Origin of the sequence: Riemerella anatipestifer (assembly GCF_035666175.1) — a bacterium.
Classification (GTDB): Bacteria; Bacteroidota; Bacteroidia; order Flavobacteriales; family Weeksellaceae; genus Riemerella; species Riemerella anatipestifer_D.
In genome coordinates, this window is record NZ_CP142016.1 from 1,953,796 (window position 1) to 2,063,132 (window position 109,337).

Annotated in this window: 137 protein-coding genes and 3 pseudogenes (2 of these 140 only partly in view); 80 read left to right on the top strand and 60 right to left on the bottom strand. The window is 36.2% G+C overall.

Annotation, left to right across the window (positions count from 1 at the left end; genetic code table 11):
• The 4 genes from VIX88_RS09735 to VIX88_RS09750 form a co-directional block, all read right to left on the bottom strand.
• Positions 1-981: the 5' portion of a DUF2586 family protein gene (locus VIX88_RS09735; RefSeq protein ID WP_064970230.1), read on the bottom strand. 198 nt of this gene lie to the left of the window's left edge; the window shows 981 of its 1,179 coding nt (coding positions 1-981); its start codon is at positions 979-981; the stop codon falls past the left edge of the window.
• Positions 981-1,385 (bottom strand): hypothetical protein, encoded by a 405-nt coding sequence (locus VIX88_RS09740; RefSeq protein WP_064970229.1) that lies wholly within the window; start codon positions 1,383-1,385, stop codon positions 981-983. Before VIX88_RS09740 ends, VIX88_RS09735 begins: the two co-directional genes overlap by 1 nt.
• A gap of 60 nt (positions 1,386-1,445) precedes the next feature.
• Entirely contained in the window at positions 1,446-2,327 is an 882-nt protein-coding gene (locus VIX88_RS09745; RefSeq protein ID WP_064970228.1) for a hypothetical protein, read from the bottom strand.
• 64 nt (positions 2,328-2,391) lie between these two features.
• Complete coding sequence (locus tag VIX88_RS09750) at positions 2,392-3,351, bottom strand: HK97 family phage prohead protease (protein ID WP_064970227.1); 960 nt, start codon at positions 3,349-3,351, stop codon at positions 2,392-2,394.
• Between the two features lie 161 nt (positions 3,352-3,512).
• On the opposite strand from VIX88_RS09750, the gene VIX88_RS09755 reads away from it, so the two are divergent.
• The 6 genes from VIX88_RS09755 to VIX88_RS09780 all read left to right on the top strand — a co-directional run bounded on the left by VIX88_RS09755 (position 3,513) and on the right by VIX88_RS09780 (position 8,988).
• On the top strand, positions 3,513-3,935 hold the full coding sequence (locus VIX88_RS09755) for a phage terminase small subunit-related protein (RefSeq protein ID WP_064970226.1): 423 nt from the start codon (positions 3,513-3,515) through the stop codon (positions 3,933-3,935).
• 62 nt (positions 3,936-3,997) lie between these two features.
• Positions 3,998-5,506, top strand: a complete 1,509-nt coding sequence (gene terL, locus VIX88_RS09760) for a phage terminase large subunit (RefSeq protein WP_237190285.1) — start codon at positions 3,998-4,000, stop codon at positions 5,504-5,506.
• Positions 5,507-5,541: 35 nt separating this feature from the next.
• Positions 5,542-6,006: a phage protein Gp36 family protein gene (locus VIX88_RS09765; protein ID WP_064970224.1), complete on the top strand. Its 465-nt coding sequence runs from the start codon at positions 5,542-5,544 to the stop codon at positions 6,004-6,006.
• A 69-nt stretch (positions 6,007-6,075) separates the two neighbouring features.
• Positions 6,076-6,309 (top strand): hypothetical protein, encoded by a 234-nt coding sequence (locus tag VIX88_RS09770; protein ID WP_237190287.1) that lies wholly within the window; start codon positions 6,076-6,078, stop codon positions 6,307-6,309.
• Between the two features lie 55 nt (positions 6,310-6,364).
• Complete coding sequence (locus VIX88_RS09775) at positions 6,365-7,498, top strand: phage portal protein family protein (protein ID WP_237190288.1); 1,134 nt, start codon at positions 6,365-6,367, stop codon at positions 7,496-7,498.
• 215 nt (positions 7,499-7,713) lie between these two features.
• Positions 7,714-8,988, top strand: coding sequence for a phage minor head protein (locus tag VIX88_RS09780; RefSeq protein ID WP_127919935.1), 1,275 nt, complete (start codon positions 7,714-7,716; stop codon positions 8,986-8,988).
• Here VIX88_RS09780 and VIX88_RS09785 read toward each other — a convergent pair.
• Positions 8,985-9,176, bottom strand: coding sequence for a hypothetical protein (locus VIX88_RS09785; RefSeq protein ID WP_064970220.1), 192 nt, complete (start codon positions 9,174-9,176; stop codon positions 8,985-8,987). The genes VIX88_RS09780 and VIX88_RS09785 overlap by 4 nt on opposite strands.
• Positions 9,177-9,236: 60 nt before the next feature.
• Here VIX88_RS09785 and VIX88_RS09790 point away from each other — a divergent pair, with 60 nt between their 5' ends.
• Complete coding sequence (locus VIX88_RS09790; RefSeq protein WP_064970219.1) at positions 9,237-9,755, top strand: hypothetical protein; 519 nt, start codon at positions 9,237-9,239, stop codon at positions 9,753-9,755.
• A 2-nt stretch (positions 9,756-9,757) separates the two neighbouring features.
• Complete coding sequence (locus VIX88_RS09795; RefSeq protein ID WP_064970218.1) at positions 9,758-10,210, top strand: hypothetical protein; 453 nt, start codon at positions 9,758-9,760, stop codon at positions 10,208-10,210.
• Here VIX88_RS09795 and VIX88_RS09800 read toward each other — a convergent pair.
• From VIX88_RS09800 to VIX88_RS09880, 17 genes are all read right to left on the bottom strand, one after another.
• Entirely contained in the window at positions 10,207-10,443 is a 237-nt protein-coding gene (locus tag VIX88_RS09800) for a hypothetical protein (RefSeq protein WP_064970217.1), read from the bottom strand. The two genes, VIX88_RS09795 and VIX88_RS09800, sit on opposite strands and share 4 nt — an antisense overlap.
• Positions 10,444-10,493: 50 nt before the next feature.
• Positions 10,494-10,970: a hypothetical protein gene (locus tag VIX88_RS09805; RefSeq protein WP_064970216.1), complete on the bottom strand. Its 477-nt coding sequence runs from the start codon at positions 10,968-10,970 to the stop codon at positions 10,494-10,496.
• Between the two features lie 58 nt (positions 10,971-11,028).
• Positions 11,029-11,313: a hypothetical protein gene (locus tag VIX88_RS09810; RefSeq protein WP_064970215.1), complete on the bottom strand. Its 285-nt coding sequence runs from the start codon at positions 11,311-11,313 to the stop codon at positions 11,029-11,031.
• Positions 11,314-11,317: 4 nt separating this feature from the next.
• Entirely contained in the window at positions 11,318-11,755 is a 438-nt protein-coding gene (locus VIX88_RS09815; RefSeq protein ID WP_064970214.1) for a hypothetical protein, read from the bottom strand.
• 1 nt (position 11,756) lies between these two features.
• The gene (locus tag VIX88_RS09820) at positions 11,757-12,083 is read right to left on the bottom strand and encodes a hypothetical protein (protein WP_064970213.1); all 327 of its coding nucleotides are present in this window, start codon (positions 12,081-12,083) and stop codon (positions 11,757-11,759) included.
• 147 nt (positions 12,084-12,230) lie between these two features.
• Complete coding sequence (locus tag VIX88_RS09825) at positions 12,231-12,701, bottom strand: hypothetical protein (protein ID WP_064970239.1); 471 nt, start codon at positions 12,699-12,701, stop codon at positions 12,231-12,233.
• A gap of 8 nt (positions 12,702-12,709) precedes the next feature.
• Complete coding sequence (locus VIX88_RS09830) at positions 12,710-12,907, bottom strand: hypothetical protein (protein ID WP_064970212.1); 198 nt, start codon at positions 12,905-12,907, stop codon at positions 12,710-12,712.
• A gap of 2 nt (positions 12,908-12,909) precedes the next feature.
• The gene (locus VIX88_RS09835; RefSeq protein WP_064970211.1) at positions 12,910-13,089 is read right to left on the bottom strand and encodes a hypothetical protein; all 180 of its coding nucleotides are present in this window, start codon (positions 13,087-13,089) and stop codon (positions 12,910-12,912) included.
• 63 nt (positions 13,090-13,152) lie between these two features.
• Entirely contained in the window at positions 13,153-13,389 is a 237-nt protein-coding gene (locus VIX88_RS09840; protein ID WP_049589171.1) for a DUF7681 family protein, read from the bottom strand.
• Positions 13,390-13,406: 17 nt separating this feature from the next.
• Positions 13,407-14,090 (bottom strand): DUF3164 family protein, encoded by a 684-nt coding sequence (locus VIX88_RS09845; protein ID WP_064970210.1) that lies wholly within the window; start codon positions 14,088-14,090, stop codon positions 13,407-13,409.
• 15 nt (positions 14,091-14,105) lie between these two features.
• Positions 14,106-14,360 (bottom strand): hypothetical protein, encoded by a 255-nt coding sequence (locus VIX88_RS09850; RefSeq protein WP_064970209.1) that lies wholly within the window; start codon positions 14,358-14,360, stop codon positions 14,106-14,108.
• Positions 14,357-14,542 carry a hypothetical protein gene (locus VIX88_RS09855; RefSeq protein ID WP_064970208.1) on the bottom strand — a complete coding sequence of 62 codons (186 nt, stop codon included), beginning with the start codon at positions 14,540-14,542 and terminating at the stop codon, positions 14,357-14,359. The genes VIX88_RS09850 and VIX88_RS09855 overlap by 4 nt, the downstream gene beginning before the upstream one ends.
• Entirely contained in the window at positions 14,527-14,658 is a 132-nt protein-coding gene (locus tag VIX88_RS09860) for a hypothetical protein (RefSeq protein ID WP_255887025.1), read from the bottom strand. The genes VIX88_RS09855 and VIX88_RS09860 overlap by 16 nt, the downstream gene beginning before the upstream one ends.
• A complete protein-coding gene (locus VIX88_RS09865; protein ID WP_064970207.1) occupies positions 14,645-14,941 on the bottom strand; it encodes a hypothetical protein in 297 nt (98 codons plus the stop codon). The genes VIX88_RS09860 and VIX88_RS09865 overlap by 14 nt, the downstream gene beginning before the upstream one ends.
• Position 14,942: 1 nt before the next feature.
• On the bottom strand, positions 14,943-15,602 hold the full coding sequence (locus tag VIX88_RS09870; RefSeq protein WP_064970206.1) for an AAA family ATPase: 660 nt from the start codon (positions 15,600-15,602) through the stop codon (positions 14,943-14,945).
• The gene (locus VIX88_RS09875) at positions 15,595-16,476 is read right to left on the bottom strand and encodes an ATP-binding protein (RefSeq protein ID WP_064970205.1); all 882 of its coding nucleotides are present in this window, start codon (positions 16,474-16,476) and stop codon (positions 15,595-15,597) included. The genes VIX88_RS09870 and VIX88_RS09875 overlap by 8 nt, the downstream gene beginning before the upstream one ends.
• Before the next feature lie 11 nt (positions 16,477-16,487).
• Positions 16,488-18,515 (bottom strand): hypothetical protein, encoded by a 2,028-nt coding sequence (locus tag VIX88_RS09880; protein WP_064970204.1) that lies wholly within the window; start codon positions 18,513-18,515, stop codon positions 16,488-16,490.
• A gap of 141 nt (positions 18,516-18,656) precedes the next feature.
• Here VIX88_RS09880 and VIX88_RS09885 point away from each other — a divergent pair, with 141 nt between their 5' ends.
• A complete protein-coding gene (locus tag VIX88_RS09885; RefSeq protein WP_127919937.1) occupies positions 18,657-18,962 on the top strand; it encodes a hypothetical protein in 306 nt (101 codons plus the stop codon).
• A 339-nt stretch (positions 18,963-19,301) separates the two neighbouring features.
• On the opposite strand, the gene VIX88_RS09890 is transcribed toward VIX88_RS09885, so the two are convergent.
• Both VIX88_RS09890 and VIX88_RS09895 read right to left on the bottom strand, forming a co-directional pair.
• A complete protein-coding gene (locus tag VIX88_RS09890; protein ID WP_064970201.1) occupies positions 19,302-19,634 on the bottom strand; it encodes a hypothetical protein in 333 nt (110 codons plus the stop codon).
• An 11-nt stretch (positions 19,635-19,645) separates the two neighbouring features.
• Positions 19,646-19,849 (bottom strand): hypothetical protein, encoded by a 204-nt coding sequence (locus tag VIX88_RS09895; protein ID WP_064970200.1) that lies wholly within the window; start codon positions 19,847-19,849, stop codon positions 19,646-19,648.
• Positions 19,850-19,950: 101 nt separating this feature from the next.
• On the opposite strand from VIX88_RS09895, the gene VIX88_RS09900 reads away from it, so the two are divergent.
• Entirely contained in the window at positions 19,951-20,640 is a 690-nt protein-coding gene (locus tag VIX88_RS09900; protein WP_064970199.1) for a LexA family transcriptional regulator, read from the top strand.
• Between the two features lie 771 nt (positions 20,641-21,411).
• Here the strand turns inward: VIX88_RS09900 and VIX88_RS09905 are convergent.
• The gene (locus VIX88_RS09905; protein ID WP_064970198.1) at positions 21,412-21,795 is read right to left on the bottom strand and encodes an HU family DNA-binding protein; all 384 of its coding nucleotides are present in this window, start codon (positions 21,793-21,795) and stop codon (positions 21,412-21,414) included.
• A gap of 370 nt (positions 21,796-22,165) precedes the next feature.
• Here VIX88_RS09905 and VIX88_RS09910 point away from each other — a divergent pair.
• From VIX88_RS09910 to VIX88_RS09980, 15 genes and pseudogenes are all read left to right on the top strand, one after another.
• A pseudogene (locus VIX88_RS09910) lies at positions 22,166-23,045 on the top strand (IS982-like element ISRa1 family transposase).
• 532 nt (positions 23,046-23,577) lie between these two features.
• Entirely contained in the window at positions 23,578-26,169 is a 2,592-nt protein-coding gene (clpB, locus tag VIX88_RS09915; protein ID WP_064970752.1) for an ATP-dependent chaperone ClpB, read from the top strand.
• A 191-nt stretch (positions 26,170-26,360) separates the two neighbouring features.
• Positions 26,361-27,668 (top strand): ribosome biogenesis GTPase Der, encoded by a 1,308-nt coding sequence (gene der / locus VIX88_RS09920; protein ID WP_109475423.1) that lies wholly within the window; start codon positions 26,361-26,363, stop codon positions 27,666-27,668.
• A gap of 160 nt (positions 27,669-27,828) precedes the next feature.
• Positions 27,829-28,854: a rod shape-determining protein gene (locus tag VIX88_RS09925; RefSeq protein ID WP_004916356.1), complete on the top strand. Its 1,026-nt coding sequence runs from the start codon at positions 27,829-27,831 to the stop codon at positions 28,852-28,854.
• A 23-nt stretch (positions 28,855-28,877) separates the two neighbouring features.
• Positions 28,878-29,732: a rod shape-determining protein MreC gene (mreC, locus tag VIX88_RS09930; RefSeq protein ID WP_004916357.1), complete on the top strand. Its 855-nt coding sequence runs from the start codon at positions 28,878-28,880 to the stop codon at positions 29,730-29,732.
• On the top strand, positions 29,722-30,231 hold the full coding sequence (locus VIX88_RS09935) for a rod shape-determining protein MreD (RefSeq protein WP_064970759.1): 510 nt from the start codon (positions 29,722-29,724) through the stop codon (positions 30,229-30,231). Before mreC ends, VIX88_RS09935 begins: the two co-directional genes overlap by 11 nt.
• The gene (locus VIX88_RS09940; protein ID WP_064970761.1) at positions 30,228-32,270 is read left to right on the top strand and encodes a peptidoglycan D,D-transpeptidase FtsI family protein; all 2,043 of its coding nucleotides are present in this window, start codon (positions 30,228-30,230) and stop codon (positions 32,268-32,270) included. Before VIX88_RS09935 ends, VIX88_RS09940 begins: the two co-directional genes overlap by 4 nt.
• Positions 32,245-33,492 (top strand): rod shape-determining protein RodA, encoded by a 1,248-nt coding sequence (gene rodA / locus VIX88_RS09945; RefSeq protein WP_064970763.1) that lies wholly within the window; start codon positions 32,245-32,247, stop codon positions 33,490-33,492. The genes VIX88_RS09940 and rodA overlap by 26 nt, the downstream gene beginning before the upstream one ends.
• A 79-nt stretch (positions 33,493-33,571) precedes the next feature.
• The gene (locus VIX88_RS09950; RefSeq protein ID WP_014937570.1) at positions 33,572-34,408 is read left to right on the top strand and encodes an OmpA/MotB family protein; all 837 of its coding nucleotides are present in this window, start codon (positions 33,572-33,574) and stop codon (positions 34,406-34,408) included.
• Positions 34,409-34,498: 90 nt separating this feature from the next.
• Entirely contained in the window at positions 34,499-35,146 is a 648-nt protein-coding gene (locus VIX88_RS09955) for an O-methyltransferase (protein WP_064970764.1), read from the top strand.
• Between the two features lie 4 nt (positions 35,147-35,150).
• Positions 35,151-35,864: a C40 family peptidase gene (locus VIX88_RS09960; RefSeq protein ID WP_064970766.1), complete on the top strand. Its 714-nt coding sequence runs from the start codon at positions 35,151-35,153 to the stop codon at positions 35,862-35,864.
• Positions 35,865-36,320 (top strand): DUF1648 domain-containing protein, encoded by a 456-nt coding sequence (locus VIX88_RS09965; RefSeq protein WP_004916372.1) that lies wholly within the window; start codon positions 35,865-35,867, stop codon positions 36,318-36,320.
• A gap of 2 nt (positions 36,321-36,322) precedes the next feature.
• Positions 36,323-37,552, top strand: coding sequence for a 3-deoxy-D-manno-octulosonic acid transferase (locus VIX88_RS09970; protein ID WP_064970768.1), 1,230 nt, complete (start codon positions 36,323-36,325; stop codon positions 37,550-37,552).
• A gap of 101 nt (positions 37,553-37,653) precedes the next feature.
• The gene (locus tag VIX88_RS09975) at positions 37,654-39,681 is read left to right on the top strand and encodes a TonB-dependent receptor plug domain-containing protein (RefSeq protein WP_222535161.1); all 2,028 of its coding nucleotides are present in this window, start codon (positions 37,654-37,656) and stop codon (positions 39,679-39,681) included.
• 40 nt (positions 39,682-39,721) lie between these two features.
• The gene (locus VIX88_RS09980) at positions 39,722-40,159 is read left to right on the top strand and encodes a thioredoxin fold domain-containing protein (protein WP_014937564.1); all 438 of its coding nucleotides are present in this window, start codon (positions 39,722-39,724) and stop codon (positions 40,157-40,159) included.
• Here VIX88_RS09980 and VIX88_RS09985 read toward each other — a convergent pair.
• The gene (locus tag VIX88_RS09985) at positions 40,151-40,441 is read right to left on the bottom strand and encodes a GNAT family N-acetyltransferase (RefSeq protein ID WP_052911677.1); all 291 of its coding nucleotides are present in this window, start codon (positions 40,439-40,441) and stop codon (positions 40,151-40,153) included. The two genes, VIX88_RS09980 and VIX88_RS09985, sit on opposite strands and share 9 nt — an antisense overlap.
• Positions 40,442-40,571: 130 nt before the next feature.
• Here VIX88_RS09985 and VIX88_RS09990 point away from each other — a divergent pair, with 130 nt between their 5' ends.
• A complete protein-coding gene (locus VIX88_RS09990; protein WP_004916385.1) occupies positions 40,572-40,982 on the top strand; it encodes a BrxA/BrxB family bacilliredoxin in 411 nt (136 codons plus the stop codon).
• An 85-nt stretch (positions 40,983-41,067) separates the two neighbouring features.
• Here VIX88_RS09990 and VIX88_RS09995 read toward each other — a convergent pair whose 3' ends face one another.
• The gene (locus tag VIX88_RS09995; protein ID WP_127919811.1) at positions 41,068-41,946 is read right to left on the bottom strand and encodes an IS982-like element ISRa1 family transposase; all 879 of its coding nucleotides are present in this window, start codon (positions 41,944-41,946) and stop codon (positions 41,068-41,070) included.
• Between the two features lie 632 nt (positions 41,947-42,578).
• Here VIX88_RS09995 and VIX88_RS10000 point away from each other — a divergent pair.
• The 3 genes from VIX88_RS10000 to VIX88_RS10010 all read left to right on the top strand — a co-directional run bounded on the left by VIX88_RS10000 (position 42,579) and on the right by VIX88_RS10010 (position 44,926).
• Entirely contained in the window at positions 42,579-43,064 is a 486-nt protein-coding gene (locus VIX88_RS10000; RefSeq protein ID WP_064971224.1) for a hypothetical protein, read from the top strand.
• A gap of 55 nt (positions 43,065-43,119) precedes the next feature.
• Positions 43,120-43,803 carry a GLPGLI family protein gene (locus tag VIX88_RS10005; RefSeq protein WP_064971225.1) on the top strand — a complete coding sequence of 228 codons (684 nt, stop codon included), beginning with the start codon at positions 43,120-43,122 and terminating at the stop codon, positions 43,801-43,803.
• A 415-nt stretch (positions 43,804-44,218) separates the two neighbouring features.
• The gene (locus tag VIX88_RS10010; RefSeq protein WP_064971226.1) at positions 44,219-44,926 is read left to right on the top strand and encodes a DUF6261 family protein; all 708 of its coding nucleotides are present in this window, start codon (positions 44,219-44,221) and stop codon (positions 44,924-44,926) included.
• Positions 44,927-45,004: 78 nt separating this feature from the next.
• On the opposite strand, the gene hemE is transcribed toward VIX88_RS10010, so the two are convergent.
• From hemE to hemA, 4 genes are read right to left on the bottom strand one after another with little or no spacing between them, the layout of a single operon-like run.
• On the bottom strand, positions 45,005-46,030 hold the full coding sequence (hemE, locus tag VIX88_RS10015) for a uroporphyrinogen decarboxylase (RefSeq protein ID WP_064971227.1): 1,026 nt from the start codon (positions 46,028-46,030) through the stop codon (positions 45,005-45,007).
• A gap of 23 nt (positions 46,031-46,053) precedes the next feature.
• Positions 46,054-46,713, bottom strand: coding sequence for a uroporphyrinogen-III synthase (locus VIX88_RS10020; protein ID WP_064971228.1), 660 nt, complete (start codon positions 46,711-46,713; stop codon positions 46,054-46,056).
• Positions 46,714-46,724: 11 nt separating this feature from the next.
• The gene (gene hemC, locus VIX88_RS10025; protein WP_064971229.1) at positions 46,725-47,645 is read right to left on the bottom strand and encodes a hydroxymethylbilane synthase; all 921 of its coding nucleotides are present in this window, start codon (positions 47,643-47,645) and stop codon (positions 46,725-46,727) included.
• Complete coding sequence (hemA, locus tag VIX88_RS10030; RefSeq protein WP_079207416.1) at positions 47,620-48,897, bottom strand: glutamyl-tRNA reductase; 1,278 nt, start codon at positions 48,895-48,897, stop codon at positions 47,620-47,622. Before hemA ends, hemC begins: the two co-directional genes overlap by 26 nt.
• A gap of 304 nt (positions 48,898-49,201) precedes the next feature.
• Between hemA and VIX88_RS10035 the strand changes: the two genes are divergently transcribed.
• The 4 genes from VIX88_RS10035 (at position 49,202) to VIX88_RS10050 (ending at position 51,840) form a co-directional block, all read left to right on the top strand.
• A complete protein-coding gene (locus tag VIX88_RS10035; protein ID WP_214193766.1) occupies positions 49,202-50,080 on the top strand; it encodes an IS982-like element ISRa1 family transposase in 879 nt (292 codons plus the stop codon).
• 61 nt (positions 50,081-50,141) lie between these two features.
• Complete coding sequence (locus VIX88_RS10040; RefSeq protein ID WP_013447063.1) at positions 50,142-50,714, top strand: Crp/Fnr family transcriptional regulator; 573 nt, start codon at positions 50,142-50,144, stop codon at positions 50,712-50,714.
• Between the two features lie 168 nt (positions 50,715-50,882).
• Complete coding sequence (locus VIX88_RS10045) at positions 50,883-51,383, top strand: hypothetical protein (protein ID WP_004916393.1); 501 nt, start codon at positions 50,883-50,885, stop codon at positions 51,381-51,383.
• A 58-nt stretch (positions 51,384-51,441) separates the two neighbouring features.
• Positions 51,442-51,840, top strand: coding sequence for a hypothetical protein (locus tag VIX88_RS10050; RefSeq protein WP_237190293.1), 399 nt, complete (start codon positions 51,442-51,444; stop codon positions 51,838-51,840).
• Here the strand turns inward: VIX88_RS10050 and VIX88_RS10055 are convergent.
• Positions 51,820-52,698, bottom strand: a complete 879-nt coding sequence (locus VIX88_RS10055) for an IS982-like element ISRa1 family transposase (protein ID WP_127919813.1) — start codon at positions 52,696-52,698, stop codon at positions 51,820-51,822. The two genes, VIX88_RS10050 and VIX88_RS10055, sit on opposite strands and share 21 nt — an antisense overlap.
• Positions 52,699-52,772: 74 nt before the next feature.
• Between VIX88_RS10055 and VIX88_RS10060 the strand changes: the two genes are divergently transcribed.
• Together VIX88_RS10060 and VIX88_RS10065 are read left to right on the top strand one after the other, a co-directional pair.
• A complete protein-coding gene (locus tag VIX88_RS10060) occupies positions 52,773-53,243 on the top strand; it encodes a GLPGLI family protein (RefSeq protein WP_250206820.1) in 471 nt (156 codons plus the stop codon).
• Positions 53,231-53,584 carry a hypothetical protein gene (locus VIX88_RS10065; RefSeq protein WP_038693573.1) on the top strand — a complete coding sequence of 118 codons (354 nt, stop codon included), beginning with the start codon at positions 53,231-53,233 and terminating at the stop codon, positions 53,582-53,584. The genes VIX88_RS10060 and VIX88_RS10065 overlap by 13 nt, the downstream gene beginning before the upstream one ends.
• Before the next feature lie 41 nt (positions 53,585-53,625).
• Here VIX88_RS10065 and VIX88_RS10070 read toward each other — a convergent pair whose 3' ends face one another.
• From VIX88_RS10070 to VIX88_RS10095, 6 genes are all read right to left on the bottom strand, one after another.
• Complete coding sequence (locus tag VIX88_RS10070; RefSeq protein ID WP_038693571.1) at positions 53,626-54,690, bottom strand: DUF4407 domain-containing protein; 1,065 nt, start codon at positions 54,688-54,690, stop codon at positions 53,626-53,628.
• Positions 54,691-54,834: 144 nt separating this feature from the next.
• Positions 54,835-55,035 (bottom strand): hypothetical protein, encoded by a 201-nt coding sequence (locus VIX88_RS10075; protein ID WP_038693569.1) that lies wholly within the window; start codon positions 55,033-55,035, stop codon positions 54,835-54,837.
• Positions 55,032-55,445 carry a hypothetical protein gene (locus VIX88_RS10080; RefSeq protein WP_038693567.1) on the bottom strand — a complete coding sequence of 138 codons (414 nt, stop codon included), beginning with the start codon at positions 55,443-55,445 and terminating at the stop codon, positions 55,032-55,034. The genes VIX88_RS10075 and VIX88_RS10080 overlap by 4 nt, the downstream gene beginning before the upstream one ends.
• A 150-nt stretch (positions 55,446-55,595) precedes the next feature.
• The gene (locus VIX88_RS10085) at positions 55,596-56,474 is read right to left on the bottom strand and encodes an IS982-like element ISRa1 family transposase (RefSeq protein WP_127919813.1); all 879 of its coding nucleotides are present in this window, start codon (positions 56,472-56,474) and stop codon (positions 55,596-55,598) included.
• Positions 56,475-56,576: 102 nt separating this feature from the next.
• Positions 56,577-58,493: a hypothetical protein gene (locus tag VIX88_RS10090; RefSeq protein ID WP_154212803.1), complete on the bottom strand. Its 1,917-nt coding sequence runs from the start codon at positions 58,491-58,493 to the stop codon at positions 56,577-56,579.
• A gap of 169 nt (positions 58,494-58,662) precedes the next feature.
• Entirely contained in the window at positions 58,663-59,046 is a 384-nt protein-coding gene (locus tag VIX88_RS10095) for an HU family DNA-binding protein (RefSeq protein ID WP_064971328.1), read from the bottom strand.
• A 638-nt stretch (positions 59,047-59,684) separates the two neighbouring features.
• On the opposite strand from VIX88_RS10095, the gene recJ reads away from it, so the two are divergent.
• The 10 genes from recJ (at position 59,685) to VIX88_RS10145 (ending at position 68,839) form a co-directional block, all read left to right on the top strand.
• Complete coding sequence (gene recJ, locus VIX88_RS10100) at positions 59,685-61,394, top strand: single-stranded-DNA-specific exonuclease RecJ (protein ID WP_064971181.1); 1,710 nt, start codon at positions 59,685-59,687, stop codon at positions 61,392-61,394.
• Between the two features lie 9 nt (positions 61,395-61,403).
• The gene (nadD, locus tag VIX88_RS10105; protein ID WP_064971180.1) at positions 61,404-61,988 is read left to right on the top strand and encodes a nicotinate (nicotinamide) nucleotide adenylyltransferase; all 585 of its coding nucleotides are present in this window, start codon (positions 61,404-61,406) and stop codon (positions 61,986-61,988) included.
• 22 nt (positions 61,989-62,010) lie between these two features.
• Positions 62,011-62,352 (top strand): DUF3817 domain-containing protein, encoded by a 342-nt coding sequence (locus VIX88_RS10110; RefSeq protein ID WP_064971179.1) that lies wholly within the window; start codon positions 62,011-62,013, stop codon positions 62,350-62,352.
• 76 nt (positions 62,353-62,428) lie between these two features.
• Entirely contained in the window at positions 62,429-63,688 is a 1,260-nt protein-coding gene (pepT, locus tag VIX88_RS10115) for a peptidase T (protein WP_064971178.1), read from the top strand.
• Positions 63,689-63,768: 80 nt separating this feature from the next.
• The gene (locus VIX88_RS10120; RefSeq protein ID WP_064971177.1) at positions 63,769-64,098 is read left to right on the top strand and encodes a hypothetical protein; all 330 of its coding nucleotides are present in this window, start codon (positions 63,769-63,771) and stop codon (positions 64,096-64,098) included.
• A 129-nt stretch (positions 64,099-64,227) separates the two neighbouring features.
• Positions 64,228-65,835 carry a fumarate hydratase gene (locus VIX88_RS10125; RefSeq protein WP_064971176.1) on the top strand — a complete coding sequence of 536 codons (1,608 nt, stop codon included), beginning with the start codon at positions 64,228-64,230 and terminating at the stop codon, positions 65,833-65,835.
• Between the two features lie 88 nt (positions 65,836-65,923).
• Complete coding sequence (locus tag VIX88_RS10130) at positions 65,924-66,196, top strand: hypothetical protein (RefSeq protein ID WP_064971175.1); 273 nt, start codon at positions 65,924-65,926, stop codon at positions 66,194-66,196.
• Between the two features lie 163 nt (positions 66,197-66,359).
• Positions 66,360-67,136: an inorganic phosphate transporter gene (locus VIX88_RS10135; RefSeq protein WP_237190296.1), complete on the top strand. Its 777-nt coding sequence runs from the start codon at positions 66,360-66,362 to the stop codon at positions 67,134-67,136.
• A gap of 44 nt (positions 67,137-67,180) precedes the next feature.
• On the top strand, positions 67,181-67,891 hold the full coding sequence (locus tag VIX88_RS10140) for an inorganic phosphate transporter (RefSeq protein WP_237190297.1): 711 nt from the start codon (positions 67,181-67,183) through the stop codon (positions 67,889-67,891).
• 69 nt (positions 67,892-67,960) lie between these two features.
• Positions 67,961-68,839 carry an IS982-like element ISRa1 family transposase gene (locus VIX88_RS10145; RefSeq protein ID WP_010891297.1) on the top strand — a complete coding sequence of 293 codons (879 nt, stop codon included), beginning with the start codon at positions 67,961-67,963 and terminating at the stop codon, positions 68,837-68,839.
• Between the two features lie 106 nt (positions 68,840-68,945).
• Here the strand turns inward: VIX88_RS10145 and VIX88_RS10150 are convergent, their stop codons facing one another.
• Positions 68,946-70,106, bottom strand: a complete 1,161-nt coding sequence (locus VIX88_RS10150) for a GlmU family protein (RefSeq protein WP_064970552.1) — start codon at positions 70,104-70,106, stop codon at positions 68,946-68,948.
• A 91-nt stretch (positions 70,107-70,197) separates the two neighbouring features.
• Positions 70,198-70,452, bottom strand: a complete 255-nt coding sequence (locus tag VIX88_RS10155) for a type B 50S ribosomal protein L31 (RefSeq protein ID WP_004918253.1) — start codon at positions 70,450-70,452, stop codon at positions 70,198-70,200.
• A gap of 168 nt (positions 70,453-70,620) precedes the next feature.
• Here VIX88_RS10155 and VIX88_RS10160 point away from each other — a divergent pair, with 168 nt between their 5' ends.
• The 4 genes from VIX88_RS10160 to VIX88_RS10175 are packed head-to-tail and all read left to right on the top strand — an operon-like array spanning position 70,621 to position 74,396.
• Positions 70,621-72,012 (top strand): hypothetical protein, encoded by a 1,392-nt coding sequence (locus VIX88_RS10160; RefSeq protein WP_214193844.1) that lies wholly within the window; start codon positions 70,621-70,623, stop codon positions 72,010-72,012.
• A 12-nt stretch (positions 72,013-72,024) separates the two neighbouring features.
• Positions 72,025-72,357: a nucleotide pyrophosphohydrolase gene (locus VIX88_RS10165; RefSeq protein WP_004918256.1), complete on the top strand. Its 333-nt coding sequence runs from the start codon at positions 72,025-72,027 to the stop codon at positions 72,355-72,357.
• A gap of 1 nt (position 72,358) precedes the next feature.
• Positions 72,359-73,591: a 3-phosphoshikimate 1-carboxyvinyltransferase gene (locus VIX88_RS10170; protein WP_052911800.1), complete on the top strand. Its 1,233-nt coding sequence runs from the start codon at positions 72,359-72,361 to the stop codon at positions 73,589-73,591.
• A 4-nt stretch (positions 73,592-73,595) separates the two neighbouring features.
• Positions 73,596-74,396 (top strand): SDR family oxidoreductase, encoded by an 801-nt coding sequence (locus VIX88_RS10175; RefSeq protein WP_064970550.1) that lies wholly within the window; start codon positions 73,596-73,598, stop codon positions 74,394-74,396.
• A 41-nt stretch (positions 74,397-74,437) separates the two neighbouring features.
• On the opposite strand, the gene VIX88_RS10180 is transcribed toward VIX88_RS10175, so the two are convergent.
• Both VIX88_RS10180 and VIX88_RS10185 read right to left on the bottom strand, forming a co-directional pair.
• Complete coding sequence (locus VIX88_RS10180) at positions 74,438-74,767, bottom strand: 2Fe-2S iron-sulfur cluster-binding protein (protein ID WP_064970549.1); 330 nt, start codon at positions 74,765-74,767, stop codon at positions 74,438-74,440.
• Between the two features lie 5 nt (positions 74,768-74,772).
• On the bottom strand, positions 74,773-75,825 hold the full coding sequence (locus tag VIX88_RS10185) for an NAD(P)/FAD-dependent oxidoreductase (RefSeq protein ID WP_038693816.1): 1,053 nt from the start codon (positions 75,823-75,825) through the stop codon (positions 74,773-74,775).
• A gap of 137 nt (positions 75,826-75,962) precedes the next feature.
• On the opposite strand from VIX88_RS10185, the gene VIX88_RS10190 reads away from it, so the two are divergent.
• From VIX88_RS10190 to VIX88_RS10205, 4 genes are all read left to right on the top strand, one after another.
• On the top strand, positions 75,963-76,730 hold the full coding sequence (locus VIX88_RS10190; RefSeq protein ID WP_214193845.1) for a DUF3108 domain-containing protein: 768 nt from the start codon (positions 75,963-75,965) through the stop codon (positions 76,728-76,730).
• Between the two features lie 29 nt (positions 76,731-76,759).
• Positions 76,760-77,260: a DUF2480 family protein gene (locus VIX88_RS10195; RefSeq protein WP_004918194.1), complete on the top strand. Its 501-nt coding sequence runs from the start codon at positions 76,760-76,762 to the stop codon at positions 77,258-77,260.
• Positions 77,261-77,307: 47 nt separating this feature from the next.
• On the top strand, positions 77,308-77,973 hold the full coding sequence (locus VIX88_RS10200; RefSeq protein WP_214193846.1) for a DUF937 domain-containing protein: 666 nt from the start codon (positions 77,308-77,310) through the stop codon (positions 77,971-77,973).
• Positions 77,974-78,124: 151 nt separating this feature from the next.
• Complete coding sequence (locus VIX88_RS10205) at positions 78,125-79,099, top strand: deoxyhypusine synthase family protein (protein WP_038693808.1); 975 nt, start codon at positions 78,125-78,127, stop codon at positions 79,097-79,099.
• 219 nt (positions 79,100-79,318) lie between these two features.
• Here VIX88_RS10205 and katG read toward each other — a convergent pair whose 3' ends face one another.
• Positions 79,319-81,541 carry a catalase/peroxidase HPI gene (katG, locus tag VIX88_RS10210; RefSeq protein ID WP_064970548.1) on the bottom strand — a complete coding sequence of 741 codons (2,223 nt, stop codon included), beginning with the start codon at positions 81,539-81,541 and terminating at the stop codon, positions 79,319-79,321.
• Positions 81,542-81,734: 193 nt separating this feature from the next.
• On the opposite strand from katG, the gene VIX88_RS10215 reads away from it, so the two are divergent.
• The 3 genes from VIX88_RS10215 to VIX88_RS10225 are packed head-to-tail and all read left to right on the top strand — an operon-like array spanning position 81,735 to position 84,441.
• Positions 81,735-82,613 (top strand): IS982-like element ISRa1 family transposase, encoded by an 879-nt coding sequence (locus VIX88_RS10215; RefSeq protein ID WP_127919812.1) that lies wholly within the window; start codon positions 81,735-81,737, stop codon positions 82,611-82,613.
• Between the two features lie 35 nt (positions 82,614-82,648).
• Complete coding sequence (locus VIX88_RS10220; protein WP_127919812.1) at positions 82,649-83,527, top strand: IS982-like element ISRa1 family transposase; 879 nt, start codon at positions 82,649-82,651, stop codon at positions 83,525-83,527.
• A 35-nt stretch (positions 83,528-83,562) separates the two neighbouring features.
• Positions 83,563-84,441: an IS982-like element ISRa1 family transposase gene (locus VIX88_RS10225; RefSeq protein ID WP_127919812.1), complete on the top strand. Its 879-nt coding sequence runs from the start codon at positions 83,563-83,565 to the stop codon at positions 84,439-84,441.
• On the opposite strand, the gene VIX88_RS10230 is transcribed toward VIX88_RS10225, so the two are convergent.
• Positions 84,434-84,688 (bottom strand): hypothetical protein, encoded by a 255-nt coding sequence (locus VIX88_RS10230; RefSeq protein WP_064971108.1) that lies wholly within the window; start codon positions 84,686-84,688, stop codon positions 84,434-84,436. The two genes, VIX88_RS10225 and VIX88_RS10230, sit on opposite strands and share 8 nt — an antisense overlap.
• Positions 84,689-85,308: 620 nt before the next feature.
• Between VIX88_RS10230 and VIX88_RS10235 the strand changes: the two are divergent.
• Positions 85,309-85,598, top strand: a pseudogene (locus tag VIX88_RS10235) (helix-turn-helix domain-containing protein).
• Positions 85,598-85,882: a helix-turn-helix domain-containing protein gene (locus tag VIX88_RS10240; RefSeq protein ID WP_052910108.1), complete on the top strand. Its 285-nt coding sequence runs from the start codon at positions 85,598-85,600 to the stop codon at positions 85,880-85,882. Before VIX88_RS10235 ends, VIX88_RS10240 begins: the two are co-directional and overlap by 1 nt.
• Positions 85,883-86,214: 332 nt before the next feature.
• Here the strand turns inward: VIX88_RS10240 and VIX88_RS10245 are convergent, their stop codons facing one another.
• The 6 genes and pseudogenes from VIX88_RS10245 to VIX88_RS10270 all read right to left on the bottom strand — a co-directional run bounded on the left by VIX88_RS10245 (position 86,215) and on the right by VIX88_RS10270 (position 90,343).
• Positions 86,215-87,021, bottom strand: a complete 807-nt coding sequence (locus VIX88_RS10245; RefSeq protein ID WP_064971109.1) for a PRTRC system ThiF family protein — start codon at positions 87,019-87,021, stop codon at positions 86,215-86,217.
• 141 nt (positions 87,022-87,162) lie between these two features.
• Positions 87,163-87,738 (bottom strand): PRTRC system protein B, encoded by a 576-nt coding sequence (locus tag VIX88_RS10250; RefSeq protein ID WP_310493381.1) that lies wholly within the window; start codon positions 87,736-87,738, stop codon positions 87,163-87,165.
• Positions 87,739-87,752: 14 nt separating this feature from the next.
• Positions 87,753-88,874 carry a hypothetical protein gene (locus VIX88_RS10255; RefSeq protein ID WP_222535160.1) on the bottom strand — a complete coding sequence of 374 codons (1,122 nt, stop codon included), beginning with the start codon at positions 88,872-88,874 and terminating at the stop codon, positions 87,753-87,755.
• A gap of 6 nt (positions 88,875-88,880) precedes the next feature.
• On the bottom strand, positions 88,881-89,105 hold the full coding sequence (locus VIX88_RS10260; protein WP_064971111.1) for a DUF7688 family protein: 225 nt from the start codon (positions 89,103-89,105) through the stop codon (positions 88,881-88,883).
• Positions 89,106-89,121: 16 nt separating this feature from the next.
• A pseudogene (locus tag VIX88_RS10265) lies at positions 89,122-89,277 on the bottom strand (PRTRC system protein C); the annotation flags it as partial.
• 604 nt (positions 89,278-89,881) lie between these two features.
• Positions 89,882-90,343 carry a hypothetical protein gene (locus VIX88_RS10270; protein WP_214193848.1) on the bottom strand — a complete coding sequence of 154 codons (462 nt, stop codon included), beginning with the start codon at positions 90,341-90,343 and terminating at the stop codon, positions 89,882-89,884.
• Positions 90,344-90,422: 79 nt separating this feature from the next.
• On the opposite strand from VIX88_RS10270, the gene VIX88_RS10275 reads away from it, so the two are divergent.
• Genes VIX88_RS10275 through VIX88_RS10285 form a run of 3 tightly spaced genes read left to right on the top strand, consistent with a single transcriptional unit; the run spans position 90,423 to position 91,580 of the window.
• The gene (locus VIX88_RS10275; protein ID WP_014938845.1) at positions 90,423-90,632 is read left to right on the top strand and encodes a hypothetical protein; all 210 of its coding nucleotides are present in this window, start codon (positions 90,423-90,425) and stop codon (positions 90,630-90,632) included.
• A 6-nt stretch (positions 90,633-90,638) separates the two neighbouring features.
• Entirely contained in the window at positions 90,639-91,244 is a 606-nt protein-coding gene (locus VIX88_RS10280) for a Bro-N domain-containing protein (RefSeq protein WP_214193849.1), read from the top strand.
• A 3-nt stretch (positions 91,245-91,247) separates the two neighbouring features.
• Entirely contained in the window at positions 91,248-91,580 is a 333-nt protein-coding gene (locus VIX88_RS10285; protein ID WP_064969398.1) for a hypothetical protein, read from the top strand.
• A gap of 279 nt (positions 91,581-91,859) precedes the next feature.
• On the opposite strand, the gene VIX88_RS10290 is transcribed toward VIX88_RS10285, so the two are convergent.
• The gene (locus tag VIX88_RS10290; protein WP_064969399.1) at positions 91,860-92,228 is read right to left on the bottom strand and encodes a hypothetical protein; all 369 of its coding nucleotides are present in this window, start codon (positions 92,226-92,228) and stop codon (positions 91,860-91,862) included.
• Positions 92,229-92,339: 111 nt separating this feature from the next.
• On the opposite strand from VIX88_RS10290, the gene VIX88_RS10295 reads away from it, so the two are divergent.
• From VIX88_RS10295 to VIX88_RS10375, 17 genes are all read left to right on the top strand, one after another.
• Positions 92,340-94,385 carry a hypothetical protein gene (locus VIX88_RS10295; RefSeq protein ID WP_214193852.1) on the top strand — a complete coding sequence of 682 codons (2,046 nt, stop codon included), beginning with the start codon at positions 92,340-92,342 and terminating at the stop codon, positions 94,383-94,385.
• A 14-nt stretch (positions 94,386-94,399) separates the two neighbouring features.
• Positions 94,400-95,296 (top strand): ATP-binding protein, encoded by an 897-nt coding sequence (locus tag VIX88_RS10300; RefSeq protein WP_214193853.1) that lies wholly within the window; start codon positions 94,400-94,402, stop codon positions 95,294-95,296.
• On the top strand, positions 95,297-95,926 hold the full coding sequence (locus VIX88_RS10305; protein ID WP_064969402.1) for a hypothetical protein: 630 nt from the start codon (positions 95,297-95,299) through the stop codon (positions 95,924-95,926).
• A gap of 3 nt (positions 95,927-95,929) precedes the next feature.
• A complete protein-coding gene (locus VIX88_RS10310) occupies positions 95,930-96,238 on the top strand; it encodes a hypothetical protein (RefSeq protein WP_064969403.1) in 309 nt (102 codons plus the stop codon).
• Positions 96,225-96,356, top strand: coding sequence for a hypothetical protein (locus VIX88_RS10315; protein WP_260377667.1), 132 nt, complete (start codon positions 96,225-96,227; stop codon positions 96,354-96,356). The genes VIX88_RS10310 and VIX88_RS10315 overlap by 14 nt, the downstream gene beginning before the upstream one ends.
• Positions 96,341-96,523 (top strand): hypothetical protein, encoded by a 183-nt coding sequence (locus tag VIX88_RS10320; RefSeq protein WP_064969404.1) that lies wholly within the window; start codon positions 96,341-96,343, stop codon positions 96,521-96,523. Before VIX88_RS10315 ends, VIX88_RS10320 begins: the two co-directional genes overlap by 16 nt.
• Positions 96,520-96,774 (top strand): hypothetical protein, encoded by a 255-nt coding sequence (locus VIX88_RS10325; RefSeq protein WP_064969405.1) that lies wholly within the window; start codon positions 96,520-96,522, stop codon positions 96,772-96,774. Before VIX88_RS10320 ends, VIX88_RS10325 begins: the two co-directional genes overlap by 4 nt.
• Before the next feature lie 71 nt (positions 96,775-96,845).
• On the top strand, positions 96,846-97,226 hold the full coding sequence (locus tag VIX88_RS10330; protein WP_214193854.1) for a host-nuclease inhibitor Gam family protein: 381 nt from the start codon (positions 96,846-96,848) through the stop codon (positions 97,224-97,226).
• Between the two features lie 26 nt (positions 97,227-97,252).
• A complete protein-coding gene (locus tag VIX88_RS10335; protein WP_064969407.1) occupies positions 97,253-97,489 on the top strand; it encodes a DUF7681 family protein in 237 nt (78 codons plus the stop codon).
• Between the two features lie 63 nt (positions 97,490-97,552).
• Positions 97,553-97,732 carry a hypothetical protein gene (locus VIX88_RS10340; protein WP_064969408.1) on the top strand — a complete coding sequence of 60 codons (180 nt, stop codon included), beginning with the start codon at positions 97,553-97,555 and terminating at the stop codon, positions 97,730-97,732.
• Position 97,733: 1 nt separating this feature from the next.
• Complete coding sequence (locus tag VIX88_RS10345) at positions 97,734-97,931, top strand: hypothetical protein (protein ID WP_064969409.1); 198 nt, start codon at positions 97,734-97,736, stop codon at positions 97,929-97,931.
• 12 nt (positions 97,932-97,943) lie between these two features.
• Complete coding sequence (locus VIX88_RS10350; protein ID WP_064969410.1) at positions 97,944-98,414, top strand: hypothetical protein; 471 nt, start codon at positions 97,944-97,946, stop codon at positions 98,412-98,414.
• Between the two features lies 1 nt (position 98,415).
• Positions 98,416-98,739: a hypothetical protein gene (locus VIX88_RS10355; RefSeq protein ID WP_064969411.1), complete on the top strand. Its 324-nt coding sequence runs from the start codon at positions 98,416-98,418 to the stop codon at positions 98,737-98,739.
• Positions 98,736-99,176: a hypothetical protein gene (locus tag VIX88_RS10360; protein WP_064969412.1), complete on the top strand. Its 441-nt coding sequence runs from the start codon at positions 98,736-98,738 to the stop codon at positions 99,174-99,176. Before VIX88_RS10355 ends, VIX88_RS10360 begins: the two co-directional genes overlap by 4 nt.
• 6 nt (positions 99,177-99,182) lie before the next feature.
• Positions 99,183-99,470 (top strand): hypothetical protein, encoded by a 288-nt coding sequence (locus VIX88_RS10365; protein WP_064969413.1) that lies wholly within the window; start codon positions 99,183-99,185, stop codon positions 99,468-99,470.
• Between the two features lie 17 nt (positions 99,471-99,487).
• Positions 99,488-99,703, top strand: a complete 216-nt coding sequence (locus tag VIX88_RS10370; RefSeq protein ID WP_041320996.1) for a putative dsRNA-binding protein — start codon at positions 99,488-99,490, stop codon at positions 99,701-99,703.
• A gap of 72 nt (positions 99,704-99,775) precedes the next feature.
• Entirely contained in the window at positions 99,776-100,273 is a 498-nt protein-coding gene (locus tag VIX88_RS10375; protein WP_015345322.1) for a hypothetical protein, read from the top strand.
• A gap of 314 nt (positions 100,274-100,587) precedes the next feature.
• Here the strand turns inward: VIX88_RS10375 and VIX88_RS10380 are convergent, their stop codons facing one another.
• From VIX88_RS10380 to VIX88_RS10420, 9 genes are all read right to left on the bottom strand, one after another.
• Positions 100,588-101,019 carry a hypothetical protein gene (locus tag VIX88_RS10380; RefSeq protein ID WP_064969414.1) on the bottom strand — a complete coding sequence of 144 codons (432 nt, stop codon included), beginning with the start codon at positions 101,017-101,019 and terminating at the stop codon, positions 100,588-100,590.
• Positions 101,016-101,537 carry a phage virion morphogenesis protein gene (locus tag VIX88_RS10385; protein ID WP_064969415.1) on the bottom strand — a complete coding sequence of 174 codons (522 nt, stop codon included), beginning with the start codon at positions 101,535-101,537 and terminating at the stop codon, positions 101,016-101,018. Before VIX88_RS10385 ends, VIX88_RS10380 begins: the two co-directional genes overlap by 4 nt.
• Before the next feature lie 114 nt (positions 101,538-101,651).
• Entirely contained in the window at positions 101,652-102,908 is a 1,257-nt protein-coding gene (locus VIX88_RS10390) for a minor capsid protein (protein WP_222535159.1), read from the bottom strand.
• 68 nt (positions 102,909-102,976) lie between these two features.
• The gene (locus VIX88_RS10395) at positions 102,977-104,266 is read right to left on the bottom strand and encodes a phage portal protein family protein (RefSeq protein WP_064969417.1); all 1,290 of its coding nucleotides are present in this window, start codon (positions 104,264-104,266) and stop codon (positions 102,977-102,979) included.
• Complete coding sequence (locus tag VIX88_RS10400) at positions 104,266-104,676, bottom strand: phage protein Gp36 family protein (RefSeq protein WP_064969418.1); 411 nt, start codon at positions 104,674-104,676, stop codon at positions 104,266-104,268. The genes VIX88_RS10395 and VIX88_RS10400 overlap by 1 nt, the downstream gene beginning before the upstream one ends.
• Entirely contained in the window at positions 104,667-105,473 is an 807-nt protein-coding gene (locus VIX88_RS10405) for a DNA methyltransferase (protein ID WP_214194217.1), read from the bottom strand. Before VIX88_RS10405 ends, VIX88_RS10400 begins: the two co-directional genes overlap by 10 nt.
• Positions 105,474-105,479: 6 nt before the next feature.
• Positions 105,480-105,704, bottom strand: coding sequence for a hypothetical protein (locus VIX88_RS10410; protein ID WP_214193855.1), 225 nt, complete (start codon positions 105,702-105,704; stop codon positions 105,480-105,482).
• A 17-nt stretch (positions 105,705-105,721) separates the two neighbouring features.
• On the bottom strand, positions 105,722-107,236 hold the full coding sequence (locus VIX88_RS10415) for a hypothetical protein (RefSeq protein ID WP_064969420.1): 1,515 nt from the start codon (positions 107,234-107,236) through the stop codon (positions 105,722-105,724).
• A 4-nt stretch (positions 107,237-107,240) separates the two neighbouring features.
• Positions 107,241-107,705, bottom strand: coding sequence for a transposase (locus VIX88_RS10420; protein ID WP_079206213.1), 465 nt, complete (start codon positions 107,703-107,705; stop codon positions 107,241-107,243).
• Between the two features lie 176 nt (positions 107,706-107,881).
• Between VIX88_RS10420 and VIX88_RS10425 the strand changes: the two genes are divergently transcribed.
• Both VIX88_RS10425 and VIX88_RS10430 read left to right on the top strand, forming a co-directional pair.
• A complete protein-coding gene (locus tag VIX88_RS10425; RefSeq protein WP_064969422.1) occupies positions 107,882-108,811 on the top strand; it encodes an HK97 family phage prohead protease in 930 nt (309 codons plus the stop codon).
• A gap of 27 nt (positions 108,812-108,838) precedes the next feature.
• Positions 108,839-109,337, top strand: partial view of a hypothetical protein gene (locus VIX88_RS10430; protein WP_064969423.1) — the 5' portion only. It continues 443 nt past the right edge of the window; 499 of the gene's 942 nt are visible here — the first part of the coding sequence; it begins with the start codon at positions 108,839-108,841; its stop codon lies off the right edge, out of view.

Sequence of the window (109,337 nt, forward strand, 5' to 3'; positions counted from 1 at the left end):
TACACCCGAAGGCTCTAACATACCCGTATCGGGGTCGATATAAGCAGGTCCTGATACTTTTGGAACTAACACACGGTTGACTTCTCTAATAGCTTTATCAACGGCTCTATTGTTTTCAATATAGGCGTAATCACTGTCTTTCGCCGTTGCCGTGAAACTATCATTCACATAAGTGCCTGCGTGCCCCGGATACTGTGTTAAGAATATATAGCCCTTTTCGTGGAGAGCTTCCAACTGTTGGGGCGTATAATTTCCATTTTTAGAACCATCGCAAAAGGCAGGAACATCTAGTTCTAAGGCTTTCAGTTCGCCCCCTGTCAATGCTTTGTCATAAGCCATACTGACCAAATTCTGTTTTTCTACCCAAGCAATGGACTCATGTACTTTTGCTTTTGAAACCGCACCCAATACTGCACCGATGCACGAAATTGACGGCTTAGTAGCGTGAATATAGCTCCCTCTGCCTGCACCATCTTGACCAATGACCACACTCACCCTTTCACAATTCATCGTGTGCAGGTTAGGAAGTTCCGTCATATTGGCACTTTCCACCTTGAACGAATACAAAAAGCTCAAAGGCGTAATTCTATTACCCAAGTCCACAGCAATGGCATTCAACTTGCTAAGGGCATTTTGAAGTCCGGACATCGCCGTTTTATAATCACAAATAGCCATTTGGCGAATTTTACCCTGTGCAAAATTTTGCAATACTTTCGCTTCCGTAAAGTTCCCGTCAGAAGTGGCCACCGCTTGCACATAGAGTTTCGCCCCCTCATTTATCCGGAAAAATTCAGAAATATGATAGTGCAACACAGGATTATTAGTGGGTGTAATGCCCGCATCTGCCAACTCGTCCACGGAAATAATTAACCGTTTTTCCACAGCAGTCTCCCCATAGACGATTAAACCGGAAATATGGTCTTCGCCCGGCAAGGTTCTGCCCAAGCCTCCGTTTTCTCTTATAAACCTAACGCCGTTCATTATTTCTTAGTTTTAGGGGTTTTTACTTTTTTGTTTTCTGTGTCTTCTTTTTTCTCAGTTTCAGAAGCGCCCGCGTTTTCATTCGCCGAATCTTCTTTTTTCTCGACGTCAGAGGTGTTTACCTTTTCCTTTGGTGCGTCTTCTTTTTTATCAGCTTCAGAAGTGCCCGCGTTTTCATTCGCCGTATCTTCTTTTTTCTCGGTGTCAGAAGTGTTTACCTTTTCCTTTGGCGCGTCTTCTTTTTTTACATCGTCTAAAGCGATAGGTCGAACCAATTTTTCCACGTTCTTATCTTTTAGATTGGAAGCGTAATTATGGGCATCGTTAGGTGTGAAAAAATATTTATTGTCCGATGTTTTGTAGCAAACATCCAGCCCTGGATTATCTTTGAAAATTTGTTGCATAATTGTAGTGTTTTAAAAAACCTTAGGCTTCTTATACCAAAAGCCTAAGGTTTTGGTTATTTATATTAAAGCGGCTCTCCATTTATCCTCTACCGGCGTAGCAATAAAGTAGTGTCTATAACTCAATCTGTTAGATTGATTTTCTGGATCACTCTCTGCCTCTCTAAAATATTGCTTGGTTAAACCTGTTTTCTTAGCCGTGTTTTCCAATACAAAACAAACGGATGCAGGCTTGTCGCCTCCTCCAGGTACTTCTCCAAAGGCCTTTTTCTCTCCGCTAGCGTTGTAGTGAGGAGAAGCCACATACTTCTTAATCTCAAAACCTACAATCACAGGAGACACCTGCCCAGACTTGTAATTCACGAGCTGGTCTCCGAAGTTTTTTCGGTCTTTTAAAAGGGCGTTCCAGTGTTTATTGCACAACACCAATCTTCTACCTTCTTCTGGCCACCCTGCCTCGTCGCATTTGTCTTTCAAAGCCACCAAGTCCTCGTAAGTACAACCTACAGAAGCATTGGCTATTTCTAAGACAATATTGCCCTTAGTTGCATCGGCTTGCATAGGTGCTAATGAGTGAAGTGCTTTCTTTACCTTTTTCACACCGATTGCATTCGTGTGCGATTTGGTAACCGCGTCTATACGCTCGTAGCTTGCCCCGATGATTTGGTCATCAGTTAATTTGGTCGGTTTGGTTTGGTATTTGTCCAAACTAATCACCACCTCGTTGTCATCGTATTCTTGCACTAACAACGGATAGGTATTATTGTTGATTAATACATCAGGATTGAACTGTGAAGTTGGGATGTGAATTAAGTTCTTTTCACCCATTTGGGTAACCTCGCCGTCTAACTCGGCAACGCCGTCCAAGAAGTCAGCTTCTGCTCCTTGCTCTAAGGTCTGTCTTACACGACCCTCCCATATTTCTGGAAAATTTTTAGGCATAATTTCTATTATTTTAAATGTTTTACTTGTACTTATTGATAAATCGCCTGCGTAGGCTATCCGCTTAAATTGATTTTAAAATAGCTTGGTAGCCTTCTGGATTCGCTTCTTTGAACGCCAACTGCTCCGATAAGCTCAACTTTTGGAACTCTTCCATATTGGTTACAGCAGATGTTCCGCTTGGCGATTGCACCCCCGTACTAAAATTTCTTTTAGCAGGAATAGCGTCTAATGTAGACTTTGCCAGCTCAAAGTTTTGAGTTGCTAAGTCAATAAACGACTGCTTTTTATCTGCAGTAATTTTACCCTGTTGGATAGAAAGCTCAACTAAGTCCGTAACGGCTTGGGCTTTTTGCTCTTTTTCTTTTTGGATATAAGCGTTCAGCTTTTCTTCTGAGAGTTGGAGCTTTTGCTCTGCCTCTTCTTTTTGTTTTTGCAAGCCCAAAATAGCTTGATTAATTTCTGTTTCGCTTGCCTCGATAGTTGTTTGAGCAAAGCCTAGGGCGATAAACGCCAATTGTGATAGTTTGATTTTGTTCATATTTTTTGGTTTAAATTCTGCTGAATTTTGGGCAATAGACAAACACAGGGCTTTTACATCGCTATCATTCATCAATTCGCCACCCTCGGCGTAGAGTCGTAGGGCGTTGGCGTTGCTTGGTATGGCCACAATGGAAGCTTCGTGCAACTCGCACTTTTCAAGAACAAGCTCGCCGTTTTCATAGGAAAAATCCTTTTTATTAAAAGATATTCCCATACTGGCTCCTTTTATCATTCCTCGCTCTACCTTACCCTCAATCGCCTTAGCGTGTGGGTCCTCACTATCAAAATGGGTATCGGCGGAGAGTTTTCCGTCCGCTGTCTTAAAATCCTTCCATTGTCCTATTACAGAAAGGTTCGACGGATTATGCCCGTCCAGCATTACAGGGTTCGTAGAAAACCTCTCCAGCGAAATACCCGAAGTTCTTATTTTGAATCCGTAGGAATTTTGTTTGTTTTCGTCGTTAAGTATGAATCTTGGCATTTTTCGTCCTTTTTCTGAGGCAAAATTGGAGCGTATTTCACTGAAAAAAAAAGAGTTGTCAGATGTTTAAGCAGGGTTGTGTGAAGCTCAAACACAAGTGTATAATCCTCGTACTTTTTCTTTCAAATAGGAATAATTTCGGCAAATTTTGCCCATAAAAAATGGCTAAGACACAAACAAGGCTCAAAGCTGCCGAGTTTTATATTGAAAACATTGAAGCCACATTGAAGGAGGTGGCAGAACACTTCAAAGTAACGGAGAAAACCGTTGGGAATTGGGCAAGGCAAGACGATTGGGAAGCACAGAGACTAGATTTTCACGCTTCGCCTACCGTCATCAAACAACGCCTCCAACAAGAGGCCCTTAACCTGACCGAAGGAGGTAAACCCAAATTCAACGCTGATGCCGTCAATAAAATTATGGCAGCTATAGACCGACTGGAAAAACGGGCTGACCCTATTGTGGTGCATAAAATACTCAAAGACTTGGATAATTTCATTTCGGAAATAGACCCCGATTTTGCTAAAGAGTGTACCACCTTTCACAAGCAGTTTTTACAACATCGCATTAGTTTAGAGCAATAATGGATAACAAGAAGTATTTACGCTTATTACAGGACTACGATAAGCATTGCCAGCGCATTGCTTTGGCAACTTCCGTGAATATCCACGAAACTGCCAAAGAAAAAAACGATAGAATTAAGCGACTGGAAAAAGACTACATCGCTTGGTTTGAATACTATTTTCCCAACTACGCCAAAAAGAAATCGGCGTGGTTCCATAAGAAGTTAGCAAAAATCATAACCGACAAAAAACGCCTTCGATTATTGGCGGAGATGTATCGCTCGGCTGGAAAGTCTGTACATATTGATATGGGCATTCCGTTGTATCTATACTTAGCGAAAAACGACCTTAAATTTATGCTACTGGTCGGAGAAACCGAACCCAAAGCCAAAAAATTACTTTCGGGCATTCAAGCACAACTTCAGTTTAACAACCGTATCAAAAACGATTACGGCGAAAAATTCAGTTTAGGTAATTGGGCAGATGGTGACTTTGCCACTTCCGATGGCGTTCGGTTTATGTCTTTGGGATTTGGGCAGAACCCAAGGGGTGCGAGGGAACAATCCGAAAGACCGGATTACATCGTTGTGGACGATGTGGACAGCAAAAAAAGCATCCATAATGACCGCATCATGCGTGAAAATGTGGACTATATTACCGAAGATGTTTGGGGGTGCTTTGACAGTTCCGAGGGAAGCACAGAACGCTTTGTATTTGCTAATAACAACTTTCACAAGAATAGTATTACCAACCGCCTGAAAACCTATTTTACACAGGTCATTCAGCAAGATAAAGAAGAGGAAGGGCTGGAAGACTTGCACGATACTCATTTTGAAGTCCTCAGTGTAAAGGCGGTTAAGAACCTGCAAGACTTTACCCCCGAGTGGCCCGAGAAAACCAGTGCCGACTATTGGAAAAACAAATTCAAAAAAACACCCTACCGCTCCTTTATGCGTGAATATATGCACACGCACATTGAAGATGGAGCGATATTCAAGTTTGAGGACATTCAATACAAAAAAGCCTTGCCTCTTAAAGAGTATGACAGTCTATGCTTTTATGGCGACCTTTCCTACAAGCAAAACGCCGATTACAAGGCGTTGATACTGGTAGGAGTGAAAGGCAAAGAATACCATATATTACTGGTGTATATGCAACAAAAAAGCCGTGCGCATTGTGCCAAATGGCTCTACGACCAATACGAAGCCTACAACTTAGACAAGTTCAACATCCGCTATATGATTGAGGGATTGTTTGCTATGGACGAGTTTGTTTCGGATTTCGATATTGAGGGCGACAAACGGGGCTACTACATTCCGGTAGTGGCGGACAAACGAAGTAAAACGGACAAATACGACCGCATCGAAAGCCTTTCGGGACACTTTGAACGCAAATGTGTGTTTTTTAATTCGGAGCAAAAAACGCCCGATATGCAAACGCTGATTGACCAACTTTTGGCTTTTGAAAAAGGAAGCCAAGCCCACGACGACGGACCCGATGCCGTGCATGGTGCTTTTCAATGGCTCACAAGACGGAATAGAAGGGCTAAAGGCACTTATAAATTTGGAGCAAGAGTAAATAACCATTATTAAGCGGAGAGCCTCCGCAGGCAATTAAATATAAAAATATGTTTTTACAAAAAGAAGACCTAAAAAATAACATCTACAACTATCAAATAGAGCAAATCACAGAGGGTGATGATGGTATTGTGTTGCAAGCCTTAGCCTCGGCAGAAATAGAACTCAAAAGTTACCTGCAGGGCAACCATAAAAAGGAATACTTGGACGGTAGGCTTCGCTATGATGTAGAGGCTATTCTCTCCAAAACAGGAGACGAACGCAACGCTTTATTGGTAAGCCACGGCATCGCCATCGCTAAGTGGTACATCATTGATTTGTGTAATGTGGATATTCTCTACGAACAAGCCAAAGAACGCTACGACCGTGCCGTTATGTGGCTCAAACAATTAGCCAAAGGGGAAGTAAATCTATCTGATTTACCAATCCTAAAGGACGATGCCGACAACGAAGATGAGAATACAGTGCAACCATTTATTTATGGCTCACGCCCAAAATTCAACCACGAGGCATAACCCCCAAAAAATATGAGAGACATCAAACTAACGGACGACTACGACTTGGAAATAAAAAACGGCGATTTTATGGTTGCCGATTCCGACGAACGACATATAGAACACTTACTTATTAGCAAACAAGGCGAATGGAAAAACTCGCCACTGACAGGGTGCGACATTCAAAAGGCCCAAAATGGAAGTATTACCCGTATGCTTGACCGGCACATACGCATTCAATTGGAGGCAGACGGCTTTAACATTGAAAAACTAACTCTAAGCCCACAGGGCATTCAAATACAAGGAGAATATGGCAAAGAATAGAAAAAACGCAAAGACCAATACGATCAAGGCAACACGCAATATTGTACCTAAAGCAATGGCACGCACTCGCTCCGATGTAATGGTGTGGAAAAATGCTTTAGCCTTAGCACAGAACCCCGAAAATCCAAAGTATTTTCCATACTATAATTTAGTAGCGGATATGATGTTGGACGCACACGCTACCTCGCAAATTAACAACCGAAAGTTAAAGAGTATTTCGGCTAATTTTTCTATTAAGAAACCTAACGGAGAAGTACACGAGGAACTTACAAGACAGCTGCAAAAATCAGCGTGGTTTAGCGACATCATCAGTCATATTTTAGATTCGCAGTTTTTCGGCTATACCTTGATAGAATTAGACCGAAAAGAAAATGAAACCATCGCACCGGGTCAAATACCAAATCCTATTATCCACCTTGTACCCCGCCAAAATGTGATACCACAAAAAGGCATTATCTTAAAGGACTATTCGGACGATAAAGGCATTGACTACATCAACGCTCACGAATACGGTACTTGGTTATTGGATTTTGGAAATGTGGGAGAATTGGGATTGATTAACAAAGCCATACCGCACATTCTTTTCTCACGATTTGCCCAGTCTTGTTGGTCAGAACTATGCGAAATATATGGCATACCGCCAAGGGTAATGAAAACGAACACCCAAGACCCTGCGGCACTTCGTAGGGCAGAAAGAATGTTGATTGATATGGGGGCAGCAGCGTGGTTTATCATTGATGAAACTGAAAACTTTGAATTTGCAAACACAGGACAACCTGCCAGCGGAGAGGTATATAACGGCTTAATCAACCTTTGCCGTGATAATATTTCTATGTTGTTTTCGGGGGCTATCGTTGGGCAAGATACCAAGTTTGGAACGCAAGGCAAAGAAAAGGTGTCGCAAGATATGTTGCAGGAACTCGTGAACGCCGACCAAACATTAGTGGAACAGATGATGAACGCCAAAGTATTGCCCGCATTGTATGCCATTGGCATACTTCCCGAAGACGGCTTGTACTTAGAATACGACCAAGTGGATGACATAGGCGATCTGTGGACACGAACTAAAGAAATATTGCCGTACAAAGAAGTGGATGATGAATGGATTAAGCAAAAATTTGGCATTGAAGTAACAGGAACTAAAACACCTGCCAATGCTCAAACGCTTTCTTTGGATTTTTTCGACTAAGGGCTGAAAGTAAACAAAGTCTCTATTTTTCAGCCCTACATCATAGTTTGAGTGAGCAATACCAACCCTGCGACTGTCCAAGTTGCAGAGAGGCAAACACACGCCTAAATTTAACGAATAACAGAGGAAAAATAACCAAGTTTAAACAGGTTTTAAACCTCGCTGAAAAGGCATTTAAAAAACTCTATGAACAACAAGGGTACAACCCTGAAGATTTGGCTAAAATAACCGAGTATAAAGGCTTAATCAATAAAACAGCGGAACTATTCAGCTCACAAATACCACAGGAAACCCCCGAAGAAATGCGGGCGTATTTGGAGCAAGATGCTTTTATCTTTTCGGGCTTAAAAACCCACACCCAATTGGCAGAGGCTCGCTCGTATTTGAAAGATGAAAAGGGTGATTTGCGACCCTATCACGATTTTGAACAAAAGGTTTTAAAACTAAATAAGCAGTATAATCAGCATTATTTAGAGGCAGAATATGAATTTGCCGCTCATAGTTCTATGAGTGCTGCCAATTGGGCAAACTTACAAGAAGATACCGGTCGTTATTGGCTCGAATACCGAACCGCAGGCGACGAACGGGTAAGGGCAAGCCACCAACAGCTGAATGGTATTTGCTTGCCTAAAACAGATGCCTTTTGGACAGAATACTACCCACCAAATGGTTGGCGTTGCCGTTGTGTAGCCGTGGAAGTATTGGCAAGAGAGAAAACGCTGTCAGATAGTAAAAAAGCACAGGAGCTTGGACAATATGCAACCTCTCAAATAGGTAAAAGCGGCAAAAACAAGTTGGCAATGTTCCGCTTTAACCCGGGACAACAAAAAAAGATGTTTCCGCCGAATAATACTTACAATAAAGTGGTGGGAGCGGATAAGGTAAAGAAACAAACTGAAAAATTATTTAGCGGGCAGGATTATAAAATATTAAATAAAAATACTGATTTTATTCATGAGCTTAAAAAAGCAAAAAATAATGAAAAAATAACAGAACCCTATCCATTAATGGATATAGAAAAGAAAACTTCTGTACGAATGTATTCAGACCATTATTACAAACAAATCAATCAGTTTAATAGGGGGCTAAAGATAAATTTTGACGAGAGTGAAGGTGTTACAAAAGCCTATTTCAAGGCAATAACCCGAACAATTAATAAAGCATTGGACGAAATACCCGATAGGTTTAGAGGAAGAGTTTTTAGAGGTGCTAATTTAGAACAGAAAGATGTAGAAGTATATAAAAAAGCTTTTGAAACTGGAGAACTCCACATTGAGAAGTCATTTATGTCTACCTCTTACGATGATAAAGGGAAATTTAATGGAAACGTTTATTTTGAGATAGAAACCAAAGATGCCGCCATTATCGAAAAACTTTCTAAGTTTAGTTATGAAAAAGAGGTACTATTCAAAGCAGGACAAAAATTTAAAGTTTTTGACTTTATTGATAAGGGAGAAGGAAATTACCTAATAAAAATGAAACAAATTTAATTATGGGAAGAGGCCACTTTATCCTCCCAATGTTGTTCACGCGTAAGAACAATATCTAAATCTTCGGGGGATAATTCTTTTTGAAGACCTTTAATTTCTTTAGTGTACCATTTTGCTCTATCAAAACTATCTAACCCATTAGGAGCTTTCAATTTATCTTTTGCTTTATAATATTCTTCAAGTGTCATAAAAACATAGTTTACGACACAAAGATACGAAATAAAATTAAAATTAATAAAGTTGCATAAATGAAACCCGAAGAATTTTTAAAAAATACCCTCACCGATATTAAGGTAAAACTAACCGAAGAGTTTGACCGAAACTTTGAACGAAAGGACTTTTTTAATGAAAAATGGCCACAGCCTAAATTACACAATAGGCGTGGTTCTGTGATGATGCGTACTGGAAAGTTAAGGCGTTCTATTCGTTCGGAACTGAGCACCACAGGGATAAAATTTAGCAGTCCTATGCCGTATGCGGAAATAATGAATAATGGCGGAGAAATTACCGTAACCGAAAAAATGAAACGCTTTTTTTGGGCGATGCACTACAAAGCATCGGGAGGAGCAAAAGGCAAAGGACAAAAAGCCAAACGGCTGAGTATAGAAGCAGAACAATGGAAAGCTCTCGCTCTTAAAAAAGTAGGCTCAAAAATAAAAATTGAAAAACGCCAATTTATTGGACACCACCCCGAAGTGGATAGAATGATAAAAGAAATCATTAACCACAACTTGAAAGAATTAGAAATTAAACCCTTTAAAAAATAGTTATGAAAAATTTATTACAAGCCATACAGAACCGCTTATCGGAAGTAACAGAACTCAAATACATAGATGAGGATTGGGGGCAGATAGATTATTACAGCCCTAATATGCCTGTGCAATGGCCCTGCTGTTTGATAGACATACAAGGAGGGCAGTTCAGCAACTTAGGAAAAGACCTAAGCAAGAAGCCCAAAGACCGCCAAAACGGCATCTTAAACATAGAAATAACCTTGGCTAATATGAAATTAAGCAATACCAGTTTTAATGCTCCAAATGGGCAAAAAAATAATGCTTGGGAGATTTTTGATTGGGTAGAAAAGGTGCATCAAAAACTACACGGCTATGCTCCCGTAGAAAATGCAACTAAAATGCTCCGCACATCATTTGGGCGTATGCAAAGAGATGATGGAGTGCAGGAGTATAAAGTAGTCTATACAGTAGAGCTGCACAATGTCTAACCAAAAAGGGTAGGCTGTTGTTGGTTGATTTTTTCCAGTTCCTCCTCTATGGGTGTATTTAGAATGCGATAAAGCGTATCCCTGCTGATGTGGAATTTGGGGTAAATAAACTCGCGATGAATAACGGTAATAGGTATGTAACGACAATCGTGTTTATTGAACTCTTCCATAACCGCTTTATACCTTTTTAGAAGGTTTCTTTTTCTACCGATATGTTGAGAACTCAAGGACATATCGCAAAATTAAACCAAAAAAAAACGCCAAACAAACTGGCGTTTTTTTTCTAGAATCCATTTTCTGAACAAAAACCTGGGGCTTCGTCCATTATTTTTTTATAAGTGTAATTTTTGATAACTCCTTCTTTTTCTTTCCAACCACAAAAAGCCCCCAAACATCCTACCTCCTCATTTGTAATAGCTATACATTTTTTATCTACTATGGCTTGTAAATCATCTAAAAAGTTATCCAAATTAGTGAATCTTTTATTATTAAATGTGGCAATAGCTTCTTCTTTTTCTTTTTTCTCAGCCTTCGCTTTATCCAATATTTGTTGATAAGTAAGTCCATTTATTTCAATATCCCTACCTACAATACTATGCGACAATATATAACTTTTCAACATATCGGCATCATCCTTGCCAACTTTTTTTTGTATTTCAGAAAAATCAGCACCAAAGTTATCTGGATTAAATTTTTTTGATAGGGGGCTTGAGCAAGACGCCAAAATAAATAGTGTGCATACTAATAATACTTTTCTCATAACGATTAAATTAAGCCCAAAAATAAAAAAAACCGCTCGGAAGTTCCAAGCGGTTGGGTTAAAAACTCATAAATTCTTTTAAAACTATTTTCAATTCTTTTTCAAAAACATTTAAAAAGAGGTTATCTTTGCCTTGTTCCTCGCCGTTTCGGGTGGCGGTAAAAGTATGCCACTCAAAAGGTGGTTCGTCTATCAAAAAGCCCTTTTCGGCAGGTTCTCTATAGACATACGGTTTTATTTCGTAGCCTCTTATCATTAGAAATATTAAAATGTCGGACTGAGGCACATGAGTATCTACTTGTATATTTATAAGGTTTGGCTGTTTAAATATCGTTCTTATCATAAGATTAAATTTTATCTGCCAACCAGTATTTTTGGTTGAGGAAGGTTGAAGGGTACGGCATAGCCGTTTTATCTATCTTTTTCGTTTCTTTGAACTTAGGTATATAGAGCAGAACTTCTATTTTGTCTGCATCGGACAAGGCATTCCACGCTTTTTGGGTAGTAGCTATTTTGCCTTTTTTGTAGCCGTAGAGGTTCCAGAAAACCTCAAAACTCAAATCTGTAGGCATTGGCATATAGTCGAAATCTAACTTTTTATTAGAGCATAAAAACAACATTTGAGATTCTGTAAATGGCATTCTTGTACTTTGTAATACCCATTTCACTTGTTCCTCCGTGTATTTTTCGCCGTACAGTTTTAGTTCTTCTAAAACACCTAAAAAGCTGTACTTAAAATAAATTTTTCGGGAACTTTTCTTGTGTAAAGCGATATATTCTCTCATATTATTGAATTATTGAGGGGTGGATTTGATTTTTTAAAATTTCCAACTTGTTATTTTCATAGGCTCCAATTTGGGCACTCTCTTGTGTATATTTTATCCACAAATAAAGGCACTCAACGGTGTGGTATCTCATTGTTATTTTAGATGCTTTTTTTGTGTCATTGGCGAAAGAAGAAATACCTTTTTTGAACAGAATATCTCGAAGCTCTATCATTATAGATTGTCCCGTTTTACTTTTCGGCAAAGATTTAGCCAACAAACCATAATCTCCCATTAGTCTATTGAGCAGTTGGAGCGTTTCCTGCTCTATTTTTATTTGGATTTTCATTTGTTCGATTTTGTTTTTTTAAACTCCCAAAAAAAACAGCTCTGTTGTATTAAAATGAATGATAGCAACAATTCTGTCCTTGTTACATTTCCCCAAGCGTAAGATAGCATTAGAAAAAATACTACTACAATATATATTCTTGTCATCTTAATTCAAATTTTTAAGTTTGTCAGCCTTATTCCAATAGGCTTTGTTACCGAATTTTTTAGCAGATTTTTTGTTGTTTTCTGCCAGCTTATGCAGTTGGCGAAGAAGCACCTCCAGCTCTGATACGGAGTGGAACGCAAGCGGTTTTTTGTAAATACTCCTTTCCAACATCCATTTATTGAGATGCCCAAAAGGATTGGGCTTTGCTCCTTTTTCTGTAAACTCTAAAATAGGTTCATTAGGGCGGTGGATGCCCTCTGCTTCCAAAATGGAGAGGCAGGTGCTTATCAGCTTGGTTTTGCTCTTTTTGATACCCTCTAATGCATTGCAGAGGTCTTCCAATTCCCGAGTAGACAGCTCTCTACTGCTTTGGGTTCTGCCATTGGTAAAGTTGTAGATGACCTCGTGCCTTTCGTCCGTGTTGAATCCTTTTTTGGAGAAAAGAGTTTGTAGTTTCTTTATTGTTGCCATAGTATTTTTTATTGGTTCAAATAATAATTCCAATCTATGAAGGCGGCTAATCCAAAAATAATTGCCACTATCGTGTTTAAAATTTCTAAAAATTCCTCTTGTTCAATATTTATATCCATTCTATAACAGCGGTCTAATTTTTCCCTATTAGCCATTGCTCTGAAAAGAAACACGGTGGAGATTATTCCAAGTAAAATGTTTAGCATAGTTATAACCCTCTTTTTAATTCTTCTAAATTTTCCTTTAAGTTTTTTATATGAAAAAACATAGAGGCTTTGTTTCCTCTCGTCATTCTCATCATTAGTCTGTTTTCCAAGATTTCTAATTTTTCGCTCACAACATCAATCTTCATGATGTTGATAGCTTTTTTTGTTATTTTTTTCGCCATACTTTCTTTTTTGTTCCGCTCGGGGGCTTGAACCCCGAAGCCTGCCAGTGCGGAAAGTGGTTTTTATTCTGCATAAATTGCTTTTACAGCAAACATACATGCCTCCTCCAATTTGGTTTGAGCGATAGAAATAAGGCGTTGTTTTTCGCTGCTTGCGGGGGCTATATTTTTATTTTTTCCAGCACCTCTTAATATCTCCAAGTCATCTATCAAGTCTGACACTTGTCTTCTTACTTGCTTTGTAAATGGGTTTTGCTCGTTAGCATCATACGATGTCATTTTATTTCCTTTTGTATTCATTGTTTTTTTATTTGATTTTACTGTTTATTATAATTTTCGTGTACGGGAAATAAATCCTCTGTGTTTGTCCCCTCGGGGAAGTCCACTGCCGAAATAGACAGCGGGATATTCACCTTTTTGCCTTGCTTATCTGTATAGCTGGCATCTATAAAAAACGCCGAGCGTTGTGGCTTGTATGATTGTCTGATGATATTTACCGCATCGGTAAAATTCGGGTCATTAAATTCTTCTGCCAGTTTAGTAAGTTCTAAAACCCTTGATGCTTTTAGATTGCCTTTCGCATCTTTTTTTAATAGTTGATTCACAGCGTGAACGAGCTTTCCTGTGGCTTCGTCTTTTGCAAGAGAGGAAATAAACTCCCTTACTTTGTCTATTCCAGCGGTAACAGTATCGTCCCAACCGTCAATTATCCTAAAGCCGTAAGTAATGGTGTTCCCCTTGTCATCGCTGAAAGTATGGCTCTGCTGTGTGCTTTTCACATCGTAAGCCTTAGATTTGAGGTCTAATAGGTTTTTTAGACTTTCAAACACATATAGTTTCACTTCCCTAAGATGCTTTTCCGCTACTCTCAAAGGTTCTATTATTTGGACGAGTTCTTGGTTTACTAACTCTTTGTAGGCTCGTCTGTCTTCCGATTTTTCTTGGTTTCTGCGGTCTAGCTCCGCTTGGAGTTCCTCCGCTGTTAGGTTTGATAGGTTCATTTGTATTATTTATTTTTAGTCATTAAACATTCCAGTTTCGATAGCCATTTCTTTTACCAAATCATGGTACTCTTTATCTGCGTGGATGAAGTTTAGAAAATCGTCCTTCACGCTATCCATAATGGCTTTTATTTTGCTTTTGAAAAAATTGGCTTCCGCCTCTAATTGTTCATATTCCGCCTCTAATTCTTTTGACTTTTTCGTTATTCTGATGACCTCTCTAATATCATTTTTTACAATTTCAAGTTTTTGTTCATTTGTTAAATTCATATCGCGTTATTTTTAATAATTATTTCTTTTAATTGTTTTTCTCTATACATTAACTCCTCATGGATTTTCACCCACTCTTCCTCGTAGCTTTCATCTTCGAGCCTGCGTTTAAGCTCGGCGATGATTTCGTTGAGTTCCTCCTCCGTCGGAGGAAAAAACTCATTTCCTATACTTTCTTGCATTTGTTCTGTTTTTTGCGTTGTTCTTCTAGCTCTTTGGCTTTTCTTAAAGCCATTTTAGCGTCTTGCTTCTGCTGATATTTCCTAAACTCAAATTGGAAATTATTAAAGGTCTTCATTTTCTAATAATGGGTTTGGATATTTTTCTATATACTTGTCTATCGGTAGCCATTGCTCATTTTCTAAGTCTTCTACATAAAGGACAACATCGTCCTTCATATATTTCATTGCGGGAGCTTGCCATTTGTTCCTGTGGATGCAGGCTCCAACTTCCAGTATTCTTTCCGTGGGTGGAAAATCTTGTCCTCTGCCAGATAGATAGCAGTGGAGTATCAATCTGTCTCCCCAATTAAGACCTCCGTAAAGAGTATCGAAAGCCAGAATATTTAGTATTTTGTTCATGTTATCCTTTTTTTAATAGTTTTATTTCCCGTTCTTCTGCTTTTTGTTGGTTGATGATATAAGGCGTCAACTCATCGCCACCGCATCGACTTTTTTCTACATACGCCTTAAAATCCTCTACCTTTATTACCGCTTGTGAATCCCACATAATAGCATCGGCAACGGCTCCTTTTGGCATTCCTTTACTCATTTGTGAAATGAAAACAAAAAGGGTAGTCGGGAACTTTTCTACTAGGTTGAAATAGTCCTTGTCCTTCTTACCACGAAAGCAGTACTGCACGCTATCCACAAACACTATCTTAGGCTGTCGCTTGCGGTCTAACCGTTTTACCATATCGTCATATTGCTCACTTTGAAAAACATATTTACTACTTACCAGTTTTAGATTATTTAGGCGTAGTGAGCGTTTAAAACTCGCTTTCATGCCTTCTTCAACGGTGTTGTAAAATACTTTTCCAAAGCCGCATAAATACTTCATAAATTGCAGTGCATAGGAAGTTTTACCGTGTCCCGAAGCTCCGTATATCAAAATACTACTTGCACGCTCGGGAATTCCTAAATGCCGTAACCATTCACCCGTAAACTCTAACTCATTGAATTTTGCATTTTCAATATCGTTGTGAGTATAATATCTTGGTATTTCTAATTCGCTCTTAGCCATTGCTTAATAATCTTTGTTTTTCAATTTCAATTCTGACCTTTCTCAAACTGCCCTTTGTTTTGGCGTACATTTGTTTTGGGGTAAGGTTTGATTGATTGGCTTGGGACACCTGTGCAATTTGTTTTAGGTAAAAATCTTCTAATGCTTCTTTACCCTCTGGACTTACCTTTTTGAAGTCATTTCCATATCTGTCGAATATTTCGGTATAGCCTACTTTGTTAAGGTTCTTTTGGCGGTTGATTTTCTCTCGCAATCCATCAGCTCCCATCATATACCAACCGCAAGCATATTCGGTGGCATTCCATAGAGCTTTTAGTTCTAAAAATGCTGTGTAATCTAAGTCTCCTGCTTCGTCTAAAATTATAATAGGACAGTCTAGCTGTTTAAGATAAAATACCAAGTCCTCATACACATCCGCGTAACGCCCTGTGTGGGTTATCCCAAATTCTTGGGCGATTTTTCTAATCAATTTTTGCCTAGATTTTACCTGCGAACAATCAATATAGACTGCGTTTCGATTTTCCTTCACATATTGCTTCGCCGTGTGTGTTTTACCAATACCTGCAATATCACAAAGAATGGCGGATATACTTCTTGTTTGGCAAGCCTTTAATTGGCTATACACATACTCATAGGTTTCCGTTTTTACCGTTACCCAAGGAATATCCTCTTTTAATTGCACCCCCAATCTCCTTGCAATGTTTATCCATTTGGAATCGTCCAATACTTTATCTAATTCGCCTTTGTTAAAAGCTCTTGAATATTGGCTTGCACTTGTACCTAAGGCTTTGGCGTGTTTGGTGTCGCTGTTGTAGTTCTGGCGGTTGGTTTTTACCGCCTCTATAACCCGTTGTTTAAATTCTTTGGTTATCATAAATTTATTTTTTACAAATCGTTAATAGCTCTGCTTCTTTGGTCTTGATGATTTTCTATATGGACATATTCTTCTTTCTCTTTCGTTTCCACCACTTCGCACTCTACATCTATAAAACTATTGGTGCTTTGCATTGTTCCTAATTTGCTGAGCTTTTTGGTTCTTATTTCTTTTTCAAAAGCATCAAACTTGCGGATATAGTCCATCGCTTGTTTGTACTTTTCGGCATCTGTCTCTGTCCACTCTGCGTTTGAACGGTTGAAAGTTGGTACAGGTTCGCACTTACATAAGTATTCGCCATTTTGATAGAGGTAAATTTCCGTTACTTCGCCATCCACAGGCATATAGTAAGCATCTACCTTGTAATTGTTTGGTGCCAGCATCGTAACCACTTGCGGGTTTGGTAATTGGTACTTGCCATACTGAACCGTTACATATTGGTTTCTGCGAATAGTTGTTACGGTATGCTCACCAATGAACTGTGACAAGAGTGCTTTGTTGAGCTTTGGTAAATTAGGGTTTATATTTTCCAAAAAGACCTCTAAGCGAGTTTTCCCAGGGAAACGCTCTTGGTCGTGATGTAGCTCATTATTAAATAGGCGTTGTTCTTCTAGTTCCCACGCCACTATTTGCTCGTAATTAGCTTTGGCAAACTTGTAGTTGTCGTTTTGCTCGTCAAATATCTTTTGTCTTGTTACTCGGTTGCTTTCCAGCCTTGCATAGTGGCGACCAACATTCTGGTGTCTATCTTTTTCGGTTCCATATTTCTTGGCTCTAATGCGGTTTTCTGCATACTTCTCTTGCGAGTTAGTAGGGTTACACCAACGAACGAAAGGAAATACATTACCCGCCTTCATTAGTCCCTCCGAAAAATCGCTTACTAAGTGTTTTTCAACCTCCATTTGCATCGGAATACCTAAGCCGTGAGAGGCAGTAAACTGAAACATATTGCGGAGACAGTCCAAAAATAACTCGTGGTTTTTACTCTTACTGTGGGCAATCCCTATCATCGCACCGCTCAAATCGTCAAAGGCATAGTAAGCCATCACTTTAGAGCCATCGGGCAACTTATGGTGCATAATATCACGGTCGTCAAGTGATATTTTACTCATCGAGAACATTGGTGCGTGGCGGTGTACATGTGGGCGTACTTTGTGGTTATAATCGTAGTCGCCATTTCTGAACTTCGCTATAATGATTTGGTTTTCGGGCTTATTGATATAGTTGTTGATGGTACTTTCGGATATTTCTACCATTTTACCTTTTTCATCAAAAAAGTTTTCACGCTCGTAAAGCTCGCCCGTTTGCAGGTCGTACACTTCCAAAGCTCCACCCATAAACTGCAAATACATATCGTGAGTGCTTTTCATATAAGGCTTATTAGGCAAACAATACAAGCTAATGATGAGCATTTCTATATCCTCATTTACCTTTCTTGCATTGTCTGAGCCTTCGCCCTTATGGATAAATGCCATATATCTATCCTTTAAATATTCGTTGTATTTTCTTTGCAGACTTCTTGGATTGCTCGGTAGATTGTAAAGCCATTTATCTGTGTTAATTGCATTAACGGCATCGCTGATGTTTTGCCATATTTGGGTTTTCTTCTTACCGAATATTTTATTGCTTTTTACACGGTCTTTCATTATGGTTTCAATGGCGTTTAAAATCATGGCGTTGGTGGCTTTTTCTCTTTGCTGATTAAAATTAAGCGGCTTACCGTTGGGCTTCCTGTGTTGTGCGTAGAAGTCAATCGCCTTTGGGTCTGGAACAATTTCGCCCTCTAGCAAATTTTTTACTAAAACATCTTCGGGTTTTCCGAGCGTACGCAAACAAAACTCTTTAATATCCACTCCTTTTACTACAGGCAAATCGTGAAACGACACCCACGCTTGATTTCCAAGTCCTTTACCTTCATTGGTGCGAACCAACTTACCTCTGCGACAAAGCATCTTATAGTAATCATAACTAATCAATGCCCAGTCTTCGTAGAGAAGTTTTGCAGGTATGGATAATATGTTTTTTTGATAGTCGTACACTTATTTTTAGGTTTATAAGTTGCTCCCGAGGCGGTTTCGCTCCGCTTAACCAATCGCATTGGCTCGGGATAAATCACTATATTTGCCATACGGCGAACCACTTCGTTAGGTTTGTGGTGTCTAATCAAAAATAATAGTGATATGGTTTCAGAAAATATTGAATGTATGATGGTTGCATTACAATTGCATTTGGAAGTTGCTAATACCCACTCTCTTGAAAAAGAATTTGTTCATCATCTTTGCTCTGCTTTCTCTTTTTGGTATGACACCCACATCCCCGACGAACATTCTCTTTTTGTAAACATCTATTTCCCAGCTAATAATTATATTTTTCATTCTGATTTTAATGATATTATAAAGACCTTTGCTTTGCATCACGGATATTATATTTTACATTCAAAACTTATAGAGATGCCGTACTCGGATTTGGTTTGTCTTGACGCATAAAACAGGGAGAGCCTGCATCTATTAGAGTGGGAGATTTTCCATATCCTCTTTTTACAATGATAATTTGCCCCCTATGTACCGCCTGTTTGTATTGGCGGTAAGTGATGTTTTTATTCAAAATTTCGTTAAGATTTGTACCTTTCATAATTATTATTTTTAAGTATCCGTTTTATAAAGAGTTGAAAGACTTTAATATTTCCTCACGGGTTGCCCTGCGGAGGGTCGTTTTTATGAGCTTACCAAATAGAAGGTATTTTTCCTGCTTTGTAGATTTTGAAAGGTCTTCGTAATTGCGAATAACTTTCGTGCGTATGCAAAAAATGCGGTGGATAGGGTTTTTCATTGATTTGGTATTTTTCTTAATTCTAAATCTGCTAAGGCTAGTGTATCCGTTTCTAGTAGTAGGTATTCTTCTTTCTCTTTTTTAAAGGTTTTAAATGAGTCTAAAAACATTTTGAGAGAAATCTCCTCAAAATCTCCTTCTTCTACTATATCTTCTATATATGGAGTGGATAGGTCTACTTCCATTTCATCAAAATCAAAACTTATAGCCTCTAGAAAAGAGCGTTCATAACATTCCACGCGACCTGTTACATAATAAAAGCTATCGCCGTCCCTGTAGCATTTACCTATTTCTAAGTCTCCTTTTTTTGTAATTTTTTGTGATTTCATAATTTTTTGGTTTATATCTTAGCTAATGTTTTATTAATTTCTACTTCGGCTTTTCTGTAATCCTCGCATATTTTGATGGAGGTTTCGCTGGTGCGGTCGCCGCGCAGGCTGGCGTAGATGAAGTGTGGCGAAGTGCCGTATTTCTTCCTTAATTTTCGGATAATATCTTTATTGTAGATATTATAGTGCTTTGTTTTTTTCGTACTTTTGTCCATTGTTCAAATTGTTTACAATTGTTTTACAGGGCAAATATAAATACATTTTGTACTTAATAACAAATATTTGAGTACATTTTTTACATAAAATAGTTTAAAAAATGGATAAATCATTGATTTTAAATAAAATAAAAGAGTATAAAAAATTTTCCTCTGATGCTGAATTCGCTCGTTTTTTAGGCATACCTGCTCAAAATATATCAAAATGGAGGGCAAGAAACACATATGATATAGAGTTATTATATACAAAATGCACCGAATTGAATCCAGAATGGCTATTGACAGGTAAGGGAGAGATGCTAAAAAGTAAACAAGGTGGCGAAGTAGAAAAATCTAAAAATTTAATCCCTTTCTATGATGATGTAGCAACCATTGGAGGAACAGATTTGGTCGCAGATACCTACAACGCAGTATCCGTGGCCACAGACTATATAGACGCAGGAGATTGGTTCCCGAGTGCCACAGCTGCTATTAGACACTACGGCACCAGTATGGTGGAATATCCTAACGGCTGCATACTAGCCTTAAAGCGTATCTACGACACTAATAGCATTGTTTGGGGTAGAAATTATGTTATAGAAACAGACGAAATAAGAGTAACCAAGCGAATGCAAACCTGTAAAATGGATGATGAGTGCATTATGGCGTACAGCACCAATACAGAAACTTATCCCGACGGACAGCTAGTCCACGAGCCATTTAAAATAAGAAAAGAAAATATCAGAAGAATTTTCTTAGTCTTGGGTAGGGTGGTAAAAGAGTACAGCTCTGACCCTGTATTTGTAGGGTAGTACGGTAAAGCTGTAAGAAACAATAGCGAAAATAGGTATAAAAGATAGGTTTTTCGTTTTAAATAACTGATAAACAATATTTTACATTTATTTAAACTTGCATTAAAAGTGTTAAACACCCACATTATAACTAAAAAAAAGGCGTTAAGTTGCAGTAAAAATGTATAAACACCCTCTTATAAAGTTAAAAAAAACAATATTTTTGTCTCCCTAAGTATCTCCCTAAATGTCTCCCTAACATAAAAAATACATCTTTTGCGGGGTATAGTGTCCTATTTTGTTAATGCCACCAATATGGTTCCGTATTCATTCAGTACAAGGTATAAAAAAAGCCCCAAAAGGGGCGTTTTTATTAGGTTTAAGGTAGTTTTACGGGGTTTTCTATACGGTAATGGTAGTTATTGCCCTTAAAAGAGAAATTAAAGCTCTTTGCAATGGTAATAAAATGGTAGTAAATGGTAGTTTCTGTACATTTCGTTTCTTTTTATTTTTTAGGCTTTTTTCTCTGTAAACCCTTTATTCATAGGCTTTTTTCGGGCTTTTTTATTTATTATGTTATTGTATATTTCTATTTATGCCCTATATAATTTTGTAGTCTTTGCTTTCATAAAATTTAATTTTAAAGTTGTTAATGATTTTGTTTAATTTTTTCTTTGTTATTCTTTGGGTTAAAAATTCCCTAGCGTAGCGTTTAGAATTTCCTAACTAGGGAATTAAGATTTCCTAGCTTGAGAATTACCATTCCCTAGCTAGGAAATTTTTTGTGGGTGGCTAGGCTTTCTCAAACTTCAGCGTTTGTAGCATCTTTTTAAGGTCAGACCCTGGGGTAAATAGTACTTTTGTGTTTCTAATCGCTGCCGAAGTTACTTCCTCTTCTTTGGCTTTACCCTCGCTGCTAAGGCTCACTCTCATACTGCCGAGTTCGCCTAGTCTTACAATTCGTCCTTCTGATAATGAGGTTTGCATCACATCTACGAGGGCGTAAAGCACCGCTCTAATGTCTGCTCCACTTACGGTGGAAATCTTCTCGATGTCTTTGGTAAGACCTTCTAGAGTCTTCTCTCCTTGATACACAGGCGATGCATAGAATTTTTTGTCGCCTCCACCCGCCACACCTGGCTGGGCTTTCTGAATGGTTTTGTACTTAATTGACATAATTTATAATATTTAAAGGGTTAGATTTTAGATATTGGAGATTAGATGTTAGACTTAAGGATTGAATTGAGATAATACTAAGCTCTAATATCTCACCTCTAAGCTCTAACATTAAAAAACGCCTTTCCCCTCTAAACACACACAAAACGAGAGGAAAGGCTAAAGCAGAAAGAAAGCTGAAGCTCCCTTTCTGAACACTAAAAGCACCCAACAAGAACGACCATGTTTTAAGACAAAACAATGGTGCTTTTAGTAAATATTGATGAAAGCTAAAATTAGAATAACCCGTTGTGCATTATGAAATGAAAAAAACAAGAGTTGTTTATTAGACTGAAAATCAGTATATTGTTTTTGCTATAAAACGATATAAATGAACAACTTAGAGCAAATATATGAAAGAATTTTGGAAGTTTTAGGACTTTTTTCAGAAAATCAACTGATTAGTTATCAGAGAAGAACACCTAAAATGAGCGATTTAGAAGTCATAAGTCTTAATATTACTGCTGAATACTTGAGTATTGATAGCGAATTACAGTTATTTAGAAAATTGCCAAACTCTCTGATAAACAAAATTGAAAGAAGTGTTTACAATAAGCGAAAACGAAGACTATCCCTACAAACAGAGCAAATTAGACAGCGTATTTCGATGGAGTTCAATGAGTTTGAAGATATTTTTATCGTTGATAGCATGCCAATGAAAGTTTGTGAAAACGCTCGTTCTACTCGTTCAAAAATTTGTAAAGAGCAATCCTATTCTTCACCAACATATGGTTATTGTGCTTCACAGAAATTATATTTCTATGGCTATAAACTACACGCAGTATGTTCTTTAAATGGTGTTGATTAAGAATTTTGATATAAGCCCTGCATCCGTTCACGACATCCACTATTTAAAAGATATTGGTGAGCAAATGCGAAACTGTACTTTAATTGGAGATAGAGGCTATTTATCAGCAAAAGTTCAAATAGATTTATTTAACTATGCTAATATTAAATTAGATACACCAATGAGAAGTAATCAGAAAGATTATATTCCTCAATTTTCATTGTACAAGAAAAAGCGAAAACGAATTGAGACATTTTTCTCTCAACTTTGCGACCAATTTATGATTAAAAGAAACTATGCTAAAACTTTTGAAGGCTTTAAAACAAGGATAATCAGTAAAATAACCGCCGCAACGGTTATTCAATATATCAATAAATTTATCTTCCAAAGAAAATTAAATCATCTAAAAATCAGTATTATTTAAAATGCACAACGAGTTCCAAAGAAAATTAAATCATCTAAAAATCAGTATTATTTAAAATGCACAACGAGTTTAGAATAGTATAAACACCAAAAGCCCCCAACGAAAGTTGGCGGAACAATATTTTGGTTTAACGATAAAAGTCTAAAGAATTTTCTAGATAATACAGCACATACCCACGAAACTATCTGTGTGTGTTTACGAAATTATTTGGAACAGCCAAATAATTCTGTAACTTTTTCACATTTTCTTGTATGTTGTTGATAGTGTATTGCATAAAGACGAGACAAATGTATAAACTATTTATCTACTAGACAAATATCTTCTACCTTTTTTCAAGTTGGTGATGCTTTTATTTTTTTTCTTTAAGTTGATAATATTTTAAACAAAACAAGAAAATATGTCTTATTTTATTGGTTTTGTAAATGTAAAATAGGAAATTTTGTCTTGTTTTTAGGTGGTTTTTATGATAGAACGCTTTTTGTTAATCTCAGAGTGTAAAAATAAAGTTTAAACAAAAATCACATATATCATTATGAATTTAAATCAGTTTACAGTAAAATCACAAGAGGTGATTCAGAAAGCACAGCAGTTAGCTATGGCGTTCGGGCACCAAAGTATAGAACCTCAACATATTTTGGAGGGTATTTTTGAAAGCGATGATACCATTTCTAGCTTTCTACTAAAAAAATCAGAAGCAGATGCTACTCTCATCAGAGAGCGTAACAGGCAAAACTTAGAAACTCTTCCTAAGGTAGAAGGTGGTAGTTTGTGTCTTTCTCAATCAGGTAATAGAGTACTTTTGGAAGCTCCTAATTTGGCTAAAAAAATGGGAGATGAATATGTTACCATAGAGCACCTTTGGTTGGCTTTAATAGAGGTTTCGTCACCAGTATCTTCTTTACTTAAAGATATGGGAGTTACTAGAGCTTTGCTAGAAGCAGGAATAAAAGAGCTTAGGAAAGGGAGTAAGGCTACTTCGGCGAGTTCGGAGGAGACTTATCAAAGTTTGAGCAAATACGCTAAGAATTTTAATGAACTCGCTGCGGAGGGTAAACTAGACCCTGTGATTGGTAGAGATGAGGAAATCCGCCGTGTATTGCAGATTCTCTCTAGGAGAACCAAAAACAACCCTATCCTTATAGGAGAACCTGGGGTTGGTAAAACCGCCATTGCCGAAGGGATTGCTCATAGGATTATTTCTGGAGATGTGCCTGAAAATCTAATGGATAAAACGCTTTATTCCTTAGATATGGGGGCGTTGGTTGCGGGAGCTAAATATAAAGGAGAGTTTGAAGAGCGTCTGAAATCTGTGGTTAATGAAGTAACGAAATCAGATGGGCAAATCATTCTTTTTATAGATGAAATACATACTCTAGTAGGTGCTGGAGGTGGAGAAGGAGCTATGGATGCGGCTAATATCCTAAAACCAGCTTTGGCTAGAGGAGAGCTTAGAGCCATAGGAGCAACGACACTTAACGAGTATCAAAAATATTTTGAAAAAGATAAAGCATTGGAACGCCGTTTTCAAAAAGTAATGGTGGAAGAACCAGACACGGAGTCGGCTATTTCTATTTTGAGGGGGATTAAGGATAAGTACGAGTTCCATCATAAAATCAGGATTAAAGATGAAACTATTATCGCTGCGGTGAAAATGTCTCAGCGTTATATATCAGACCGTTTTCTTCCAGACAAAGCTATTGACTTGATAGATGAGGCTTCTTCTAAATTAAGAATGGAAATCAACTCCAAGCCTGAAGAGTTGGATATTTTAGATAGAAAATTGATGCAGCTAGAGATAGAACTCGCTGCAATTTCTAGAGAAGGTAATCAAACTAAAATAGACCACCTTAAAGAGGATATAGCTAAGGTAACCGAGGAAAGAAACGAAATCAATGCAAAGTGGCTACAAGAAAAACAAAAGTCTGAAGATTTAACTCAGATTAAAAAGGATATTGAGGCGTTGAAGCTAGAAGCGGAAAGGGCTCAGAGATTAGGCGACTATGCTAAGGTTTCAGAAATTCAGTATGGTAAGCTAAGGGAAAAAGAGGAGGAACTTCGTAAGATAGAACTCCTTATGCAGAATAACCAAAATGAACTCATTAAAGAAGAGGTAACGGCAGAGCATATTTCCGAAGTTATTTCTAAATGGACGGGGATTCCTGTAACAAAGCTACTCCAAAGCGCGAGAGAAAAATTACTTCACCTAGAAGACGAGCTTCATAAAAGAGTAGTGGGGCAAGAGGAAGCTATAGAAGCTGTAGCTAACGCTATCAGAAGAAATCGTGCAGGGCTTAATGATGAGAAGAAACCAATTGGTTCATTCCTATTTTTAGGAACTACGGGAGTAGGTAAAACCGAACTGGCAAAAGCATTAGCAGAGTTCCTGTTTGATGATGAAAATAATATGACTCGTATTGATATGAGTGAGTATCAAGAGCGTCATTCGGTGTCTAGATTGGTGGGTGCTCCTCCAGGGTATGTAGGCTACGACGAGGGCGGACAACTTACGGAAGCGGTGAGAAGAAGACCTTATTCGGTAGTGCTTTTAGACGAGATAGAAAAGGCTCACCCTGATGTATTCAATACCTTATTGCAGGTGTTAGACGACGGAAGGCTTACGGATAATAAAGGTCGTGTTGTTAATTTCAAAAACACCATCGTGATTATGACTTCTAACTTAGGTTCTCATATTATTCAAGAAAATTTTGAAGGGCTTACAGAAGAAAATCAGGAAGAAATAGTTTCTAAAACTAAAGAGGAAGTTTTTGGAGTGCTTAAACAGTCGTTGTGTCCAGAGTTTATCAATAGGATAGATGAGGTGGTGCTCTTTCAACCACTTAATAAGAAGGAAATAGGTAAGATTATACAATACTTGCTTAGAGGCTTTAATAAGATGCTGGAAAAGAAAAATATCATTTTAACATCTACCGAAGATGCATTAAACTACATCAGAGAGAAAGGTTATGACCCTTCGTTTGGGGCAAGACCGCTCAAAAGATTATTGCAACAGGAGGTACTTAACCAGCTTTCTAAAGAAATTCTCGCAGGTAATGTGAACGATGGCGACCGCATTATTTTAGATTATTTCAAAGAGAGTGGATTGGTATTTAGACAAGCGGAATAGGTAATTAAGAGTATAAATTATAACGAAGACAAAGCTTAGGCAAGTGTAGGCCTAGGCTTTGTTTATGATGGGATTAGAGGTAAAATAGCTAAAACTTATTATTATTTATAATTAAACTATCTTTGCAAAAAAAATTGGGCTCCAAAAGTTGGAGTAACCCATTAATAAAATTTTATTAAACATTTTTTGATATGTCGAATATTGTAGCCATAGTGGGGCGTCCTAATGTAGGAAAATCCACTTTATTCAACAGGCTTCTAGAAAGAAGAGAAGCTATAGTAGATTCTGTAGCGGGAGTTACAAGAGACCGCCATTACGGTAAATCCGAATGGAACGGAGTAGAGTTTACGGTAATAGATACAGGAGGATATGATGTAGGTACTGATGATATTTTTGAGGAAGAAATTCGTCATCAAGTGCAATTAGCGGTAGATGAAGCAACTTCTATTATATTTATGCTCAATGTGGAAGAAGGTTTAACAGATACCGACCAAGAAATTCATGAGCTGTTAAGAAGGGCTAACAAGCCTGTTTATATTGTAGTAAACAAGGTGGATTCGGCTAAGGAAGAATTGCCAGCAACGGAGTTTTATCAGTTGGGTATAGAAAAATATTATACACTTTCTTCTGCTACAGGTTCTGGTACAGGAGATTTGTTAGATGCGGTGGTAGCGGACTTCCCGACCACCGAGTACAAAGACCCTTTTGATGGGCTGCCTAGAATTACCATTGCAGGACGTCCTAATGTAGGGAAATCTACGCTTACTAATGCTTTATTAGACAATAAAAGAAATATTGTAACAGATATTGCTGGGACAACAAGAGATAGTATAGAAACCATCTATAATAAATTCGGACACGAGTTTGTACTGGTAGATACGGCGGGTATGCGTAAAAAATCCAAAGTGAGCGAAAACTTGGAGTTCTATTCTGTAATGCGTTCTGTTAGGGCGATTGAGCATTCCGATGTGGTAGTCATTATGGTAGATGCAACACAAGGTTGGGAGTCTCAGGATATGAATATTTTTGGTATCGCACAGAAAAATAGAAAGGGCATTGTGATTCTGGTTAATAAATGGGATTTGGTGGAGAAAGAAACCAACACAATGAGGGATTTTAAGAATAATATCAAAAAGAGAATCGGGCAGTTTAGTGATGTACCTATTTTGTTTATTTCTGCTCTTACCAAGCAAAGGATTTTGAAAGCGGTAGAAGTGGCTATGGAAGTCTATGAAAATCGTAAAAAGAAAATCAAAACTTCTAAACTCAATGAGGTAATGCTACCTGTGTTTGAACATACGCCGCCTCCAGCTATTAAAGGTAAATACATTAAGATTAAATATTGTGTGCAACTTCCTACACCATCACCACAGTTTGTATTTTTCTGTAATTTACCACAGTATGTTAAAGAGCCATACAAACGCTTTACAGAAAATCAGTTGCGTAAGGAGTTTGGTTTCACAGGGGTACCGATAGAAGTTTATTTCCGACAAAAATAAAATCATAAAAATAATAAAAAGAGTAGCGGTTATTAAATTGGCTACTCTTTTTGTGTGGAGTTAAATTTTAACATTTTTTTTAATATCAGATGATTTAAAGTGAGTCTAAATTTATATCTTTGTAAACTTAAATAAGTTTATCACAAACACTACTAATAAAATGGGGTTATTTGATTTATTTACGCAGGAAATTGCGATAGATTTGGGTACAGCTAACACACTAATTATACATAATAACAAAATTGTTATAGACCAACCTTCTATTGTAGCTATAGATAGACAGTCAGGGAGACCTATTGCTGTGGGAGAACAGGCTAAACACATGCAAGGTAAAACGCATGAAGATATTAGAACTGTGCGTCCGCTTAAAGATGGAGTAATTGCAGACTTTCACGCTTCTGAGCATATGATAAAGGAATTTATTAAGCAAATTCCAGGGATTAAAGGTAAACTATTTCAGCCTGCGTTGAAGATTGTAATATGTATTCCTTCAGGAATTACTGAGGTAGAGAAGAGAGCGGTAAGAGATTCTGCTCAAAAGGTTAATGCTAAAGAAGTAAGGCTGATTTACGAGCCAATGGCGGCTGCAATAGGTGTGGGTATAGATGTGCAAAAGCCTGAAGGTAATATGATTATCGATATAGGTGGTGGTACTACCGAGATTGCAGTGGTGGCACTAGGAGGTATTGTTTGTGATAAGTCTGTTAAGATTGCAGGAGATGTATTTACTAACGATATTGCTTACTATCTTAGAACGCATCACAATTTATTCATAGGGGAAAGAACAGCAGAGAGAATTAAAATAGAAGTTGGTTCTGCTGTTGAAGAGCTTGATATAGACATAGAAGATATTCCAGTACAAGGTAGAGATTTAATTACGGGGAAACCTAAAGAAATTATGATAGGTTACAAGGAGATAGCTCGTGCCTTAGACAAATCTATCATTAGAATAGAAGATGCGGTAATGGAAACTCTTTCTATGACCCCGCCAGAACTAGCAGCTGATATTTATAAAACAGGTATCTATTTAGCGGGAGGTGGAGCATTGTTGAGAGGTTTAGCAGATAGACTTCATAAGAAAACAGGACTTCCTGTATTTGTGGCTGAAGACCCTCTAAGAGCGGTTGTAAGAGGTACAGGGATTGCTCTTAAAAATATGGATAAGTTTAATTTTCTTATTAAATAATTAAAATTTAGAGTACTTCCTCTATGGGATATCTGCTGAGGTTTTTTTCTAAAAATGCTTTATTTGTATTTTTCGTTTTTTTACAAATAGTAGCTTTGTTTCTTATTTTCACTCGGAATTCTATGCAACAATCCTTTTTAGCAGGACAAGTGGCATCGTTTAATTCTTGGGTTTCTGGGTATATAGATGAAGGAGCCAACTATTTAAAGCTTAAACAAATAAATGATGAATTAGTAGAGCAGAATAAAGCTTTAATGGAGCAGGTATATGGTAAAAACTACAAGAGTGTCCCTAGAAATATCAGAGTGAAGGATGTGGATAAAAATTCACAAATTTATCATATTATTGATGCTGATGTGATGAGCAACACCATCATTAGAAGAGATAATTATTTCACTATCAATAGAGGAAAAAATCAAGGAGTGCAGTCTAAAATGGGCGTTATCGCCTCAAATGGAGTAGCGGGTATTGTAATTAACAGTATGAATAATTACTCTATTGTACAGTCTGTGCTTAGTGTGAACAAAATGAGGGTGAATGCGGCTCTTAAAAATACAGGTTATTTCGGAACTCTTACTTGGAGAGGAGATGACTCTAGAGTGATGCATTTATCAGATATTCCGAAGTATGTGCCTATAAAAGTGGGAGATACGGTGGTAACTGATGGAAAGTCTGATGTTTTCCCAGCAGGTGTGTCTATTGGAACTATAGCTGGATTTCAGGTAGATACTAAAACGGGATTCTGGGATATAAGCGTAGAGCTTGGTCAGGATATGGGGAATGTTAAAAAAGTGTTTGTTGTAAAAAATCTACAAAAAGTGGAATTACAACAAGTGCAGGATAGTTTAAACGCTGTGATAAAGAAAGATGATAAGTAGAAATATTTTTACAGATATATTGTTTTCGGTTATTCTAGTAACAGCTCAGATATTTTTGTTTAATAAAATCTCTATAGCGGGAGCTTATACTCCTGTGGTTTATCCTGTACTTATTATGTTTTATCCATTCTATCGAAACCTTTATGTGTTTTTAGTGGTAGGTTTTCTTTTAGGTCTAGGGATAGACGCTTTTTTAGGAACATGGGGTATCAATGCTTTAGCGATGACGATTATCGCTTACTTTAGAACGCTTATTTTCAAAACTTCAATAGATAACGAAGCTACAGATAGTTTTTCATTTCAAAATATACAGTGGACACAGTTTTTAATGTATATTTTCTTTAGTATATTGATACATCAGCTACTGGTACAGTTTATAGAATTTTTTAAGCTGGACAGAATTCTAGAAATATCCCTTAATGTTTTAATAACTTCGGTTATTTCATTTGTGTTTATTTTGCTGTATGTTTTAATATTTAAAATCAAGCAAAAAGTTTGAAACCTTTTTACAAAATTAGTATCGTTTTATCACTTATCGCTGTCATTTTTATAGCGAGATTGGCTTATTTGCAATTATTTACAGATAGATATGCATTAAACGCTGCAAACACCTCCATAAAAACAGAATATATTATCCCACAAAGAGGTATTATATTCGATAGGAATGGTAAAATTTTGGTTGGGAATAAACAATCTTATGAGATTTCGTTTACCCAAGCACTTATGAGACCAGATTTTGATACTATTGGTTTCTGTAATTTGGTTAGAATTAGTAAGCAAGATTTTATAAAAAAAATCAAGGAGATAAAAAAAGACCAGTATTACTCCAAAGTACAGCCAATGACTTTCATGAAAAATCTTTCTAGAGAAGAAATGGCTAGAATTCAGGAACTTATTTTTAAATACCCAGCGTTTAATATCGTTACTCGTCCACAAAGAAAGTATGAGATAGGTACTTCAGGTAATTTACTTGGTTTTACGAATGAGGTTAATCAGGCGGATATTAAAAAGGATTCTTTGTACTACCTCCCTGGAGACATCATAGGGAAATCAGGTGTAGAGAAGTCCTATGAAAAGGAGCTCAGAGGAGAAAAAGGAGTACAATACATACAAAAAGATATTAAACTAAGAAGTATTGGACCTTACAAAGATGGGGAGCTAGATAAAGAAGTCGTTACAGGGAAAGATTTAACCCTTACTATAGATTATGATTTGCAAAGAATTGCAGAGGAAATGCTGGTAAATAAGCGTGGAGCAATAGTTGCTTTAGACCCTAAAACAGGAGAGATATTAGCTTTAGCTACAGGTCCAGATGTAGCCCCTTCAGCTTTTACAGGTCCAGATAAAAATAAAAATATTTACAGGCTTCAGACGGATAAGTTTGATATGCCCATGTTTGACAGGTCTATCCAAGCGGCTTATCCACCAGGTTCTACCTTTAAATTAGTAACTGCTCTAGCAGCGATGCAAATGGGCGTGATGACTCCAAACACCGTATTCCCTTGTGGAGGAGGTTTTAATTATAGGGGATTAAGGATTAAAGGTCATGGTGGTGCAGACCCTCTGATTCCATCAATACAAGTATCTAGTAACTGTTATTTTTCTTACGCTTACTTAGCCATTATTAACAAGTACCCAGGTAATCCGTCTAAAGGAGTTGATGAGTGGAAGGAAATTATGAATAGCTTTGGGCTAGGTGTATATCTGAATAACGATTTGGCGGTGGGAGCTAAAGGGCAAATCCCTAGTGGAGAGTTTTATGAAAAAAGAATGGCTTCTATTTACAAAGCGAGTGGTAGAACGGGAGATGCTAAAAAGTGGGATCCTCTAGCTACGGGAGCTGTCTTTAACGGAATGGGACAAGGGGATATACTTTTAACACCTTTACAAGTGGCTAATTTTACAGCAGCCATAGCTAACAAGGGTTGGTTCTACACACCTCATATTGTGAAATCCGTTGATGGTAAACCTAATCCAGACCCTAGGTTTAAGAAGAAGCATAAAACTTTAGTTCAAAATAGAGCCTTTTATGATGCGGTTCTTAAAGGAATGGAAGCAGTGGTACTTAGAGGAACAGGTAGAGGTTTAAAATCTAATGACTTTACCCAATTGGCAAAAACAGGTACAGCACAGGTACCTCAAGGTAAAGATAACTCTATTTATACTATGATAGCTCCTGCCGAAGACCCTAAAATTGTAGTGGCAGCAGTGATGGAACATGCGGGTTTTGGTGCTACATGGGCAGGTCCTGCTTGTACGATTATAGCGGAAAAATATTTAACAGGAGAAATTAAAAGAGAGCATCTTTATAGAAAAATGGTTTCTTCTAGCTTTATGCCAGAGTATAGAAGACAATGGATACAAGATTTAAAGCGAAAAGGCTTGTATAAACCTAATGCAGATAGCTTAGCAATTGTGAAGATGCAAGATAGCCTGAAGATTAATCTTCCAGAGAAAAAGAAACAAGAACTAAAACTAAAAATAGATTCTTTAAAACTTAAAAGCGTAAAAAATGGACAAAGCAGAAGGAATAGATAAACTTGGGATAGGGCTCTATATTCTTATCTGCATTTTTGCTATATTCAATATCAATAGTGTAGATGAAGGATTAGGAAAAAAACAACTTATTTTTTTCGGAATCTCTCTGTTTGTTGGGGTTATTATTTTCGTTACAAGGTCTAAGTTTTTTGAGAATTTATCGGGCATTTTCTACATACTTGGTGTTCTTTTGTTGATAGGATTGTTTCCATTTGGAACCGAAATTTTAGGACAAAAGAACTGGTATAAGTTTGGCGGAATAACCATGCAACCTGTAGAATTTGCTAAAATTGGTACAGCTCTGATGTTGGCCAATTATGCCTCACACCCTGATTTCAATCTTAAAGATAAACGGTCGTTTCTCACAGCATTTGCTATTATAGCAATACCAGGGGTGGTGGTGCTTATGATTCCTGATGTTGGGTCTTTACTCGTTTTTATGGCTTTTGTGATAGCACTTTATAGAGAAGGGCTTACAGGGTGGTTTTTCGGTGGTATTGGTATTTTTGCTTTAGTGTTTTTAGGTTCGTTGTATTTAGAAATAAATTTGGAAATAAACCCTATTTATGCTGTTATCATTACGTTTGTTTTTTTAGCTTTACTCCTATTTTTTAATCAGAATAAAATTAAATGGATTCCCGTTAATATTATTGCAATTGCTTTAGGATTTTTGCTGTTGGGAGGAATGGCATATTCTTCCAAAATGATACTGGAAAAATTGCCTAAACATCAGAGAGAAAGAATAGAAGTGCTTTACAAAGGCGAGCGAGCTTTTAGAGATACTTCGGGGTATAATTTGTTGTATTCCAAAACGGCTATTGGTTCTGGAGGTTTTACTGGTAAAGGCTATAAGCAAGGTTCGGTAACACAAGGTAAATTTGTGCCAGAGCAAGAGACCGATTATATCTTCTGTACCGTAGGCGAAGAATGGGGGTTTCTAGGTAGTATTTTGCTAATTATTTTTTATGCTATTTATATTGGCAGAATATATTATTTAGCGGAACAACAAAAAAGCACTTTTAATCGGGTATTTGGTTACAGTTTTGCCTCTATTTTATTGTTGCACTTTTCTATCAATATAGGGATGGTAATGGGGTTGTTCCCTACGGTTGGTATTCCGTTGCCGTATTTTAGTTATGGAGGAAGTTCTTTGCTAGCGTTTTCAATTATGACGGCAATATTCTTTAAACTCAACTATACAGATAAGAATAGTTTGGTCTAGGTTTTGTTAATCTTGGTTAAAAAATCTAGGTTTCACACAAATTTTATTATCTTTGAAGAACTATATAAAAATGATTAAGATGAAGTTTACAAAAATTTTAGCTGTTGGGGCAATGGCACTTGCAATGACCTCGTGCGTTAGCAAAAAGCAGTATGATGCCTTAAATCTTAACTACAAAGACTGCCTAGAAAGTGCGGCTGAACGTCAAAGAGAAATTCAAGATTTAAAATCCTCTAATGCAGGATTAACAAGTCAAAATGACCTTCTGAACAGACAAAATGAAGCACTTAAATCTTCGTTAGACGCTTGTCTTTCTAATACAGGAAAATCTTCTGCAAATATTGATAAATTAGTTGGAGAGATTAACGCTTCTAATGCTTATATTAAGCAACTTATTTCTACTAATGCAAGAAATGATAGTTTAAATTTAGCATTGTCTAACAAACTTAAGCGTTCGTTAGATAATGTGGCTGACCAAGATGTTCAGGTAAAGGTACTTAAAGGAGTGGTAATGATTTCACTTTCTGATAAAATGCTTTACAAATCAGGAGATTATAATATTCTTCCAGCGGCACAAGAAGTGCTAGGAAAGGTAGCTAAAGTGATTAACGACTACGATAAATACTCTGTTTTAATCGAAGGAAACACGGATAATGTACCACTTAACTCTGCGAGTTTACCAAAAGATAACTGGGATTTATCAGCTTTAAGAGCAACTTCTGTGGCTAAAGTATTGCAAAATCAGTTTGGGGTAGATCCAAGTAGAATTACGGCTGGAGGACGTAGCGAGTATAACCCTAAGGCGACTAATATGAGTGTGTCTGGGCGTGCAGAAAATCGTAGAACAGAAATCATCATTATGCCTAAACTAGATGAGTTTATGAAACTTATGGACATCGCTCCAGTGAAAAGATAAATTATCTCATATAAAATTTACAATGCCTCACTAATTTTATCTATATTAGTGAGGTGTTTTTTTAGTTAAAATTAAATTATTCAGAAACTTATGGGTTTTTTTGAAGAACAATGTCCCGAGATGGATCGCTATCTAGAATTACATACATCTAGTGAACCCGAAATTCTTAGAAAATTAAGGAGAGAAACTTATCAGAAAACTACACAACCTCATATGATTTCAGGCGTTCAGCAGGGGAGATTGTTGTCTATTATTTCTCAGCTGTTGCGTCCTAAATCGGTGTTAGAAATCGGGACATTTACAGGATATGCTACCTTGTCAATAGCGGAAGGCTTGCCAAGTGGAGGTAAAATTACTACGCTAGACATCAATGAAGATTTAGCCTATATCCCAAAGAAATACTTTGAAGAAAGTATCTATTCTGACAAGATAGATTTTAGATTAGAAAACGCTTTGGATTATCTTAATTCAACCCAAGAAAAGTTTGATATGGTGTTTGTAGATGCGGATAAGGGCAATTATATTAATTATTTCAATGCTGTTAAAGATAGACTAAATTCGGGTGGCATTTTGATGTTTGATAATGTGCTTTGGTATGGTAAGGTTTTAGAAGAAAATTCCAAAGATAAATCAACACAAGTCATTAAAGAATTAAATGAAATCTTAGCAAAAGACCCCGATTTTGAAAATCTAATCTTACCTTTGCGAGACGGTTTAAATTTGGCAAGAAAAAAATAAAATTATGAGTAGAGCGGTTGCGAGTGTTTCGGTAGTACCAGTGCGTTCAGAAAGTTCTGATAAGGCAGAAATTATCACTCAAGTATTATACGGAGAGTCTGTGGAGATACTTTCTCAAGAAGGAAATTGGGTGCATATAAAGATGGATTTTGATGGCTACGAAGGCTGGGTTGACGTAAAGCAGTTTAAAATAATTTCAGACGAAAATATTAGTGAAAGTAAAACAAGTCTTGTTAAACAACCCTTTTTAGAGCATGGTTTTGGAGATGAAAAATTACTTTTATCCATTGGCTCCGAAATAGAATTTGATGTAGAGGAAATTGCGATTACGAATGCTAGAAGTTTCATCGCAGACACCGCCCAAGAGTTCCTCAATGTACCGTACCTTTGGGGAGGGCGTAGTTTTTTTGGGATAGATTGTAGCGGTTTTACTCAAATTGTTTATAAGGTAAGTGGTATAAAAATTCCAAGAGATGCTTATCAACAAGCAGAAGTAGGGCAAGTGCTAGATTTTATAGAAGAAGCACAAGCGGGAGATTTGGCTTTTTTTGAAAATGAAGAAGGCAGAATTACCCATGTAGGTATTATGTTGGAAGACCGAAAAATAATTCACGCTCACGGTAAAGTAAGGATAGACGAGTTGGACTCCGTAGGGATTTTTAATAAAGACCAAAACAAACACACGCATAAACTCAGATTTATCAAAACGCTTTTATAAATGTGGTTTAAGGGCTTAGATATTATAAATGTAATACTGTTGCTTTTACTTTTTGTAAGGGCAACAAAGGCTTATCCTAAATTACCTCAAAAAATACCTACCCACTTTAATTTGTATTTAGAGCCTGATGCTTGGGGTTCTCGTGTGATGATATTTTTCTTACCAACTTTGGCAGGGATTATTTTAAGTTTATTTATGGTGGTGCTGCCCGAATCTGAACCTAACCTTATCGTACCCATTACACCAGAAAATAGAGAAGTGCAGTTGTATATGGGAGATTTGATGATGAAGTTACTTTTGTTGGTAATTTTAGTTTTGAAACATTTTCTTCTTTCCATTACAGTTTGTACAGAACCTGTGTACAGAAAGAGGTTTAAGCCTTACATTATTACTTGCTCTATAAGCATATTTATTATTCCATTGGTTTATATGGTGTTATCCTATATCTATAAATAAAAATGAAATTTTTATACTTTATATTTATACGCTTACTAATTATTGGTTTTAGGTTGGGAGCTATTTTCAACTCAAAAATTAGAAAGGGTTGGGAAGAACGAAAAAAAAGCAATACTATTGTTAAAAATACCTTTTCACCAAACGATAAAGTGATTTGGATGCACGCCGCTAGTTTAGGCGAATATGAGCAAGGCTTACCTGTATTAGAAGGTTTAAAGAAAAAATATCCCGATTATAAAGTATTGGTTACCTTTTTTTCTCCTTCTGGTTACGAAAATGTAATTAAAAAGAAAACTATTGCAGATGCCATTTGTTATTTACCGTTTGATACGAGAAAGGAAATAGCCTCTTTTTTAAATCACTTTCAAGTGGAATTTTTCTTTACTGTAAAGTACGACTATTGGTACAATCTACTTAATGAACTTAAGCAAAGGCAGGTAAAAACTTTCGTAGTTTCGGCACTATTTTACCCGTCTCAAGTATTTTTTAAACCTTATGGAAAATGGATGGTGGCGGAATTAAAAAAGAATATAAATTGGTTTTTCCATCAGACTAAAGATTCGTTGGCTTTAGCTCAGAGGGTAGGCTTATCCCAATCATCTCTTTCAGGGGATACTCGTTATGATAGAGTGAAGGCAACTAAAGCTAATTTTGAAGAAATACCATTGGTTAAAAAGTTTAAAAACCAAAGCTTATTGCTCGTTTTCGGAAGCTCTTGGGAAGCTGAAGAAATCATCGCTGAGAAGGTTGCAGAAGTTAATAGTGATGTTAAGTTTATCATTGCTCCACACGATTTAAAACGAGTGTCTATACTTAAGAAAAAGTTTCCCCAAGCGTTGTTATATACGGAACTAGATGAGCAAGAGTTAGAGAACAATAAAGAAAATAATATCCTTATTATAAATACTATAGGGCTACTTTCTAGAATTTATGCTTATACGGATATAACGGTGGTGGGCGGCGGTTTTCATAGTGCGGGGCTGCACAATATTTTGGAATCGGCTGTTTTTGGAAATCCTGTTTTGTTCGGAGATAAATATCGTAAAAATCCAGAAGCCGATGCACTTATTGAGTATGGTGGTGGAAAGTCTTTTTCTACTCCAGAAGAGGTGGTTCAATTTATCCAATCTTTAATTTTAGATGAATCTTTGAGGAAGAGAATGGCTAATAGTGCAGAAGTTTTCATTTCTAATCAGCCTGAAGCTACGGAGCATATCCTATCTAAATTTTAATTTATCTTGTTTTTTCGTTAAAAAATAAAGCGGGGGTTTTGTTGTTTTAAATATAATTGTTAGATTTGTCTAACTTTTTAATAAGATAAATATAACTTTATATGAAACGAACATTATTTTTATTAGGCAGTTGCTTTAGTATAAGCGTTTTTTCTCAAGAGGCAGACTCTGCTAAATCTTCCAAGAATATAGAAGAAATCGTAATGACGGGGACGCTAAAGGTGGTGAGTAGAGATAAAAGCCCTGTACCAGTAGAAGTATTTTCCGCAAAATTTTTTGAAAAGAATCCCACTCCCAGTATTATGGAATCGGTGGAAATGATTAACGGTGTGCGTCCGCAACTTAATTGTTCCGTTTGTAATACGGGAGACATTCACATCAATGGGTTAGAAGGACCATACACTTTGATTTTAATTGATGGAATGCCGATTGTAAGCTCTCTTTCCACAGTTTACGGGCTTAATGGTATCCCAAATAGTATGATAGAACGGGTGGAAGTGGTTAAAGGTCCAGCTTCGTCCCTTTACGGTTCGGAAGCGATGGGAGGTATCATCAATATCATTACTAAAAACGTACTTACAGCACCGCGTTTAACGCTTAATCTTAACTCCACTTCTTGGGGCGAACACAATACGGATATTGGCGGTAAATTTAGATTAAGCGATAAGGTATCCTCGTTATTAAGCCTTAATTATTTCAATTTTCAAAATAAAATAGATAAGAATAAGGACAACTTTACCGATGCGGCACTGCAAAACCGAATTTCAGTATTCAATAAATGGGATTTCCAAAGAAATGAAGGAAGAGTGGCGAGTTTGGCTTTAAGGTATCTCAACGAAGACCGTTTTGGAGGCGTTTTGGAATGGGAGAAAAAATACCGAGGGAGCGATGAAGTTTATGGGGAGAGTATTTACACCAAAAGATTTGAAGCGATAGGAACTTATCAACTTCCGATAAAAGAAAAGGTGGTTACTCAATTTTCGTATAACCATCATCATCAAGATTCGTTTTATGGCGATGTGCCTTATTTGGCGAAGCAATCTACGGCGTTTGGACAAATCTATTGGGATAAGACTTTGGGTAAATCTGATTTTTTATTGGGGGCTACCGTCAAAAATGTATATTACGACGATAATACGCCTGGGACACTTTCTAAAGACGGAACAACCAATCAACCTCAAAACGATTGGCTGCCAGGAATTTTTGCTCAAAACCAATGGAATATCAATGATAAAAATACTTTATTGGTAGGCTACCGATTAGATTGGTCCAAAGTTCACGGAGCGATACATTCACCAAGAGTGGCGTATAAATGGAATTTGGCACCACAGACTAATTTGAGAGCGAGTTTTGGGACGGGGTTCCGAGTGGTAAATCTTTTTACGGAAGACCACGCTGCTCTTACGGGGTCTCGGGAAGTGGTTATTTCGGAAGCCTTGAATCCCGAACGCTCCTACAACGGAAACCTTAATCTTACGCACAAAATCTATACTTCTGGTGGCTATATCAATTTTGATATGATAGGGTTTTATTCTCATTTCACTAATAAAATCATTGGGGATTTTGATACCAATCCCAACCAAATTATTTATCAAAATTTGAGGGGCTATGCTGTGAGTAAAGGCGTTTCACTGAATACAGAATTAAAATTAGGGTCGCCGCTTACCGTTAATTTGGGAGCGTCTTATATGGAGGTGTATCAGAAATATGAAGAAGATGGGCAAACGGAAATCCTACAGCAGTTATTTGCTCCCAGATGGTCGGGAACTTATGCGGTGAGTTATAATTTTCCAAAGGAATGGAGCGCCGATTTTACGGGGGCTTTTTATGGACCGATGCGTTTGCCTGTGTTGCCTAATGATTTCAGGCCAGCCCATTCGCCTTGGTACACTTTAGCGAATATTCAGATTAGAAAACATTTTTCTAAACTCGGAATAGAGGTGTATGGAGGCGTGAAAAACTTGTTTAATTTTACTCCGAAAAATCCTATTATACGACCTTTTGACCCATTTGATACAAAAGTTTCGGAGCCAAGCAACCCGTATGGTTACACCTTTGATACCGAATATGGCTATGCTCCAATGTTGGGCATCAGAGGGTTTGTAGGATTGAGGTATAACATTAAATAAAACACAACATCAAATGCTGAAAAACATCTTACGGATTCAAATGACACTTTTTATAATGGTGTTTTTCCCCAAGGCACAACAGCTTCCTTTTGTGTCTTGGGAGGCATTTGATACTTTGAGGCTTTCTCAATCTAGAAATACTTTGGTGTTTGTTCATACCGATTGGTGCTCGGTCTGTAAGAAACAGATTAAAGATTTAGAACAAGCCCCTTCTTTACTTCGTTTACTCTCGGAGCGTGTTTACCTCTTGGATTTGAATGCAGAAAAAGAGAAACGAAGTCTTTCGTTTTTTGGTAAAATCTACCGTTATTATACCAGTGGAAGCACATCAGGGCTACACGAACTTGCGCATTATTTTTCGCCTCGCAGCCAAGTTTATCCTTTGTGGGTATTGTTGGATAAAGATGGAAGTATCTTAACAACCTATGAGGGCTATTGGTCTAAGGAGCAGCTTTCGGAACTTGTGGCATCATATTGAGGGGAAGACATCGTCTAGGTGTTCCATTCTCATCATCACAGCACGAGCGTAGGAGCAATGCGGATAGATAGTCCATTGGTGTTCTCTAGCGAAGCTAATGGCTTCTTTTATTAGAGCTTTTCCTAAGCCTCGCCCTTCAAACTTCGGGAAAATGTTTACAAATGAAATGATGAGTTGTTGCTTTTCTGGTAGAATGGTATAGGTCAGCCTGCCTATTTCTTCGGTATCGTTAGACATACTTATAAATCCGCCATTTCCTGTTTGGTTGTTCTTAAAATTCATTGTGTTTGTTTTGGTTTCAGTAGCAGCAAAATTCATGCAAACTGTTTTTTATCCACCACATTCCTGCGGAGGCTTTCCGTTTGGTAAATAATATTTGTTTAAATTTGTAGCCAAATAAAAAGAAATATTTATGTATCCACAAGAATTAGTAATGCCAATGAAGGCAGAATTGACAGATAACGGGTTTAAAGATTTAACCACTCCCGAACTGGTAAACGAGGCTCTGAAGGCTTCTGGGACTACATTGCTTATGGTGAACTCGGTGTGCGGTTGTGCGGCGGGGGCTGCTAGACCAGGGGTGTTGTACTCTCTAAACGGAGATAAAAAACCAGATAATTTGGTAACTGTTTTTGCGGGGTTTGACCTTGAGGCAGTCGTGGAGGCAAGAAGACACTTGGCGCCATTCCCACCATCATCGCCTTGTGTGGCTTTGTTCAAAGACGGCGAATTGGTGCATATGATAGAAAGACACCACATAGAGGGCAATCCGGCAGAAGCTATTGCAGCTAATCTGCAAGCGGCTTATGAAGAATATTGTTAAAGGAAATAAAAAAAACATTTGACTAAAAAGAGTTATACTAATATAGAGTATAGCTCTTTTTATTTTTAGTAACTCGTTGTGCATTTTAAATAATACTGATTTTTAGATGATTTAATTTTCTTTGGAAGATAAATTTATTGATATATTGAATAACCGTTGCGGCGGTTATTTTACTGATTATCCTTGTTTTAAAGCCTTCAAAAGTTTTAGCATAGTTTCTTTTAATCATAAATTGGTCGCAAAGTTGAGAGAAAAATGTCTCAATTCGTTTTCGCTTTTTCTTGTACAATGAAAATTGAGGAATATAATCTTTCTGATTACTTCTCATTGGTGTATCTAATTTAATATTAGCATAGTTAAATAAATCTATTTGAACTTTTGCTGATAAATAGCCTCTATCTCCAATTAAAGTACAGTTTCGCATTTGCTCACCACTATCTTTTAAATAGTGGATGTCGTGAACGGATGCAGGGCTTATATCAAAATTCTTAATCACACCATTTAAAGAACATACTGCGTGTAGTTTATAGCCATAGAAATATAATTTCTGTGAAGCACAATAACCATATGTTGGTGAAGAATAGGATTGCTCTTTACAAATTTTTGAACGAGTAGAACGAGCGTTTTCACAAACTTTCATTGGCATGCTATCAACGATAAAAATATCTTCAAACTCATTGAACTCCATCGAAATACGCTGTCTAATTTGCTCTGTTTGTAGGGATAGTCTTCGTTTTCGCTTATTGTAAACACTTCTTTCAATTTTGTTTATCAGAGAGTTTGGCAATTTTCTAAATAACTGTAATTCGCTATCAATACTCAAGTATTCAGCAGTAATATTAAGACTTATGACTTCTAAATCACTCATTTTAGGTGTTCTTCTCTGATAACTAATCAGTTGATTTTCTGAAAAAAGTCCTAAAACTTCCAAAATTCTTTCATATATTTGCTCTATGTTGTTCATTTATATCGTTTTATAGCAAAAACAATATACTGATTTTCAGTCTAATAAACAACTCTTGTTTTTTTCATTTCATAATGCACAACGGGTTTTTAGTAGGATTTTTTATCACGCAGAAAAAAGCGACGGGGTAGAGTTTTTTTAGTGTTTAGAGTTTGAACTAATTTAAGTCCCATTTTTACATAATAATATAGTTGCTTTTTTTTGTTTTGTTGTAAGTTTTTAGTTCTGTTTTTGTTGTTTTTTTGTTTGTATTTTATTGTTAATATTTGGTTTTTAAAGTATTTTATTTTGTTTTAAATTTATTTTTCAGTATATATTTGTTTTTTTTATGTTTATTTTGAGATAAATTCAGTATAATTTACTTATTTTTAGTATAAGTGTTTTTATTTTGGTTTTTTATAGTATGTTTGTAGAGTAAAGTGATGTTTAAATTATTTAATTATAAAAAGATATTAGATGTTAAATTAGGGGTAACTTCCCAAAGTCGTTATCTAATTGCGACACCAAATAAAGATTAGATGAGTGCATTATGAGTGCTTCCGAAAATCATAAGAGTAGGAATGAAAAAAAATGATACTTGAATCAAAGAGTATTTTTAGCTTGATTCTATTAACAATAAAAACAAAAATATTATGAAAAATTTATTAAAATTAATTACAGTTTTCGCAATTTCAATTTCAGCTTTAACTTTTGCAAAAGAAAGTAATAATGAACCTAAAAACGGAATAGAGGTTACTCTTAAAGAAAGAAATGGTAAAAAGTCTATTGTAACCGAAGAAGAGTATAATGCGGCTTCGGAGTTTACTAAAAGAATGATAAATCAGATTGATGGAGCAGTTGCAGCTTTGGAAGTGCTTAAAGATAATCCAGATAATGCTGACTTGGAGGCAATTGTTACTATAAGTAAAAATAAGAATGATAAATTTAGAAACGCTATTTTAATTTCTAAGCCTGAAAGTAGCAAACCATTAGAGGTACAACATGGCTTTTGCACAGTATGCGGCGTTAGAAGTGCATACAAATGTTTGTCAAAAATAAATGCTGATAACTCTCTAGGAGATGAATTTGACGTTCATGTGAAAAGACAAGGCGACGGGTGTGTAAAAGTTTATTGGTAAAATACATAGAAGAGAGGGAACTCCCTCTCTCTTTATATTCTTAAATTAAAAATATATGAAAAATATAATTATACTTATTTACCTTTTTGTGTGTTCTAGTTGGTATTCGCAGATTGCAAGTGTTGAATATTTGGTAGAAAAACAGGATTTGAAACAAAAGTTTGTTCTTGATATAAGGGATAAGAAATCGTATTTTTATTCTAATGAGTATTGTGAAAATAACCACGATGAGATTTTTAATTTTGTAATTATAGAGGCAAATCAGGGGAATAATGTATTTTTATTTCACGACCAGCTAGAGGATTTAAGGGTGTATTTCTCGCAACCAATAGATTTGGTTTGGCAACTTGATAAAGAAACAAAGACGGTAGAAAATGTAATACTTTATAAAGCAACTACGATTTACAAGAATAAAAAATGGACGGCTTGGTATAATAACGAAACCCCTATCAATAGCGGTCCTTTTGTTTTTGGAAAGTTGCCAGGGCTGATATATGAAGTGGCGACTGATGGGCTTAAAATTTCGCTAACGGGTTTGAGTAAGAGTAATAAAAATTGCTTTCAAATTCTAAAAAAAGAAGAGCGTATTGATAAGGAAAGCTATGATAAATACAATAGTGATTTCTTGAAAAAATTGAAAGAGGGATATCGTAAAAATACTAATGTTTTTGATGGTATTACTATAGAAGCTCTGTTAGAAGAGTCGCAGAAAAAAGATTTATTTAGAGAATACCTATAATGCTCCCTTCTTTGCATAAAGGAAGGGGTAGAAATATAGATGAGTGTGTTTATATGGGTTAGCTTTAGGGCTATTGTTCTTTAATGTCATTTGCTAAAACCCTAAGAATCATTAGCTAGGCTATTGCAAGTTTGCAAAAAATAACTATCTTTGGAGGGCGAGGCAGGAGGAAATACAAATAGTCTTGTTGAAATCTTAATTCAGAATAGGTAGATACTTAATACCAGTGGAGGTTTTGTAGCTGCAGTGTTGTTTTGCCTTTATCACAAGTGAGGTTTTAAAGAAACAAGTCAGATTCTATTCAAAATCAGTGGAGGGTTGGTTCAAACAGCAATGTTTGTTTTAAAAACATAGCGTTTTTGTATTGTTTAGGGGTTAAATGTTATTTTTTGTCTAATAAAAAAGTGAAATAGTTATGAAAATTACATTGAGAAAACTTAATACTAAAGATTTAGCCACTCTGGCTCAAAGAGTCATAAACTCTTCTACCAATGGCAAATATAAGATTGCGGAGAGCCTCCCTTTGCTCACAGAACTAGAGGAGATGTACCAAATCTACGATGGAGCTTATACCAAACTCACCTTTAGTGGCAAAGGTAAAGCGGTGGCTCAAGCCGATAAGGAGCGAGATGAGATTTATAAAAACCTAAAAGCCTTTTTGGTAGGGTACAGAAGACTTGCCTTAGCTCCTCATAGTGCAGATGCAGACGCACTCTACAAAGTGCTAGAAGGTTTTGGGATAGATATAGACCGCCTAAGCTATTCGGCAGAAACGGCACAAATGAAGAAGCTCATAGAAGCTCTCGACGAAAAAGAAAACAAAGACCGTTTGGGGAGGTTGGGGATTTCGGCAGTGCTAGACGATATGAAAGCCAAACAAACCGCTTTTGAAACACTGTTTGCCGAACAGGCAGAAGCCAATGCCGAACTTAGACAAGTGGCAAGTGCATCTTCTCTTAGAAGAGATTTAGAACAAAGGCTAAAGACTTATCTAGATTTTGTTACTATAATGAAAAAAAGAGCAGAATGGTCTGCTCTCTATGCCGATTTAAACGAGCTGGTAAAAGCCGCTAAAAATAGTACCCTTGCGACTTCGGTAAAACCAGAAACGCCTAAAAATTAGTTGGTAACCTACTAATTGTTTTTTCATTTACTTTTTTTGCCCCCTAGACGCTGTTATAGTTCTAGGGGGATTTTCAGTTTATTCTTTCCAATCTACCACCGCACGAACAAAGGCTTCGGCGTTTTCTACTGGGATATTAGGTAAGATACCGTGCCCTAGATTTACAATGTAGCGGTCTTTGCCAAATCGGCGTATCATATTATCTACCATTTTTCTGATGGTTTCTGGAGTCGAATGCAAACGAGCAGGGTCAAAGTTACCTTGCAGTGTCATCGTGTGATTGGTGTAAGTTCTTGCCAATTCGGGAGTGATGGTCCAGTCTACTCCCAAAGCAGAGGCTTTAGAGAACGTCATTTCCTCCAATGCAAACCAGCATCCTTTACCAAATACTACCACGTGGGTTAAAGGGCTAAGTGCCTCTACAATCTGCTGAATATACTGCCACGAAAATTCCTGATAATCTTCTGGAGAAAGCATACCTCCCCAAGAATCAAATATTTGAACGGCAGATACGCCCTTCTCTACCTTTCTTTTAAGATAAGCAATAGTGGTATCCGTAATTTTTTGTAACAGCAAATGTGCCGCCTCGGGTTGTTGGAAACAGAAAGACTTAGCCACATCAAAGGCTTTGCTGCCTTTGCCCTCTACACAGTAGCAAAGTATCGTCCAAGGGCTTCCTGCAAAGCCTATAAGCGGAATTTCATTATCTAGTTTTTGTAGTGTAAGCTCTATGGAATCAAAAACATAGCCCAGAAGCTCATTAACATCAGGTATCTCTATAGCTTCTACTTGTTCCTTAGTTCTTATAGGCGTTTCTAGCCAAGGTCCTACACTTTCTTTCATTTGGAAATCTAAGCCCATCGCTTGAGGTACTACTAAAATATCCGAGAACAAAATAGCAGCATCTAGCGGAAATCTCTTAATAGGCATTAAAGTAATGTCCGATGCTAATTCTGGCGTTTGGCATCTAGTGAAGAAATCATACTTATCTCTCAAGGCACGAAATTCAGGCAAAAATCTCCCTGCCTGTCGCATCATCCACACAGGAGGTCTTTCTACTGATTCTCCACGCAAGGCTTTTAGATATAAATCATTCTTTATCATATTTTATTATTTTTTTAAGTTGGTTAGACTACCGATTTTACTAGACTAAGCAAATCGTTGAGGTTTTGCTTGGTGCTAATTATAGGTTTCTGTGAGGTGTATTTTGCCACTTCCAAAGCGGTGGTATTTCCTATACAAAAGATCACTTCATCGGTTGTAGAATTATTTTTTACAAAGCTACGAACTCCACTTGGACTAAAAAAAACTAAAGCATCATATTTTTTGTTAAGAGTAGGGTATAGAAGTTCGGTTTCGTAAACTATTTTTTTTATATAATTCGCATTGTGATTAGTGATGCTTTTTTCTAAAGTATCCAGTGCAAGGTTGCCACAAAAGTGAACAAAATCAGAATTATCCCATTGCTGTTGAAGTATAAACGAGGCTAATTCTTCGGCATTCTTAGCCGTATGTAGAGTTTTGATGCCTTTTTCTGCAAGTTTACTTTCAGTTTTGCCACCTACACAAATCACAGATGAATGAGGTGCATCAAAACCGTTTTTAAAAAAGCCTTCCACCCCATTTGCACTAGTGAATATAAGTGTTTTATGATGCAGACTAATCTTTTCGGTATTGATGAATTTAATTCTAATAAAATCTTTGGTATCAACCTCTAGTCCTTCGTTTAGAAGGAGTTGGCGTTTTTCAGGATTGATTTCCTTAGTTAAGAGAATAGAATTAGCCATTAAAAAAGAGTTTAAAGTTCTTTTTTAATTTCGTCCATTATAGCTTTACCTCCATTAGCTAGGAGTTTATCGGCGAGTTCATTACCGAAGTTTCTTTCTTGTTTCCACGCAAAAGTTTCATTAAGTTCAAGGCACTCTTTTCCGTTCAATGAGCATAATCTCCCTTGGAACTTAATTTCTTCCTCATTAAATTCTGCAAAAGCTCCGATTGGTGCTGTACAACCGCCTTCTAATCTATTCAAAAATTGGCGTTCTATTTCCACGCATACTTGGGTCTGATGGAGGTTGATGGTTTTCACAATTTCGTTGATTTCGGTATTATCGGTATGTCCTGCTACGGTAACCACCCCTTGCGAAGGAGCCGAAATCATAAATGGTAAATGTTCGTACGGAATATCTAGTGCCATTCTCTTAAGACCAGCTAAAGAAAATAGTGTTGCATCTGCGATGCCGTCTTCTAGTTTTTGCAGTCGAGTTTGTACATTACCTCTAATATCCGAAAATTCGGTATTTGGGTATTGTTTTAACCAAAAGGCTCTTCTACGAAGGCTACTAGTCGCTATTTTGAGTTCTTCCAGCGGTTTATCTTTAGCGTTGCTACTCCTTACTAATACATCTTGTGGATAGTCTCTTTCTAAGTAGGCTATCAGTTCTATATTTTGAGGTAGTTGTGTAGGGACATCTTTAAGAGAATGTACTGCTATATCTATTTGTTTATTGAGTAGGGCAATATCTAAATCTTTAGTGAAAACACCTGTAATGCCTAAAGAATAAAGCGGTTGAGTTAAATTTTTATCACCAGACGAAACTATAGGTACAATTTCAGTAGCATAGTTTTTTTGCTCCAAAGCTGTTGCCACTTCCTTAGCTTGCCATAAAGCTAAAGGTGAATTTCGGGTGCCTATTTTAATGGTGTTTTTCATTAAACTCATCTATTGGTTGTTGTACAAAAATGTCGTTCATTAGCTTAGAGATTTCCTCTGCTTTCATTGGATTATCTATGATGAACTTTGCAAATCTGTTAGTGATTTTTTGGATAATTTTATTGCTTAGTTCCATATCCTCTATACCTATGTATTTGTGTTTGCGGTAGAAATGGTGCATTTCGTTTTCTTCTATTTTCTTTAAAGAAGATTTGAAATGAAGAATATTAGGAGTGTATTTTCTTTTCTTCTCCCACTCTAAAAACTCTTTTCCCATTTCCTTGATAATCCTTTCCGCTTTAGGGATTTCCTTTTTTCTAATTTCTAAGGTTTCCTGTATTTTTTCAGAAAGTTTATCCACATCTATCAGCTCCACCAAAGGAAGTTCCTCTACGGATTTATCTACATTATGAGGAATAGCAAGGTCTATGACTAGCATTTCTTTACCTTCTGGTAAATCTTCTCTGTTAATAATGGGTTTAGATGCTCCTGTAGCTACAATTAGAATGTCTGTGTTAGAAATTTCTTCTTTAACATTAGAAAAATCGGTGTACGGGATTCCAAATTTATCAGCTACTATTTTAGCATTTTCTAGAGTTCGGTTAGCTATTTTAACCTTTGGGCGGTAGAGGTGTTTCATGAGATTTTCTACCGTATTTTGTCCAATTTCGCCTATCCCTAAGAGCAAAATGTTTTTATCTTGAAGTTGCGTTTTATGGTTGAGAATATAATGTACCGCAGCGTAAGAAACCGAAGCCGCACCATTGCTAATTCCTGTCTGATTTTTAATCTTTTTTGAAATCTGAATGGCATAGTTAATGGCTCTCTCCATATAGGAGTTGGTAGTTCTTTTGTAAGTTTTAAATCTAGAATAAGCCTTTTTGATCTGAGAAATAATTTCAAAATCGCCTAATATTTGGCTTTCTAAGCCTGCTGCCACACGAAAAAGATGATTGAGGGCATCTTCTCCTTTTTTGACATCACAGTATTTTATAAACTCTACTAAATCTACTCCTACAATGTCACAAAAAAGCTGTGCTACAAACATATAGTTATGGCTAGTGGTGTAGATTTCTGTTCTATTACATGTAGAAACCACAAAAGCATCACCCATATTTTTCTCATGAATTTTATTGACAAAATCCTGTATATGTTCATCAAAAAAAGCAAATCTACCACGAGTTTCCGTATCAGCCTTTTCGAAGCTAATACTAAGCACTGTGAAGTGTGCAGTCTTATATGAGCTATTTGGGAAATGCATAAGTTTATGAGACTGCAAATTTACAGTTTTTTTCTGGTTTGGTAAAAACTTTAAAGTAGAGTAAGGAAACTAAATTTCTCTAATCAAGTTATTTGGAATGAATCTTAATTGGGGTTGTCAATTAGAATTGTTGTGGATTTTCAATTAGCTTGCTTATTGGAGTAGAATATTTTTTCAAAAAACATTATATTTGTCATACCATATTAGCCTATAGAAAACCCGTTGTGCATTATGAAATGAAAAAAACAAGAGTTGTTTATTAGACTGAAAATAAGTATATTGTTTTTGCTATAAAACGATATAAATGAACAACATAGAGCAAATATATGAAAGAATTTTGGAAGTTTTAGGACTTTTTTCAGAAAATCAACTGATTAGTTATCAGAGAAGAACACCTAAAATGAGCGATTTAGAAGTCATAAGTCTTAATATTACTGCTGAATACTTGAGTATTGATAGCGAATTACAGTTATTTAGAAAATTGCCAAACTCTCTGATAAACAAAATTGAAAGAAGTGTTTACAATAAGCGAAAACGAAGACTATCCCTACAAACAGAGCAAATTAGACAGCGTATTTCGATGGAGTTCAATGAGTTTGAAGATATTTTTATCGTTGATAGCATGCCAATGAAAGTTTGTGAAAATGCTCGTTCTACTCGTTCAAAAATTTGTAAAGAGCAATCCTATTCTTCACCAACATATGGTTATTGTGCTTCACAGAAATTATATTTCTATGGCTATAAACTACACGCAGTATGTTCTTTAAATGGTGTGATTAAGAATTTTGATATAAGCCCTGCATCCGTTCACGACATCCACTATTTAAAAGATATTGGTGAGCAAATGCGAAACTGTACTTTAATTGGAGATAGAGGCTATTTATCAGCAAAAGTTCAAATAGATTTATTTAACTATGCTAATATTAAATTAGATACACCAATGAGAAGTAATCAGAAAGATTATATTCCTCAATTTTCATTGTACAAGAAAAAGCGAAAACGAATTGAGATATTTTTCTCTCAACTTTGCGACCAATTTATGATTAAAAGAAACTATGCTAAAACTTTTGAAGGCTTTAAAACAAGGATAATCAGTAAAATAACCGCCGCAACGGTTATTCAATATATCAATAAATTTATCTTCCAAAGAAAATTAAATCATCTAAAAATCAGTATTATTTAAAATGCACAACGAGTCCTATAGAAAGTATATAATTGTAGTTATTTGTTGTAAAGGATAATTAGTGGATAAACTTGTCAAATATTTAGAAGATAATTATAATATTTCTAATGAAGAAATAGCTTTGTTAGAGCAGTGTGTTGAAGCTTATACTTACACTAAAGGTTCTTGCATCTCGTCTGTTGGAGCTATAGTTGATAAGATATATTTTATTGACGAGGGTATAATGAGAGCATATTATACTGGTGAAACAGATCTGGAAATAACAAGAAGATTTTATTTTGAAAATGATTTCTGTACCAATTGGGTTAGTTTCCGTAATTGCATTCCAAGTGTGGAATATATTGAGGCCGTAAATGATGTTTCTGGAGTTTCTATTTCATTCTCTGATTTTATGAAACTTTTGGAGACTTCTACTAATTTTAAGAATATTTACGCACATATTTTAGAAAAATTTCAAGATTATCATTTGAAAAAATTCCATTTTATAAATAATCTTACTCTGCAGGAACAAGTAAGTGATATGGAACTTTATTTTCCGAAACTGCGACAAAAAATTTCTAATAAGCTATTAGCTTCTTTTTTACATATAACCCCGCAGCATCTATGTAGAGTGAAAAAAAAGTTAATCAAGTAATTGATTTATTAACATTTGTTCATTGATTAATTGAGTTTATTTTTTCAAATTTGTGTCATTAATGATTTTAGTAGCTACGGAATTATTGTTAGGGGTGATAATCCGAAAACGTCCCACTTTTTAAAAGTGAAGCATATTGCAAAGTAGTAGGATAATACATTTTTTATTATGAGAACAAAATTTTTTATATCTACATTCATTCTAATATTTTTATTCTCTTTCGCTAATGATAGAGGATTGGTGCAGTTTCCAAAATATTCTAAAGATATGGATAAAGGATTTGATTGTAGTGCTAAGTGTTGGTTTAATTCTTGTGCAGGGGCAGGAACCTGTTCTTGTGCTTGTGGATTTTTTAGTTGTGATTGTGCCCCTTCAAACCCTAAAGAACAACAACCTAGAAATGTTAATATTAAAGATATTTCAATTAATGAAGGACAATACAAACGTATAAGCTTTTTTGCCTCTTTGTTAAAGAGTATGAATAATGAACTAGCAGATAATGTTTATAATAACTTAGCACTAATGTTGTCTTATTATAAAAATGAAGATAACGACAAATTTAATGAATACAGAAATAAATTCGTTAATGCTTTAAATAACTTAGATGGAAATCAGAAAAAAGAAATTAACCTGTATTTCATAAAAGTAGGAGCAAAGGAAAGAATTTAGTTAGTAAATGAAAAGACTGTATCATTTCATTGATATAGTCTTTTAAATTTTATCAAAAATGAGAATTAAATCATTGCTTTTTTTTCTTGTTTTTTGGAATTTTAGTATTTTTCCTCAAAACTTAGATGTCACTTATAAGATGGTTTATAGACCAAATAAAAATAATTTATCTTATATAGAAGAAGATATTTTTGTTTTAAAAATTCGTGATCATCAATCCTTGTATTTTAGTATTAAATACGATTATTTAATTAATCATCGGGGGGAGGCTATGAGGCAAGGAATTAATCCTAATAAAGTGAGTAATAATTATTTTATTATAAAAGAAGATTCTAAAATTTTTCATTTAAGACCTATTGATAATGATTTTATGAAGTATGAGGAAAAAGAATTTCCAAAATGGGATATAAAAGATAATATAAACTCGTTGTGCATTTTAAATAATACTGATTTTTAGATGATTTAATTTTCTTTGGAAGATAAATTTATTGATATATTGAATAACCGTTGCGGCGGTTATTTTACTGATTATCCTTGTTTTAAAGCCTTCAAAAGTTTTAGCATAGTTTCTTTTAATCATAAATTGGTCGCAAAGTTGAGAGAAAAATGTCTCAATTCGTTTTCGCTTTTTCTTGTACAATGAAAATTGAGGAATATAATCTTTCTGATTACTTCTCATTGGTGTATCTAATTTAATATTAGCATAGTTAAATAAATCTATTTGAACTTTTGCTGATAAATAGCCTCTATCTCCAATTAAAGTACAGTTTCGCATTTGCTCACCACTATCTTTTAAATAGTGGATGTCGTGAACGGATGCAGGGCTTATATCAAAATTCTTAATCACACCATTTAAAGAACATACTGCGTGTAGTTTATAGCCATAGAAATATAATTTCTGTGAAGCACAATAACCATATGTTGGTGAAGAATAGGATTGCTCTTTACAAATTTTTGAACGAGTAGAACGAGCGTTTTCACAAACTTTCATTGGCATGCTATCAACGATAAAAATATCTTCAAACTCATTGAACTCCATCGAAATACGCTGTCTAATTTGCTCTGTTTGTAGGGATAGTCTTCGTTTTCGCTTATTGTAAACACTTCTTTCAATTTTGTTTATCAGAGAGTTTGGCAATTTTCTAAATAACTGTAATTCGCTATCAATACTCAAGTATTCAGCAGTAATATTAAGACTTATGACTTCTAAATCGCTCATTTTAGGTGTTCTTCTCTGATAACTAATCAGTTGATTTTCTGAAAAAAGTCCTAAAACTTCCAAAATTCTTTCATATATTTGCTCTAAGTTGTTCATTTATATCGTTTTATAGCAAAAACAATATACTGATTTTCAGTCTAATAAACAACTCTTGTTTTTTTCATTTCATAATGCACAACGGGTATAATATAAGGCAAATAGATTCCTTAAAGGCTTTTAAAGCGGAGGGAAGTTATAGAGGAAGGGAGTATATTGCTTGGTTTACAACGGATATTCCTATTGCAGAAGGTCCGTTTAAATTTAAAAATCTTCCAGGTCTAATTTTAGAATTAAGGAGCAAAGATGGTGATTATAGCATAACTCTTAATGGGATAGAAAGGAATGAGGAAGAAATAGATTTTCCTGAAGCTATCTTGATTAAAAATAGAGAGAAATATAAGGAGTTGCTCGAAAAATTTGCCAAAAATCCAAGTTACAAAATGCAACAAAGAGATAGCTCAAACTCATTTAAGTATAAAACTTATATTGGTGGAAAAGAGGTAAATAATGCGGAAAAGTATAAAGCGTACAATAAATTTGTTTGGGACTTTATGAATAATCACAACAACTCAATAGAAAAAGATGAATTATGGATAAGATAAAATTTTTAGGATTAACAGTGTCTTTAGTAATATCGGGAGCTATGAAAGCACAAATGAAATTTTCTGATAAGAAAGTGGAGGTGTATATTAATTTGAATTGGACAAAGGATTCATTAGATTTTGCAAAAGAGAAATTAAAAAGTAAAAATATTACTTTTAATTTTTCAAATGTTAAATATAATTCTAATGGAACCATCAAAGGTTTGGAAATAGATGTTGATAGTAATGATGGTTTTAGCGGAAAGGCTTCAATAGAAGAGATAACTAGAAATACTAAATTCGGTTTTTTAAGAAATTATAGTCGTTTTTCACAGAATAAACTCAGAGTAGGAGCTTTTTAGTATATGGGGGTGTTGGGAAACACTCTCCCCATTTTTGGCTATTATAACCCTCTTTTAAACTCATCTAACCTTTTTTCTGAAGCTATTTTGTTTTTCTCTATTTTTTCTTGGGCATAGACTTTAAATTCGGTTTCGTTTTTCTCTAGTAAGAAGTCATAAGGTCCAACTCCCGAGATAAGTTTCACTAAAACAGGGGAAATTTCTAGACAAATAAATAATCCCATAATAAACATTGCCGCAACAGCAATGATGGGAGAGTTTTCTCCTAGTTCATCTAATGCTTGAAGTCTCGCGGCAAAACCATTAAATCTGTTTTCTGAATCTTCGGTTTTAAGGCGTTCATTCTCTACATTAGAATAGACTTTTGATATTTCTTTATCCAAATATTCTAGGCGAGGAGCGACTTGTTTTTGATAATTTTCTAAGTCTAATCGGCGTTGTTCTTTAAGTTCCGATTTTCTTTTAGCATTGGGTCCAAAGCCTTCTTTTCCACTGGTAAGGGCGGAAGATTTCCCAAGTACCTCTTTTTCTAGCTCCACAGATGCTGAATCGTAGGCTTTCTGATAGGTTAATATTTTTTCTTGAATTTGTTTTTTCTCGGTTTCAAAAGGCGAACTTTGGGTTAAAATTCTGCTTTGCATTTCTTGTTGAAGCTCTTTCTTATTCCTTTGAATAATGGTGTTGAGCTGTTTATTAATTTCTTTTTCAAATATCTTTAATTCCAAAGGTTTAGAGATGATGATGCCTAAAAAAGTTGCTAATATCAATCTTGGAACCGCCATTAGTATTTGTTGCCACCAAGAACTTGTCTTTTTTATAGAAGATACAATGTATCGGTCAAGGTTGAATATCATCAATCCCCAAATTAAAGCAAATATGAGGGAAATGTAGAAGTTGTCAAAAATAGTATAGATAGCATACCCCGCCGATAATGTGGCAAAAACTGCTGTAAAAAAGACGATGCCTCCTATTCCAGAAAATTTATTCCATTCGCTAGGTGTTTTTTTCAAGATATGAATGTTAGCGCCACTACAAACGAGAAGAAAATATTGCAACCCATTTATTTTATGATTTGTAGATAGTGGCTTCTGAAGTTTTGTTTTCATTTTTTGTTACTAAACTTTTGTAATAAGCATTCAAAATCTGTGCTATGTTACAATTATGTTTGAAATAAAGTGATAGTAAAAAAAGAAAACCTCAGAAGCATATACTGTTGAGGTTTTCTGTGAAAAATATTTGATTTTTAATGTTTATGGTACTGTAACCCCTTTTTTATCATATAATTTTAAAAACATTTTGGAAATACGCATAAGAACTGCCTGTATGTCTCTACTTTGTAAATAAACGCTGGTTTGGAGAATACCTTGCTTAGTGCTAGGCTTGGTTTTGCTAATGATGCCTATCTGCCCCTCCAGTTTTTCGTTGATATGGGCTCTTACGGCATTTCTCATTTTTTTATTTCGTCTAAACTTTCGTTTTCGGGTTGTTCTAGCGAGACTAAGATATGATTGAAAAACTGATTCATTTTTGTTTCTAGAATGTCAAGTTCTTTTATAAACTTAATATCAGTAAGTTGGTGTAGGTTTTTAACATAAAAAAGACATTCGTTGCTTAGTGATTTGGCAGATTGCGTAAGGTCTTGAACAAAATCACTACTAAGGAGTAAGACTTCGGAAGTATCACGGTCTCCAGAGGAAAGCCCTTTGATGTATTTTATACTCTTGGATCTTAATTTGTTGCCGTGCTCTTCTAAATCTAGGACTGTTTTATGTGCTTTTTCCAGTTTTGCCATATCGGCTTGTCTAAGTCCATTAATGGTGTCATCATAGCTTTGAGCGATTTCGGAAATTACGGCACTCACTAGAGAACGGTACTTTTCTACTAGATTAAGGTCTTCTAGGTCTAATATACTGAACTTATCTTCTGCGGTTTTGTTTTTTTCTCTTTTTTACTGAATGAAATTTGAGAAGCTATAACAAAGGTAAATACTAAAGCAAACTCGTTGTGCATTTTAAATAATACTGATTTTTAGATGATTTAATTTTCTTTGGAAGATAAATTTATTGATATATTGAATAACCGTTGCGGCGGTTATTTTACTGATTATCCTTGTTTTAAAGCCTTCAAAAGTTTTAGCATAGTTTCTTTTAATCATAAATTGGTCGCAAAGTTGAGAGAAAAATGTCTCAATTCGTTTTCGCTTTTTCTTGTACAATGAAAATTGAGGAATATAATCTTTCTGATTACTTCTCATTGGTGTATCTAATTTAATATTAGCATAGTTAAATAAATCTATTTGAACTTTTGCTGATAAATAGCCTCTATCTCCAATTAAAGTACAGTTTCGCATTTGCTCACCACTATCTTTTAAATAGTGGATGTCGTGAACGGATGCAGGGCTTATATCAAAATTCTTAATCACACCATTTAAAGAACATACTGCGTGTAGTTTATAGCCATAGAAATATAATTTCTGTGAAGCACAATAACCATATGTTGGTGAAGAATAGGATTGCTCTTTACAAATTTTTGAACGAGTAGAACGAGCGTTTTCACAAACTTTCATTGGCATGCTATCAACGATAAAAATATCTTCAAACTCATTGAACTCCATCGAAATACGCTGTCTAATTTGCTCTGTTTGTAGGGATAGTCTTCGTTTTCGCTTATTGTAAACACTTCTTTCAATTTTGTTTATCAGAGAGTTTGGCAATTTTCTAAATAACTGTAATTCGCTATCAATACTCAAGTATTCAGCAGTAATATTAAGACTTATGACTTCTAAATCGCTCATTTTAGGTGTTCTTCTCTGATAACTAATCAGTTGATTTTCTGAAAAAAGTCCTAAAACTTCCAAAATTCTTTCATATATTTGCTCTAAGTTGTTCATTTATATCGTTTTATAGCAAAAACAATATACTTATTTTCAGTCTAATAAACAACTCTTGTTTTTTTCATTTCATAATGCACAACGGGTTTCTAGAGTTAAAACTTATTTAGCCAATAGGTCTTTTACTAAAGATTTAAGCTCTGTAATTTCTGCTTTGAGTGCTTTTACCTCTTTATCTTTTTCTAAAAGGTGTAAGTAAAGCTCCTCTATCTTCTCTACATTGGTAAGCTGAGTTGCCATAAGGTCTATATAACCTTGCTTTTTGATAGCTTCTGCAGATTGATACCCTGGCAAATGCCCATTAGTTTTTACAAAGTCTTCTACTTGACTAAGGGTTTTAAAGCTATAGTCTGCCTTGAGACTAGAAGTACCTGTATAATACTTTTGGAATACATAGTCTGGGAAGATAGCGGCATTAGCACCTATAAAACCCGTGGCTTTTACATTGCCTGCTACCTCTAGTTTTTCTGTAGGGGAATTTGTACCAATACCTACATTTTTATTAGCTAATGCTGTTATAAAACTCTCATTGTACATATTGAAGTCTTCAGCCACATTACCAGAAGCCTTTACAAAATTGGCAAAAACAACAGTCCCATTATTAGCATCAGTAAAAAATACTGAAGAGCCTTTTCGTGTTTCTAATTCACTTGCTACAGAAGTAAAGTTTGTATTATAGCTTGATTTATATGCATTATGCCCTAAATACATACCATAAGGGGATACACCCGAACCTATACCTATGTAAGTTCCCCTGCCTCCAGCTACCACATCCAATAGAGCAACTGGTTTTTCTGCAGTCCCTATGCCTACCGAGCCAGCAAAATAATTCACTTTATTGCTTCCTGGTATAAAAACACCATATCTATTCGTAATATTTATACTGTTAGGGACATCAGCTCCATAAAAGTCATAGTAATTGGTAATAGTTCCCGTAAATGAAGAGTTCGATTCAAAAGTAGGGCTATATCCATACAGATTAGTAATATTTCCTGATCCTAATATTTTCAAATTAGATCTCACTCCAAATGCATTAGTAATATTAGAAGCATTTCCTGATAGTATATCCACTCTTGAGTAAGTCCCATAAAGGAAATTGACAGAACCTGAAGGTTTTTGTATTAAAGCTGTACCAGTATTTCCTATTATGGCATTTGTTATTCCTCCTCCTGCATCTACTGACCTTCCTACCAAAGCACTAAGTTCTGTTGTATTACCAGAATTTAATTTCTGTGCATTAAAGTTGCCTGTTCTAACAAGCCTTACACCTAGCTGGTAGGTAGAAGGAATAGAAACTGTGTTACTACTTAAAAATATATTAGAATTTGCTCCATCGTTCCCTTGTAAACCATCAACTTCTAAATGACGAGAAAATGATGAGAAAGAATAATGTCTATTATTATCAATTTTAGAACTTAAATCACTAGACTTAAGTAACTCTAAGTTTGATGTCACAATACCATCAACATTTACTGACATTGTAGAGTTAGAATTAAAATCATAACCTTCAATAGTATTTAGGTTTTTCGCCAAAGATTTATATCCATTTTTAGTATAGTAAGTAAGTCTATTAAAATCATCTTGATAACTTCTCTTAAGCACCACTCTATTATCTGTTGGCTCATATACCCACTCTTGGTCTAGGCTTCCTGCGGTACTCTTTACCCACTCCGTACCGTTGTAGTAATAGTAGCCTTTCTCTGTAATTTTAGCGACCTTAGGGTCAGCTCCTGTATAGGCATTTATAGTACCATTGGTTTTATTAGCATCGTCTATTACATACACTAGAGTCCCTTCTACAGGAGCTTCGATACTTGCCACACGAGTTTTACTTAATTTCGGAGCTAAAATACCCTCGTTAGTCTTGGAGTTATCTTGACTGTTGGTAGCACTAGGCTGAACATCTAAAGTAGCTCTGGGAGAGGAGGTATTAACTCCTACTTTACCACTTTGCCCATAAGCCACCAAGCCTAAACCTAAAAAGGCGAGTAAACTTAATTTTGTAGCTGTTGTTTTCATAAAATTTAATTTTAAAATTGTTAATAATTTATTTTTCTTATAACCGTTTTTTACTTGATTTCCTTTGGGCTTAAAACCGCAGGTGTGTCGTTTAAATTTGCACGCCTGTGGTTGCCCAACCGCACGCCTGCGGATTTTTTTTTCACGCGTGCGGTTTTATTACCCTCTGCTAGAGCTTTTCGTAGCTTAGCGTTGCCAGCATTTTTTTCAGGTCAGAACCTGGGGTGAAGACTACCTTGGCATTTTTAATAGCTGCTGAGGTTACTTCCTCTTCCTTAGCTTTACCCTCGCTACTGATGCTCACCCTCATACTACCGAGTTCTCCTAAACGGATAATTTGTCCGTCTGCTAGAGAAGACTGCATTACATCTACCAAAGCATAAAGCACCGCTCTGATGTCCGCTCCGCTTACTGTTGAAATTTTCTCGATGTCTTTAGTCAGACCTGCTAAAGTTTTTTCGCTGACTACATTGGCAGAGGCATAATATTTTTTCTCGCCTCCACCGGCAACTCCTGGTTGCCCTTTCTGAATCACTTTGTACTTAATTGGCATAAAGATTTAGTTTTTAGATGTTAGTTGTTAATGTTTGGTGGCTATTAGAGGTTGGAGGTTGGTCTTAAGGGCTGATGAGGCTATACTAAGTTCTAATCTCTCATATCTAACCTCTAACCTTAAAAAACGGCTTCCCTCTCTAAACACACACAAAACGAGAGGAAAGGCTAAAGCAGAAAGAAAGCAAAAACTCCCTTTCTGAACACTAAAAGCACCCAACAAGAACGACCATGTTATTAGACAAAACAATGGTGCTTTTAGTAGATATTGATGAAAGCTAAAATTAGAATAGTATAAACACGAAAAGCCCCCAACAAAAGTTAGCGGAATAATATTTTGTTTTAACGATAAAAGTCTAAGTAATTTTCTAAATAATCGGACACATACTCACGAAACTACTTGTTGTGTGTGTGTGTGTGTGTGTGTGTGTGTGTGTGTGTGTACACAATTATTTGGAACTGCCAAATTTTTGTGTAGTTTTTTTGCATTTTCTTGTATGTAATTGATATGGTGCAGCATAAATATGAAGCAAACTTAGGAAGTTTTCCTATAATACACAAACTTTTAGAAAGTTTTATTAGCAAGACTGCCATCATCCTAATTTTATATTTATCCTTTTTTCGTTACTTTTGTGGTCTATGAATCAAAAATGGATTTACAAACCAGAACCTAGCGAGGAAGTAGTAGATGCCCTTATTTCATCTATAGGCTATGGCACACTAGAGTCTAAAATACTCGTCCTCCGCGAGATAGATAATTATCAGAAAGCAAGAGAATTCTTTAAACCTAATCTTGAAGATATACACAACCCTTTCTTAATGGCAGATATGCAAAACGCCGTAGAACGCATTGCTACCGCTATAGAGAACGGAGAAAAGATATTAGTCTACGGAGATTATGATGTAGATGGCACCACTGCCGTAGCACTAATGTACCTATACCTTAGTAAAATTGTAGAGAAGAAATATCTAGATTTCTACATTCCTGACCGAAATACAGAAGGCTATGGTATTTCCAAAGAAGGGATAGATTTCGCTAAAGAAAACGGCTTTTCGCTAATTATTGCTTTAGATTGTGGCATAAAAGCTATTGATAAGATAGACTACGCTAAAGAGTTAGGAATAGACTTTATTATATGCGACCACCACTTACCAGGGGAAAACATTCCTAAAGCAGTGGCGGTGCTAGACCCCAAAAGAACCGATTGCCGTTATCCTTTCAAGGAACTTTCGGGTTGTGGTGTAGGGTTTAAACTATGCCAAGGACTCAACAATATTTATAAAATACCTGATGAGGAGCTGTATGAACTTACGGACTTATTAGCCATTTCTATCGCAGCGGATATTGTATCTATGACGGGCGAAAACCGTGTACTCGCAAAGTTAGGACTTAAAACCCTGAGAAAAACTAGAAATTTAGGTATAAGGCTTTTAATCCCAAAAGAAAAACTAGCGACTTTTGACATTTCTAATATCGTCTTTGAAATTGCTCCAAAAATAAATGCCGCGGGAAGAATTTCACACGGTAAAGCTGCCGTGGAACTCATGGTATCAGACAACTTAAAGCACGCCACACAGATTGTAGAAAACATACTAAACCTCAACGACCACAGGAGGGAAATGGATATGAGTTCTACCACCGCTGCACTCCAGCAAGTAATAGACACCCAACAAATTCAAAACGCTACCACCGTAGTTTATGGCTCCGATTGGAACAAAGGCGTTATAGGAATCGTAGCCTCGAGGCTTACCGAAACCTACTATAAACCTACCGTTGTATTTACCGATGGTAATAATGGGGAGATTGTGGCTTCGGCAAGGTCGGTATCAGATTTTGATGTTCATGCGGCTTTGGAAGAGTGTTCGGATTTATTTCTAAAATTCGGAGGACACCCTGCTGCTGCTGGGCTTTCTATGGAAAAAGAAAAATTTGAACTCTTTAAAGAAAAGTTTGAAAAAACAGTTGCAAAGAATATCAAAGAACATCAAAAAGAGCCTAGCATTACTATTGATACCGTGGTAGATATAGACGACTTAAATAAGGATTTCTATAACTTCCACAGAAAACTAGCTCCGTTTGGTCCTCATAATATGAAACCTATTTTAGTCCTGAAAAATCTTAATATCAGTGGTCATGTAAAACAAATGGGTAAGGATAACAGCCACATTAAGTTTTACATTCAAAACCCTAACAACAAGCGGAATATAGAATGTGTAGGATTTAAACTAGGTCATTTCGCCGAAGAGTTCCGTAATAAAACCTTTGATTTAGCCTTTACCGTAGAAGAAAACCACTGGAAAGGCAATGTAACTTATTACCTCAACATCAAAGGCGTTAAATTCTCTTAATATCAACCAATGAAGAAAGTAAGCCTATTTTTCGGTTCATTTAACCCCATACATATTGGGCATCTTATCTTGGCTAACTACATTTTGGAACACTCCGATATGGACGAGCTTTGGTTCGTGGTAAGCCCTCAAAATCCGTTTAAGGAAAAAAAATCTTTACTAGCAGACCACAACCGCTTGGAAATGGTAGAGCTTGCCATTAAAAACTACCCTAAAATGAGAGCCTCTAATATAGAGTTTTCGCTCCCACAGCCTAGCTATACCATAGATACCTTAACCTATCTTCATGAGAAATATCCTGACCATAGTTTCGGTCTTATCATGGGTGAAGACAACCTAGCGTCTCTACACAAATGGAAAAATGCCGATAGGTTGGTAGAACAACACCAAATTATAGTTTACCCTAGAATTTTTGAACACACGGAAGAAGAATATCCTTACAAAAATCACCCTAACATTCACCAAATCAATGCTCCTATTATAGAGCTTTCTTCTACGGAAATTAGAAATATGATTAAGAATGGTAAAAATACCCGTCCTATGCTTCCTATTGAAGTATTTGAGTATTTAGACGGAAGCCATTTTTATAAATAAACTTTACAGCTCACACAGAATTATGAATATAATTGATAAATTTTTCAATAAATACCCTGAAGATAAACTCATAAAATGGTTTAAACAAATCTGCGTTGCAGAAGCCATTTCTTGCTTCTTACTCTACGGCATCGCTATGATTTGGAAACGCTACGATACCGAAGGTCTTCTTCCTACGATATTCATCATTATTGCAGGTAATATACACGGTTTATTTTTCACTTTATACTTGTTGCTCTGTCTTCCTGCAAGGAGAATTTTTAAGTGGGACGATGAGGATTTCGTATTTGCTCTATTGGCGGCATTCTTTCCGTTTGCAACAATATGGGTGGAAAAAAAACTCGCAAAAATGGATAGAGAGTAATTAAATTGAGGTTATATCAATATTAAAACACGCCACATTATTTTAAAAAACTAAATTTGTAAAAAATATATACAAAATGATAAACATAGATTTTACCCAAGAATGGAAAGATAAACTACTCGCAAGATTTTTAACCTATGTTAAAATATACTCTACTAGCGACCCTGAAAGTGAAACTACACCATCTACACCTCAACAGTGGGATATGGCAAATCTACTCTTCAACGAGCTTAAAGAACTAGGATTAGAAGATGTTTCCATTGATGAACACGGCTATGTATTTGGCTTTATACCTTCTAATTTAGACAATAAAGAAGTACCTCAAATAGGATTTATTGCACACTATGATTCCACACCAGACTTTAATGGTAATGGCGTTAATCCTCAAATATGGAAAAACTACGACGGCGGAGATTTAGTACTAAACCAAGAAACAGGCTTTACCCTTTCTTCTTCTAAATTTGAGAGCCTCAAAGATTATATAGGTCAAACCCTCATCACTACAGACGGTACTACCCTACTTTCTGCGGACGACAAGGCTGGTATTGCAGAAATCGTAACGGCAGCCGAGTACCTTATAGCTCACCCTGAAATTAAGCACGGTAGAATATCCGTAGGCTTTAACCCAGATGAGGAAATTGGACGAGGAGCTCACAAATTCAATGTAGAAAAATTTGGTGCAGAATGGGCATATACTATGGACGGCGGTGAAGTAGGCGAACTAGAATATGAAAACTTTAATGCTGCTGGTGCTGTTGTTAAAATACACGGTTTAAGTGTTCACCCAGGATATTCTTATGGTAAAATGGTAAACGCTGGACTTTTAGCTGCAGATTTCATAAACCGACTTCCTTCTAACGAGACTCCTTCTACCACTAGAGGTTTTGAAGGTTTTTATCACTTACTAGAAGTAAATGCTGATGTTTCTGAAGCTAAGCTACAATACATCATTAGAGACCTCGATGCAGAGAAGTTTGAAGCTAGAAAGTCATTCATGCTAAAGAAGGTTAAAGAATTTAATGCTCAATATGGAGAAGGAGTAGCAGAAATAGAAATTAAAGAGCAATACCGCAACATGAAGCAACAATTTGAAGGAAAAATGCATATCATAGATTTTGCGGAAGAAGCAATGAAAATAGCTAATATAGAGCCAAAAATAAAAGCGATAAGAGGTGGCACAGACGGTGCTCAGCTTTCTTATATGGGATTACCTTGTCCTAATATTTTTGCGGGAGGGCTCAACTTCCACGGACCTTACGAGTATGTTCCTTTAGAAAGTATGGAAAAAGCCACTAAAGTGATACTAAACATTGCTCAACTAGTAGCCGAAAAATAAAATCTTTAATCAAAGACCAATTACATCTCTCCTTTCTTTTAAAAAGGAGAGATTTTATTAAGTTTTAATGATTTAGTATAATGAAAAAAGCAATTTTATACGCTATTGTAATTACTACCATCAGTTTTCTAAGCAACAAGTTTATTAACGGACAAGAGCCTACCGTAGCATTATATTATGGCTTCGCATTCGGATTAGCATGGGGCATGGCATTCTTTCTAGACCGTCCAGACTATAGCTTGCCCAAAAAACTAGGGATTTCGTTTATCGGCATCGGATTACTTTTAGGGATAGGATTTCTATTTTTTAATCCTATGATTGCAATACCTTCTGTCCTTAGGTTTTCTATTATTTTTGTAGCCTATTTCTTACTAGCGAGTTTTAGAAGTTCGAAAAGTCTAAGAAAATAATTATTTAGAACCAATATAAATTTCTGTTTTTCACACCAAAAAGGAAGAAATCATATCCTTATTTTTTCGTTAAAACCACGGCTATTTTTATTTTTACGGAAAATTGTATAACAGCTAAAAAATATAACAATGGAATTTCATTACCAAGAACCCTTCCCTATCCTAAAAGACGATACACCTTATAAAAAACTTACTTCCGAGTATGTAAAAGTGGAGAAATTAGGCGATAGAGAAATTTTAACCGTAGACCCTAAAGGACTAGAACTTTTAGCAGAACATGCTTTAGCAGATGTTTCTTTTATGCTACGCCCTACCCATTTACAAAAATTAAAAAACATTATTGACGACCCAGAAGCTACCGATAACGACCGCTTTGTAGCATACAATCTCCTTCAAAATGCGGCTGTTGCTGCGGAAGGTGCATTACCGTCTTGCCAAGATACAGGTACAGCAATATGCGTTGCAAAAAAAGGAGAAAATGTTTATACCGGTGTAAATGACGCTGAATGGATAAGCAAAGGGATTTACAACACTTATCAATCTAAAAATTTAAGATATTCGCAGATTGTTCCTTTAACAATGTTTGAGGAGAAGAACTCTGGTTCTAACCTTCCTGCACAGATAGACATTTATGCCAACAAAGGGAGCGAATATCATTTCTTATTCTTAGCAAAAGGAGGCGGTTCTGCCAACAAGACTTTCCTTTATCAAAAAACTAAATCTCTACTTAATGAGAAAAATTTAGAGGCTTTTGTTAAGGAAAAAATCATGGATTTAGGAACTGCTGCCTGTCCGCCGTACCATTTGGCTCTTGTTATTGGTGGAACTTCAGCGGAAGCTAATTTAGCCGCTGTAAAGAAAGCTAGTGCAGGTTATTATGACAATCTCCCAACAGAAGGCAATATGGGTGGACAAGCCTTTAGAGATTTAGAATGGGAAAAGAAAGTACAAGAAATTTGTCAAAAAAGTGCTATTGGAGCTCAATTTGGTGGAAAATACCTTACACATGATGTAAGAGTAATCCGTTTACCTCGCCACGCAGCAAGTTGCCCTGTAGGCATGGGTGTATCTTGTTCTGCAGACCGAAACATAAAAGGAAAAATCACTAAAGATGGTATCTTTTTGGAACAATTGGAAGAAAATCCAAAAAAATTCTTACCAGAAACACCACCTCATCTAGAAGCTCCAGTAGAAATTGACCTTAACCGTCCAATGAACGAAATCCTAGCTGAGCTTTCTAAATATCCTATCAAAACGAGGTTAAAACTTAAAGGTACTCTCATTGTTGCTAGAGATATAGCACATGCTAAAATAAAAGAACTTTTAGATTCAGGTCAGCCAATGCCTGAATACTTTAAAAATCATCCTATCTACTACGCTGGACCAGCTAAAACTCCAGAAGGAATGCCATCAGGAAGTTTCGGACCAACAACCGCAGGAAGAATGGATCCTTATGTAGACGAATTCCAAAAACATGGCGGAAGTATGATTATGCTGGCTAAAGGTAATAGAAGTAAAGAGGTAACCGATGCTTGTGCTAAATACGGTGGTTTCTATCTAGGCTCCATTGGAGGTCCTGCAGCAATACTTGCCAAAGAGAATATTAAATCTGTGGAAGTGGTAGATTTCCCAGAGTTAGGTATGGAAGCTGTGAGAAAAATAGAAATAGAAAACTTCCCTGCATTTATCATCACTGATGACAAGGATAACGATTTTTTCTCAAGCATTGCACACTAAATTAAAATGAGTATAAATTAAAAATTAGCATAGATTTCTTTTGTGGAAAGAGAAATTTATGTTATTTTTGCCCAAAATATTTAAGACAATGATGTTATCAACATTTTGGCCGTTTTATCAGTTCCTTTGGACTATTTATTTCTTCACCATGATGATGGCGGGGTTTTGGTGTATCATGATGTTCGCAACTTACATTGTGCCTCTATGGCTTACAGAAGGTCTATTAGAATATTTCGGAAAAACTAAGCCTTTTGATCCTGAAGAAGTAAGATATAAAAAACTTTATGAGCAAGAAGGTGTTGAGGTAATTTATAAAAGACCTCTAGGTGATGTTGTAGAAACACATACTAGCCACCACTAATAATCTTTAACCAAGTTTACAAACAAACATACACATTTACTTAGATAGATGTGACAGATTACGCTTCCGTTTTAGGGAGCGTTTTTTGTTATATTAAATTTCATTAACATTAAACGTAATTTTCTGAAAATTTCTTAGAATTGCCTGTAAAAACAACACAAATATGGAGTATTTTGTATTCGTCGTAGTCCTACTTTTTGTACTAGCCATCGCAGATTTAATTGTGGGTGTAAGTAATGATGCTGTTAATTTTCTTAATTCAGCCATAGGTTCCAAAGCCGCTCCCTATAAAACCATTATTATCACAGCTATCATTGGTGTAATTTTAGGCTCTGTATTTTCTAGCGGTATTATGGAAATCGCTAGGAAAGGTATATTCTATCCCCAATATTTTACTTTTGATATTATACTCATTGTTTTCTTAGCAGTAATGCTGACAGATATCATACTATTAGATATTTTTAACAGCTTAGGACTTCCCACCTCTACTACTGTTTCTATTGTGTTTGAGCTCTTAGGAGCATCACTAATCAGTGGTATTTTGTTTTCTATGGCTAAAGACGATAAGTTAAGCGAAGTAGGCAAATACATTAACTTTGAAAGTACCTCTAATATTGTTTCAGGTATATTTCTATCCATATTGATTGCCTTTACTGCAGGTGTGGTTATACAGTACTTATGTAGATTATTATTTACCTTCCAATATGAAACCAAATTAGAGAAATATGGTGCTTTGTATTCGGGAGCTGGGATTACTTCTATTGTATACTTTCTTCTCATAAAAGGGCTCAAAGGCACCACTATCATCAGTTCAGAATCTAGAGATTTCATAAATAATCATACTTGGGCTATATTGGGGGCTATATTTTTAATAGCTACTATTATCTTATTCTTACTACAAAAACAATATAAAATAAATCCTCTTAAGGTAGTGTTTTAGCAGGCACTTTTTCTCTTGCTATGGCCTTTGCTGGGAATGATTTAGTGAACTTTATAGGGGTTCCTATCACAGGTTTTTTAGCCTTTAATCATTGGAAAGAAACAGGAATCCCAGCCAACGAGCTTTATCAAGACTATCTAGCCAGTAACGATATTATTGTACCCAATTATATGCTTATTATTGCAGGAATAGTTATGGGACTTACGGTGTGGCTAAGTGCTAAGGCTAAAAAGGTTACAGAAACGGAAGTCAATTTGGGAAGACAAGATGAAGGTGATGAAAAGTTTAAACCCAATGCTATTTCAAGAAATATTGTTAATTCATCTTTAGTTTTAGGTAATATTTTCAGTATCATCATTCCTACTTCTATTACGAAACGCTACAACAAAAGTTTTGAAAAAAGCAAGATAGAAGAAGCCACTATTGTACAAGAGCCACCAGCATTTGATTTGGTGAGAGCTGCTACTAATCTAGTAGTTGCTTCCATACTTATCGCTTGGGCTACCTCTATGAAGCTACCTCTATCCACCACCTATGTATCTTTTATGGTGGCTATGGGGTCTTCTTTGGCGGATAAAGCGTGGGGAAGAGAGTCGGCTGTTTATAGAGTTGCAGGAGTATTATCAGTAATTGGAGGTTGGTTTATCACTGCATTCATTGCCTTTACAGTATCTGCTTTATTCGCTTTTATTCTTTATAAAGGTGGAGAAATAGGTACATATATATTAGTTGCTTTAACCCGTTGTGCATTATGAAATGAAAAAAACAAGAGTTGTTTATTAGACTGAAAATCAGTATATTGTTTTTGCTATAAAACGGTATAAATGAACAACTTAGAGCAAATATATGAAAGAATTTTGGAAGTTTTAGGACTTTTTTCAGAAAATCAACTGATTAGTTATCAGAGAAGAACACCTAAAATGAGCGATTTAGAAGTCATAAGTCTTAATATTACTGCTGAATACTTGAGTATTGATAGCGAATTACAGTTATTTAGAAAATTGCCAAACTCTCTGATAAACAAAATTGAAAGAAGTGTTTACAATAAGCGAAAACGAAGACTATCCCTACAAACAGAGCAAATTAGACAGCGTATTTCGATGGAGTTCAATGAGTTTGAAGATATTTTTATCGTTGATAGCATGCCAATGAAAGTTTGTGAAAACGCTCGTTCTACTCGTTCAAAAATTTGTAAAGAGCAATCCTATTCTTCACCAACATATGGTTATTGTGCTTCACAGAAATTATATTTCTATGGCTATAAACTACACGCAGTATGTTCTTTAAATGGTGTGATTAAGAATTTTGATATAAGCCCTGCATCCGTTCACGACATCCACTATTTAAAAGATATTGGTGAGCAAATGCGAAACTGTACTTTAATTGGAGATAGAGGCTATTTATCAGCAAAAGTTCAAATAGATTTATTTAACTATGCTAATATTAAATTAGATACACCAATGAGAAGTAATCAGAAAGATTATATTCCTCAATTTTCATTGTACAAGAAAAAGCGAAAACGAATTGAGACATTTTTCTCTCAACTTTGCGACCAATTTATGATTAAAAGAAACAATGCTAAAACTTTTGAAGGCTTTAAAACAAGGATAATCAGTAAAATAACCGCCGCAACGGTTATTCAATATATCAATAAATTTATCTTCCAAAGAAAATTAAATCATCTAAAAATCAGTATTATTTAAAATGCACAACGAGTTCTAGAAGTATTTATTTTAATCAAAAAATCACTTGAGGAATGTATCTTCAAGTGATTTTCATTTTATATAAAAGAGATATTAAATAGTTTGCCTAGTAATTTTCGTAAATCCATTTAAGGATATTTTGGTCGTCTTCGGAGAAGGCTACATTTCGTCTTTGCATTACTTTCTCGGCAACTTCATAGGCTTTTTTTAGATTAAATTTTTCATCTCCTCTTTGTCCGCCCCAGCTAAAGTTTTCTACTAAGTTAGGTGGGAATCCACTTTTAAAAATATTAGCCGCCACGCCCACAATAGTCCCAGTGTTAAGCTGGGTATTGATAGCCGTTTTTGAGTGGTCGCCCATAATCAGTCCACAGAATTGCAGTCCGCTATCTTCAAATTTCTTAGACTGGTAGTTCCACAGCTTTACAGTAGCGTAGTTGTTTTTTAAGTTAGAGGAGTTGGTATCCGCTCCAAAATTACACCATTCTCCCACCACGGAGTTGCCTAAGAAACCATCGTGTCCTTTATTAGAATATCCAAAGAAAATAATGTTGTTTACCTCGCCACCTATTTTACAATAAGGTCCGATAGTAGTAGCACCGTAGATTTTAGCACCGAGGTTGAAAATAGCATTATTACACAAAGTAATAGGGCCTCTTAGATTACAGCCTTCCATTACTTCTGCATTTTTTCCAATGTATATTTTCCCTTTTTGGCAGTTGATGGTAGCGTATTCTATACTCGCACCTTCTTCTATAAAAAGATTTTCTGGGTCGCCTAAAAAGCCGTTGGTTTCAGAAAGAGGTTGAGAGGTTTTTCCTTTGGTGATGAGTTCAAAGTCAAAATCTATCGCTTTATCGTTGAATGCAAACAAATCAGACGGTCTTTTAAAAAAGGTAAGAGGTTCTGTAATATCCGTCATTTTCTCTATTTGCTTTAGAGAGAAATCTTTCATATTTACTCTTGCTGCTATCAGCTCATCTTCGTAAACGAGAGCCTCACCAAGTTTAAGGTCTTTAATTTGGTTCAGTACATTTTCTGTAGGGATAAAGTTAGGAACTAAAAAAAGACTCTCTTCGGCCTGTGGCTTTGGGAATTTATTTTGTAAATAGTCTTCTGTAATATAAGCGGTGTGCTGAATGTCAAGTAGCTTTTGCCATCTTTCAGAAAAGGTAAGTATGCCGCACCTCATTTCAGCGATAGGTCTAGTAAAGGTAAGTGGGAGGAAATTTCCCCAGTATTGGGCATCAGAAAATACAATTTGCATAGAATTAAAATTTTAATGATGGGCTAATTTAACTAAAAAAACCTTCCTAAATCAAATCTAGGAAGGTTTTAAAATATGTTTTGACAAAAAATTAGTTTTTAGCGAATTTTTTGTACTTGTTCATAAACTTATCTACTCTACCAGCAGTATCTACTAATTTTACTTTACCAGTGTAGAATGGGTGAGAAGTAGAAGAAATTTCCATTTTGATTAGTGGATATTCTTGACCTTCGTACTCGATAGTGTCCTTAGTTTCTGCAGTAGATTTGCAAAGAAACATTTCATCGTTACTCATATCTTTGAAAACAACTAATCTATAGTTTTCAGGGTGGATTCCTTTTTTCATTGTGATGATTTTTTAACTTTTTAATTTAATTTTAATAACTAAGCGGTGTAATGGCGTCGCTTTTTTACTATAAATTTTAGACTGCAAAAATAGAGTTTTTTTTTAATTCTGCAAAAACTTTTTTAGAATAAAAATTTCTATCTTTGAAAGGCTTAAATATAAAACGAAATGAAATCAATCCTAGGAGGTATTGTTCTGTTAATGAGTTTGTTTTTAGTTTCTTGTAGACAAGAGATTGCTTTTGAAGCACCTTCTTTACCGTTGAGATTTTCTAAGGATACTTTAGTTTTAGATACCGTTTATCATAACACTCGTTCAGAAACCTATGCTATAAAGGTCTATAACGATGAGGATGAAGATGTTAAAATACCTAGAATCCATTTAGAAAAAGGCGGTGCCTCTCCGTACCGTATCAATGTAGATGGCAAGGCAGGGACTGATTTTGCAGATGTGGTGCTTCGTAGAAAAGACAGCCTTTATATCTTCGTGGAAATAGCTCCTGTGGCAACTACCACGGAAATGGTGGTGGAAGACCAAATTTTGTTTGGTAAGAATGATAATCAAAAGGTAACGCTACTTTCCGTAGTGCAAGACGCGGAGTTTTTTGTTTCAACTAAAGATAATCCTAAAATAATTACAGAAAACACGACTTGGAACTCTACTAAGGCTAAAATTATTTACGGAACTTTACAACTTGCAGAAGGCAAAACGCTCACGATAGAAGAAGGGACTAAAGTCTATTTTTATAAAAACTCGGGACTAAAGATTGCTAAAAATTCCGAGCTGAACATCAATGGCGCTTTCCAAAAGGAAGTTATTATGAGAGGGCATAGGAACGAGGTGAGATACGATACTATTCCTGCAAATTGGGGGGGGATAGTGCTAGAACAAGGAGCAAGAGCTAATATAAACTACGCTAAAATATTCGGTGGAAACACAGGGATTGAAGCCAACCATGCCGAAGTAAGTTTAAAAAATACCATTATCCATACTTTCCAAGATTATGGGATTAAAGGGATTAACGCTACGGTAAATGCAGAAAACTTAGTGATTAACAACTGTGGCTCGGCTAATATAGGTATCTTTAAAGGTGGAACTTACGATTTGCTACACGCAACATTGGCTAATTATTTCTCATTAAAATCTGTTTACACGCCTTTGGGCATAGAGGCTTATAACGAATGGACGGACGCAAACGGTCAAAAAGTATATGCGCCACTAAATCTTCAACTCAAAAACACTATTGTTTACGGAAGGTCAAATAATGCTATAGTTTTAAAGCCTACTATAGGGCAAGTTTTTGATTATTCTTTCCAAAATTCGTTGGTTAAATATGGTTCGGATTCGGGTTATACTTGGGACGGTAATGCATCGGTGGTTAATTCTATAAAGAATGAAGACCCTCTTTTTGTAAATTATTTCACCTCAAAAATGAATCTAAGATTACAAGATAAATCACCTGCAAAAGGTAATGCCAATCTCACTTCGGCTCAGAAAGCACCAAAAGATATTACACAAGTATCGAGAACCAACACCCCAAGTATAGGGGCATATCAATAATTAATATTCAAAATGGCTGAAATTCAACAATTACAGAATCAAGTAGATGAATGGATAAAGACCGTGGGTGTTCGTTATTTTAATGAATTAACGAATATGGCTATCTTATCCGAAGAGGTGGGCGAAGTGGCAAGGATTATCGCAAGGCGATACGGAGAGCAAAGCGAAAAAGAAACAGATAAAACTAAAGATTTGGGTGAAGAATTGGCAGATGTACTTTTTGTAACACTTTGTTTAGCTAACCAAACGGGAGTAGACTTGCAATCGGCATTTGATAAGAAGATGAAGCTAAAAACCGAACGAGATGCCGAAAGGCATGCCAATAATGAAAAGCTGAAAAAATAGAATGGAGCACCTTTATTTAAAACAATCGGAGCTTTTGGGTAACCAAACCATCAGTATATCAGGTTCTAAAAGCGAATCTAACCGACTTTTGATATTGCAAAGATTACTGGGAGATTTGCAGATTAACAACCTTTCTAACGCTCAAGATACTCAGCTTTTACAAAAGGCTTTGTATTCTAATGATGAGGTAATAGATATTCATCACGCGGGGACGGCAATGCGTTTTTTAACTTCTTACTTTGCTATCCAAGAAGGAAGAACTACCATATTGACAGGTTCAGACAGAATGAAACAACGTCCTATTGCTCCACTTGTGGAGGCTTTAAAGAGTTTGGGGGCAGAAATCACTTATCTTGAACAGGAAGGCTGTCCACCATTAAAAATTGTAGGGAAGAAACTATATAAGAATGAAGTTTCTATTTCGGCAGAGGTTTCGTCTCAGTTTATCAGTTCGTTGTTATTGGTAGCTGGTTTTTTAGAAAAAGGGTTGAAAATAACTTTACTTGGAAACATCACTTCTCGTCCTTATTTAGAAATGACTTTAAAGATGCTTTCTGATTTAGGCATTGAAACCGCATTTAAAGGTCAGACTATCGAAGTTAAACCATTAAAAAAAGAACTTGCAATAGACAACAAGGAATATACGGTAGAAAGCGACTGGAGTTCGGCGTCTTATTTTTATTCATTGGTGGCTATTGGGAAGAAGCAGTTGGCTTTAGAAAGTTTTAAGGAAGCATCTATGCAGGGCGATAAGGCTTTAGTAAAGATTTATAGGGACTTTTTTGGAGTAGAAACTCAATTTCAAGATGGAGAACGTTTAGCTTTAATTCCTATAAAAGATTTTAAACAGCTCGAAAAAATCAATTTGAATATGAATGACTGTCCTGATATTGCTCAAACCGTTTGTGTAACGGCAGCGGTATTAGGTCTTCATTTTGAAATTGAAGGTTTAGCTACACTTAAGGTAAAGGAAACGGATAGGCTAGTCGCTCTTAAAAACGAACTTTTAAAGATAGGCTTAGAAACGGAAATCACTGAAGACTCCATCAAAAGTGTGAGGTTTTTCCATGTGGAAGAAATATCTTGTATTAAAACCTATCACGACCATCGTATGGCGATGAGTTTTGCACCGTATGCGTTGGTGGGTGATATACAAATAGAAGACCCAAGTGTAGTAGAAAAATCGTACCCTTATTTTTGGGACGATTTTAAAACATTATCAAAAGAAATATAAAAGTATGACGAAGCATAAAGTTATGGTAATTACAGGAACTTCTACTGGGATAGGGTTCTGTTTAGCAGAATATTTTGGCAAGAAAGGCTATGCCGTTTACGGGTTGAGTAGAAAAACAGTAGAGAGCCCTTACTTTACTTCCATTGCCACAGACATTACCGAAAACGCACAAGTTAAATCAGCTATAAATCACATCTTATCAAAAGAAAAAGCGATAGATATTCTCATCAACAATGCGGGTATGGGTATGGTAGGAGCGGTAGAAGATGCGTCCAAAGAAGATATACATAAACTCTTTAATCTTAATTTGGTGGGAGCGGTTCAGATGATGACTGCAGTAATGCCAAGTATGAGAGAACAAAAGGAAGGTGCTATCATCAATATTTCTAGTATAGGGAGCGAGATGGGTTTACCTTTTAGAGGATTTTATTCTGCCTCAAAATCTGCATTAGATAAAGTAACGGAAGCGATGAGGTACGAAGTTTCCGAATGGAGTGTCAAAGTGTGTTCTTTGCATTTAGGTGACATCAAGACTAATATTGCCAATCACAGAGTACAATCTCAAGTATCAGAGCCGTATAAAAATACTTTCAATAAGGTTCATCAAGTGATGAACACCCATGTGGACGAGGGTACAGAGCCTATAAAAGTAGCTGAATATATAGAAAATCTTTTGACTAAAAAACAATGGAAAGCCCACTATTATTTTGGCAAGTTGGGGCAGAAGATAGGTGTACCTCTAAAATGGCTACTGCCACAAAACTTCTACGAAAAACTGATGAGAAAGTACAATCAGATGGATTAAATAAAAAAAGAGGCATTATAAATTGCCTCTTTTTTATTTTTCTAAGAATACGGAGCTATTTCCACCTCCAAGCCATCTATCTCTTCCGTTATATGGATTTGGCAGCCTAGACGCGAGTTATCCTTAACATCAAAAGCTTCTGAAAGCATTGCTTCTTCCTCATCACCTTTTTCAGGTAGAGGCACATCATTAAGAACATAAACTTGGCAAGACGCACACATTGCCATTCCGCCACACACGCCTACAGTACCTTCCTCTGCCAATTCGTAAGCTCTTATCACTTCCATAAGGTTCATAGACATATCCGTGGGAGCTACTATATCGTGCTGTACACCCTCTCTATCAGTAATTTTTAGTTGAATATCAGCCATAATTTTTAGTCTATTTTTTTAACAACAGCTTTCTCTGCCTCTTTTCTACTCCCATCAAACCCATCAACACCACTCACAGTAGTGTATTTTAGTACATATTTCTTACCAGGATTAAGCCTGTTGTAAACGCTTTGGCACATTAAAGTTGCCTCATGGAAGCCACATAAAATCAGTTTTAGTTTACCAGGATAAGTATTGATATCACCAATAGCATAAATTCCTTCTCTATTGGTTTGGTAGTCTAGAGCGTTATTTACTTTTATAGAGTTTTTCTCTATTTCTAGTCCCCAATCAGCAATAGGACCGAGCTTTGGTGTGAGCCCAAAAAGAGGAATAAAATAATCGGTTTCTATTTCCGTTTTCTCACCCTCACGCTCTATCACAATACTTTCTAAAGTGTTAGCACCTTTAAGCTCTACCACTTCTGCAGGTGTAACAAGGTTAATCTTACCTTGATTTTTCAGCTCTTGTACTTTTTCTACAGAATCTAACGCTCCTCTAAATTCATTTCGTCTGTGCACCAAAGTAACTTCTTTAGCCACATTAGATAAGAAAATACTCCAATCCAAAGCCGAATCTCCTCCCCCTGCAATTACAATTTTTTTATCTCTAAAGACTTCTGGGTCTTTTACAAAATATTCCACACCATTTTCCTCATATTTTTCTAAGTTTTCGAGAAGAGGTTTTCTTGGTTCAAAAGTACCTAATCCTCCTGCTATCGCTACCGCTTTAGCACGGTGTACCGTTCCTTTATTAGTAATTACTTCAAACCATTCATCATCTATTTTTTCTAGACTTACGGCAGTTTCTGCTAGAGTAAACCCTGGTTGAAATTGTTTAATCTGTTCCATTAAATTATCCACCAACTCTCCAGCATTTACAGATGGATAGCCTGGTATATCAAAAATAGGTTTCTTAGGATAAAGTTCTGCTAATTGTCCACCAGGTTGTGGCAAAGCGTCTATGATGTGGCATTTAAGTTTTAATAATCCTGCTTCAAAAACGGCAAAAAGCCCCGTAGGTCCCGCTCCTATAATGAGTAAATCTGTAGTAATCATAATATGTAAAAAACTTTGGAATTAAATTATATATCTTTGCAAATGTACTAATTTTGTTGAAACTATATCGTAACTTTAGTTATATAAACCATAATGTTATAGGGTGAGTTGGCAAAGTATTTGTAAATTTTAAAAGTATGAAAAAGATATTATATTTAATGACTCTTGTAATTTCGGCAAGTTTGTGGTCGCAAATTACTAATATTAAGTCTGGAGAAACTTTGACTTATAGAATTCATTATGGAATATTAAACGCAGGTTATGCTACACTTAATATTAAGGAGACAACCTATAAAGGTGAACCTCATTATTATGTAAAAGGAACAGGTAAAACCACGGGAGCAGTAAGGGCTTTCTTCAAGGTGGAAGACCTTTATGAAAGCTATATCAATATCAGCACTGCATTACCTAGTTTCTATGTACGAAATGTGCAAGAGGGTAGTTATAAACAGCATTTAGAAACGGTTTTTAATCATTCCAACCAAACCCTTATTTTAACCGACAAGAAAACGCCATCTAATGGTTCTAAAACTCTAAAATCTGTCAAGGGCATACAAGATATGCTATCTGCTTTCTATTATTTGAGAAGTAGAGATAATTCTACATTAAAAGTGGGAACGAGCATAAAAATGAATGTATGGATTGATGACGAGATGTTTCCTTTCCAGTTGAGAGTTACGGGTGTAGAAACCAAAAGAACTAAATTTGGAAAGGTAGAGTGTCTTAAAATCATCCCTTCTGTAATGAGTGGACGAGTATTTAAAGACCAAGAAGGCGTAACGATGTGGGTAACCAACGATGCCAACCATATCCCTGTAGAACTAAAAGCAGAACTTGCAGTAGGCTCTTTAAAGGCAAGTCTAGACGACTACAAAAACGTAAAGTATAATATCAATTTTAAATAATTGATGGACTAAACTCATTTATAAAAGCAATGTCAGAGATTAAAAATAAAGTCGCAGAAAGCGGATTAGTTAATTTTGATTTATCTTCTTTAGTCCCTAAAGGTAAAAGGTTAGGGATAGATTTGAAACCATTTTTATTCCAAGAGTTGGTTCTCAAAGAAAAAGATTTCAGAGAAAAAGTGAAGGGGCTAGAGTTAGACTCATATAAAGATGCTTATGTTTACATCTATAACTCTGCGGAAGCCATTGTCCCTTTGTGGGCTTATTTTTTGATTGCATCTCAATTATCTGGAGTTGCTAAGAAGGTAATTTATGGTGATAAAGATGAGTTAGAGCTACTCATTATGCATCAAGCTCTAAATGATTATGATTTTTCTAATCTAAAAGATAAAAGAGTTTTAGTAAAAGGTTGTACAGATGAAAATATTCCAGAAAATGCTTATATTGAGTTAGTTGAAAAATTAAAGCCAATTGTTAAATCTTTGATGTTCGGGGAAGCATGCAGTAATGTACCTATATTTAAAAATTAGGAATGGTTTTTGATAGGTTACAAAACAATATAAAAATTTAAATTAAAATGAGTTTATTAGACCTTATCACAGGAAACCCAGGAACACAAGTAGCAGAAAAAGCAGAATCAAAGTTTGGAATTAGCAAGAGTCAAATTATGGCTTTATTGGTAGTGGCAACACCACTGGTAATTTCTTACCTTAGAAATAAATCTAAAGATGAAAAAGAAGCTGAGGCTCTTAATAATGCTTTAGAAAGAGACCACGACGGTAGCATCTTAGATGATGTAAGCCAGGTAGAAAATAGACAAGAGGAAGGTAATAGCATTCTAAGTCATATTTTCGGAGACAAAAAATCAACTGTGGAGAATCAGCTTTCTCAAAATACAGGGATTTCTATGGATAAAATAGGTCCTTTGATGGCGATGTTAGCTCCTGTTATTATGGGATATATAGGAAAACAAAAGAGAGAAAATAATGTAACTTCAGGAGGAGGACTTTCGGATTTGCTAGGAGGTATTTTAGGACAAGGTTCTCAGGAGGCACAACAAGGTGGTGGAGGTAATCCTCTTACGGATTTACTAGGAAGTGTTCTAGGTAGTGGACAATCACAACAAGGAGGCGGTAATCCGCTGAATGATATTTTAGGAAGTGTCTTAGGTGGAGGAGACAACAAACAACAAAGTGGAGGACTAGGCGGTCTATTAGGTGGATTGTTTGGTGGCAGTAAGTAACAAATATTAACAGTTTGATTTTTACCAATCAATAATTGTAGTAATAAGATAAAAAAAGTCGAGGTATAAACTTCGACTTTTTACTTTTAAGTAAATGAGATTAGATAGGTATAAATCTAAAAATCCTTATATTTGCGATAAATAAAAAATTATGAGTAAACCGATTACTGAATTTATAGAAAAATACTATTTACACTTTAATGCTGCTGCACTAGTAGACGCTTCTAAAGGCTATGTAGCACACCTAAAAGATGGTGGTAAAATGATGATTACCTTAGCGGGGGCAATGTCCACCGCAGAGATGGGTAAGATTCTAGCAGAAATGATAAGACAAGATAAAGTTCAAATCATTTCTTGTACAGGAGCTAATTTAGAGGAAGATTTGATGAATCTGGTAGCTCATTCTCATTACGAGAGAGTACCTAATTATAGAGATTTAACACCTCAGCAAGAGTGGGATTTATTAGAGAGAGGTCTTAACCGTGTAACGGATACTTGTATTCCAGAAGAGGAGGCTTTTAGAAGACTTCAAAAACACATTGTAGAAATTTGGAAAGATGCAGAGGCTAAAGGAGAAAGATATTTCCCTCACGAGTATATGTATAAAATGCTACTATCTGGTGTGCTTGAGCAGTATTATGAAATCCCTAAAGAAAACTCATGGATGTTAGCGGCTGTGGAGAAAAATCTACCTATCGTTGTACCAGGTTGGGAAGATTCTACAATGGGGAACATCTTTGCTAGCTACTGTATCAAAGGAGAATTAAAACCTTCTACAATGAAGTCAGGGATAGAGTATATGACTTATCTAGCCGATTGGTACACTAAGAATTGCGGTGGTAAGGGAGTTGGTTTCTTCCAAATTGGAGGAGGTATTGCGGGAGATTTCCCTATCTGTGTGGTACCAATGCTTTATCAAGATATGGAAATGCACGATATTCCGTTTTGGTCTTATTTCTGCCAAATATCAGATTCAACCACTTCTTATGGTTCATATTCTGGGGCAGTGCCAAATGAAAAAATCACTTGGGGTAAATTAGATATAGACACACCTAAATTTATTGTAGAGAGTGATGCTACGATTTGTGCACCTCTAATGTTCCAATATGTGTTAGAAAATTCGTAGGAAATAAAGTTGATATATAATTTGTAGAAGAGTTGGGTTTAATCTGTATAGATTGAACCCAATTTTTTAATAGTATGATGATGCGTGGGGATATAGCTGAAAGCCCGACGGCGAGGCACTAGCTTTGGGATTGGGGAGCCGGCATGCCCTAATTATCACACAAAAAAATACCCCTTTACTCATCATGAATAAAGGGGTATTTTTATTAAAGAAATTTTATTATTTCAAATCAAAGCGGTCGGCGTTCATTACTTTTACCCAGGCTTTTACGAAGTCTTTTACAAACTTTTCTTTGTTGTCGTCTTGGGCGTAAACTTCTGCGTAAGCCCTCAAAATAGAGTTAGAACCAAATACTAAATCTACACGAGTGGCAGTAAATTTGGTAACGCCTGTTTTTCTATCAACAATATTATAAAGATTGCTTCCTGCTGGTTTCCAAGCGTAATTCATATCAGTGAGGTTTACAAAGAAATCGTTGGTTAGTATGCCTTCTTTATTTGTGAATACACCGTGTTTTGTGCTACCATGGTTAGTACCTAATACACGCATACCACCTACTAAAGCTGTCATTTCCGGTGCGGTAAGCCCCATAAGTTGAGCTCGGTCTAGTAGCATTTCCTCTGGAGTTACGGCATATTCTTTTTTTACCCAGTTTCTGAAACCGTCATGTAGTGGTTCTAGTGGTTCAAAAGATTCTACGTCGGTCATTTCTTGTGTAGCATCTCCTCTTCCTGCATAGAATGGAACTTCTACTTCAACACCAGCTTCTTTTGCCGCTTGTTCTATAGCAGCACTTCCTCCTAGTACGATAAGGTCTGCTAAACTGATTTTTTTAGCTAAAGTTGATTGGAATTGCGTTAAAGCATCTAATACTTTATTTAATCTTTCCGGTTCGTTGCCTTCCCAGTTTCTTTGTGGTTCAAGGCGGATTCTTGCTCCGTTTGCTCCTCCTCTAAAGTCTGAACCTCTGAAAGTTCTTGCTGAATCCCAAGCGGTATTGATAAGCTCGGTGCGAGTTAAACCTATTTGAAGGATTTTTTCTTTTAATTCTTTAACTTCTGCATCGGTAAGTGTATAATCTACCGTTGGGATTGGGTCTTGCCAAATTAAATCTTCTTGTGGTACATCTGCTCCTAAATAACGACTCTTAGGTCCTAAATCTCTATGCGTTAATTTGAACCATGCTCTTGCAAACACTTCTGAGAAATAAGCAGGGTCTTGATGGAATTTTTCCGAAATCTTGCGGTATTCAGGGTCGATTTTAAGAGCCATATCTGCATCGGTCATCATTGGGTTTCTCTTTACGCTTGGGTTAGACGCATCTACAGGCATATCCTCCTCTGCGATATTGATAGGCTCCCATTGCCACGCTCCAGCCGGACTTTTCCTAAGTTCCCATTCGTATTTGAAAAGTAAATCAAAGAAACCGTTGTCCCACTGTGTTGGGTGAGTTGTCCAAGCACCTTCTAAACCACTGGTTACTACATTAGCTGCCTTTCCGTCCCAGTGAGGGTTGTTCCACCCAAAGCCTTGTTCGTCTATATTAGCTCCTTCTGGACTTTCGCCTAAAAGAGCGGCGTTACCGTTTCCGTGGGCTTTCCCTACAGTGTGTCCTCCAGCAGTAAGTGCAACTGTTTCCTCATCGTTCATTGCCATACGCTTAAAGGTAGTACGCATATCTTTAGCCGTTCTTAATGGGTCTGGCTTGCCATCTACCCCTTCTGGGTTTACATAAATTAAGCCCATTTGCACAGCCGCTAATGGATTTTCTAAGCTATCACGGTTTTCATCAGACTCATATCTGTTTTCTGTTGCAGCTAACCATTCTTTTTCAGACCCCCAATAGATGTCTTTCTCTGGGTGCCAAATGTCCTCTCTACCACCTGCAAAACCGAAAGTCTTTAAGCCCATAGACTCATAAGCCATATTTCCTGCTAAAATCATAAGGTCTGCCCAAGAAAGTTTGTTACCGTATTTCTTTTTGATAGGCCAAAGCAAACGACGGGCTTTATCTAGATTGGCATTGTCTGGCCAAGAGTTAAGCGGGGCAAATCTTTGGTTTCCGTTGTTTCCGCCACCTCTACCGTCTGCAATTCTGTAAGTACCTGCGGCGTGCCACGCCATACGAATCATAAGTCCCCCATAGTGTCCCCAGTCTGCAGGCCACCAATCTTGGCTTTCGGTCATCAGGTTTTTAAGGTCAGTTTTTACGGCTTCTAAATCTAATTTTTTAAATTCTTCGGCGTAATTAAATTCTTCTCCTAAAGGATTAGTTTTAGTATCATGCTGATGTAGAATGTCTAAATTAAGTGCTTTTGGCCACCACTCCATTACGGAGTCTCCCATTTCGGTGTTTGAACCATGTGCTACGGGACATTTTCCTGTTGATTTTGGTTGTTCTTGTTGTCCATGTGGAAATGGACATTTTCCTGTGTTTTCCATATTTTTTTTGTATTATTTTAATAAGTTACCGATGCAAAGGTAACGGAATATTTTAATTTATAAAAATAATTAAATTTTATAATGACAATAGATTTTATAAATAATAACCCGTTGTGCATTATGAAATGAAAAAAACAAGAGTTGTTTATTAGACTGAAAATCAGTATATTGTTTTTGCTATAAAACGATATAAATGAACAACATAGAGCAAATATATGAAAGAATTTTGGAAGTTTTAGGACTTTTTTCAGAAAATCAACTGATTAGTTATCAGAGAAGAACACCTAAAATGAGCGATTTAGAAGTCATAAGTCTTAATATTACTGCTGAATACTTGAGTATTGATAGCGAATTACAGTTATTTAGAAAATTGCCAAACTCTCTGATAAACAAAATTGAAAGAAGTGTTTACAATAAGCGAAAACGAAGACTATCCCTACAAACAGAGCAAATTAGACAGCGTATTTCGATGGAGTTCAATGAGTTTGAAGATATTTTTATCGTTGATAGCATGCCAATGAAAGTTTGTGAAAACGCTCGTTCTACTCGTTCAAAAATTTGTAAAGAGCAATCCTATTCTTCACCAACATATGGTTATTGTGCTTCACAGAAATTATATTTCTATGGCTATAAACTACACGCAGTATGTTCTTTAAATGGTGTGATTAAGAATTTTGATATAAGCCCTGCATCCGTTCACGACATCCACTATTTAAAAGATATTGGTGAGCAAATGCGAAACTGTACTTTAATTGGAGATAGAGGCTATTTATCAGCAAAAGTTCAAATAGATTTATTTAACTATGCTAATATTAAATTAGATACACCAATGAGAAGTAATCAGAAAGATTATATTCCTCAATTTTCATTGTACAAGAAAAAGCGAAAACGAATTGAGACATTTTTCTCTCAACTTTGCGACCAATTTATGATTAAAAGAAACAATGCTAAAACTTTTGAAGGCTTTAAAACAAGGATAATCAGTAAAATAACCGCCGCAACGGTTATTCAATATATCAATAAATTTATCTTCCAAAGAAAATTAAATCATCTAAAAATCAGTATTATTTAAAATGCACAACGAGTTTTTGCTATAAAACGATATAAATGAACAACATAGAGCAAATATATGAAAGAATTTTGGAAGTTTTAGGACTTTTTTCAGAAAATCAACTGATTAGTTATCAGAGAAGAACACCTAAAATGAGCGATTTAGAAGTCATAAGTCTTAATATTACTGCTGAATACTTGAGTATTGATAGCGAATTACAGTTATTTAGAAAATTGCCAAACTCTCTGATAAACAAAATTGAAAGAAGTGTTTACAATAAGCGAAAACGAAGACTATCCCTACAAACAGAGCAAATTAGACAGCGTATTTCGATGGAGTTCAATGAGTTTGAAGATATTTTTATCGTTGATAGCATGCCAATGAAAGTTTGTGAAAATGCTCGTTCTACTCGTTCAAAAATTTGTAAAGAGCAATCCTATTCTTCACCAACATATGGTTATTGTGCTTCACAGAAATTATATTTCTATGGCTATAAACTACACGCAGTATGTTCTTTAAATGGTGTGATTAAGAATTTTGATATAAGCCCTGCATCCGTTCACGACATCCACTATTTAAAAGATATTGGTGAGCAAATGCGAAACTGTACTTTAATTGGAGATAGAGGCTATTTATCAGCAAAAGTTCAAATAGATTTATTTAACTATGCTAATATTAAATTAGATACACCAATGAGAAGTAATCAGAAAGATTATATTCCTCAATTTTCATTGTACAAGAAAAAGCGAAAACGAATTGAGACATTTTTCTCTCAACTTTGCGACCAATTTATGATTAAAAGAAACAATGCTAAAACTTTTGAAGGCTTTAAAACAAGGATAATCAGTAAAATAACCGCCGCAACGGTTATTCAATATATCAATAAATTTATCTTCCAAAGAAAATTAAATCATCTAAAAATCAGTATTATTTAAAATGCACAACGAGTTTTTGCTATAAAACGATATAAATGAACAACATAGAGCAAATATATGAAAGAATTTTGGAAGTTTTAGGACTTTTTTCAGAAAATCAACTGATTAGTTATCAGAGAAGAACACCTAAAATGAGCGATTTAGAAGTCATAAGTCTTAATATTACTGCTGAATACTTGAGTATTGATAGCGAATTACAGTTATTTAGAAAATTGCCAAACTCTCTGATAAACAAAATTGAAAGAAGTGTTTACAATAAGCGAAAACGAAGACTATCCCTACAAACAGAGCAAATTAGACAGCGTATTTCGATGGAGTTCAATGAGTTTGAAGATATTTTTATCGTTGATAGCATGCCAATGAAAGTTTGTGAAAACGCTCGTTCTACTCGTTCAAAAATTTGTAAAGAGCAATCCTATTCTTCACCAACATATGGTTATTGTGCTTCACAGAAATTATATTTCTATGGCTATAAACTACACGCAGTATGTTCTTTAAATGGTGTGATTAAGAATTTTGATATAAGCCCTGCATCCGTTCACGACATCCACTATTTAAAAGATATTGGTGAGCAAATGCGAAACTGTACTTTAATTGGAGATAGAGGCTATTTATCAGCAAAAGTTCAAATAGATTTATTTAACTATGCTAATATTAAATTAGATACACCAATGAGAAGTAATCAGAAAGATTATATTCCTCAATTTTCATTGTACAAGAAAAAGCGAAAACGAATTGAGACATTTTTCTCTCAACTTTGCGACCAATTTATGATTAAAAGAAACAATGCTAAAACTTTTGAAGGCTTTAAAACAAGGATAATCAGTAAAATAACCGCCGCAACGGTTATTCAATATATCAATAAATTTATCTTCCAAAGAAAATTAAATCATCTAAAAATCAGTATTATTTAAAATGCACAACGAGTTTAGCTAAAACATTTTTAGCTTCCTCTAATTTCCCGTCACTTGGAATATGATGTTCACGATCTCTGTAAAATTTGTCTGGGTGAAGCTCGCGATCTCTATAAAATTCTCCGTTCCCAAACTCAATTTGCTCTAATGAAACATCATTAAATCCCCCTACTTCCTCTACTCCTCTGAAAGAGTAAAGAGTTAAACTTCCTGCAGCTAGTACTGCGCATAAAACTAATTTTTTCATACTAAAACGTTTTTAATTTGTTAAACTTATCCCAAAGATAAAATAAATATTTCAACAATGCAAGAAATATTACTATTTTTTTATTCATAAAATAATATTTTAATTATAAAATACTGTTTATAAGAATTTTATATTACAAAAAATATTTCTTTTATTAGTGATTTTAAATGTAAAAATTACTAAACCTATTTATAAGAAACTTCTCTTTCTAGTATTATACGGGGGGGCAATATAAATCAATTTAATTTTTTCCTTATAAACCTGCTTAACTAATTGATTGCAAAACCAACAAGTTGTTTTCTTTGATAAGATTATCATCTAAAGAAATATTCTTAACCTTGTGTTCACCATTTTCATTAAAACTTTTCCAATTGTGTAGATAAATAATCTTTTGTATTACTACTCATCATATAATATTTAGGCTAATATATATTTTGAGTAAAATACAACAAAATAGGTGTTCCTATTAAGTAGGTAGCTCTTTTTTTAGCAAAAGACAAAACGGTCTTTATCAATAAAGAAGTCTAAACTTCCAAACTCTGCCACCCATTTCCAAAAGCGACCGCCTTTACTTCACCGAATTGCATTCAAAGTATCTTCGCTAAAAAAGATACCAAATTATGGAGGTGATAGTTATTGAAAAAAAATATTTGAACAAATCAATCAAAAATTAGGGGACTTACTCAAACAAACAAAGTCCGTAGTAGAAACACATCAAGCCATTTGTCAGGACAAAAAATGGTTGGACACACAAGAGGTCTGTCAGTTGTTGGGCATTAGCAAACGGACACTTCAAAATTACAAAGACCGAAATTTACTGCCTTATTCGTACATCAATCGAAAAAACTACTACAAGCGTAGCGATGTACTTCATTTATTAGAAAATCAAACTGCAAAAACTGAAATCTAATGGAACTCTATACAGAACAAACGGAAGAAATGGCTTCTTACCAAAAGCAAATACAAGAGCTTAATGAATATGTAAAGTTTTTGTTAGAGCATTTTAAACCTGTATTTAATGGGGAAATTTATTTATCTGGAAAAGAATTGTGTGAATTATTGCATATAAGCCAAAGAACCCTCCAACAATATAGAGATGATGGCTTTTTGCCTTACATTCAAATTGAGGGTAAAATTTTGTACAAAGAGAGCGATGTACTAAAAATATTGGAGAATAACTATAAGGCAATATAACGATTATCTAAAAGTTTACGAATTGTTTTTTAGCATCAATGATTATAAGGCATTGAATATTCAAAAACCGACCGCTAATCCATTTCTAAGATTGGGCTTCTTTTTGCTTCTTTTTCTTTGCCTCAGAAAGAAAAAGAAGTCCGCAAAAAATCTCAAGCGTTTTGCTTATAAAAAGTCGTACTTGTACGGCGTTATAAGCCATAGGCTTGTATCCTTTGGTTGGGTTCAAAAAAGTCTTTAAAGAAATGAGGAGTGTAGCGATAAACCTGCCTTGCAGAGATTTATCGCTTAATGACGAATGTATGTAAAGTCTTTTTTGAACCGCCCTTGCCTTACAATGGCAAAGGCTGTGTTCTATACTCTTTTAAATTCAAAAAGAACCCCCTATACTTGATAAATCCGTTTCTAAACATATCCCAAAGCAAAGAAATACCCATTTGAGCAAGGGTTGAGTTAATAAACAAATCTTGCTTGTGTAAAGCATCTGCAAGTGAACAACTCGGTGTGTCGTCTATTTCTTCGGATTGTTTTAATAAGTCGGCAAATTCATCGGTAATAAAAGGGAGTTTTCCAATGGGTTGATACTTATTAGACTTTGGTTGCTCGTGTTTACCTATTGTTGATAATATTACTTGACCACTACTCTGACTATTTCCAAAGTCAAGCCAATACAAAGGCTTATCGCGTTGAAAATAACCGCTATTTTGCGAACAATCCTTGATGATGTCCGCAATTTCAAACCTTGCTTGTACACTATCCACACACGAAATATATAAATTACTGACAATCTCGTGAGAGTTGTTTTTCTGACAATCCTTTGTGAATTTGATAGTCTTGGCTTTCCAATTTGTCCCAAAAAAGCGGTTTACTCGGTTGATAAGTGCCACCGACTTATATAAACCCATTTCACTCTCGGCAAAAAGTTGTCTGCCTAAATTGGCTTGGCTAATGGTATCATCGTCCCACAAAGTAACGGATAATCCTGCGTGTCCCAATTCTATAAGTGCCGTATTCATTCGTGCAAGGGCGGTTAAGACTTGTGAACCTGTGCCACCTGCACCAATCAAGTTGATACTAATAGGGTTAGTCACATTGATGAGGCTATTATCTGTGTAATGTATTTTATCTTTCGTTTCCATTAAAAAATATCTTTTAGGGTTTTGTTATTGGACTTTAATTCTTCTAATGGGAATTTTTCTTCTGTGTTAATAAGCTGTTTCCAAAGGCTTACGCAATTACCATTGATAGGGTTGAAATTTTGCAAATGACTGAAATAACTTTCAAAAAAAATAGGTTTCCCACGCTTGTATAAAGTCCTCTAATGAGGTCGTTTTTTTAATATCTATATTCACACTCCCCATACATACATTACCATTTTGATAAACATTAAAAAAAGGAGCATAATACAATTTTGTTTTGGCTGTGGGTCTGCGGTTAGATTTTAAAGCGTATATGCTTAAACTTTGCTTAGTCGCTTTCCATAATAACGGAGGAGTATAAGCCGTTCCGCTTGGTATCTCTAAACTTTCCACAAAATATAGGGTTCTCTTTTGTTCTTTGGTGTACCATATCAAACTGCCTTTTTTACTTGGGTTGATGTGCAGTACATTGGTGGGGATTATTCCCTTTGGCTTTAAAAAAGTTTTATCTCTTTCTTCTTTGGTGGTTAAGGCTTTCGATAAATTTTCGCTCTCCCTTACACTCAAAGGGTGGGCATTCATCATTCTGCCTTGCTGGTCAATATCAAAATGTTCTATATAAGTTTGTGATTTATTTTCGTTTTGATAAATAACAAAAGCATTTTTGGGGTAAAAAATAGGCTCTATTTGTTCGGTTAAATCTTGTATATTCTTCATTTTCTGTTAGGTTTTTAATTGAATAAATGATAGGTTTCTGAAATACTTTCAAATAGTCTTCTCTCAAAATCAAAGTTGCGTGTATCTTTTTTGTAATTCTTCGTAAAGTTTCTATAAATAGTAGGCTCGTCAATATCGGCACACTCGTTAAATTCGTTATTGAGCATTTCGTCTATTTGGTCACTTATCCAATCATCAGCTGTCGCTACAAAGCCAATGTATTTATCCATTGTTATAGTTTCATATTCTTCATCTTCTTGGTATTGGTAAGTGCTATATCTAAAAATACTTTCATTAGGATAATCTTTATACAACTGATATACTTTTTGGGCAATTTGTTTGCACTCCAAATCAAATGGAGTTTGGATTTTAAAAGTGTTTAATCGCTGTTCAAAAAAATCCAAATTATTAGCGTTTTTGATTTTTTCATACATAAGGTCGCCCATTATATTACATTCTTTAAGGGTCTGTAAGTTTCTTTTTTGTTCTTGGCGTTCTTCCTCGTTATATGGTTCATCATACCTAACCCATTCGGTCAATATCTCGTATCGGTAACATAAAAAATCATCATCATTATAATAGGGAACACCAACCCTATAAAAGTAAGCGTAAACAGACAAAAGCAATTTTGCTAAAGGTTTTGTTTTTTTATCTCTAAACATTAAATACAAAGGCTTTATCGGTATATGATATAATGAATGGTTTGTATAAAAAGTTTCTTCTTCGTTTTTTAATACCCTCAAATTAGCATAAAATTTATTTTGATGTAACTGCTTTTTTGTGTGATGGTAGGCTAAATGAACATTATACGGATAAGGTTCACTTTTAACATTAGGAGTTTCAAATCCATAATGCTCGGCAAGTTTAGAAAGGGACTTAAAAAAATCCCTTTCGTTGATACTTACTTCTTGGATTTCTACCATTTTAGGTAAAAAAACATTTCTTAGAATAGCATCGGAACTTGCTCTTTGGGTACGCTTTTTTGCTTGTCTTTTTGGACTTCGCTGTGGTCTTTGGGGCGGTGTATCCATTCCAAAAACTCCGCAAGTTGTCGGCACAATAGTTCGTTGCGTTGGGTGTTCTTCTGTGGTTGGGATAAAATTCCCTTGATGATATGTTTGTTTTGCATAATTCATTTTGTTTTATTTGATTGTTCCTTTGTTAATAAATTTCTTGTCTATGTAAAGTTTGATTTCTCCTTTTTCAAAGCCTTGCTTTAAGGCTATATATTTGATATAATCATCATACGCTTTGCCTTGAAAATTCTCGCCTATAAGGTTTTTAAAAATTACCTTAATTGATGTTATATCGCCCTTTAATATCCATTGTCCATTTTGGTGGATTTCTGCTCTGTCTTTTGTTTCCATAACATACTCATACTGTTTAGCCTTTCGTACCCATAATACTTTCAAATTTGTAAACCACACTATCCTCCTCAATTTTTGGGGTGGACACTTTCGCTGTGGTAAGTATCGGGTATTGGTTTGAATAAAAATTTAACACACTTTCCACACTCCATTGGGGATTAGGGTCTGTAAGTATCCCCCTTATAACAAAATATCTAAATTAGAATAGAATAAAAAAGCCCGAAAAAGCCCGAAAATAAAGGTGTTTTAGCGAAAAAAGCCCCAAAAAAGCAAACTAAACGAAATATACATTTAATTGAGAATAATTGAGTTTTAATTGAGTTTTTGAAGCCCTGAAAAATGCAATTAAAATGAATTATTTTAGGATTATATAAGATACACCTACAAAACCCCACAAATACCGCAAAAACGCCCCTTTTGGGGCTTTTTTTATGCTCTATAATGAGCAAATAATAACCCTTATTGGTACCGCTAACAAAATGCTATACCCCACCCCTTAAAAATTGCGTTTTTAAAGTTGGGGTTACAGTTGGGGTTACAGTTGGGGTTACAAAACTTATATTTTTGAAGCCAACTCGGATATATTTAAGTGTGAAAAAAACGCAAAAAACAGCCGTTTTTTAAAAACTCGCACCCCTTTAGTGTATTGGGGTATTTTTGTAAATAACTGATTTTTAACAAAATAATAAATAAAACGGTAAAAAAACATGTGCGTAAGCTATTAGCCCCGTACAAATGGTATTTTTTCTTACATTTTTACCCATACTACCCAGATATTACCCCGTTGCTCTATTTTGTAGCTTGCTTTTAATGGATGTGTTGTCAAGCTCTAAGCGATTGATACGCTCTTGCAATTGTTTAATTTCTTGGTGTAATAACCTGTTTTCTTCTAATAAAGCTACTTGCTTACGCAGCAGCTCTACCTCTGTATTATTACTATAACTACTTTGCCCCTCTGTCACTACTGGCGGTGGGGTTTGCTCCGTATCACTAATATAAACTTGTTTATTTTCTATATTTCCAATATTATCAATAAGCCATTTTTTAGATATTCTGTAATCTAAAGAGCTTAATTTTTCTAAAAAATCTTTAGGAAGAGCTACCTTACCATTGATAATCTGAGAAAAATATGATTTATTTTCATACCCTAATAATTTACCTATTCCCTCCTGATTATCAGCTATTTCATAACCTATCAGTAGCTGGATTGCCACTTTCACTCTATTCTGTAAATCCATAAAAAATAAAAAAGTTTATATTTATCTTGTTTATTTACTAAACTTATTTATATATTTGCATCGTTAAAACATCAAAACAATGACAAAAATAGAAGAAATATCCGAAATTGTTCGTATATGCGAACAAGAAAGGCAGACAGGGGACTACCAAACCCTTGCAAAAGCATTAGGAACCACCGTAGATGCAGCCCGAATGAGGTACTACCGAAAGGATGAACAAGCCGTGAAAATCCTCTATAGAATAATCAAACAAAGAGAGGAGCTAACCCTTGAAATATCAAATAAATAATAATATATGAGCAACATCATTACACACCCACAATTTGGGGAAATTAGAGTTAAACAAGCCAAAAATGAAATATGGTTTTGTGCGAAAGATGTATGCGGCTCATTAGGCTATGCCGATACCGAAGTTGCACTTAGAAAATTGGAAGACGACGAAAAGCTACTCCGTAAAATTTACGCATCAGGTCAGTATCGCCAATATATGTTTATCAACGAGAGTGGCTTATACGCCCTAATACTTAGAAGCAATAAACCCGAGGCTCGCAAATTTAGAAAATGGGTAACCTCGGAAGTGTTACCGAGCATCCGTAAGTATGGCACTTACAGCACCGACCCAAAAATAATGAGCCGTGCCAAGGCTCGTGCCGAGCAAAAAGTGGTAAGAGAAATGCTTTCGGAGGTAGGAAGTCATCTATCGCGTACGGATATAAAACTGGTCGCCAAGCAATGCCGCACTACGGAGTGGCAGGTGGAAAAGGTACTGCGAGGCGAAATAAAAGACACCTATATGCTCCAGCTCCTTTACGCACGAAGCACAGGCAACAAGATTTTGGAAAGTCAGTTCTACACTGCCAGCGGAGCCCAAAAACTAATGGACGAACTTAAAAATAGATAACCCATGAATAAAAAAATCACAAAAAAAGAAGACTTAGAAATAGGCAAATGCTACAGGGACGGCAATAAATTTTATTATGTAACGGGGCGTGTGGAATGTTATGAACGCTCTTTTCTAGAGGCTGAAAGTTTTCATTTCGATAACGAAATGCTCATAGATTTATCTACGCCATATATAGAAGATATAGTAGAGGAGAGTAATTTTAGGGAGATACCTCCTAAGAAATTTTTGAAGCAATTTAAAAAATTCAAAAAAGAAAAAAAAGAAAATATACTACTAGAGATGGATAGGCTAATATTAGCTGATATAGAACTAAAAAAAATACCTAAGCAATGATAACAATTACTTACCACCACTCTTTAGTAGAGAGGTATTGCATAAAAAAATATTGGTTCACTCTTTTTGGAAAAAGGCTTTTTGTTCTAAGAGGTCGAATTGCCACAAGAGAAGAAGCCCTTAAGTCTTTAAACTATTTTTAAAACTACTTTAAAATGAAAGGTTACAAATTTCTCATATCATTTGATATACAGACACAAGAGGGCGAGAGTGTTTTCAGAGAAAATCTTGTAAACACTTGCTACTACGATGAGATAACCGATGTGGAGCTACGGGCTTTTAACTATCAAAAAACATTAGATATTGTTTCAAGATTGGTTGCTCATCTGGTAATAGTGGGGTTTGAAGGGGTGCGTCAGCATCAAGTAAATCGGGGCTTTTATCAACGGGTACAGCCCTATAATTACGAGCTATATTTTCCAATAGAATCCCCTGCACCTTTGCATTATCACTCCAGTATAAAGGTAAATAATAGTATTCCTTTCGGTAGGTTGCCAATACCTCCAAACAAGCCAAATCTGAAAGAGGAATACCAATAGAGGCTAATTGATTGTAAAATTCTGAATTAGCCTCTAAAAAACGATTTTTTGATTCTTCAGTAAAAAACAAATGATACCACTCATAGAACTGAGATTTAAGAATATGCATATCACGAAAATTTAAAGTTTAGCGACACAAATTTAGTGATTTATCCCGAGCTAGTAAGACTAGTTAAGCGGAGCGAAACCGCCTCGGGAACAAAAAAAACAAATCTATAAAATGCCACACCTTTGGGGAAACATATTAGTAGTGACAAAAGACGAGCTTGTGCCTAAATATTATAAAACAATACAGGCTCTTCAAGTTAGTATTTGGCGTTACAAAAACTTGCCTTATGGTATTAAACAAGTACAGAAGGGAGGTAATGGTCGCCAAATGTTAGTTAATTTTGATACGCTCCCTAAAGAACTGCAAGAGGCAATAGGCGACCCTAGAAAAATGGAACACCCACTTTTACACTTTTGGGAGGTTAGCCCTCTAGCCACGGCTTTCTATACTACTTTTGATTTTGAGGACGGTATGCCGCTAAAAACGGAGTTCCAAGAGGAGTATATCACTAACGCCTCCGTACTTATTGCTTTACAAAAGCTGAAAGAACACAGACTAGCATTGAAGGACGGTAAAAAAGTGGGAATTACCAAGTCTCTTTGGGAGGATATGGTAACCTTTAATGATATTCTTCCGAAAATACACCACCGCCCTCATACCATGATGGTTGGAGAAAGGCATTTTGATAGACTTTTTAAAGCGTTTTTAAAAGGCGATGAAAAGGGATTTAATTTTGAGAGCCTTATTTCTAAAAAGCTCAACAATCAGCACCGCCGTATTATGACGGACGAGATGATGGAACTGCTTAACGCTATGTTTGCTGGGCAGGAGCATAAGCCGACACGCACCGAGATTGCCAATAAATATCAAGGTTTTTTGGAGGGCGAGGTCGAAGTTATCAACCATACAACGGGAGAAGTATACGACCATACGGATAGAACGAAGTACAAAAAAATATCCGAAAGCTCTATCATTGCATGGCTTGCTAAATGGGAGTACAAAATAGGAGCCTTTGCTAAAAGAAGTGGCAACCGCCAAACCTTATTACAGCAATTTGTGCCTTACCACTCTTTATCTAAAGTGAAAGAGGCAGGTGTATTAGTTTCTATTGACGATAGACAGCCTCCATTTTTCTACGATAAAGGTAAAAGAATGTGGTTTTATATGGCGATAGACCTAGGTTCTGAAGCGTGGACGACTTGGGTGCATGGAGAAACTAAAGAGGGGCTAATATTGGAGTTTTACCGCCAAATGGTAAGAAACTACACCGAGTGGGGCTTTAATCTGCCTTTGGAATTAGAGTGCGAAAGTGCGTTGAATAGCACTTTTAAAGATACTTTCTTAAAACAAGGAGCCATGTTTGAGCGTGTGAGAATAGAGGCGAACAAAGCAAGGTCTAAGCATATTGAGAGGTATTTTGGTAAGCTCCGCTATGAGTTTGAGAAAGATAAAAATGGCTGGTTGGGACGACCGTTTGCAAGGAAAGAAGACAACCAAAAAGGGGCTGGTGCGGACATCATTTTACCAAAGGAAAAAATCATCATGAACTCGCTCTACGACATTCAAAAATGGAACAATATGGAGCACAGTCGCTACGAGGGCAAAAGCCGTTGGCAAGTTTTTACAGAAATGCAATGCAAAGACACGAAACCTACCAACTGGAGAGCGATACTCCCTCATTTAGGAAGGGTTACAAGTACCTCTTGTAATGCGGGTATAGTAAGATTTAGAAGTGCCGAATATTTACTAGGATTAGGTGGAGAAATAGCTTTAGGCGACGATTTAATCAAGCTAATGAAGTATGTGGAGGGCAAGAGCTTTGAGGTGTATTGGCTTGACGGCAACGACGGTAGTCCATTAAAAGCAATGATTTATTACGATGATATGCTTTTGTGTGAATTATTACCAAAGCCAGTATATAGCCGTGCTTACCATGAGTTAGATGATACGGGTAAAATCAACCGCCAAATTATGAGTGCTTATGAAAACACCGTGAACGCCTTTATGCGTGAGCGTAAAAATGATATTGACAATCTCACGGTTATAGACCGCCGTTCTAAAATCATCGGTAACAGCTTTGTGATACCAGGTCTTGAAGCCTTTATCCCAAGCGAAGAACCAGCCAAAATAATCAATATAGAAGATGAGGAATATTCTCCACTAGAGCAACCTTCTACGGGTAGAAAGTCTAAATCTTTATTCTCAAACTTTAGCTAAAAAATAACAAATATATGGAAATTTCAAAAGAACTAAAAGAGGCAATCGTAGAGACGATGCTAAAAGATAGAGAACGCTACGGCGGAAGTGATACAGCTTATGCTAAAACACTAAATATACACGGCACTGTATTTAACCGTCTTAAAAAAGGAGAGAGAGAGCATCTTTTGTCTCCCTCCCAATGGCTAAACATCGGCAGAAAACTGCAAGTAAAGCTTGGTAAAAACACATGGAAAGCGGTAGAGACTGATGTGTATTTGGAACTGCAGGACGACTTCCGTTTTTGTCAAGAAAATGCAAAGTCGCTGATATTGGTGGACGACTGCGGTATAGGGAAAACCTATTGTGCCAAAATTCTTATTTCTAAAATGAAAAACGCCTTTTATGTAGATGCGAGCCAATATAAAAGCAAGCGTTTGTTCATCAAAGCCCTTGCAAGAGAATTAGGGAGCGGAACCACAGGTACTTATTCTGAAATACTAGAAAACCTAAAATACTACATCAATGCCCTTGGAAAAGTGTTTATCTGCATAGATGAGGCTGGCGATTTGGATTATGCCGCTTTTTTAGAGCTTAAAGGTTTAGTAAACGGTACTACGAGCAGATGTGGCTGGTATATGATAGGGGCAGACGGTTTAAGAGCTAAAATAAAAAGAGGTATCAATAATGAGAAAGTAGGCTACCGAGAAATATTTGACCGCTTTTCTGCTGAATTTAGAGGTATTACGCCCGATGATAAAGTTCAGAAAATGGACTTCTACGACAAACTTTTGAGAGATGTAGCCGTTGCCAATCTTCAAGACAAATCAAATGTAAACGCAATAGTAAGACAATGCTTTACAAAGAAAGATGACAAAGTTAAAAGCCTTAGATATTTAGAAACACTAATCAGAACTAAACAAGTAGCATAGATGAGGACAATAAGCGTAAAACAAGCCTATTTAAAAAAATTCAAAACCTTTGAATTTGACGGCATTTGGAAAGAAGTTTTTTATCAGAACCCCGAAACCACAGGAGCGTGGTTAGTGTACGGAACAGAAAAACAAGGTAAATCTACATTTGCCATAATGCTGGCAGATTATCTCACCAAATTTGGGAAGGTACTTTATATAAGTGCTGAGGAGGGCGTAAGTCTTCACTTCGTGAACCTAATGGCAAAAATAGGAGTAGATGGCGATAACCCTAAGATAAAATTAGCAGAGTTTACCCCTTTTGAGGATATAGAAGAAAGGCTTGCTAAAAGACAATGCCCTAAAATAGTTGTGATAGACAATATCACAGTTTACAAAGATGAGATTAACAAAAAAAGGGCGCTAGACTTTTATAGAAAAAATGAAGATAAGCTCATCATCTTTATTAGTCACGAGGAACGAGGACAGCCTGACACGGCAGAGGGACGCCTCTGGAAAAAACTAAGCAAAACTATAATACAAATCGTAGGTCAAAAAGCAATTTTCAAAGGGCGTGGTGTAGGTGGAGAGCTAATGATAGACGACGAAAAAGCCATGCTTTATCACGGAACCAAAATAAAAAACCAGTAATATATGAAAGCATACACTTATATCCACATCCTAAGCCTAGATAGTATTTTTAGGCTACTCACATGGCAAGAGAGACTTCTGTTGCATTATGGCATATCCAAAAGAAAGGAAGTAAAATTCACTCCGAAATTACAGGTCATAAGTGATTGGATAGCCCACGCTAGATGGGAGGCTCCCGTGATGAAGTACGGACAAGACCGCCTCCTTTATTTTGAAAACGAAAACGGTAATCTACAAATGATAGACACCTATATAAAAAATCATAGTTACATCATAGACCAAATAAACGATTTACTAGATGAAGACCTTTAATAATTTCCAATTTGATTTTAGGAAATATCAACAGAAGCAAGATGCTAAAATGGCTTTAAGAAAAGCCAAAGAGTTAGAAGAACAACGCAAAAATAATAAACAATGCAAGAAAGTATAGGAAATGAGTTTTTTCCTCCAAGTGAGGAGGAACTCAAAGAAATCATCGCCGAGCTGAAACGCAGGCTAGAAGATGAAAGCTACGAAGAGGAGTGGGTTAAAATCCACGAGGAACTCCTTTTTAGACAAAGGCAACTAAAAGAAACAATAAAAAATAACGAGATATGAAAGAAAAATTTGCAATTCTACACGATACTGAAAAGCACGGACAAATCCTCATAACAAAGGAATATGATTTAAAAGATAATTTCTATAAGATAACCTATCAATTTGAATTAGAAGGGGTCATGCCAGTATTTAGTCTTAATATAAAATCAAGAAAAAAAGCTAATAAGGTATTCAAAGAATTAGAAAATAAGGAAACTGCTATAAGTGAAATAGATAAAATAATAATAGCAATACAACGAGTAACAGGATAAAAAAGGCAAATACTACCGCCTTTACTTTGAAAAAGAAAGCTAATCATTATTAACCTTAAATATTTAAAACAATGAACAAAGAAATCGTAGAGGTAGCAGAAACCTACCAAAAAATTGACAGGCAAATCGAAGATTTGCAGTCAAAACAAAAACCGCTAAAAAAACAATTAATTGACTATGCGGAAGAACATAAATCAGACTTTGACGAGGCGTTTCAGCTGAAATTCCCCAATGGTACATACATAAGCCAGCGAGTAAGTGATGTAATAGAGGGAACCAAAGAGTCTAAACAGCAATTGCTAGAGGAAACCGCGGGCTTATACGCAGAAATTAAGCTAAATGAAAAAGAGGTATTGGAAGAAGCTCCTCATAATAGCAGGCTGAGAAAATTACTCACAAAGTTAGGCTTAAAAGTGGCACAAAAGGAAACCTTTGCGGTATACGCAGGGTAATTTAACTAACAAAAAATAAAAAAACAATGAATACAAAAGGAAATAAAATGACATCGTATGATGCCAACGAGCAAAACCCATTTGCAAAGCAAGTAAGAAGACAAGTATCAGACTTGATAGATGACTTGGAGATATTAAGAGGTGCTGGAAAAAATAAAAATATAGCCCCCGCAAGCAGCGAAAAACAACGCCTTATTTCTATCGCTCAAACCAAACTGGAGGAAGCATGTATGTTTGCTGTAAAAGCAATTTATGCAGAATAAAAACCATTTTCCGCACTAGAAGGCTTCGGGGTTCAAGCCCCCGAGCGGAACAAAAAAGAAAGTATGGCGAAAAAAATAACAAAAAAAGCTATCAACATCATGAAGATTGATGTTATAAGCCAAAAATTAGAAATTTTGGAGCACAGACTGACTATGAGAATGACGAAAGGAAACAAAGCCTCTATGTTTTTGCATATAAAAAGCTTAAAGGAAAATTTAGAAGAGCTAAAAAATAGGTTATAATATGCTAAACATTTTACTTGGAATAATATCCACCGTGTTTATTTTCAGAGCAATGGCTAATAGAGAAAAATTAGACCGCTGTTATAGAATGGATATAAATATTGAACAAGAGGAATTTTTAGAAATTTTAAACACGATAGTGGCAATTATTTTTGGATTAGCCGCCTTCATAGATTGGAATTATTATTTAAACCAATAAAAAATAAATACTATGGCAACAATAAAGAAACTCCAAACGCTCTTCTCTAAAAAGGGCTTCAACACGGACGAAAGGCACGAGGTCATCTACGAGTTCACGAATGGCAGAACCTCTAGCAGTAGAGAGCTGTCTACTCGGGAATTGGAAGACCTCTGCAATGCCTTAGAGGGCATCAAAAAAAGCAAAACACAGTTAATAAGCACCTGCCTCTCCATTTTGGAAGCAGAGGGCATCCACCGCCCGAATGAACCTCTCCTAGAAATAACGGAAAAAGGAGCAAAGCCCAATCCTTTCGGACATCTGAACCGCTGGATGTTGGAACGAAGTGTTTATAAAAAACCGTTGGCGTTCCACTCCGTATCAGAGCTGGAGGTGCTTCTTCGCCAACTGCACAAGTTGGCAGATAATAATAGAAAAGCCTCCGAAAAATTTGGTAATAAAGCCTATTGGAATAAGGCTGATAAAATTAAAAATTTGAATTAAAATGAAATTAAAGCTAAAGATAGATAGAGAAACTATATTGTTGCTCAACAAAGCTTTTGTTAATCCGTATATTTTAGCTCTAATAGGAGAAACGGCGTTTATAAAAAGAATTGAAAAATCACTAATAATAGAGATTAGAGATATTTTAACAAAAAAGTACTTTACCCAATCTAATACTTCAACGGTAGAGCTGTATAAACACTCTGCCGTAGTGTTCTATGAATTATTAAAAGTCATTTTATCCTCGTCTCAACTTTCTCCCGACCAATTTATAAAAATAGACCAACTTAAAAATGAAGTTCATCAAAAAACACAAGCCTTATGAACCAGTACATTATAATCCACAAAAAAAGCGAAAGAAAAATAACTCTTTCATATGATAGAACTTTCGGTTTGCTAAGGGCAGTTGAACTGTCCGAAGCTCGGTGGACAGAGGTTGATATAAACATAGTTTTGAGGCACGCCAACAAGCTACGCACGGAGGTAGCTTTTATAAAAAAAATGGAAGAGAAAGACCCTGACTTTGATTACCTAGAAATGCCCAAAGACTTAAGGTTTGAGGTTTTCTGGAACCTCTACGGCTACAAAAAGGGCAAAATAGCTACCACCCAAAAAGCGTGGAATGCATTGTCCGAAGCAGACAAAATAGAGGTGCTTCTTTACATTCCAAAATTCAAAGAAACGAAAAAGATAGATAAAACGGCGATGCCGTACCCTTCAACCTTCCTCAACCAAAAATACTGGTTGGCGGATAAAATATAAATAGTTATGGTAAAAATATATAAGCGTTCATATACAGACCCATGGTTTGTGGAAATAGGAATTTCTATAAATGTACCACAAACAAAAATAATAGATTTTTTAGAAAAACGAGGCTATGAAATAAAGCCTTATATCTACAGAGAGCCTGCGGAGCAAGGCTTTTTAATAGATGAACCACCCTTTGAGGAGCAAACCTTAACCGCTACCAAAAAGGGCGAAAAACAAAGCAAAGACAATTTATATTTAAAAATCTTTGAAAAAGAGTTTAAAAAGCATTTAAAAGAATTTTATTAACTAAATATTAAATTATTATGACAAATCCAATTGTGAAATTGGCAGAAACATGCCAAAAAATTTACAGAGAAAACATCATCACACGAGTTGTAAAAAAAGAGGGACTAGACCATTGTCCTACCATTACGGTAGAGATAGAACTCCCCGACGGGAGAGTTTTTAAAGCCTCCGCAGAAAACCAAAAAGCAGCAAAACAAAAAGCTGCTAAAAAAGCCTTAGAAAAATTGAGGTAAAGTAAAAACGCTTGGAAGTTCCAAGCGTTTTTTTTATTTTTGGGCTTAATCATTTATCTAAATTTAATCGTTATGAGAAATCTATTACTATTATTTATTGTTTTGCTTTCTTTTGGTAGTTGTGGTAGAACTGAAACCGTATCAGAGGAAAATTATTATGATATTTACAAAGACAACAAGGGAGGTGTACGGGTTGGAAGTTATTTCGGTAGAGAACTTAAAACAGGGGAAATTGTCGAAGAAAGGTTAAATAATTCTCTTATACATATTTGGGAAGCAACAGACAAAGACTTTGATGTAAATAAAAGCGGTACAGATATAATTTCGGGGTATTTGTATGATAGAAAAAGCGAGAAAAGTTATAAACCTGTTATCTCAACCCTCAATAAGGCTAGCTTTTTTGAAACATTAAAAGAGGGGAAATATTTTCTATACATTAACACGGGTAAAAATGATTACGGATTACCTAATTTTGCTTATTCATATACATATTTTACTGTAACTAAAGGTAAAGATACTTCTCTGAAGAAAATATTTATAAATTCTGATTTAAAATATCAGCCTTGGTAAGGGCTACATATATAGTAAAAACCCCAGCTTGTAATATAGCTGGGGTTTTTGTATTTTTGCGAGTATGAGAGGTTTAGCAAATAAGGGTAGAAATACGGAGCTTATCCGCTATCGCAACGAGAAGTTGGCGGCACGGTTCTACTATTATTCCTATTTGTTAGGGTTAAAATTCTCTCGTTGCTTGGAGCATTTAACGCCCGAGTTTGACCTTTCGGAAAGCCGCATTTGCGACCTTATTTCGGAACATACCGAATACATCAATCGTCTAGAAATGCAAAAGACAACCATTACGGAACTCAAACAAGTTTATCCTTTTATGGTTTGGCAACTTCCTGCTTCCAACCGCAGGAATAACGCAAAGCAACTATCTTTAGACCTTTTCTCAAATTTTGCTCCGTAGCACTTTTAAAAGCAAACGCCTCAAAATGACCGTCCTCATAGCCTTGAAGTTTGTTGTAAATTTTCTCGGTCAAATCCAAATAAGCCATTGCTTGCTCTCTTCTGTTCTCTTCGGTAAGTGAGCTAGTGTCGCCTGCTTTCACAACAAGAGAGAGCGTAAATTCCGCATTGAATTGCTGTAAAACATTGTGAAAGGTATCTGTGCTATTGACACCTATATTGATAAGCACCGCAGGGTATGCCAAAGGTGGTTTTTCTTCCATTATTTGCCCAAAATTTAAATCAATGTATTTGATTTCGGGAATTTCTTTAAGAAGCTCCAAGAGCTTATTGTAAAGTCGTTTCATTTTTTAAATGTTTTTTGAAGTTCTATGCGTACGATATTTTTAATTCTTTGTCTAAGCTCTGCCGAGCTTTCCTCGTCGCCTATAAATTGGCGTTTGGGAATGTTTTGGTGAATGGTTCGGGTGTGCCCTTTTACAGCGATAGGTTCACCTTTCTTACCTCGTCTTAGAAAGGGATTAACTTTTTGTTCTACTGCTCCCGAAAATCCCTCATTATGAGCCTTAGCATAAGGAACATCAGCCCCACCTGCGACTACCCTTACTTTATCTTCCCACACTTGTCCAATCCGAATACTCCGCCTTAGTTTTGCAGTTTTGACAAGTAAAGCTCGCCCTTCTTCGTCTCTTTTTCCCCATTTAGTGGGATTTTTTCGTTTTTGCCACGCCTCGCCATTGTAGCTTTGACGGTCGAAATTATCCTGTGCAAAATGCACCACTTCCTCGCCGATAATCGGTGGAAGTTCTCGCAAGGTTTGAGCTACTCGCCTCTGTAATTGCTCAAAGTATTCTTCAGCGGTCATCTTTTAAAATGGTTTTAAAGTTGTTTTAATTTTTTTTGTATATTTGCATTGTCGGGGCGTAAAACCTCTGACACGCCTTTTATAAGGTCACCGACCATAGTTCTGATTTTAGAATTATGGTCGGTCTTTTTTATATCTATAAATAACTCTGCCCTCTTTTGAAACAATTACAATTTGTTCAGCTAAAAACTTAAAATCTTCTTTGTGTTCTAATTCTTTAAGTTGTTTTATTACTCTTTCTAAATGGACTTTATGATTTAATTTGATAGCAACATTCTTGGCTTGCTCTTGTCCGTGTTTAATCATTGCTCCAATTTTCCCAATTTTCCCAATTTTAAATTTACCCTCGTAACTTTCCATTTCCCAGAAATCATTATTTACATTAAAATCGGGTACTTTTCCGTAGTAAGGGACATCTTCAAAATGAAAATCATAAGCCCAATGCTCAGCTTTTATTTCGGGCAAAACTTTTACTCTTACACCAAAATATTCTTTTAGAGCCTTGGAGGTTATAATTCTATTCTCATACTCACGCTCCACCCTTGGGCGTTCTGTTTCGGAGGTTGTATGTTTTTTTGCCAAAGTAGAAACTTCCACGCCGTCTATTTCTATGTATCTCAAAGCATCAGTTGTCAATTTGGGTGTATTCGCAATATATCTATTTTGTTCTGTGAAAATTTCGCCCGTAGCACCCACATTATTCAAAAAGGCTTTTGGAATATCAATGTAAGGCAATAAACGCTGTGGCGTTGGCTCAGCATTTCTTAGCTTAATCACATCGGTTCGGCAGTTGAAATGATTAGGAGGAAAATATTGCTGTAAAAAAGGGTCGTCCACAGAAACCACAATGCCATGTAACGGGGAGCATATTTCGGAAGTGTGGTCGTCCATAGTTACCATAAATTTCACAAACGGAAAAATGTGTTTATTCCGTTGTATTTCCTGCCATTTACGGCTCATCATTGCTCCTGCTACTATCGTATCGTACTCTGTTTTTAGATAGCGATTAGACATTCCGACTATCATCATCGCCTCTCGCTTAAATTCGTGCCATGGGCGTATGCTTCCGTCGGGACGAAGCAATAAATTATTAAGACGAATGCAGTCGTTGTAATTTTTTGCGACCGAGAATTTCCAAACATTTCGTTTCAGCACCTCTCGAGCGATAAAATCGGGCGTGCCATAGTCTATGCCGTCCAAGATGTAGCCTTTATCTACTGCTGTGGATAGTTCTTTTCCGGTCTTCTTCACTATCGCCGTAGAAAAGCCGTCTTTTGGAGGTGTTTTTTCTTTGTAAATACCTCTAATGGTGTCCAGCCAATCCTTAGCCAACAAATCCGCCCAGTCGGGCTGGTCGTTGTTATGCGACAAATGCACGCAGCAGTTTTGATACTCCAGTTCTAATGCTTCCCAATCCAGCTCCTCGTATAGATAGAAATCTACCGAGGAGCGTGGGCGAAAAAATCTTTCAGCTTTTCAAAAAGGCTTAATTCTTTGGCTTGTACTTTTTTCTTTTTAGGCGTTTTTTCTTTCGGATTTTGGACTTTGTTTTCCTCTTTGGTTTCTTCTGTTTCCTCGCTTTCTTCCACCTCTTCGGTGTTGGGTTCTTGGGCTTCAGCTTGTATCTTCTTACCTCTCGGTAAACCAAATTCTTCATAGAAATAATCATCGTCCACGCCGTCGGTTGTAAGATTGTGTACTTTCTCGGCAAGTTCCATTTTTTCCTTTGCCGTCATTTCCCTTTTTTCCTCTATGAAATTGAAGAAACCGCCCGCCACGGGATAACCTCGTTTTTCAAGTCTTGGTTTTAACTCTTGATTGAGAAATCGCCGAACAAAGATTTTATCGGCTTTTTGTAAATCGTTTTCTGTTTCGCCGTGTACTTTGGCTTGTGCTAACGAAGTACCGTCGGTTGTGGTCATTGTTTGCCCTTGGGTACTGATTAGAATTTGTTTATCCCAATGGTCTAAAAATTCTTTGTGGACGGCTCCGTTGGATTGGCTGGTGTTTATTGTATCAACTTCGGAATTTTTGGACATGGTCATACTTCCTGCGGAGCCTCTTTTTTGGAAGGCTTCTTCCATCTCTCGCTGCCCATTCTCATCATCGGGGTCATACTTCCCGATGAGTTGAGGAATGCCAAACAGCTCGCAAAATTGGGCGTAATCTGCCCCACCGTTTCTCTTAAAAATAGCGTAAGGAGCGGTGCGAGCGAAAATCCCTAAATCTCTATCGTTTCCGACATTCAAGATAAAATCGTCGTTTTCGTATGGAAAGCCCTCATCGCTGGAGGTGTCTTTTAGTATTTTACGATTGAGCGTGTCTAAATGCCTTCGGTCTATGCTTTCAATTTTGAAGCCGTTGGAAAAATCCAACTCAATTACAGACTTTCCGTAAAACTTAGACAATAGTATCTCACGCAGTAAATTTTCAAATTCGGGCGTGTCCATAAAGTCCCACATTTCCTCTACTTCCTTTCCGTCCTTTTGGAAAGTGAGGTTGGCATTGGTAATGGCTCGTAATCGTTTGTCCATCGCCTCATAAAGCACGCCGTCCAGCAATAAGTTATTGTATAATTCAACGAGGCGTTGTCGTTTTCCTCTATACGCTTGCGATATTGCGGAAATCCAGTTTTGTATATCCAGTGGGCTGTGTCGTTCGGGTTTTACAACTAAGACTTGACTAATTTTTAGCCCTTGATTTTGGTTATTCGTTTTTTCATTTTTCATTAGTAGTGGTTTTGTCTTGGTTGGTTTGAGTGATAGCTGAATGCTTTTACTTTGTCTTCGGTTTCTTCCAGTTTTGGGAGGTTGGCGGGCATACCTTTATAGACGGCATTCAGCCAATTAACCGCTTGTTCGTAGCGGAATTTTTTGTCCTGATAATCAACGCTTGGATTTTCAAGACCGATGATTTCCCAGACGGCAATATCCTTAATGATTTTCACTAATAAAGGACTGCGTTCATTGCCCGTTTTAGCGAAAATCTCGTTTACATCATAATCTTTCATTAGTTTAGTAGAGGCAAACTCAATTGCCATATCTATACACGCAAGTGCGATGGTTTCATCGCCTTGGATTATTGCTTTGAGTTCTTCCTCGTGGCAATGCGTCTTTAACTCTTCTATTTCTATGTACATAATGGTAATTTTTGATGTAAATTCTCTATTCTCATTTTACCCGCTTCAAAATATTCCTTGTCAATTTCACAAGCAATCCCCCGCATACCCATATTATGGACTGCTTCCATAGTGGACATTGAACCTGCAAAGAAATCAGCTACCACAATATCCTTTGATTCTTTATCTCTTGGGATAACTAATGCTAATAATCTTTCTAATAATCGCACAGGCTTTTGTGTGGGGTGGATGCTAGTATAGTGGTCTCTACCTTGTTTGATGATGCTTTTTTCGTTCAAACCAAAGTGAATGGATTGAACTGCATTAACCGCTCTATCTCCTGTTTTATTTTTGTTAGCATTGACCCCCCATTTTGTGAAAGTATCACAAACTATCCTATCATTTCTGATAATACTTTTTTCATTTAAGCCTTTGGATATAGATTGTATAACAGTTACGCATCTATTGTGATTTATTGATGAACTGCCAGTAATTCCGTCTCCTGCATTTTTGTTAAAATCATTTCTAACTATATTATCTTCTGTTTGTTCATTATTTTTAAGAAATTCCAGCACGGCATTTAGAGATTTAGTATTTTTAAAAGTATTTTTAAGACGCTTTATATCCGTAATGATGCTATCTATATCATGACCTTTCATTTCTAGGTAAGGCACTTTCACTTTGTTGATACTTCCTTTTCCTTTCGTAAAAATGGAAATGGTTTCGTGGACGCGGCTTAGTCGCATAAGAGGACTCGTAACATACCTTTTATCCCAAATAATTTCTTCTTTGAAATTAAATCCTAAATTTGCTAAAATGGTATTTCAGCGGTAAAAGCTCACGCCACGCCCAAACATCACTATAAACCCATTTTTTGTTAAAAGTCTTTTGCATTCAGAAAAGAATTTTTGCTCATCAAAGGGTCTTTCTAATTTTTGGTTTTTTAAATAGAGATAAGGTGGGTCTATGCAAATAACATCAATGCTTTCATCAGGCATCGTTGCCATTACTTTCAAATTGTCTTCGTTGTGTAATTCAATGTTTTTCATAGTTTTGCGTTTAGGGGTTAGTATCGTTTTTTATTGTTCGGCTTCTCGTACACTTTCGGGCGGTGGTCGCCGTCTATGTTTTTATGGTTAATTATCCAAATCGCACCCTCGCAGGCATCGGGAGCGTCGTCGTGAGCTCTACTCTTTGGCGATAGTGCCAAAAATTGAAAATCGGCTTCTTTCATGTCCTCTCGCCCTTTTAACTCTTCGTTAAAAATCAGCTTGCCGTTTCGGTTGAGTGGCTCGAGGTTGCTTTCTATTCGGTAGAACTTCTCGGGCTTTTTTCGTTCGTCTGCTTTGAGTGGTAGCGTAATATTATAGCGTTTATTCGCCTTTTTTATCTCCCTTTTCAGAGTGTCGTCTATCCAAGGATATTCTATATAATAATAGACTGAAACGCCCGAATTTGCCGTTTTTTTTTCTGTTTCATACAAATGCTCCAGCATCTTTGCGGTGGAGGTTTTTTGGCAAAACATATCTATTATATGATATTCGTTTTTGTATTTTCCAACCAAAGCCGTCGCCTTGTAGTCCCCGTTTTTCTTATAGGAAGGGTCGGTGTAGGAAACAAGAAATTTATACTTTTTAAGCGGTTGAATTTTGCCATATTTCAGCTCCTTGAATACTTTTCCAAGATTGATAGGATTGTTAAAATATTCGCCTTGCACCGCTTGGGCTGAAATCTTAGACAACACACGGTCGATATGTTCCTCGCTGTTTTTCGCTGCCCAAGTAGATTTGCCGTTTTCATCTCTAATATTGATAATATCGGCGTGGTCTGCCATTTCTATGGCTTTTTTGATGCAGCAATAGTCAGCAATGATGTTTCCGTTGAACAATACCGTTAAAGGCTCAGAAACCGAGCGTGTCGCATACAACGCCTTTTCAAACCACGCCCATTTTTTATCTACGGTATCGGGGTTTCGGCAGTCTTCGTCCGTGTCGAAGTCGTCCACGATAATTGCATCGGGGCGTATATCCTCATTTCTCGCTCCACGGGGTGCATTACCCGCACCAACGGCGATGAACATTGCTCCCTTTTTGATTGTGAATTGGTCTTCTCGCCAGTGTCCGTGGTTCTGCTGCACACCATAATCGTGGATAATTCTGCTGTTGTTTTCAAAAGCACTTTTAAAAGGTTTTAAAAGGCGAACGGCAGATTCATTGGTCGCTGATGCGATGATGATAAACTTCTTTTTCCCCGTGAGGGCTAAATAGGTAAACTCCATCATGGCTCTTGCCGACTTGGCAAGTTCCCGCGACCACGCACGCACTTCGTACCACTCCATGTTTTCTGTGATACGCTTGGTACTGGCTTTGTGAAATTCCGCAGGTTCGCATTTGTAATACTTATGGAAATAGTATTTGAACCACTCTTCGGGATTGGCTTCTAAGCGTTTTTTTCGCCTCTCGATGTCGCTGGCGGTTTCGGATAAGTCCACGCTGGCTTTTTGGCGAAGATTGGTATAGTACTGTTGCCAAAATTCTAATGCTTTTCTATCCTCAGGAGTCAATCTTTTGGTCATCAACATAGCGTTAGAGTTTTGATTTTATAAAAGTGTCCGTATAGTCGGCCAACAGCTGGGCATCTTCGAGGTTCTCGGCTCTCACAAAGTCTAAAAACTGAGTGAGGGCATTGATAATCTCGGGGAGTAGTGCCTTTGTTTCTAAATCCTTAATATTTTTAATGAGTTGGTTTCGTATTTGGGCGGTCTTGAAGTCAGCGAAACGAAAGCCCTCGTCTTGCTTTTTTATAAAAGCGTTGAGTTCTGCCAGCTCGTCTTGCATTTGCACGAGTTGCTCTTGTCGGGTAAGTAAAATATTACGCTTTAAGCCCTCCCATTTTTCCGATTTTATCCATTCAGTTAATGTATTAGCCGAAACGCCGACACGCTCGGCGAGGTCTTTTATAGTGATGTTCTTTTCTTGTAGAAACAAGATTTTAGCGTATTCCTTTTTTTGCTCTCTTTCCTTGTTAGAGAGCCTCCCTTTCTTTGCCATAGCTATTAGTTTTATGGCAAAATTCCTCTATTAAAGGTATTTTCTAAAACTGTTGATTTATGATACCCTAATTTTTAGGGTATGATACCCTGAATTTAACAGTACCATAAAACGCCAGCTTTTCAGAGCCTTTTTCTTACTCCAATTTTGCCCCGAAAACCAAAAGAAACAGGCAGATGAAATTCATACTAAATGACGAAACGAAAATCAACTCCAAAGGTTTTAGAGTGCTTAATAGTGGTATCAGCCTATCGAGGTTCTTGGATAACCCTGTGTGCCTAAATAACCACTCGAATAATACCAAAGATGTTCTAGGAACTTGGGGAAATGTAAGCATAGACGGTAATTTTCTAACCGCCTCGCCTGAATTTGACACCGAAGACCCCGACGGAAAAGAGGTTGTGAGGAAAGTAAATGCAGGGAAAATCAAAGCCTGCTCCATAGGCATTTTTATTGAGCCTAACGGTATGGAATTGATTAACGACGAATTAGTCGTTACTAAATGTGAGCTTTTCGAGGCTTCCATTGTGGCAGTTCCTTCCAATGCTAATGCCATCGCCTTGTATAATGAGCATGGCGAAATCTTATCGGATGAAGAAATTACAAGTCTTTGTTTAAGTGCAAAAAATCAACAATCAAAACTAAATACAATGAAACAAGTAATAGCCTATCTGCAATTAGATGCAAATGCAGATGAAACGGCAATCATTGGTGCCGTGAAAGCAATTGAGGCAAAACTAACCGCCTCGAAAAACGAAAACGAAACGCTAAAAGCCGAAAACGAAACGCTAAAAACGGCTGAGCAAAATCGACTAAAAGCCCTTTTAACCGCAGAGGTAGAGCAAGCGGTAAAGGACGGCAGGCTGGACGAGGCAGGCAAAGCTCCGATTCTGGCACTGGCACACGACTCGGCGATGGCTTTACTTAAAGCGTTGCCCAAGAGAAAATCGGTATCAGAACAATTAAAAGGCGATGAGGAAAAACTCGCTGCATTTGACAAAATGAGTTGGGACGAGCTAGACAAAGGCAATCACTTGGCTACACTCAAAGCCCAATATCCCGACTATTTTGAGGAACGAAAAAGAAAACAGTTCCCTAAAAACTAAAAACAATAACCATTAAAACAAATAACCATGGGACTAGAAAAAGAAATTTGGAAAAAGACCATCGAGGAAAAGCTATTGCAAGACAACTCATTCCTCAATCACATCTCCGATGTTTCGGAGGATAATATTGTAAACGGGAAAATAGTACATATACCACAAGCTGGGGAGCCTTCTAAAGTGGTAAAAAATAGAACCATATTTCCTGCCGAAGTAAAGAGGCGAAATGATGGCGAAGTTCTCTACAAAATAGATGAGTACTCTACCGACCCTGTGTATATCTCCAACGCAGAAACAGTGGAATTAAGCTATGATAAAAGGAGGTCAGTCTTAGATAGAGATGTTGAAAACCTCTCAGAAGATGTTGCAGAAGGTATGTTGATGAATATGGTGGTATCCCCTATTGGAGACAATAAAACCCTCCCACAAAAAAATATTTTAGAAACCACAGGTGCAGCGACCTCTGTATTATTAGAGGGAGCGACTGGTAATCGTAAAAAGTGGACAATTTTAGATTTGCAAAAAATGC

What these genes read in the sequence shown, in the direction of transcription:
- VIX88_RS09740 (WP_064970229.1), bottom strand. Translation starts at nt 1,385, where the DNA reads ATGCAACAAATTTTCAAAGATAATCCAGGGCTGGATGTTTGCTACAAA.
- VIX88_RS09745 (WP_064970228.1), bottom strand. Translation starts at nt 2,327, where the DNA reads ATGCCTAAAAATTTTCCAGAAATATGGGAGGGTCGTGTAAGACAGACC.
- VIX88_RS09750 (WP_064970227.1), bottom strand. Translation starts at nt 3,351, where the DNA reads ATGCCAAGATTCATACTTAACGACGAAAACAAACAAAATTCCTACGGA.
- VIX88_RS09755 (WP_064970226.1), top strand. Translation starts at nt 3,513, where the DNA reads ATGGCTAAGACACAAACAAGGCTCAAAGCTGCCGAGTTTTATATTGAA.
- VIX88_RS09765 (WP_064970224.1), top strand. Translation starts at nt 5,542, where the DNA reads ATGTTTTTACAAAAAGAAGACCTAAAAAATAACATCTACAACTATCAA.
- VIX88_RS09770 (WP_237190287.1), top strand. Translation starts at nt 6,076, where the DNA reads ATGGTTGCCGATTCCGACGAACGACATATAGAACACTTACTTATTAGC.
- VIX88_RS09775 (WP_237190288.1), top strand. Translation starts at nt 6,365, where the DNA reads ATGGCACGCACTCGCTCCGATGTAATGGTGTGGAAAAATGCTTTAGCC.
- VIX88_RS09785 (WP_064970220.1), bottom strand. Translation starts at nt 9,176, where the DNA reads ATGACACTTGAAGAATATTATAAAGCAAAAGATAAATTGAAAGCTCCT.
- VIX88_RS09790 (WP_064970219.1), top strand. Translation starts at nt 9,237, where the DNA reads ATGAAACCCGAAGAATTTTTAAAAAATACCCTCACCGATATTAAGGTA.
- VIX88_RS09795 (WP_064970218.1), top strand. Translation starts at nt 9,758, where the DNA reads ATGAAAAATTTATTACAAGCCATACAGAACCGCTTATCGGAAGTAACA.
- VIX88_RS09800 (WP_064970217.1), bottom strand. Translation starts at nt 10,443, where the DNA reads ATGTCCTTGAGTTCTCAACATATCGGTAGAAAAAGAAACCTTCTAAAA.
- VIX88_RS09805 (WP_064970216.1), bottom strand. Translation starts at nt 10,970, where the DNA reads ATGAGAAAAGTATTATTAGTATGCACACTATTTATTTTGGCGTCTTGC.
- VIX88_RS09810 (WP_064970215.1), bottom strand. Translation starts at nt 11,313, where the DNA reads ATGATAAGAACGATATTTAAACAGCCAAACCTTATAAATATACAAGTA.
- VIX88_RS09815 (WP_064970214.1), bottom strand. Translation starts at nt 11,755, where the DNA reads ATGAGAGAATATATCGCTTTACACAAGAAAAGTTCCCGAAAAATTTAT.
- VIX88_RS09820 (WP_064970213.1), bottom strand. Translation starts at nt 12,083, where the DNA reads ATGAAAATCCAAATAAAAATAGAGCAGGAAACGCTCCAACTGCTCAAT.
- VIX88_RS09825 (WP_064970239.1), bottom strand. Translation starts at nt 12,701, where the DNA reads ATGGCAACAATAAAGAAACTACAAACTCTTTTCTCCAAAAAAGGATTC.
- VIX88_RS09830 (WP_064970212.1), bottom strand. Translation starts at nt 12,907, where the DNA reads ATGCTAAACATTTTACTTGGAATAATCTCCACCGTGTTTCTTTTCAGA.
- VIX88_RS09835 (WP_064970211.1), bottom strand. Translation starts at nt 13,089, where the DNA reads ATGGCGAAAAAAATAACAAAAAAAGCTATCAACATCATGAAGATTGAT.
- VIX88_RS09840 (WP_049589171.1), bottom strand. Translation starts at nt 13,389, where the DNA reads ATGAATACAAAAGGAAATAAAATGACATCGTATGATGCTAACGAGCAA.
- VIX88_RS09845 (WP_064970210.1), bottom strand. Translation starts at nt 14,090, where the DNA reads ATGAACCTATCAAACCTAACAGCGGAGGAACTCCAAGCGGAGCTAGAC.
- VIX88_RS09850 (WP_064970209.1), bottom strand. Translation starts at nt 14,360, where the DNA reads ATGAATTTAACAAATGAACAAAAACTTGAAATTGTAAAAAATGATATT.
- VIX88_RS09855 (WP_064970208.1), bottom strand. Translation starts at nt 14,542, where the DNA reads ATGCAAGAAAGTATAGGAAATGAGTTTTTTCCTCCGACGGAGGAGGAA.
- VIX88_RS09860 (WP_255887025.1), bottom strand. Translation starts at nt 14,658, where the DNA reads ATGAAGACCTTTAATAATTTCCAATTTGAGTTTAGGAAATATCAGCAG.
- VIX88_RS09865 (WP_064970207.1), bottom strand. Translation starts at nt 14,941, where the DNA reads ATGAACAAAATACTAAATATTCTGGCTTTCGATACTCTTTACGGAGGT.
- VIX88_RS09870 (WP_064970206.1), bottom strand. Translation starts at nt 15,602, where the DNA reads ATGGCTAAGAGCGAATTAGAAATACCAAGATATTATACTCACAACGAT.
- VIX88_RS09875 (WP_064970205.1), bottom strand. Translation starts at nt 16,476, where the DNA reads ATGATAACCAAAGAATTTAAACAACGGGTTATAGAGGCGGTAAAAACC.
- VIX88_RS09885 (WP_127919937.1), top strand. Translation starts at nt 18,657, where the DNA reads ATGGTTTCAGAAAATATTGAATGTATGATGGTTGCATTACAATTGCAT.
- VIX88_RS09890 (WP_064970201.1), bottom strand. Translation starts at nt 19,634, where the DNA reads ATGAAATCACAAAAAATTACAAAAAAAGGAGACTTAGAAATAGGTAAA.
- VIX88_RS09895 (WP_064970200.1), bottom strand. Translation starts at nt 19,849, where the DNA reads ATGGACAAAAGTACGAAAAAAACAAAGCACTATAATATCTACAATAAA.
- VIX88_RS09900 (WP_064970199.1), top strand. Translation starts at nt 19,951, where the DNA reads ATGGATAAATCATTGATTTTAAATAAAATAAAAGAGTATAAAAAATTT.
- VIX88_RS09905 (WP_064970198.1), bottom strand. Translation starts at nt 21,795, where the DNA reads ATGTCAATTAAGTACAAAACCATTCAGAAAGCCCAGCCAGGTGTGGCG.
- clpB (WP_064970752.1), top strand. Translation starts at nt 23,578, where the DNA reads ATGAATTTAAATCAGTTTACAGTAAAATCACAAGAGGTGATTCAGAAA.
- der (WP_109475423.1), top strand. Translation starts at nt 26,361, where the DNA reads ATGTCGAATATTGTAGCCATAGTGGGGCGTCCTAATGTAGGAAAATCC.
- VIX88_RS09925 (WP_004916356.1), top strand. Translation starts at nt 27,829, where the DNA reads ATGGGGTTATTTGATTTATTTACGCAGGAAATTGCGATAGATTTGGGT.
- mreC (WP_004916357.1), top strand. Translation starts at nt 28,878, where the DNA reads ATGGGATATCTGCTGAGGTTTTTTTCTAAAAATGCTTTATTTGTATTT.
- VIX88_RS09935 (WP_064970759.1), top strand. Translation starts at nt 29,722, where the DNA reads ATGATAAGTAGAAATATTTTTACAGATATATTGTTTTCGGTTATTCTA.
- rodA (WP_064970763.1), top strand. Translation starts at nt 32,245, where the DNA reads ATGGACAAAGCAGAAGGAATAGATAAACTTGGGATAGGGCTCTATATT.
- VIX88_RS09950 (WP_014937570.1), top strand. Translation starts at nt 33,572, where the DNA reads ATGAAGTTTACAAAAATTTTAGCTGTTGGGGCAATGGCACTTGCAATG.
- VIX88_RS09955 (WP_064970764.1), top strand. Translation starts at nt 34,499, where the DNA reads ATGGGTTTTTTTGAAGAACAATGTCCCGAGATGGATCGCTATCTAGAA.
- VIX88_RS09960 (WP_064970766.1), top strand. Translation starts at nt 35,151, where the DNA reads ATGAGTAGAGCGGTTGCGAGTGTTTCGGTAGTACCAGTGCGTTCAGAA.
- VIX88_RS09965 (WP_004916372.1), top strand. Translation starts at nt 35,865, where the DNA reads ATGTGGTTTAAGGGCTTAGATATTATAAATGTAATACTGTTGCTTTTA.
- VIX88_RS09970 (WP_064970768.1), top strand. Translation starts at nt 36,323, where the DNA reads ATGAAATTTTTATACTTTATATTTATACGCTTACTAATTATTGGTTTT.
- VIX88_RS09975 (WP_222535161.1), top strand. Translation starts at nt 37,654, where the DNA reads ATGAAACGAACATTATTTTTATTAGGCAGTTGCTTTAGTATAAGCGTT.
- VIX88_RS09980 (WP_014937564.1), top strand. Translation starts at nt 39,722, where the DNA reads ATGACACTTTTTATAATGGTGTTTTTCCCCAAGGCACAACAGCTTCCT.
- VIX88_RS09985 (WP_052911677.1), bottom strand. Translation starts at nt 40,441, where the DNA reads ATGAATTTTAAGAACAACCAAACAGGAAATGGCGGATTTATAAGTATG.
- VIX88_RS09990 (WP_004916385.1), top strand. Translation starts at nt 40,572, where the DNA reads ATGTATCCACAAGAATTAGTAATGCCAATGAAGGCAGAATTGACAGAT.
- VIX88_RS09995 (WP_127919811.1), bottom strand. Translation starts at nt 41,946, where the DNA reads ATGAACAACATAGAGCAAATATATGAAAGAATTTTGGAAGTTTTAGGA.
- VIX88_RS10000 (WP_064971224.1), top strand. Translation starts at nt 42,579, where the DNA reads ATGAAAAATTTATTAAAATTAATTACAGTTTTCGCAATTTCAATTTCA.
- VIX88_RS10005 (WP_064971225.1), top strand. Translation starts at nt 43,120, where the DNA reads ATGAAAAATATAATTATACTTATTTACCTTTTTGTGTGTTCTAGTTGG.
- VIX88_RS10010 (WP_064971226.1), top strand. Translation starts at nt 44,219, where the DNA reads ATGAAAATTACATTGAGAAAACTTAATACTAAAGATTTAGCCACTCTG.
- hemE (WP_064971227.1), bottom strand. Translation starts at nt 46,030, where the DNA reads ATGATAAAGAATGATTTATATCTAAAAGCCTTGCGTGGAGAATCAGTA.
- VIX88_RS10020 (WP_064971228.1), bottom strand. Translation starts at nt 46,713, where the DNA reads ATGGCTAATTCTATTCTCTTAACTAAGGAAATCAATCCTGAAAAACGC.
- hemC (WP_064971229.1), bottom strand. Translation starts at nt 47,645, where the DNA reads ATGAGTTTAATGAAAAACACCATTAAAATAGGCACCCGAAATTCACCT.
- hemA (WP_079207416.1), bottom strand. Translation starts at nt 48,897, where the DNA reads ATGCATTTCCCAAATAGCTCATATAAGACTGCACACTTCACAGTGCTT.
- VIX88_RS10035 (WP_214193766.1), top strand. Translation starts at nt 49,202, where the DNA reads ATGAACAACATAGAGCAAATATATGAAAGAATTTTGGAAGTTTTAGGA.
- VIX88_RS10045 (WP_004916393.1), top strand. Translation starts at nt 50,883, where the DNA reads ATGAGAACAAAATTTTTTATATCTACATTCATTCTAATATTTTTATTC.
- VIX88_RS10050 (WP_237190293.1), top strand. Translation starts at nt 51,442, where the DNA reads ATGAGAATTAAATCATTGCTTTTTTTTCTTGTTTTTTGGAATTTTAGT.
- VIX88_RS10055 (WP_127919813.1), bottom strand. Translation starts at nt 52,698, where the DNA reads ATGAACAACTTAGAGCAAATATATGAAAGAATTTTGGAAGTTTTAGGA.
- VIX88_RS10060 (WP_250206820.1), top strand. Translation starts at nt 52,773, where the DNA reads ATGCACAACGGGTATAATATAAGGCAAATAGATTCCTTAAAGGCTTTT.
- VIX88_RS10065 (WP_038693573.1), top strand. Translation starts at nt 53,231, where the DNA reads ATGGATAAGATAAAATTTTTAGGATTAACAGTGTCTTTAGTAATATCG.
- VIX88_RS10070 (WP_038693571.1), bottom strand. Translation starts at nt 54,690, where the DNA reads ATGAAAACAAAACTTCAGAAGCCACTATCTACAAATCATAAAATAAAT.
- VIX88_RS10075 (WP_038693569.1), bottom strand. Translation starts at nt 55,035, where the DNA reads ATGAGAAATGCCGTAAGAGCCCATATCAACGAAAAACTGGAGGGGCAG.
- VIX88_RS10085 (WP_127919813.1), bottom strand. Translation starts at nt 56,474, where the DNA reads ATGAACAACTTAGAGCAAATATATGAAAGAATTTTGGAAGTTTTAGGA.
- VIX88_RS10090 (WP_154212803.1), bottom strand. Translation starts at nt 58,493, where the DNA reads ATGAAAACAACAGCTACAAAATTAAGTTTACTCGCCTTTTTAGGTTTA.
- VIX88_RS10095 (WP_064971328.1), bottom strand. Translation starts at nt 59,046, where the DNA reads ATGCCAATTAAGTACAAAGTGATTCAGAAAGGGCAACCAGGAGTTGCC.
- recJ (WP_064971181.1), top strand. Translation starts at nt 59,685, where the DNA reads ATGAATCAAAAATGGATTTACAAACCAGAACCTAGCGAGGAAGTAGTA.
- nadD (WP_064971180.1), top strand. Translation starts at nt 61,404, where the DNA reads ATGAAGAAAGTAAGCCTATTTTTCGGTTCATTTAACCCCATACATATT.
- VIX88_RS10110 (WP_064971179.1), top strand. Translation starts at nt 62,011, where the DNA reads ATGAATATAATTGATAAATTTTTCAATAAATACCCTGAAGATAAACTC.
- pepT (WP_064971178.1), top strand. Translation starts at nt 62,429, where the DNA reads ATGATAAACATAGATTTTACCCAAGAATGGAAAGATAAACTACTCGCA.
- VIX88_RS10120 (WP_064971177.1), top strand. Translation starts at nt 63,769, where the DNA reads ATGAAAAAAGCAATTTTATACGCTATTGTAATTACTACCATCAGTTTT.
- VIX88_RS10125 (WP_064971176.1), top strand. Translation starts at nt 64,228, where the DNA reads ATGGAATTTCATTACCAAGAACCCTTCCCTATCCTAAAAGACGATACA.
- VIX88_RS10130 (WP_064971175.1), top strand. Translation starts at nt 65,924, where the DNA reads ATGATGTTATCAACATTTTGGCCGTTTTATCAGTTCCTTTGGACTATT.
- VIX88_RS10135 (WP_237190296.1), top strand. Translation starts at nt 66,360, where the DNA reads ATGGAGTATTTTGTATTCGTCGTAGTCCTACTTTTTGTACTAGCCATC.
- VIX88_RS10145 (WP_010891297.1), top strand. Translation starts at nt 67,961, where the DNA reads ATGAACAACTTAGAGCAAATATATGAAAGAATTTTGGAAGTTTTAGGA.
- VIX88_RS10150 (WP_064970552.1), bottom strand. Translation starts at nt 70,106, where the DNA reads ATGCAAATTGTATTTTCTGATGCCCAATACTGGGGAAATTTCCTCCCA.
- VIX88_RS10155 (WP_004918253.1), bottom strand. Translation starts at nt 70,452, where the DNA reads ATGAAAAAAGGAATCCACCCTGAAAACTATAGATTAGTTGTTTTCAAA.
- VIX88_RS10160 (WP_214193844.1), top strand. Translation starts at nt 70,621, where the DNA reads ATGAAATCAATCCTAGGAGGTATTGTTCTGTTAATGAGTTTGTTTTTA.
- VIX88_RS10165 (WP_004918256.1), top strand. Translation starts at nt 72,025, where the DNA reads ATGGCTGAAATTCAACAATTACAGAATCAAGTAGATGAATGGATAAAG.
- VIX88_RS10170 (WP_052911800.1), top strand. Translation starts at nt 72,359, where the DNA reads ATGGAGCACCTTTATTTAAAACAATCGGAGCTTTTGGGTAACCAAACC.
- VIX88_RS10175 (WP_064970550.1), top strand. Translation starts at nt 73,596, where the DNA reads ATGACGAAGCATAAAGTTATGGTAATTACAGGAACTTCTACTGGGATA.
- VIX88_RS10180 (WP_064970549.1), bottom strand. Translation starts at nt 74,767, where the DNA reads ATGGCTGATATTCAACTAAAAATTACTGATAGAGAGGGTGTACAGCAC.
- VIX88_RS10185 (WP_038693816.1), bottom strand. Translation starts at nt 75,825, where the DNA reads ATGATTACTACAGATTTACTCATTATAGGAGCGGGACCTACGGGGCTT.
- VIX88_RS10190 (WP_214193845.1), top strand. Translation starts at nt 75,963, where the DNA reads ATGAAAAAGATATTATATTTAATGACTCTTGTAATTTCGGCAAGTTTG.
- VIX88_RS10195 (WP_004918194.1), top strand. Translation starts at nt 76,760, where the DNA reads ATGTCAGAGATTAAAAATAAAGTCGCAGAAAGCGGATTAGTTAATTTT.
- VIX88_RS10200 (WP_214193846.1), top strand. Translation starts at nt 77,308, where the DNA reads ATGAGTTTATTAGACCTTATCACAGGAAACCCAGGAACACAAGTAGCA.
- VIX88_RS10205 (WP_038693808.1), top strand. Translation starts at nt 78,125, where the DNA reads ATGAGTAAACCGATTACTGAATTTATAGAAAAATACTATTTACACTTT.
- katG (WP_064970548.1), bottom strand. Translation starts at nt 81,541, where the DNA reads ATGGAAAACACAGGAAAATGTCCATTTCCACATGGACAACAAGAACAA.
- VIX88_RS10215 (WP_127919812.1), top strand. Translation starts at nt 81,735, where the DNA reads ATGAACAACATAGAGCAAATATATGAAAGAATTTTGGAAGTTTTAGGA.
- VIX88_RS10220 (WP_127919812.1), top strand. Translation starts at nt 82,649, where the DNA reads ATGAACAACATAGAGCAAATATATGAAAGAATTTTGGAAGTTTTAGGA.
- VIX88_RS10225 (WP_127919812.1), top strand. Translation starts at nt 83,563, where the DNA reads ATGAACAACATAGAGCAAATATATGAAAGAATTTTGGAAGTTTTAGGA.
- VIX88_RS10230 (WP_064971108.1), bottom strand. Translation starts at nt 84,688, where the DNA reads ATGAAAAAATTAGTTTTATGCGCAGTACTAGCTGCAGGAAGTTTAACT.
- VIX88_RS10240 (WP_052910108.1), top strand. Translation starts at nt 85,598, where the DNA reads ATGGAACTCTATACAGAACAAACGGAAGAAATGGCTTCTTACCAAAAG.
- VIX88_RS10245 (WP_064971109.1), bottom strand. Translation starts at nt 87,021, where the DNA reads ATGGAAACGAAAGATAAAATACATTACACAGATAATAGCCTCATCAAT.
- VIX88_RS10250 (WP_310493381.1), bottom strand. Translation starts at nt 87,738, where the DNA reads ATGAAGAATATACAAGATTTAACCGAACAAATAGAGCCTATTTTTTAC.
- VIX88_RS10255 (WP_222535160.1), bottom strand. Translation starts at nt 88,874, where the DNA reads ATGAATTATGCAAAACAAACATATCATCAAGGGAATTTTATCCCAACC.
- VIX88_RS10260 (WP_064971111.1), bottom strand. Translation starts at nt 89,105, where the DNA reads ATGGAAACAAAAGACAGAGCAGAAATCCACCAAAATGGACAATGGATA.
- VIX88_RS10270 (WP_214193848.1), bottom strand. Translation starts at nt 90,343, where the DNA reads ATGGATTTACAGAATAGAGTGAAAGTGGCAATCCAGCTACTGATAGGT.
- VIX88_RS10275 (WP_014938845.1), top strand. Translation starts at nt 90,423, where the DNA reads ATGACAAAAATAGAAGAAATATCCGAAATTGTTCGTATATGCGAACAA.
- VIX88_RS10280 (WP_214193849.1), top strand. Translation starts at nt 90,639, where the DNA reads ATGAGCAACATCATTACACACCCACAATTTGGGGAAATTAGAGTTAAA.
- VIX88_RS10285 (WP_064969398.1), top strand. Translation starts at nt 91,248, where the DNA reads ATGAATAAAAAAATCACAAAAAAAGAAGACTTAGAAATAGGCAAATGC.
- VIX88_RS10290 (WP_064969399.1), bottom strand. Translation starts at nt 92,228, where the DNA reads ATGCATATTCTTAAATCTCAGTTCTATGAGTGGTATCATTTGTTTTTT.
- VIX88_RS10295 (WP_214193852.1), top strand. Translation starts at nt 92,340, where the DNA reads ATGCCACACCTTTGGGGAAACATATTAGTAGTGACAAAAGACGAGCTT.
- VIX88_RS10300 (WP_214193853.1), top strand. Translation starts at nt 94,400, where the DNA reads ATGGAAATTTCAAAAGAACTAAAAGAGGCAATCGTAGAGACGATGCTA.
- VIX88_RS10305 (WP_064969402.1), top strand. Translation starts at nt 95,297, where the DNA reads ATGAGGACAATAAGCGTAAAACAAGCCTATTTAAAAAAATTCAAAACC.
- VIX88_RS10310 (WP_064969403.1), top strand. Translation starts at nt 95,930, where the DNA reads ATGAAAGCATACACTTATATCCACATCCTAAGCCTAGATAGTATTTTT.
- VIX88_RS10315 (WP_260377667.1), top strand. Translation starts at nt 96,225, where the DNA reads ATGAAGACCTTTAATAATTTCCAATTTGATTTTAGGAAATATCAACAG.
- VIX88_RS10320 (WP_064969404.1), top strand. Translation starts at nt 96,341, where the DNA reads ATGCAAGAAAGTATAGGAAATGAGTTTTTTCCTCCAAGTGAGGAGGAA.
- VIX88_RS10325 (WP_064969405.1), top strand. Translation starts at nt 96,520, where the DNA reads ATGAAAGAAAAATTTGCAATTCTACACGATACTGAAAAGCACGGACAA.
- VIX88_RS10330 (WP_214193854.1), top strand. Translation starts at nt 96,846, where the DNA reads ATGAACAAAGAAATCGTAGAGGTAGCAGAAACCTACCAAAAAATTGAC.
- VIX88_RS10335 (WP_064969407.1), top strand. Translation starts at nt 97,253, where the DNA reads ATGAATACAAAAGGAAATAAAATGACATCGTATGATGCCAACGAGCAA.
- VIX88_RS10340 (WP_064969408.1), top strand. Translation starts at nt 97,553, where the DNA reads ATGGCGAAAAAAATAACAAAAAAAGCTATCAACATCATGAAGATTGAT.
- VIX88_RS10345 (WP_064969409.1), top strand. Translation starts at nt 97,734, where the DNA reads ATGCTAAACATTTTACTTGGAATAATATCCACCGTGTTTATTTTCAGA.
- VIX88_RS10350 (WP_064969410.1), top strand. Translation starts at nt 97,944, where the DNA reads ATGGCAACAATAAAGAAACTCCAAACGCTCTTCTCTAAAAAGGGCTTC.
- VIX88_RS10355 (WP_064969411.1), top strand. Translation starts at nt 98,416, where the DNA reads ATGAAATTAAAGCTAAAGATAGATAGAGAAACTATATTGTTGCTCAAC.
- VIX88_RS10360 (WP_064969412.1), top strand. Translation starts at nt 98,736, where the DNA reads ATGAACCAGTACATTATAATCCACAAAAAAAGCGAAAGAAAAATAACT.
- VIX88_RS10365 (WP_064969413.1), top strand. Translation starts at nt 99,183, where the DNA reads ATGGTAAAAATATATAAGCGTTCATATACAGACCCATGGTTTGTGGAA.
- VIX88_RS10370 (WP_041320996.1), top strand. Translation starts at nt 99,488, where the DNA reads ATGACAAATCCAATTGTGAAATTGGCAGAAACATGCCAAAAAATTTAC.
- VIX88_RS10375 (WP_015345322.1), top strand. Translation starts at nt 99,776, where the DNA reads ATGAGAAATCTATTACTATTATTTATTGTTTTGCTTTCTTTTGGTAGT.
- VIX88_RS10380 (WP_064969414.1), bottom strand. Translation starts at nt 101,019, where the DNA reads ATGAAACGACTTTACAATAAGCTCTTGGAGCTTCTTAAAGAAATTCCC.
- VIX88_RS10385 (WP_064969415.1), bottom strand. Translation starts at nt 101,537, where the DNA reads ATGACCGCTGAAGAATACTTTGAGCAATTACAGAGGCGAGTAGCTCAA.
- VIX88_RS10395 (WP_064969417.1), bottom strand. Translation starts at nt 104,266, where the DNA reads ATGAAAAATGAAAAAACGAATAACCAAAATCAAGGGCTAAAAATTAGT.
- VIX88_RS10400 (WP_064969418.1), bottom strand. Translation starts at nt 104,676, where the DNA reads ATGTACATAGAAATAGAAGAGTTAAAGACGCATTGCCACGAGGAAGAA.
- VIX88_RS10410 (WP_214193855.1), bottom strand. Translation starts at nt 105,704, where the DNA reads ATGAAAAACATTGAATTACACAACGAAGACAATTTGAAAGTAATGGCA.
- VIX88_RS10415 (WP_064969420.1), bottom strand. Translation starts at nt 107,236, where the DNA reads ATGTTGATGACCAAAAGATTGACTCCTGAGGATAGAAAAGCATTAGAA.
- VIX88_RS10420 (WP_079206213.1), bottom strand. Translation starts at nt 107,705, where the DNA reads ATGGCAAAGAAAGGGAGGCTCTCTAACAAGGAAAGAGAGCAAAAAAAG.
- VIX88_RS10425 (WP_064969422.1), top strand. Translation starts at nt 107,882, where the DNA reads ATGAAATTCATACTAAATGACGAAACGAAAATCAACTCCAAAGGTTTT.